The 115,343-nt window shown below is 35.7% G+C and carries 91 protein-coding genes and 1 pseudogene (3 of these 92 cut by a window edge); 33 read left to right on the top strand and 59 right to left on the bottom strand.

Annotated elements, in window-relative coordinates; genetic code table 11:
• Together GR162_RS06975 and GR162_RS06970 are read right to left on the bottom strand one after the other, a co-directional pair.
• On the bottom strand, positions 1 to 402 hold the 5' portion of the coding sequence (locus tag GR162_RS06975) for an AraC family transcriptional regulator (RefSeq protein ID WP_008463560.1). It extends 402 nt beyond the left edge of the window; only the first 402 of its 804 coding nucleotides appear in the window; it begins with the start codon at positions 400 to 402; its stop codon lies beyond the left edge, outside the window.
• 66 nt (positions 403 to 468) lie between these two features.
• Complete coding sequence (locus GR162_RS06970) at positions 469 to 1,470, bottom strand: SDR family NAD(P)-dependent oxidoreductase (RefSeq protein WP_160781519.1); 1,002 nt, start codon at positions 1,468 to 1,470, stop codon at positions 469 to 471.
• A gap of 311 nt (positions 1,471 to 1,781) precedes the next feature.
• Here GR162_RS06970 and GR162_RS06965 point away from each other — a divergent pair, with 311 nt between their 5' ends.
• The 6 genes from GR162_RS06965 to GR162_RS06940 all read left to right on the top strand — a co-directional run bounded on the left by GR162_RS06965 (position 1,782) and on the right by GR162_RS06940 (position 9,069).
• Positions 1,782 to 2,480, top strand: coding sequence for a hypothetical protein (locus GR162_RS06965; RefSeq protein WP_091132175.1), 699 nt, complete (start codon positions 1,782 to 1,784; stop codon positions 2,478 to 2,480).
• A 27-nt stretch (positions 2,481 to 2,507) separates the two neighbouring features.
• Positions 2,508 to 3,200 (top strand): DUF1266 domain-containing protein, encoded by a 693-nt coding sequence (locus GR162_RS06960; protein ID WP_237421305.1) that lies wholly within the window; start codon positions 2,508 to 2,510, stop codon positions 3,198 to 3,200.
• A 3-nt stretch (positions 3,201 to 3,203) separates the two neighbouring features.
• The gene (locus tag GR162_RS06955; protein ID WP_008463566.1) at positions 3,204 to 3,629 is read left to right on the top strand and encodes a hypothetical protein; all 426 of its coding nucleotides are present in this window, start codon (positions 3,204 to 3,206) and stop codon (positions 3,627 to 3,629) included.
• A gap of 116 nt (positions 3,630 to 3,745) precedes the next feature.
• Complete coding sequence (locus GR162_RS06950) at positions 3,746 to 4,444, top strand: DUF1826 domain-containing protein (RefSeq protein WP_160781517.1); 699 nt, start codon at positions 3,746 to 3,748, stop codon at positions 4,442 to 4,444.
• A 288-nt stretch (positions 4,445 to 4,732) separates the two neighbouring features.
• Positions 4,733 to 5,755, top strand: a complete 1,023-nt coding sequence (locus GR162_RS06945; RefSeq protein WP_160781516.1) for an META domain-containing protein — start codon at positions 4,733 to 4,735, stop codon at positions 5,753 to 5,755.
• Between the two features lie 371 nt (positions 5,756 to 6,126).
• Entirely contained in the window at positions 6,127 to 9,069 is a 2,943-nt protein-coding gene (locus tag GR162_RS06940) for an Ig-like domain-containing protein (protein ID WP_160781515.1), read from the top strand.
• Between the two features lie 237 nt (positions 9,070 to 9,306).
• On the opposite strand, the gene GR162_RS06935 is transcribed toward GR162_RS06940, so the two are convergent.
• The 21 genes from GR162_RS06935 to GR162_RS06840 form a co-directional block, all read right to left on the bottom strand.
• On the bottom strand, positions 9,307 to 10,611 hold the full coding sequence (locus GR162_RS06935) for an ATP-binding protein (protein ID WP_160781514.1): 1,305 nt from the start codon (positions 10,609 to 10,611) through the stop codon (positions 9,307 to 9,309).
• A 3-nt stretch (positions 10,612 to 10,614) separates the two neighbouring features.
• Complete coding sequence (locus GR162_RS06930) at positions 10,615 to 11,433, bottom strand: peptidoglycan-binding protein (RefSeq protein WP_160781513.1); 819 nt, start codon at positions 11,431 to 11,433, stop codon at positions 10,615 to 10,617.
• A 190-nt stretch (positions 11,434 to 11,623) separates the two neighbouring features.
• Positions 11,624 to 15,595 (bottom strand): DUF4157 domain-containing protein, encoded by a 3,972-nt coding sequence (locus tag GR162_RS06925; protein WP_237421304.1) that lies wholly within the window; start codon positions 15,593 to 15,595, stop codon positions 11,624 to 11,626.
• Positions 15,596 to 17,149 (bottom strand): DUF4157 domain-containing protein, encoded by a 1,554-nt coding sequence (locus GR162_RS06920; RefSeq protein WP_160781512.1) that lies wholly within the window; start codon positions 17,147 to 17,149, stop codon positions 15,596 to 15,598. It abuts the gene before it with no gap.
• A 39-nt stretch (positions 17,150 to 17,188) separates the two neighbouring features.
• Positions 17,189 to 18,049 (bottom strand): DUF6734 family protein, encoded by an 861-nt coding sequence (locus GR162_RS06915; protein ID WP_160781511.1) that lies wholly within the window; start codon positions 18,047 to 18,049, stop codon positions 17,189 to 17,191.
• Positions 18,050 to 18,060: 11 nt separating this feature from the next.
• Entirely contained in the window at positions 18,061 to 18,888 is an 828-nt protein-coding gene (locus GR162_RS06910) for a DUF6734 family protein (protein ID WP_066034807.1), read from the bottom strand.
• Positions 18,885 to 19,463 (bottom strand): hypothetical protein, encoded by a 579-nt coding sequence (locus GR162_RS06905; RefSeq protein WP_160781510.1) that lies wholly within the window; start codon positions 19,461 to 19,463, stop codon positions 18,885 to 18,887. Before GR162_RS06905 ends, GR162_RS06910 begins: the two co-directional genes overlap by 4 nt.
• Before the next feature lie 11 nt (positions 19,464 to 19,474).
• Positions 19,475 to 21,280 carry a contractile injection system tape measure protein gene (locus tag GR162_RS06900; RefSeq protein WP_160781509.1) on the bottom strand — a complete coding sequence of 602 codons (1,806 nt, stop codon included), beginning with the start codon at positions 21,278 to 21,280 and terminating at the stop codon, positions 19,475 to 19,477.
• Positions 21,264 to 24,704 carry a hypothetical protein gene (locus tag GR162_RS06895; RefSeq protein WP_160781508.1) on the bottom strand — a complete coding sequence of 1,147 codons (3,441 nt, stop codon included), beginning with the start codon at positions 24,702 to 24,704 and terminating at the stop codon, positions 21,264 to 21,266. Before GR162_RS06895 ends, GR162_RS06900 begins: the two co-directional genes overlap by 17 nt.
• An 11-nt stretch (positions 24,705 to 24,715) precedes the next feature.
• A complete protein-coding gene (locus GR162_RS06890; RefSeq protein ID WP_160781507.1) occupies positions 24,716 to 27,418 on the bottom strand; it encodes a hypothetical protein in 2,703 nt (900 codons plus the stop codon).
• Complete coding sequence (locus tag GR162_RS06885; protein WP_160781506.1) at positions 27,406 to 30,783, bottom strand: baseplate J/gp47 family protein; 3,378 nt, start codon at positions 30,781 to 30,783, stop codon at positions 27,406 to 27,408. The genes GR162_RS06890 and GR162_RS06885 overlap by 13 nt, the downstream gene beginning before the upstream one ends.
• A gap of 13 nt (positions 30,784 to 30,796) precedes the next feature.
• Entirely contained in the window at positions 30,797 to 31,207 is a 411-nt protein-coding gene (locus GR162_RS06880; RefSeq protein WP_160781505.1) for a GPW/gp25 family protein, read from the bottom strand.
• A 2-nt stretch (positions 31,208 to 31,209) separates the two neighbouring features.
• Entirely contained in the window at positions 31,210 to 31,500 is a 291-nt protein-coding gene (locus tag GR162_RS06875) for a PAAR domain-containing protein (RefSeq protein ID WP_008463595.1), read from the bottom strand.
• 64 nt (positions 31,501 to 31,564) lie between these two features.
• Positions 31,565 to 33,310: a type VI secretion system tip protein VgrG gene (gene vgrG / locus GR162_RS06870; RefSeq protein WP_160781504.1), complete on the bottom strand. Its 1,746-nt coding sequence runs from the start codon at positions 33,308 to 33,310 to the stop codon at positions 31,565 to 31,567.
• A complete protein-coding gene (locus tag GR162_RS06865; RefSeq protein ID WP_066034801.1) occupies positions 33,311 to 34,000 on the bottom strand; it encodes a hypothetical protein in 690 nt (229 codons plus the stop codon).
• Position 34,001: 1 nt separating this feature from the next.
• Positions 34,002 to 34,166 carry a DUF5908 family protein gene (locus GR162_RS22135; RefSeq protein ID WP_202393912.1) on the bottom strand — a complete coding sequence of 55 codons (165 nt, stop codon included), beginning with the start codon at positions 34,164 to 34,166 and terminating at the stop codon, positions 34,002 to 34,004.
• A 7-nt stretch (positions 34,167 to 34,173) separates the two neighbouring features.
• Positions 34,174 to 34,620 carry a phage tail protein gene (locus tag GR162_RS06860; protein WP_066034800.1) on the bottom strand — a complete coding sequence of 149 codons (447 nt, stop codon included), beginning with the start codon at positions 34,618 to 34,620 and terminating at the stop codon, positions 34,174 to 34,176.
• 2 nt (positions 34,621 to 34,622) lie between these two features.
• On the bottom strand, positions 34,623 to 35,051 hold the full coding sequence (locus tag GR162_RS06855; protein WP_008463601.1) for a phage tail protein: 429 nt from the start codon (positions 35,049 to 35,051) through the stop codon (positions 34,623 to 34,625).
• Positions 35,052 to 35,078: 27 nt separating this feature from the next.
• Positions 35,079 to 37,181, bottom strand: a complete 2,103-nt coding sequence (locus GR162_RS06850; protein ID WP_160781503.1) for a phage tail sheath C-terminal domain-containing protein — start codon at positions 37,179 to 37,181, stop codon at positions 35,079 to 35,081.
• A gap of 21 nt (positions 37,182 to 37,202) precedes the next feature.
• Positions 37,203 to 38,039 (bottom strand): hypothetical protein, encoded by an 837-nt coding sequence (locus GR162_RS06845; RefSeq protein WP_160781502.1) that lies wholly within the window; start codon positions 38,037 to 38,039, stop codon positions 37,203 to 37,205.
• The gene (locus GR162_RS06840) at positions 38,036 to 38,638 is read right to left on the bottom strand and encodes a DUF4255 domain-containing protein (RefSeq protein ID WP_160781501.1); all 603 of its coding nucleotides are present in this window, start codon (positions 38,636 to 38,638) and stop codon (positions 38,036 to 38,038) included. The genes GR162_RS06845 and GR162_RS06840 overlap by 4 nt, the downstream gene beginning before the upstream one ends.
• Positions 38,639 to 40,311: 1,673 nt before the next feature.
• On the opposite strand from GR162_RS06840, the gene GR162_RS06835 reads away from it, so the two are divergent.
• A complete protein-coding gene (locus GR162_RS06835; RefSeq protein WP_160781500.1) occupies positions 40,312 to 40,743 on the top strand; it encodes a hypothetical protein in 432 nt (143 codons plus the stop codon).
• 115 nt (positions 40,744 to 40,858) lie between these two features.
• On the opposite strand, the gene GR162_RS06830 is transcribed toward GR162_RS06835, so the two are convergent.
• Positions 40,859 to 41,248 carry an STAS/SEC14 domain-containing protein gene (locus tag GR162_RS06830; protein ID WP_160781499.1) on the bottom strand — a complete coding sequence of 130 codons (390 nt, stop codon included), beginning with the start codon at positions 41,246 to 41,248 and terminating at the stop codon, positions 40,859 to 40,861.
• Between the two features lie 203 nt (positions 41,249 to 41,451).
• On the opposite strand from GR162_RS06830, the gene GR162_RS06825 reads away from it, so the two are divergent.
• Positions 41,452 to 42,069, top strand: coding sequence for a ferritin-like domain-containing protein (locus tag GR162_RS06825; RefSeq protein ID WP_160781498.1), 618 nt, complete (start codon positions 41,452 to 41,454; stop codon positions 42,067 to 42,069).
• A gap of 188 nt (positions 42,070 to 42,257) precedes the next feature.
• Here GR162_RS06825 and GR162_RS06820 read toward each other — a convergent pair whose 3' ends face one another.
• Both GR162_RS06820 and GR162_RS06815 read right to left on the bottom strand, forming a co-directional pair.
• Positions 42,258 to 42,872, bottom strand: coding sequence for an SET domain-containing protein (locus GR162_RS06820; protein WP_160781497.1), 615 nt, complete (start codon positions 42,870 to 42,872; stop codon positions 42,258 to 42,260).
• Positions 42,873 to 43,160: 288 nt separating this feature from the next.
• Entirely contained in the window at positions 43,161 to 43,343 is a 183-nt protein-coding gene (locus GR162_RS06815; protein WP_160781496.1) for a hypothetical protein, read from the bottom strand.
• Between the two features lie 250 nt (positions 43,344 to 43,593).
• Here GR162_RS06815 and GR162_RS06810 point away from each other — a divergent pair, with 250 nt between their 5' ends.
• Positions 43,594 to 43,860 carry a hypothetical protein gene (locus GR162_RS06810; RefSeq protein ID WP_237421303.1) on the top strand — a complete coding sequence of 89 codons (267 nt, stop codon included), beginning with the start codon at positions 43,594 to 43,596 and terminating at the stop codon, positions 43,858 to 43,860.
• 66 nt (positions 43,861 to 43,926) lie between these two features.
• Here the strand turns inward: GR162_RS06810 and GR162_RS06805 are convergent, their stop codons facing one another.
• The 3 genes from GR162_RS06805 to GR162_RS06795 form a co-directional block, all read right to left on the bottom strand.
• Positions 43,927 to 44,286, bottom strand: coding sequence for an SPW repeat protein (locus tag GR162_RS06805; RefSeq protein WP_160781495.1), 360 nt, complete (start codon positions 44,284 to 44,286; stop codon positions 43,927 to 43,929).
• A 116-nt stretch (positions 44,287 to 44,402) separates the two neighbouring features.
• The gene (locus tag GR162_RS06800) at positions 44,403 to 46,859 is read right to left on the bottom strand and encodes a CheR family methyltransferase (RefSeq protein ID WP_160781494.1); all 2,457 of its coding nucleotides are present in this window, start codon (positions 46,857 to 46,859) and stop codon (positions 44,403 to 44,405) included.
• Positions 46,838 to 47,644, bottom strand: coding sequence for a chemotaxis protein CheB (locus GR162_RS06795; RefSeq protein ID WP_160781493.1), 807 nt, complete (start codon positions 47,642 to 47,644; stop codon positions 46,838 to 46,840). Before GR162_RS06795 ends, GR162_RS06800 begins: the two co-directional genes overlap by 22 nt.
• Before the next feature lie 451 nt (positions 47,645 to 48,095).
• On the opposite strand from GR162_RS06795, the gene GR162_RS06790 reads away from it, so the two are divergent.
• Positions 48,096 to 48,644, top strand: a complete 549-nt coding sequence (locus GR162_RS06790; protein ID WP_160781492.1) for a DUF892 family protein — start codon at positions 48,096 to 48,098, stop codon at positions 48,642 to 48,644.
• Positions 48,645 to 48,685: 41 nt separating this feature from the next.
• Here the strand turns inward: GR162_RS06790 and GR162_RS06785 are convergent, their stop codons facing one another.
• The 4 genes from GR162_RS06785 to GR162_RS06770 all read right to left on the bottom strand — a co-directional run bounded on the left by GR162_RS06785 (position 48,686) and on the right by GR162_RS06770 (position 51,969).
• A complete protein-coding gene (locus GR162_RS06785; RefSeq protein ID WP_160781491.1) occupies positions 48,686 to 49,441 on the bottom strand; it encodes an SDR family oxidoreductase in 756 nt (251 codons plus the stop codon).
• A 56-nt stretch (positions 49,442 to 49,497) separates the two neighbouring features.
• On the bottom strand, positions 49,498 to 50,289 hold the full coding sequence (locus GR162_RS06780) for a DUF72 domain-containing protein (RefSeq protein WP_237421302.1): 792 nt from the start codon (positions 50,287 to 50,289) through the stop codon (positions 49,498 to 49,500).
• Between the two features lie 2 nt (positions 50,290 to 50,291).
• A complete protein-coding gene (locus GR162_RS06775; RefSeq protein ID WP_160781490.1) occupies positions 50,292 to 50,873 on the bottom strand; it encodes a flavodoxin family protein in 582 nt (193 codons plus the stop codon).
• A gap of 94 nt (positions 50,874 to 50,967) precedes the next feature.
• Positions 50,968 to 51,969: an SDR family oxidoreductase gene (locus tag GR162_RS06770; protein WP_160781489.1), complete on the bottom strand. Its 1,002-nt coding sequence runs from the start codon at positions 51,967 to 51,969 to the stop codon at positions 50,968 to 50,970.
• 574 nt (positions 51,970 to 52,543) lie between these two features.
• Here GR162_RS06770 and GR162_RS06765 point away from each other — a divergent pair.
• From GR162_RS06765 to GR162_RS06750, 4 genes are all read left to right on the top strand, one after another.
• On the top strand, positions 52,544 to 53,701 hold the full coding sequence (locus GR162_RS06765; protein WP_160781488.1) for a hypothetical protein: 1,158 nt from the start codon (positions 52,544 to 52,546) through the stop codon (positions 53,699 to 53,701).
• A 20-nt stretch (positions 53,702 to 53,721) separates the two neighbouring features.
• A complete protein-coding gene (locus GR162_RS06760) occupies positions 53,722 to 54,816 on the top strand; it encodes a hypothetical protein (protein WP_160781487.1) in 1,095 nt (364 codons plus the stop codon).
• A 192-nt stretch (positions 54,817 to 55,008) separates the two neighbouring features.
• Positions 55,009 to 55,872, top strand: coding sequence for an AraC family transcriptional regulator (locus GR162_RS06755; RefSeq protein WP_160781486.1), 864 nt, complete (start codon positions 55,009 to 55,011; stop codon positions 55,870 to 55,872).
• Between the two features lie 156 nt (positions 55,873 to 56,028).
• Positions 56,029 to 56,520, top strand: coding sequence for a hypothetical protein (locus GR162_RS06750; protein ID WP_160781485.1), 492 nt, complete (start codon positions 56,029 to 56,031; stop codon positions 56,518 to 56,520).
• A 99-nt stretch (positions 56,521 to 56,619) separates the two neighbouring features.
• On the opposite strand, the gene GR162_RS06745 is transcribed toward GR162_RS06750, so the two are convergent.
• Together GR162_RS06745 and GR162_RS06740 are read right to left on the bottom strand one after the other, a co-directional pair.
• Positions 56,620 to 56,943, bottom strand: a complete 324-nt coding sequence (locus GR162_RS06745; RefSeq protein ID WP_160781484.1) for a nuclear transport factor 2 family protein — start codon at positions 56,941 to 56,943, stop codon at positions 56,620 to 56,622.
• Positions 56,944 to 56,962: 19 nt separating this feature from the next.
• Positions 56,963 to 57,745, bottom strand: coding sequence for an SDR family oxidoreductase (locus GR162_RS06740; RefSeq protein ID WP_008463639.1), 783 nt, complete (start codon positions 57,743 to 57,745; stop codon positions 56,963 to 56,965).
• Positions 57,746 to 57,879: 134 nt separating this feature from the next.
• Between GR162_RS06740 and GR162_RS06735 the strand changes: the two genes are divergently transcribed.
• Positions 57,880 to 58,245 (top strand): helix-turn-helix domain-containing protein, encoded by a 366-nt coding sequence (locus GR162_RS06735; protein ID WP_160781483.1) that lies wholly within the window; start codon positions 57,880 to 57,882, stop codon positions 58,243 to 58,245.
• 36 nt (positions 58,246 to 58,281) lie between these two features.
• Here the strand turns inward: GR162_RS06735 and GR162_RS06730 are convergent, their stop codons facing one another.
• From GR162_RS06730 to GR162_RS06695, 8 genes are all read right to left on the bottom strand, one after another.
• A complete protein-coding gene (locus tag GR162_RS06730; protein ID WP_160781482.1) occupies positions 58,282 to 58,686 on the bottom strand; it encodes a hypothetical protein in 405 nt (134 codons plus the stop codon).
• A gap of 114 nt (positions 58,687 to 58,800) precedes the next feature.
• Entirely contained in the window at positions 58,801 to 59,355 is a 555-nt protein-coding gene (locus GR162_RS06725) for a YceI family protein (RefSeq protein ID WP_202393911.1), read from the bottom strand.
• A gap of 5 nt (positions 59,356 to 59,360) precedes the next feature.
• Positions 59,361 to 59,738 carry a cytochrome c gene (locus GR162_RS06720; protein WP_008463644.1) on the bottom strand — a complete coding sequence of 126 codons (378 nt, stop codon included), beginning with the start codon at positions 59,736 to 59,738 and terminating at the stop codon, positions 59,361 to 59,363.
• Between the two features lie 18 nt (positions 59,739 to 59,756).
• Positions 59,757 to 60,599, bottom strand: a complete 843-nt coding sequence (locus GR162_RS06715) for a DUF5777 family beta-barrel protein (RefSeq protein WP_066034776.1) — start codon at positions 60,597 to 60,599, stop codon at positions 59,757 to 59,759.
• 23 nt (positions 60,600 to 60,622) lie between these two features.
• On the bottom strand, positions 60,623 to 61,015 hold the full coding sequence (locus GR162_RS06710; RefSeq protein WP_160781480.1) for a hypothetical protein: 393 nt from the start codon (positions 61,013 to 61,015) through the stop codon (positions 60,623 to 60,625).
• Between the two features lie 198 nt (positions 61,016 to 61,213).
• Positions 61,214 to 63,664, bottom strand: coding sequence for a TonB-dependent receptor (locus GR162_RS06705; RefSeq protein ID WP_237421301.1), 2,451 nt, complete (start codon positions 63,662 to 63,664; stop codon positions 61,214 to 61,216).
• A gap of 84 nt (positions 63,665 to 63,748) precedes the next feature.
• Positions 63,749 to 64,648, bottom strand: coding sequence for a FecR family protein (locus tag GR162_RS06700; RefSeq protein WP_160781478.1), 900 nt, complete (start codon positions 64,646 to 64,648; stop codon positions 63,749 to 63,751).
• Positions 64,649 to 64,698: 50 nt separating this feature from the next.
• Positions 64,699 to 65,214, bottom strand: a complete 516-nt coding sequence (locus GR162_RS06695) for an RNA polymerase sigma factor (RefSeq protein ID WP_160781477.1) — start codon at positions 65,212 to 65,214, stop codon at positions 64,699 to 64,701.
• 198 nt (positions 65,215 to 65,412) lie between these two features.
• Here GR162_RS06695 and GR162_RS06690 point away from each other — a divergent pair, with 198 nt between their 5' ends.
• Positions 65,413 to 66,438, top strand: a complete 1,026-nt coding sequence (locus GR162_RS06690) for a hypothetical protein (protein ID WP_160781476.1) — start codon at positions 65,413 to 65,415, stop codon at positions 66,436 to 66,438.
• Here GR162_RS06690 and GR162_RS06685 read toward each other — a convergent pair.
• From GR162_RS06685 to GR162_RS06660, 6 genes and pseudogenes are all read right to left on the bottom strand, one after another.
• Positions 66,435 to 67,528: pseudogene (locus GR162_RS06685) on the bottom strand (PepSY-associated TM helix domain-containing protein). The gene GR162_RS06690 and the pseudogene GR162_RS06685 sit on opposite strands and share 4 nt — an antisense overlap.
• A gap of 42 nt (positions 67,529 to 67,570) precedes the next feature.
• Positions 67,571 to 70,015 (bottom strand): TonB-dependent receptor, encoded by a 2,445-nt coding sequence (locus GR162_RS06680; protein WP_160781475.1) that lies wholly within the window; start codon positions 70,013 to 70,015, stop codon positions 67,571 to 67,573.
• A gap of 643 nt (positions 70,016 to 70,658) precedes the next feature.
• Positions 70,659 to 70,967 (bottom strand): CHASE3 domain-containing protein, encoded by a 309-nt coding sequence (locus GR162_RS06675; protein WP_237421300.1) that lies wholly within the window; start codon positions 70,965 to 70,967, stop codon positions 70,659 to 70,661.
• Positions 70,968 to 71,077: 110 nt separating this feature from the next.
• Entirely contained in the window at positions 71,078 to 71,455 is a 378-nt protein-coding gene (locus GR162_RS06670; RefSeq protein ID WP_160781473.1) for a response regulator, read from the bottom strand.
• A 783-nt stretch (positions 71,456 to 72,238) separates the two neighbouring features.
• Positions 72,239 to 73,729, bottom strand: coding sequence for a hypothetical protein (locus GR162_RS06665; protein WP_160781472.1), 1,491 nt, complete (start codon positions 73,727 to 73,729; stop codon positions 72,239 to 72,241).
• Between the two features lie 76 nt (positions 73,730 to 73,805).
• On the bottom strand, positions 73,806 to 75,593 hold the full coding sequence (locus GR162_RS06660; protein ID WP_160781471.1) for a T9SS type A sorting domain-containing protein: 1,788 nt from the start codon (positions 75,591 to 75,593) through the stop codon (positions 73,806 to 73,808).
• A 639-nt stretch (positions 75,594 to 76,232) separates the two neighbouring features.
• On the opposite strand from GR162_RS06660, the gene GR162_RS06655 reads away from it, so the two are divergent.
• From GR162_RS06655 to GR162_RS22130, 9 genes are all read left to right on the top strand, one after another.
• On the top strand, positions 76,233 to 78,971 hold the full coding sequence (locus tag GR162_RS06655) for a substrate-binding domain-containing protein (protein ID WP_160781470.1): 2,739 nt from the start codon (positions 76,233 to 76,235) through the stop codon (positions 78,969 to 78,971).
• Positions 78,972 to 79,202: 231 nt separating this feature from the next.
• Positions 79,203 to 80,561 (top strand): sugar porter family MFS transporter, encoded by a 1,359-nt coding sequence (locus GR162_RS06650; RefSeq protein WP_160781469.1) that lies wholly within the window; start codon positions 79,203 to 79,205, stop codon positions 80,559 to 80,561.
• On the top strand, positions 80,524 to 82,140 hold the full coding sequence (locus GR162_RS06645; RefSeq protein WP_160781468.1) for a glycoside hydrolase family 32 protein: 1,617 nt from the start codon (positions 80,524 to 80,526) through the stop codon (positions 82,138 to 82,140). The genes GR162_RS06650 and GR162_RS06645 overlap by 38 nt, the downstream gene beginning before the upstream one ends.
• Before the next feature lie 171 nt (positions 82,141 to 82,311).
• A complete protein-coding gene (locus tag GR162_RS06640; protein ID WP_160781467.1) occupies positions 82,312 to 85,413 on the top strand; it encodes a TonB-dependent receptor in 3,102 nt (1,033 codons plus the stop codon).
• A 14-nt stretch (positions 85,414 to 85,427) separates the two neighbouring features.
• Complete coding sequence (locus GR162_RS06635; protein ID WP_160781466.1) at positions 85,428 to 87,119, top strand: RagB/SusD family nutrient uptake outer membrane protein; 1,692 nt, start codon at positions 85,428 to 85,430, stop codon at positions 87,117 to 87,119.
• A gap of 18 nt (positions 87,120 to 87,137) precedes the next feature.
• Positions 87,138 to 88,535: a DUF4960 domain-containing protein gene (locus GR162_RS06630; protein ID WP_160781465.1), complete on the top strand. Its 1,398-nt coding sequence runs from the start codon at positions 87,138 to 87,140 to the stop codon at positions 88,533 to 88,535.
• 21 nt (positions 88,536 to 88,556) lie between these two features.
• Entirely contained in the window at positions 88,557 to 90,113 is a 1,557-nt protein-coding gene (locus GR162_RS06625) for a glycoside hydrolase family 32 protein (protein ID WP_160781464.1), read from the top strand.
• 24 nt (positions 90,114 to 90,137) lie between these two features.
• Positions 90,138 to 91,043, top strand: coding sequence for a carbohydrate kinase (locus GR162_RS06620; RefSeq protein ID WP_160781463.1), 906 nt, complete (start codon positions 90,138 to 90,140; stop codon positions 91,041 to 91,043).
• Between the two features lie 219 nt (positions 91,044 to 91,262).
• Positions 91,263 to 91,472, top strand: coding sequence for a hypothetical protein (locus GR162_RS22130; RefSeq protein ID WP_202393910.1), 210 nt, complete (start codon positions 91,263 to 91,265; stop codon positions 91,470 to 91,472).
• A 106-nt stretch (positions 91,473 to 91,578) separates the two neighbouring features.
• Here GR162_RS22130 and GR162_RS22125 read toward each other — a convergent pair whose 3' ends face one another.
• The 3 genes from GR162_RS22125 to GR162_RS06605 form a co-directional block, all read right to left on the bottom strand.
• A complete protein-coding gene (locus GR162_RS22125; protein WP_202393909.1) occupies positions 91,579 to 91,974 on the bottom strand; it encodes a DUF1254 domain-containing protein in 396 nt (131 codons plus the stop codon).
• 1,125 nt (positions 91,975 to 93,099) lie between these two features.
• Positions 93,100 to 94,101 (bottom strand): NADP-dependent oxidoreductase, encoded by a 1,002-nt coding sequence (locus tag GR162_RS06610; RefSeq protein ID WP_160781462.1) that lies wholly within the window; start codon positions 94,099 to 94,101, stop codon positions 93,100 to 93,102.
• A 6-nt stretch (positions 94,102 to 94,107) separates the two neighbouring features.
• A complete protein-coding gene (locus tag GR162_RS06605; RefSeq protein ID WP_160781461.1) occupies positions 94,108 to 94,911 on the bottom strand; it encodes an enoyl-CoA hydratase/isomerase family protein in 804 nt (267 codons plus the stop codon).
• 97 nt (positions 94,912 to 95,008) lie between these two features.
• Here GR162_RS06605 and GR162_RS06600 point away from each other — a divergent pair, with 97 nt between their 5' ends.
• Positions 95,009 to 95,434 (top strand): helix-turn-helix domain-containing protein, encoded by a 426-nt coding sequence (locus GR162_RS06600; protein ID WP_160781460.1) that lies wholly within the window; start codon positions 95,009 to 95,011, stop codon positions 95,432 to 95,434.
• Positions 95,435 to 96,021: 587 nt separating this feature from the next.
• Here GR162_RS06600 and GR162_RS06595 read toward each other — a convergent pair.
• The 6 genes from GR162_RS06595 to GR162_RS06570 all read right to left on the bottom strand — a co-directional run bounded on the left by GR162_RS06595 (position 96,022) and on the right by GR162_RS06570 (position 101,348).
• Positions 96,022 to 96,930: an AraC family transcriptional regulator gene (locus GR162_RS06595; RefSeq protein ID WP_160781459.1), complete on the bottom strand. Its 909-nt coding sequence runs from the start codon at positions 96,928 to 96,930 to the stop codon at positions 96,022 to 96,024.
• 42 nt (positions 96,931 to 96,972) lie between these two features.
• On the bottom strand, positions 96,973 to 97,491 hold the full coding sequence (locus GR162_RS06590) for a hypothetical protein (RefSeq protein WP_160781458.1): 519 nt from the start codon (positions 97,489 to 97,491) through the stop codon (positions 96,973 to 96,975).
• On the bottom strand, positions 97,488 to 97,925 hold the full coding sequence (locus GR162_RS06585) for a DUF2147 domain-containing protein (protein WP_160781457.1): 438 nt from the start codon (positions 97,923 to 97,925) through the stop codon (positions 97,488 to 97,490). Before GR162_RS06585 ends, GR162_RS06590 begins: the two co-directional genes overlap by 4 nt.
• 24 nt (positions 97,926 to 97,949) lie before the next feature.
• Positions 97,950 to 98,765 carry an oxidoreductase gene (locus tag GR162_RS06580; RefSeq protein ID WP_160781456.1) on the bottom strand — a complete coding sequence of 272 codons (816 nt, stop codon included), beginning with the start codon at positions 98,763 to 98,765 and terminating at the stop codon, positions 97,950 to 97,952.
• 772 nt (positions 98,766 to 99,537) lie between these two features.
• Positions 99,538 to 100,539 carry an NADP-dependent oxidoreductase gene (locus GR162_RS06575; protein ID WP_160781455.1) on the bottom strand — a complete coding sequence of 334 codons (1,002 nt, stop codon included), beginning with the start codon at positions 100,537 to 100,539 and terminating at the stop codon, positions 99,538 to 99,540.
• 5 nt (positions 100,540 to 100,544) lie between these two features.
• Positions 100,545 to 101,348, bottom strand: coding sequence for an enoyl-CoA hydratase/isomerase family protein (locus GR162_RS06570; RefSeq protein ID WP_160781454.1), 804 nt, complete (start codon positions 101,346 to 101,348; stop codon positions 100,545 to 100,547).
• A 78-nt stretch (positions 101,349 to 101,426) separates the two neighbouring features.
• Here GR162_RS06570 and GR162_RS06565 point away from each other — a divergent pair, with 78 nt between their 5' ends.
• The 4 genes from GR162_RS06565 to GR162_RS06550 all read left to right on the top strand — a co-directional run bounded on the left by GR162_RS06565 (position 101,427) and on the right by GR162_RS06550 (position 106,365).
• On the top strand, positions 101,427 to 101,864 hold the full coding sequence (locus GR162_RS06565) for a helix-turn-helix domain-containing protein (protein ID WP_202393908.1): 438 nt from the start codon (positions 101,427 to 101,429) through the stop codon (positions 101,862 to 101,864).
• An 862-nt stretch (positions 101,865 to 102,726) separates the two neighbouring features.
• Positions 102,727 to 103,836 carry a S41 family peptidase gene (locus GR162_RS06560; protein ID WP_160781453.1) on the top strand — a complete coding sequence of 370 codons (1,110 nt, stop codon included), beginning with the start codon at positions 102,727 to 102,729 and terminating at the stop codon, positions 103,834 to 103,836.
• Positions 103,837 to 104,737: 901 nt separating this feature from the next.
• Entirely contained in the window at positions 104,738 to 105,061 is a 324-nt protein-coding gene (locus GR162_RS06555) for a hypothetical protein (RefSeq protein WP_160781452.1), read from the top strand.
• Positions 105,061 to 106,365: an MBL fold metallo-hydrolase gene (locus tag GR162_RS06550; RefSeq protein WP_160781451.1), complete on the top strand. Its 1,305-nt coding sequence runs from the start codon at positions 105,061 to 105,063 to the stop codon at positions 106,363 to 106,365. The genes GR162_RS06555 and GR162_RS06550 overlap by 1 nt, the downstream gene beginning before the upstream one ends.
• Before the next feature lie 753 nt (positions 106,366 to 107,118).
• Here GR162_RS06550 and GR162_RS06545 read toward each other — a convergent pair.
• Positions 107,119 to 110,997, bottom strand: coding sequence for a hypothetical protein (locus GR162_RS06545; protein WP_160781450.1), 3,879 nt, complete (start codon positions 110,995 to 110,997; stop codon positions 107,119 to 107,121).
• A 925-nt stretch (positions 110,998 to 111,922) separates the two neighbouring features.
• Between GR162_RS06545 and GR162_RS06540 the strand changes: the two genes are divergently transcribed.
• Positions 111,923 to 113,089, top strand: a complete 1,167-nt coding sequence (locus tag GR162_RS06540) for a cobyric acid synthase CobQ (protein WP_160781449.1) — start codon at positions 111,923 to 111,925, stop codon at positions 113,087 to 113,089.
• Positions 113,089 to 115,343, top strand: partial view of a ThiF family adenylyltransferase gene (locus GR162_RS06535; protein WP_160781448.1) — the 5' portion only. 4 nt of this gene lie beyond the right edge of the window; the window shows 2,255 of its 2,259 coding nt (coding positions 1-2,255); the start codon lies at positions 113,089 to 113,091; its stop codon lies beyond the right edge, outside the window. The genes GR162_RS06540 and GR162_RS06535 overlap by 1 nt, the downstream gene beginning before the upstream one ends.
• Positions 115,340 to 115,343 carry the beginning of a patatin-like phospholipase family protein gene (locus GR162_RS06530; RefSeq protein ID WP_160781447.1) on the top strand. 1,316 nt of this gene lie beyond the right edge of the window, so 4 of the gene's 1,320 nt are visible here — the first part of the coding sequence; the start codon lies at positions 115,340 to 115,342; its stop codon lies off the right edge, out of view. Before GR162_RS06535 ends, GR162_RS06530 begins: the two co-directional genes overlap by 8 nt.

Raw genomic sequence — 115,343 nt, 5'->3', positions numbered from 1 at the left:
ATGGCTTTTCAAATCAAAATAAGGCACAAGTGAAGCCAGACAGCTTTCTAACAAAGGATGATTATTAAAACTATAAATTTTATTTTCAGGTATCGGTTTCTTTACAAGTTCGATATTCTGATAAAATTTTTTTAGCCGTTCAACGGAAAGGTGCATTACAACTGTTTTGTGTGGTTCTCCGTTTGAGGGATAATTGATTATAGTTGCAAGCTGGTTTCTTGGTATTAAAAAGATATCTCCTTTCTTAAAAAGAAAGGAGGCATCATATTGTATAATTTTTGTTTCACCAGAGATAAACCAAATGAGCATATGATCATCAAACATGATATCTGATTTAAAGAATTTGTCCTCATAGCAGGAAAGTTTAATTTCCGGAGTTAAATATCTTGATATGTGATCCATAATTGATTTGATTAATTTATGATTGCAAAGATAGAAAGTATCATTTCTTTTTGTTCAAAACCCATATTAGTTTGCAGAGGCTAAGGACACCCCAGTCATTTGTTCACTTAAATCCCATAATTTTTTAGCATTGGTTTCATCTAAAGAATAGGGTTGGACACCATATATTCCGATGCTTTCTTCTGATGCTAATGGAGCAATATCCGCATCTTCACAATAAACACCTCCAATATGGTCCAGTAAAGGACTTGTGGCGCACCATATAGTTGTGGCTGCGCCTTGCGGTATTGACTTTAATCTGGCAGCAACTTCAGGAAGCATATTGCCCTCTGCATCTAAGAAACCCATTTTTTGAAATAATTCTACTGATGCTTCTCTTCCTAGTTCTGTGCCTCCAATTGAGCCAGGATGAAGCGAGTAAGCTCTTATATGGTAAGCTTTTATACGATTGTCCAGCTCAAGAGAAAATAAGTTGCATGCCGTTTTTGACTGTCCGTACGCTTGTAAAGTTTCATACTCGCGATGAAGAAAATTAGGATCTTCAAAGTTGAAAGGCGACATATGATGTCCAAGTGAAGATACATTAATGACTCTTGCGCCGTTGGCTTTTTTAAGCGCAGAAAAAAGCTTTAGCGTCAAATGAAATTGCCCTAAGTAATTCGTAGCCAATTGCGATTCGATTCCGCGACTGTCTCTGCGTAAAGGAACCCACATAATCCCAGCATTATTTATAAGCAAATGCAAAGCTCTTCCTGACGAGATAAATTTATCTGCAAACGAGGTAATAGAATCAGGATCTATAATATCCATTGCTTCGATTTCTACATTTTTTATGCCTTTCAAGTTATTCTTAGCTTTTTCAATATCCCTTGCAGCTACGATTACTGTCGCGCCCGCATTTGCAAGTGTTTTGGTGGTTTCAAGACCTATGCCTGCATTTCCGCCTGTCACAATTACATTTTTTCCCTCAAGACTAATTCCTTTGATTACATCAATGGTTGTTGACGATGCATTAAATCCTGAATTGAGCGGCTGTTGTAATGCTCCTTGATAATTGTTCTGTATCATTTTTTTAATTATTAAAAGTTATGATGCAAAGTAAGGCACACTTTGGAGGTCTGACTTTGCTTAAAAAGTCAATTTACTTTGTTCAAAATGTCGTTTAAAGCGTGATTAAAAATTTCTGCGCCAAAATGTCAAGTAATTAAAAACGGATTTATAAAAAGTATTTGCGTATATCTAATCGTTTCAAGCGAATTTATATCTGCTTAAATTCTCATTTTCTTTTTTCTAAAATTTGTCTTGAAATATCGTTTTGCTTTGAGATAACAGTAAACCCAGCAAAATATCTAAAACCAAATTAATCAAACAAAAAAAGCATGAGCACATTAATTTTTATTCCAATTGTATTGGTAATTGCAGGCATAGTTTTTATGATTTATGTAAATAAGAAACACAAGACTGCAAAAGGAGAAATTGATTTAAATTTTGAACGAACAAAATATGACCAATACAAACAAGAATTATTGGCTAATGATTTTTCACAATTAAAGCATTGGATGAAAGGTAAAGCTATAGATGCATTTACTTCTGCATCTGTGCCACAATCTACAAGCAGTAAAGTTCAAGAAATTGTTACCGATGGTCTAAAAAATGCTGCATTATCTACCATTGGTGTAAAACTGAGAAGAGTAGAAACAGATTGTTTTTGGGTTTTGAGCGGAAACGATTTGCATTTCTTTACTACCAATACGGTGGGCGAATTAGACGAGCATATTGTTTTTGATAATTTCAGAATTGAAGATGCTAAACTTGAATATGGAGGCGTTTTGAAATCGCAATTGGGCGTTTATTCTAAATCTTCAGAAGAATACTTGCCAAAAACACACGTCATCACTTTTTATATTGACGGAAGTCCGTTGTCGCTTGAAATTCATGATAGGCTAAATTATGTAACTGCTCCCGAAGATATGCTGAACTTGAAAAAACAATTGGAAACTAGAGCCAAATATCAAATAGTTGGCGAAAGATTTCTCGATATTTTACAAAACAAAGTTCCTCATTTAAAAGTAGCATAAAGAGTTATGGGATTCTTTTCAAAAATTTTGAATTCATTTCAAAGCCTTAGATTAAATAATCAAAATGCTGTAAGAGGCTATTTATTAGATCATTTGCTTGTTGGCTCCATGTATGCAGAACAGCAGTCGGCTTACTTGAATTCTTATGAAACAGGTTTGAATAGATCTGATATTGTCACATTGGCTGAAGAGTATTGGGGAATCTATAATAGAGAGCAAGCTATTGAAGTGCTGCAAAATCTGCACGACAGAAACCAAGACGAAAATATGGAAATCGTTTACCGAGCATTTGAGGATAGCGAAAATTATGTGGACATTTTAAAATCTAATCTGCCAAAAGAAGAAGGCTTTTTTGAACATTATATAGATTTATTTAGACAGCTTAATAATACGGTTCCAGAACTAATGGAACAAAACATCATCACGGATTTTTCTCAAATAAAAAAGACAAAAGACAGTGGCTGGAATTACGGAAGAGGTGCTTTCTTAGCGCGTTGCTGTTACGATTTGGGTTATCTTTCAGAAAATGAACTCAAAGAATATTTAGAAAAATGCCACACCGATTTGAAGAAATACTGTACTACTTGGAAAGAATACACCACGAGCTATATTTTTGGAAGAGCCGTTTGGGGCGGTTCAAACAACAGCGGAATGATACAGATTGCAAATGACTTGCTTACTAATGATAATAGTCCGCTTAAGAATAAAACATATCTCTAAAGGATGCCGAATAAAATAGTTCGGGGTTTAAAGAAAAAAGTATTGGTGGGGGCAATACTTTTTACAATTACTTATATGGAGATTTGCTGGTCGATGGGAAATTTTTCTGAAAGAATATCATTGGGTTTTTTAGATTGTTCTTTTGTTGAAAATGTGTATTTAGCGTCTCTACTGACGGCCGTTTTCTTAGCAATAGTGTTTTTGGTATTTTCTTTTATTAAAAAGATCTATTTAAAAAGCGTAATTGAGCTGATAATCTTTATTCCAATTTGGGTTTTATTGAATTACGTCATTTTAGCTGACCGCAAATCTTCATGTAGTATTGGCATTTTTCAAGAAGAATTATTCTATACTATTTTACTTTCTATTGTGCCTGTTTTGGTAATATCGATTGCGATTGTAATATCTGCAATTATATCCCAAGGATAAAAAAAAGCAGTCATAGAAAACTATTATCTAAAAAGCCTCTGCAAAATATTTTTCAACTGCCCGCTATTGCATAATTTTGTAAGATAAGGAAGCCATTAGCTTCTTATTATTTTACTATGAGCAATACATTTTCTGAAAATAGTCAAATAGGAGTGGTGCCAACCTTTTCTGAACTAGTGCATACCGATTTCAAAGGAGAAAGGAATGCGTTATGCTGGAAGAGAAATTTGGATGGCGATTTTAAAGAAATTGTAGCCAAGCTGTCTTTAAAAGAAAATATAACCGAAGTTTCTCCAGAAGATCTGATGGCGCTTCACCTCTCAGAAAAGGGAAATATAGCGAGAGAAACAATCTTAAATGATTTGCAATTATTAGCCGATTTTGGAGCTTCGCCTTCGCTAAATTTACTGAAATGTTACGAACGCGATGATGAATTTGATTTCATTTCGACCGATGTGTATTCGTTTCACGTAGACCGTTCACCCATTGCAACCGACACTTTTTTATGCACCTATCACGGAGCGGCAAGCGATATTGTGGCTAATTCGCAAGTAGAACAAAAAATCTTAATTCCAGAAATTAGAGCAAAACTCAAAGAATTGCATGATGGAACAGAAGAGGAGTTTGAAGACTTTTTAAAAGAAAATTACTTTGATTTGCATTATCAGCTGCATGAAAATGCAAAACCTATTAATTTAGGTTTAGGACATCTTTGGCGCTTGGCTGTAGATCATCCAAAGCAAGAAGTACTGCCTTGTGTGCATAGAGCGCCTGTAGAAAATGATGGAGAATATCGACTGTTGCTGATTTGTTAGACAGTTTTAACGAGAATGCATTTCCAGATATGTCAGTTCAATGTAAATACATGTAAAAATCCTATCAAAATATTCTTAAATGTAATACAAAGAAGATTTTTTGTTCTTCTGAAACAAAAAAACTGATTATCAATATATAGTACTTTTATTATTATAGAAAAAACGGAATTCAGCGCTGATAAAAAAACGTTAAAAGCATTCTTAATTTTAAAGTGGCACAATTCCTGCCTGCAAAAAAATCATTGAATAATCAGAGCGCTTAATCGGTGTTCTAAAAAATTAAAATAAATGAAAAGATTTAAATGTATGTATGTTTTTGTGGTAGTGTTATTGTCAACATTTACATATGGTCAGGAAAGTTTAAAAATGTTTGTGAAAGAAAGTAAAGCGCCATGTTCGGGCGTTGCCCCTATGGAATGTTTACAGGTAAAGTATGATAATGACAAAGAATGGCAGTTATTTTATGATCATATCGAAGGTTTTAATTTTGAAAAAGGAAATCGATATGAGATTCTGGTAACGAGAACCAAAAGACCAGAACCAATTCCTGCTGACGCTTCTGCATATCAGTATAAACTAAAAAGCATAATTTCTAAAACCCCTGTAAACAAAGAAAAAGGAATTTATGACACCAAAATGATTTTGACTCAGTTAAATGGAAAAAAGATAAACAGCGGAAAAGCATTTATCACCATTAACGACGAAACAGGAACAATAAGCGGTAAAAACGGATGTAATAATTTTAACGTAAAATACACGAAGCTTTCTTCAAAAAATCAAATCAAGAGCAATTCTCCTATGGGAACTTTAATGGCTTGTAATGACGAAAGCATGAAATTGGAAAAAGAATTTAACGCTGCGATAACCAACAAAAAATTCAAAATTGTAAAGAAAAACAATACAGTGTACTTTAAAAATACTAAGAACAAAGTGGTTATGGAATTTTCTATTCCAACTCAAGACCAACTTTGGAGTTTTATTGCCAAAAATAATTGGAAACTAATCGCATTAGAAAATGTTGGGCAAGATTACGGAAAAGCTTCTATTAAATTTAATCCATCAGAAAAGAAAGTAAGTGGAAATACAGGTTGTAACAGCTTTGCTGGAACTTACGAAACTAGTGGTGATCATATTACTTTTGATAAAGTAGCTGCTACATTAATGGCATGTATTGGTGAAGAAGGAAATAAAACAGAGCAAAAAATGCTATTTTATTTAAGCAATAAAGACCTGCGTTTTGACGTAGCAGACCAAACGCTTAATTTTTATCTTAACGATAAACTGGTCATGATGTTTGGCATTACAAAATAAATTTAGTTTTAGAAGTCATCTTAAAAGAGATGATAGTTTATATAAAATGATTAGAAGACCAGTGAAGTTGATTCACTGGTTTTTTTATGGATATAATTTATTGTTTTTGTAGTAAATAGATTTGTTTAAAAAATAAGGTTGTTTTTTTTATATTCTCATTTTCAAGACCTTAATTATCAAATTTGCATCTATATTGATTCTTGATTTTTTATTTTGAGAAAAAGTGTATTTGGTTGATTTTTAAATTTTTATAATAACAAAATCATTGTATTGATCTTGATTTTTTGTCCACTTTTACCTTAATTTCTTTTTTAAGTATAGTTTCGTTATGACCTTTTGTAAGGCACTAACTATTTAATAAACCAAGACTTATGAGAAACAAATTACATTTCATTTTTTTGAGAAAAGCTCAATTTTACCATATTATATTATGGTTTTTTTTTCTTCTTTTTGCTTCAGGTTCCTATGCCCAGCGCGGTTATTATGATGCACCTTATAAAAGGTACGAAGCAAATTTAGGGCAATTGTCTAATGGTGCTTCAGTTACTGCAAAATCATACAGTCAGGCCGATCTTCAGTCAGAAGCTTCAGATCAGCAGTGTGTGAATATGTCTGCCACAAATGCGACCGTTCAATGGGCGCTTAGTGAAGCCGCTGACGGATTAGTAATTCGCTATAGTGTTCCTGACGGGCAATCTGGAACTATTGGGGTTTATAATGGCAACACAAAGCTTACAACGCTTACTTTGACTTCAACTTGGTCTTGGGAATATTTGTGGAGCAACGGAAATCCGAACAATAACGGAATTACAAATCAAAACCCAAGAATGCGTTTTGATGAAGTGCGTTATAAACTTCCTGCTAAAATTGCCGTAAACGGAACATTAAAATTGGTGAGGGAATCAGGTAATGTTCATATTGACTTTGCAGAAATGGAACCAGTGCCAACAGCTGTTACAGCTCCTGCAGGTGCCGTAACTTACTCTGGAAACGGAAGCGATCTTCAGACTTTTATTGATGCAAATGGCGGAAAAAAAATATTTCTTCCAGCTGGGATTTATAATGTTAACCGAGAATTATATTTTGGTTCAGCAAACACTTCGCTAATTGGTGCAGGAATGTGGTACACACAGATTAATTTTACCAACACCAGTAGTTTAAATGGAGGATTACGTGCCAATGCGAACAACATTTCATTCACAGATTTATATCTTACAACAAATTCAGCTTCGAGAAGTAATTCTTATAAAGCAATAAACGGAGTTTTTACAAGTGGTTCAATAGTTAAAAACATTTGGGCAGAACATTTTGAATGTGGTGCCTGGATTGCGCAATACAATTCTGGTGGACCAGCAATTGCTGACGGATTTACATTATCGCACTGTCGTTTTAGAAATAATTATGCTGATGGAATCAATCTTTGCAAAGGAACAGCGAATTCAATTGTAGAACATTGTAATTTTAGAAACAACGGAGACGACGATCAGGCAATTTGGTCTGCTGACGGACTCGAATGTATCAATAATACATTTAGATACAATACTTCAGAAAACTGTTGGCGCGCTTGTGGACTTGCTATTTACGGAGGGAAAAATAATAAAGGTTACAATTTAATTATCAAAGACAATCTGGAAGCAGGAATCAGAGTGAGTAATAATTTTCCAGGAGCACCATTTAACAACGATGGTATGCACGAAATTCATGATATTACCATAACAGCCTGCGGAACTTTTAATGATACTTACAACAATCCCGTGGCGGCAATTGATATTTTTAGTGCTACAAATGCCGGAAGTCAGGTTAAGAATGTTCAGCTTTACAGCATTGATATTATAGATTCAAGAAACGATGCAATTTCTATTAGTAAAAGATCGGGAGATGGTATTTATAATCTTTCTTTTAAAGACATAACAGTTAACGGAACGGGTAAAGAATATCCAAATAATAATGTATTGAACAGAAACTGGGGCAGAGGCTATTTTGTACTTATTGCAGGTTCTCCAAGCGGAAATGGAACCTATTGCAATATGAATTATTCTAACAGAGGCGGAAATGCCACAACTAATGAAGAAATTAGTGCAATTGGCACATTTTCATGGACGCAGAGCGGAAACTGTTCAACTACAAATGTTCCGGTTTCAGGTGTAACGCTTTCGCCAGGAGCAGTAACTCTAGGTGTTGGCGCAACACAGCAATTAACTCCTACTGTTTCTCCGGCCAATGCCACCAATAAAACAGTAAGTTATAGTTCAAATAATACTGGTGTTGCAACAGTAAGTGGTTCAGGTTTAGTAACCGCAGTTGCTTCGGGATCGGCTACCATTACAGTAACGACTCAGGATGGTAATAAAACCGCGACTTCTGCAATAACAGTAAATTCATCAAATGTGGCCGTAACAAGTGTGAGTTTAAGTCCTTCATCAGCAACATTGGCTGTAGGCGGGACACAGCAGCTAACACCAACAGTTTTGCCTTCAAATGCAACTAATAAATCGGTTAATTATACTTCAAACAATACAGGTGTAGCAACGGTTAATTCATCAGGATTAGTCACAGCAGTTTCAGCAGGTACCGCTACAATTACTGTAACTACAGTTGATGGAAATAAAACGAGTACTGCAGCTATTACTGTAAATACCGCAACAGGAAACTATTTTACCATTAAAAACAAATGGACAGGCAATTATTTATATGATGCCGGAAACAATGTAGGATATGGTCCAACAGTGGCAAACAATAATTATAAATGGGAAAAAGTGGCTATCGATGCTACTTATTATATAATTAAAAATGTAGGTACAGGAGATATAATGCATATTGAGAATTTAACCGGTGCAGTACAATGTACAGCAGGTCAATCCAGCTGGTGGAGTGCGCAATGGTCTTCTGAAAATGTAGACGCAACTTGGGTAAGAATCAAAAATAGATGGCAGACAACAGCGATGATTCATATTGAAAATCTAAATGGTTCTGCGCAATATCTTGGAGGTCAAAATAATTGGGAAAGTGCACAATGGCAGTTTGAAAACACTTCGACATCGAAAAAAGTGAATACTCCTGAAGTTACAGTTGAGAATTCTGTAGTTAGCATTTATCCAAATCCTTCAGTTAATAATGAATTTAATATTGTTTTGCCAGAACTGAAAGCAGGTGATACAGCAACTGTAACAGTTACTGATAGCAGCGGAAGAAAAGTTTTGGTAAACAAAATCAGTTCATCTTTAAAAATCAGCCATCATTTAGGAGCTGGAATATATATTTTGACAATTAATTCTAATGCTTTTAATGTTTCTAAAAAATTGATTGTTAAATGATAGATTAAAATTTAGAAAATGAACTTCAGACGAATTTATAATTAAATTTCATCATAATAAGCTCGATATTGTATCGGGCTTATTCTTTTTTTCAGCTCTCCAAAGAATTCTTATAAAAACCAGCTCACAAAGATTAAGCTCAACAACGATAGCACGGATTGCAAATCCGCGCTAACGAGTATTTATGGGCAATACTTTTGGCGAAAGTGTTAATTCTAGGTTTGTTGCCATATCCCGTTACATCATTTTTCCTTCTTTTGTATATTCTTTTTTAATTCCCTGAAGCAAATGATTTAAGTTGATGCTTTTGTTTTGGTCTTCTAAAGTTCTCAGACAAGCATATTGAATGATGTTGACAATGTTTGCGCCGGTAATGTCGTATTTTTTTGAAAGTTCTTGAAGATTTACGTCTTCGGCAATTTTAATTCCTTTTGGCAGATTATTTTGCCACAGTTTCAAACGTTCGCCATAAGAAGGCACTTCAAACTCAATTATAGATTGAAATCTGCGGGTAAAAGCAGCATCTATATTGGTTTTAAAATTAGAAGCCAAAATCACCAATCCGGGATGATTTTCTATGCGTTGTAATAAATATGAAACTTCCTGATTGGTGTATTTATCATGCGCGTCACGTACATTGGTTCTTTTTCCGAAAACGGCATCGGCTTCGTCAAAAAACAGAATCCAATCTTTATCGGCCGCTTTATCAAAAAGAGAGGAAAGGTTTTTTTCGGTTTCGCCAATGTATTTGGAAATTACCATTGACAAATCAATTCTATAAACATCTCTTTGAGTATATTTTCCTAAAAGTGAAGCCGTAAGGGTTTTTCCCGTTCCGGGCGCGCCGTAAAACATGACTCTAAAGCCGGGCTTTATTTTGGCTTTCATGTTCCATTCGTGAAGCAGAATATCGTTGAATTTAAGCCAAGTTTCTATTTCTTTTATCTGATTTAAAGTATTGGAATTCAAAACCAAATCGTCCCAATCTAATTGCGTTTCTATTAATTGGGCAGGGAAAATGCTGCTCAGTTGTGGTTTCAGGATTTTTCCGGTTATGAATTTTTCGATGTATTCATCTTCTAAAATTAATAAACCGCTTAGTTTAGGTTCGCCATTCGCGACCGCTTCTATTTTGATAATGCCTTTTTGATACAGAAAAGATTGGTTATGCAGGTAATTGTAGAATGAAATTCGGTTTTCGAGATCATTTCCAGCAACTAAAAACTGTGCCGTTTCGCCTGTTGGCAAAATGCCACGATGATTTTTTGTTTTGATTCCGCCAAACTCAGGCAGTTCACCGCCATTTGGCAAATATTCGGCAATAATCGAACTCAGAAAATCGGGTTTCATATGCGGAACCAGAGCTAATCCCAAGATAAGAATGTCAATTTCTGAAAGATTATTTTCGATAATAAATTCGTCAATAAAACCATTCGCCTCAGTTTGGTCTAAAACAGGTTTTTCCGTTGGATTTTCGACCTGAAAAAGAGTATCAAGCTGAAATACAAATTGGTTTTTGATATAGGTAAATACATTTTCCATTTTCTATACTAATGATTCGATTGAGAAAAAATCAAGCTTAGATTGTTTATAATTTCTGATTTTGTCCATAACAGCGTTTCCGTTATGAGAACCGCCAGAATTAGTATTGCCTTCAATAGTTTCGATGGTGTCGGCATGAACAGCAGTTACAATTCCGGTGTGAATCCAGTCGTTTGGCGTTTTTTGAAGAAGAAAAATATCACCCGGTTTTATAAAAGCGGGATTAGTTCTGGCTGTTTGAAAACGAGTTAAGATTTTTTTCTGAAGACCTGTTGTTCCAACAGTATCGCAGCTATAAGTCAGAGGCATTAACGTCTTAAAATTTTTTCCTTGAATAGAAGCCGCCTGGTCGACAATAGCCTGAACAAATCCCATGCACCAAAACCAATCCGTTCCTTCATGTCCGTCCATATAGCTTCGAACCCAAGGTCCTGTATTGCTTTGGTTGTTTATGACAAGTTCAAAAGGTTGATTTTTAAGATGATTTTTGGCTGTATTGAGAATTAATTCTCTCAGATTACTTCCAGATATTGGACTTTCAAATGCTTTTTTAAGTGGCGATGCCAATTTATCAAACAGGTTTTGATCTACATTTCCGTTTTGAGGCAAACCATTCAATTTTTGATAATTCAATACTGCTTTTTCTGTAGCAGGACCAAAATCGCCATCAATACCTGTTGCCGTTCCCGAACCAGGATGCTGCATAGCAAATAAATTAAGCCAAGACTGAATTTTCTCAACGTCTTTCTTGTTGTTATTTGCTCCATTTCTTTGTTGTGTTGCTTTAATAAGCAGCTCTTTTTGGTAGAATGTTTTTTGCATGACTTTATTGTTTTAGATTAAAATGAATATCAATTTTGGTCAGGTTATTTCGATAATAAATTCATCAATAAAACCATTCGAATCAATTTGATTCAAAACAAGTTTTTCTACTTGAAAAAAGTTGTCAAGCTGAAACACTAATTGTTTTTTTAGGGAGTTGCATACATTTTTCATTTTATATTGCTTTTATTTATGATCTAGAATTAAGAAATGCTGTAATTCTTGCTTGCAATTGATTATTAGCATCATTTTTTTGCAGATTAAATGCATTATCTACAGCGGACGAAACGGGTGTTGGAGGTTCAGGAGAACCGACAGGGCCTCTGGCAGCTTTATTTTCTTGATTTTCTTGATTGATGGCTAAGTTTGTTCTCTGTTTTGCTTCACTTGCAAAAGCAGAAAGTAAACGCATAACAGCGGAAACCATTTCTGTCCTAGCCATTGAAGGATTTTCTTGATGTGTTCCCAATACTTCTTGAACTATTTCACTTATAGTGTTTTTGAAATCATTGATAGTACTTTGATCTCCAAATTCACCATTTGTTTTTGCATTAGCTGCTCCTTTATAAATCAAAATGGTATGCATATTATTATAATCTGCTCCGCCAGCTGGAACTCCAGCTTGAGAAAGAGCCTCAAAAGCTGTATTTATAAATGCTCTTGGAATGACATGTTCAGATTCTGTAAACCAGACTGGTATACCGCTTCTCCTCATTCTGCTTTGCTGACTCGAATGCATGCCTACACTACCAATTCCTGGTGCGCTGGCTCCTGGTGCGGCAGGATCTCCATGTGCTTTTATTTTTTGAACAATGATTCGTAAATTTCTGTTTGCGGCTTCTCTTTTCGCTGTTGCACTAGTTGCAGCAGCAGTTTCGCTTAAATAAGTCGCATATGCAGTTCTAACTTCAGGACTTGGATGTTGATCAAGCTGAATTGGATCTGAATGCATAACGAGTTGATCGGTTCCTGGATTGTTTTTGAGTTTGTGACCTTCTGTACCTATATCAAAATCTTCATCTACAGGAACTGGAGGAAATAGAGCTGCTTCTGGTTCGCTTCCCATCACTCTGTCCAACAACGCCATTCCTCTATCTACAGCCTGATTCACTAACCAAGTCAATGCTTCATCAACCATTTGGCGAACAGCGACGAGCATTTCGCCAATTCTTGCTCCAATACCTGTTAAACCGACTTGATTGGCCAAGAAACCTATCACGACTGGCATAGCTTGTCCCATGGTTCTTTCTAGATAATCGGCGGCTGTGGCGACATTGCCTCGAGCTAAGTCGGCTACACCATTGACAAACGAATTGACCACTTCGAGCATTTCGCGTAAGTATTTTATAAAACTTTGAATTGCGTTAAAGAATGCCATAGCACCATTTATCACAGCCATGATTCCGGTTGGGTCTAACATGCTTAAAAGTCTGGCCGTAATTCTATTGACAATACGTTCCATGACAAAGTTTTTCACGGCATCGAGAACGGTATTCCATAAATTACTAAGCTGTTCTTGTATTTTGTCCCAAATAGCTGCCATACCACGTTCTTGAACATCTTTGATGAATGTCCAGATACCTTCGAGCGTATTAATCATGCTACGAATTCTAGCTACTCTTGCAGGACCAATACGCGGATGTGCGGCTAGTTTTTCCCAAATTCTTTCCATGGAGATATTTAGCACTTCCATAATCCATGTAATAACACCACGTAGAGAGAAATCAGTGAGAACTGGAATATTAGCATCTTTTAGTTCGCTCATTAGCCAGCCCGTTACACCATTGATTAAGTGGGTAACAATATTGTCAAAGAATTGTACAAATCCTTGTTTAAGTGCTCGCAGTATATTTTTTAAGAAACCAATTGGGTCTTTCTTGATGTCTTCAATCGCTTCTAAAGCTCTTGTAATAATATTTCCGATAAGGTCAAATGGGAAATTCATGATTTCGAGAATAGCCATAATCACGATTCTGACAATTTCTGCCACGAAAGCAATTAGTCGGCCTATAGGTTCTCCGAATTTTTCAATGATTCTCATGAAAGCATCTATCGGATGAATGAGGTCATCAATAGACATAGAATCCCAAATATCAGTAAAGAGCTGTATGATAGATTGTGGCGTCATGTTGAGCGTCTCTACAGCAGCTTCAATTTCGCCTGCAATTCTGGCTATTGCACCAGATTCCACCATTTGCGCATATTGTTCTTCTCCGCCATCCATAAGGCTCATAAAACCTCGTATCATATTTGGAACTGTGCGAGGCACGACTTCTTGTGTAAAAGGATCTTTTCCGATAATCACTTTCACAAGCGAATATCCTCTAACGGTGGCGGCCTGAGCGGAAAGCCAGCCTAATAGTGATTCCTTAACAAGCTCTAATACTTTTAATGCCACGCCCGAAGCAAAATCCCAAACTCTTTGCAAGAATTCTCCAGCTTGAGTGGCAAGCGCAGAGAGATTATCTGCAATATTGACCAAATTGGATGGTTGAATAGCATCCCAAGCTGCGGTGATAAGTCCGCGAAGTTCGCCAAGTAAAGAGTTGAAAGTTCCAACCTGAGTATCAAGCCAATCGGCAGTTTTTTGCAGCGTGCCTTTTTCGCGCATTTGCTCAAGTTCAGTCTGCTTGTCTATCAGTATTAAGAAATCTTCTAATATTTCTACCGTTGTGGCATTTACAGCCTCATCTCGTAATGGATCGTATTTGATTATTTTTTTAATTAATGACCAAGCTTTGTTTTCTGCCAATAAAGGTTCAGCAACATTAATTAAGGCTTCTTTTATCCAAGTAATTACCTGATCGACTGTAGCGCTTACGAAAGAAGTTATTCTATTAACTACTTCATTAAATTTTTCTGTAACTAAATCAATAATGCCTGTGTAAGGAAATGATAATTCATCCCAAACTTCTTCAACTAAATCAAGAATACTGTCAATTGTTAGTCCCAGTTCTCCTAATTTTCCTTCTACCCAGTCAAAAACCTGCTGTAAAATTCCATATTCCTGAAGCTTGTCAAATATGGCAGTTCCAAACGGAATAAGTCCCATTAAGCCTTCAACCAGATTAATTGGAGTTCGTTCTACATCAATTTGACGTAACGGGTCATAACCGATTATAACGGTAAATAAAGTGTAACCTGGAATATGTCTTGCCTCATCTATAATCCAATCAGGAACTAAATCGAGGAATGAACCTTGAATCATTTCGGGAGCAGGGGAGATGGCTTCTGGTTTTTTTCTAATTGCCGCTCCCTGCTGTACGGTATGCGTTAATTCGTGGGCGAGTAAATGCTTGCCTTCTTTTGAATTTGGATTGTATTTTCCTTCGTTAAAATAAATATTGTTTCCCGTAGCAAAAGCCTGAGCGCCTAATTGCTTATTCATTTGAACAGCATTGGAGTCATTGTGTATGCGGACATTGCTAAAATCGGCTCCAATGCCAGATTCCATTTCGGTTTTTATTTTTCCAGATAGAGGAGAACCTCCGCCTTTACTGCTGTTTAGCTTGGACTCTATATTTGAATTATCGCTAGGATTGGCATCGCCAGCAGCGCTTTTTTGCAGTTGTTTTTCTTCGTCTGAGGTTTGTTTTTCTTCTTCTTTTTTCTGCTGTACATTTTCTTCTTCTCCTTTGTTTTGAATTAAAGGTTTGGTTGCTGGAGTACCTTTTGAGACCGTTTCAGGTTTTTTGACTTCTTTTTTATTCTGAACCGTTTCTTCTTTTTTCTGGACTTTATCTTCTTGCTTGCGCTGAATTAATGATTTTGATCCAGAAAAAGCGGGATTAATTTCTCGTTTTTCGGTTATTCTAGAATCAAGTTTATTTTGGATTAAATCGGTTTTGAGTTGTACAACAGGTGTTATGGTTTGAGTTGCGGTTTTTTGTTGCGCTTCTTTATTTTTTTCTTCTTGCTTTTGAACATTGCGGGCCAGTTTCTTTTGTACTACCGGCGATGGCGAAAAGAATGAGTCTGCTTTTGGCGTTTGTTTATTGGCCACCACGTGGTCTGCGACTCTATCGGCTTCTACTTCAAATTTATCGTTAGATTTTCCGATATTCAATTTTGCCTGAACACCAAAAAAAGATTCCTTCCCCTTGTCATGATGTGACGAGGAGTGCGGAGAATTTGATCTTGGTATTTGTTTTAATGCTGTCATCTAGTTAGTTACGCTAAAAATTCCTTTTAAATTTGGACTACCTCCAGGATTAATTACTTGAATCTCCACTTTAAAGAAGATACAGTCTTTGGTTTTTACTGCAAATGATTGTGTTTCTGTTCTGCCAACATCATATCTTCTGCTAGTTTTACGTATTGTGCCTCCTTGTATAGCTGTTAATACTATATGATAATGTTTTGCATTATGTGGTTTGGCCCAATTTGCTGTTGAAGTTATTTTAAAATTTCCTTTTGAACAGAAAGTTGTAGATGGCACAGAGGTATCATCGACATTAAAATCCCTAGTTTGCGGTAATTGAGACGCTTCACCACAACAATTATCACCACCTCGTTTTTGTCCTACCAGTTTATTGTCTAAAGCTCCTATAGTTTCTGGTCCGACAATACCGTCAATTTTATTCAAACCGTTTTCTTCTTGGAAGCCTATTACTGCATTTCGTGTTTCGTTTCCAAAATCACCGTCTGCTCCAAATTTTGGTAAACTTTGACCTGCTTTCATTAGACCTTGCTGCAATTCTGAAACATATTGCCCTTTTTGACCGGTAGAAATAAGCATCTGATTATCATTAGCTTTTTCCAATGGTGGATTGCCTTTAAACTGTGGGTTTTCTGGTCTTTCTGCGTGTAGATCTTCTGAATGGTTTTCGATAGATTTTTGTATTGTCGTTGATTTTTGTTTGGATCCAGTCTGCTGAATCGTATGCGTGAGTTCATGTGCTAGCAGATGTTTACCTTCTTTGGATTCTGGATTGTATTTTCCTTTATTGAAATAAACATCATTGCCATGCGTGAATGCTTGCGCGCCCAATTCTTCGCTCATTTGAACAGCTCTACTGTCGGTGTGGATGTTTACATTACTAAAATCGGCTCCAAAACCCGATTCCATTTCGCGCTTTGTATTTTTGTCCATAGCGTTGCCGCGGCCTTTAGAGCTGTTGAGATTACTTTCTACGTTTTCATCAACTGAATTCGATTCATTTCGTTTTGCTTGAACTGTTTTTTCTTCTTTTTTCTGAGCCTTTTTATCTTCGTTCTCACATTCAGCACATTTTTTCTGTACTTTTTTGTCTTCTTCCTTATCCGACTTCTTTTGAACCTTTTTGTCTTCTTCTTTTTCGCCCTTTTTCTGAACTTTTTTATCTTCTTCTTTATCCGATTTCTTTTGGACTTTTTTGTCTTCTTCTTTTTCGCCTTTTTTTTGAACTTTTTTATCCTCTTCCTTATCCGATTTCTTTTGCACTTTCTTGTCTTCTTCTTTTTCGCCTTTTTTTTGCAGAGGCTGTTCTTGTGCCAAGTCCTTTTTTTGAACTGTCGAAATGGTTTCTGCAAGGGGTTTTTGCTGTACAGCTTCTTCGCTTCTGGATTGAAGTAAACCTCCAGTTTTGCGTTTGTTGACTACTTTATCAGCTACATTGTCGGCTTCTACTTCATATTTGTCTCCTACAGTGCCCGTAGTTAGTTTTTTTTGAACTTTTGGTCCAAAAAAAGTAGAAGGGGAGTGATGGGCTATTTTTTTTTGTTCAAACTCTCTCATGATTATTATTTTATCATTTTGAAATACTAATTTGTTTCTCTAAACAAACTGCAGATTATTCGCGATAACACCTTCTTTCTCTAATGCATTTTTTATTTGCTTATACCAATACGGAAATATCTTAGAGAGTCGAAGTTCAATTTCATCAACAACATATTTGTCATATTTTTTCATTCCAAAAAAATGAGAATACCCAATACTATCGGCATGTTTTCCTTGTTCGCTTATATTGTCACCTTTCAAAAGCATAGTCGGAGTATTGTTTTTATAATTCAACAGCGATGCAAGTGTATATTGTTCTATTAAAATGCAGGTTTCATAACCTTCTTGTTTTAATGAAGTAAAGCCTTCTTGGTTTTCTATATATATTTTCTCCAAGTCGTAATAGCTTTTTATAAATTCGTCACGGAGCTTGAGATCGTTAAAACCAAATATGCCGCAGTTATACGAATAGCCCAAATTGGTGTGCCAGTAAGGAAGATTTTTAGTGTATTTATTAAAAAACTCTACCTGCTTCTTATAATGGATTTCATAAGTGTCTTCTTTGCGTTCTACTATAACACCATCAAAACTAAAATCTATCTTTTTCTTAATAAAGATGTCGGTGTCTATGTGAATAAATGGTTTTGTTTGAAGTTCCATAGCATTGATTTTCGATTTCATCCAAAGTTCAATTCTATTGTCGTTTTGCATTTTGGTAACAGCACAAGGAAGCATATACAGGAATTTATAGCCTATTTCGTCTACATAAAGCTCAATTTCATCATACCACAAATGACTATATAACACACTCAGAGCAGTCATGTAGATCGTTTCCTTTAATTTGTCTCCCATATTCCATCTGTTGTTTGTTATAGGAAGTACATCAAGGCTGTAAATCATCTTGTGTTGTTGTTTCATACCATTTTATTTTAAGCTATGCCTTCTTTCTCCAAAGCATTTTTTACTTCTTTGTACCAATACGGAAACAGTTTAGAAAGTCTATTTTCTATTTCCTGAACAATGTCAATTCTGTATTTTTTTTGGCCTGCAATATGCGTATAACCAATTCTATCTGCTAGCTGGCTGTTTTCGAACAGGTTTTTTTTCCACAGCAATAATGTTGGCTTAATATTTTTATGATGTAATAGTGTTGCCAGATTATACTGCTCCAAAACAATGCAAGGTTCTATTCTTGTTATGCCTGGATTATTATTTTTTATAAAAATTTCTTCTAAAGCATAATAGGCTTTTAAAAACTGATCTCGAAGTTCTAAGTCTCTAAAACCTAATACGCCACAATTGAAAGCATATCCTAAATCGGGTTTCCAATAATCTAGATCCTGAGTATATTTATTAAAAAAATCCAAGCGATATTGATACATGCCGTACAGTTCGTAATCATTTTGTTCAACAATTACTTTATCAAAATCAAAATTTATTTTTTTCTTTATAAAGGCATCATTATCAAGATGAATAAAAGGTTTCGTCTGTTTTTCCATAACATCAATCTTCGATTTCATCCAAATGACAGCGTCTTTATTGCTGCTAATTTTAGTCACTCTGCAGGGAAGCATATACAGAAACTTATAAGCCGTTTCATCAGCATAAAGTTCAATATCCTTGTACCATAAGTGGCTGTATAGTATGCTTAGAGCAGTAGAATAAATAGTTTCTTTAAATTTATTGCCTTCATTCCATCTATTGTTGCTGATAGGAAATGCATCTAAGCTGTAAATTATTCTAGGCTCTTCCTTCATAAAATATTTTTTTTAATGGTATGAATTAAGTTTTTCTCTTCCAGAAAAGTTACATTATTGTACAAAGAAGCTTTACGGCTGTGTTTGTACAATCGTCTCCATTGATAATCTGCACCTTTAACTGCTGAAGTGTTGAGATGTATCTCAGTATTATGATTTTTTTTACTTTCTTCAAATGAGGTATGCCAGACCATTTTGCCCAACAAAGGCGATTGTATATAAGTTGAATTCGAAAAATCCCTTTGAAAGCTGTCTATATTAATTGAATTTTCTCCAACTCTGAAAATATGCACCAACGCTTCGCCATTTTTTGTTTTATAATATTTTGAGATGTATCTTTTTGTCTCCAATTTGTTCATCATGGGCTGTAAATCCAGTTCGTTTTCAAAAATCAGATCGATATCATTAATGGTAATGTCATAATATTCGCGAAGATTGAGATAGTCTGCAACACCTCCACAAAAGACTACTTTAGACAGGTTTACATTATTGAATAAAAACTCTAAAGCCATTTGCTGAAGGCCGCGAATATTTTTTTTGTCGTATTCTAAAAAAGAGGTGTTATCGATATTCATATTTTTCATATTTACCAGTTCACATATATGATTCGTTTTTTCCAAGCTAATTTGATGATGCTCAAATTCCAGTTTAATTTGTCTAATAAAATATCTTGTGTTTTTCGCTCCATGGTGATTACAGGACTTTCATCTCCATTAATGTTTAGTTTTCCAGGGCGCTGCAAGAATTCATTTTGAAGCAATTCTGCCGATGATTTTTTGATGATATCCCAATTGCTCAAGACAGCTTGCAGCATTGTGAGGACTTCTTTCTTCATTTCTTCTGATAGCTCGATGTTTCTCTCAATAGGTTCGGCTATTGGAATATTGCATAAAAATTTTTCGAAGACCATAGCATTTTCATAATCCTGTTCTTTTCCCGTGGCTGCATAATGCAAGAGATGCGCGGCAACTTCAGGATCATTTATAGTATTGTCTTTATTGAGCAGTTTGCAATTTTCAAAAAGAGATTTCAGGAAAGGATGAATCAATACTAATCCTGCATTGTCAACATATAATCCGTTTAGATCTTCATCTAATAGGTTGTCTTCTTTATTCCTTTTTTCAAAAGAAAGATCTTTTTTATCAATTGTTTTTTCATCAGTATTTGTAGTTTCTGATTTTGAATCATTTGATAGGGCTTCTATATTTTTATCGTTATCGATAACAGCAGTATCTTGGCTTACTGATACAATCAAATCTGAACCGGATGCTGGATTTTCGTTGTTTTTCTCGATTCTTTCTGTTTCTATTTTTGACTTATTTTCTCCATTTGCTGTGTTTTCTATCTCTGTCTTGTTTTCATTATTTGCTTTATTTAATGTTTCTGTTGTGTTTTTTAGTTCTGTTTCGGTTTGTAGGATCTCTTGATTATTTGAGGCCGTATTTAACTCTGTTTCTTTTTCTTTTTCTTTTACAATTACTTGATCTAATTTTTTTTCGATAATCAAAACAATAGCATCAAGATGAGCTACTAATTCCAATTCGTTTTGGTTCTTTATCTGATTTTCAATTTCTTTTATATAAATTTCTTTGTGCTGCAAAAAGTGATTCTTTTTACGAAATTCAAAGACACTAAAAATCAATTGGGAAAGCTTTTGTTTTAAAACAGTATTGCTTGTTTCCAAAAGGCTCAAAAGAACGATTTCCCACATCAAAAATCTTTGATTTGGAAACAATTGACTTTTGGCAATACTAGTTTCAATGTGTTTCTGTATGGTGCTGATACTGGTTATTTTGGTGTTGCTTTCTGCACTGTTTTTTTTAAGCAATATGCCTTTTTTAATAATGTTTACAATTTGGACATCACTAAATTGTTTGATAAATCGTGCTCTCACAATTGGCTTTTGAAGGGAATTGTTCCATTTAAAAGAAAAGCTCTCATTATTTAAGATTTCATCAAATGCGTTATTGTCTACTATTTTGAAATCATGATTTGAAGTTGTCCACCAAGCATTTGTCCCAGTTTCAAGAAAATGAAAGAAGCTTTCTATTGCCTTTTCTTGCGGATTAATAAGTTTATAACCTTCAATGTTTTTCTCTTCTTTTTCAAAAACTTCTTTGATTTGATTTGTAATTTTTTTTAGGATTTGCCCTTTGAAATTTTCGAAATCTAAATTTTGATTTATAGCAATATCAAGGTTGAGCTTGTCTAATTGTATGCTGTGTGAAGGATTTTTTGAATCCACTTCGTTAAAATAATTTTCTAAAAGCGTGAATACTTCTTTTTGCAAAAACGCATCAATATTGTCCTTGAGATAATATCCCTTTTCTTTAGAATTGGTATTTATCTCAAGGAAAACTTTATTGATAATATGTTTATTTGAGTTTTGCATTAGCTGTAAGGGCTTCTATTTGTACGTTTAAAGAGGATATGATAAAGTCGATTTTTGGAAATACCTTGAGCATGCTTGTCAAAAACTCTTTCAATGTTCCGTCTTTATCACTGTTGAATTTGATTTCGACAAAACTTGTAAATAAATTATTGAAAAGTAATTCTACTGGAATAATCTGTTTTTCTGATGCTTTCAAAGTTTCCGGATCTTGACATCTCAAAATGGTATAAAATAATGAGGTGTTAAGCGATATAAGTGTTTGTACCGTAGCAATCAGTTCTTGATTTTGTAATTTGATGGCAGCGCTAACAACTGTGGATATTAAATTGAAATTTTCTTGTGTGAATAATTCAGATAACATTTCATTTAATTTGCCGGCAATGTAGCTCTCAAGATTTTTTTGAACTTCGACTAATCTGTTTTCCGTTTCAGAAATTAAACGATTAGTTTCTCTATTGAATTTATTTGCAACAGCAATTTCTTTTAAATTATAAATCGTAACAAGTGAGTTGTTTACGAATAAACCAGCATTGTCAAGACATGTATTTCCTTCAAGAGGTTTTCTAATTTCTATTAATCTTGGTCCATCAGTTCCCGAGCCACAGTTGCCTTCAGCCATTAATGAAACAGAAATGGAAGATTCATTGTATATCGAAATTGGTCTTGTTATAGAATCTTTTTTATCTGTTTTTATGATTTCCTTATTAATTTCCCAAGTATAGGTTATTGCATTTAAAGAATTGTTGTTTAAGGTTAGAACTCCTGCCGCATCTACATTGTAACTAAAACTAGCAGTAGGCAGATCCAAAAGTGTAATGGTAAGATTGGATGGTTTGCCATCGATAAAAATGGTTATGGTTTTGACTCCTGAAGATACATCGGCAGGAATGAACATAAATTGTCCGCCTAGTGTTACAAGCACGCCTTCTCCCGAAAGAACTGATTCTTTTGAGTTCGGTTGAATAGTTAGCGGATGCGTTGTTTTATCGTTTCTGCAAAAAGATATGCTGTCTACCAATTTGCCGTCAACCAGTACTTTTGGATCTGAAATTTCAAAGGTTACTGGATGAGTGACTTTAAAATCACAATTGCCATTGTCTGCATAAAGTGTAACATCAAATGTGAATTTCTTTTGCGATTCGCTATTATACTTGTAGACATGCGTTATTTCGGTTTTATCGTCTGTAATCCAATCGGTTTGGTCTCCAAAATCCCAAATAAACTTATTTCCTTCGATATTTTCGCCCGTTATGGTAAAAGTGACCTCGGTTTCGTCGGCCCCTGGTGATTTTGAAGGAACAGCGTCAAAATCGAATTTCGGTTTTTCGAAAATGGTAATCTTACAATCGGTATCAAAATTATTAACCGTGAAGGTGATAGGCTGCCCGATTAAATCTTTGCTGACTAAATTTGGATCAAAAACAAGCGCTCCGTATTCATTTACCGCTATTCCTCCATTTTGGCCAGGTCCAACATTGGCTTTTACAAAACCTCCCGACGGATATACTTTAAAAGGCAGAGGAGGTGTTTTGCTGTCAAAACAAATTTTATCTACAGGCAAACTAAGACCTATGTTGTTTTCGTCACAGCATAAATAAGGCAACGAAAAATCGGCTACAATTGGATTTAAAACTGGAATGCCTTCTGTAAATTTTTCAAAGTCTCCAGTTAAAGATGGTTTGCGTGTGTTATAATAATAGTAATACGGTACTTTTTCTTCCAAATAGATCATTATGAATGTTCCTCCTGGAATTACACCTGCTTTATGCTCGTAGCCATGATTTTTGTTAAGATAATACTCGGTGAATTTTTGGATCGTTTTATCCAATTCATTAGCATTTACCGCTAGAATCATGATGTTGAATCCAAGACCATTATCTAACCTGATTTGCTGGATTACTTTTAGTGCTTCTTTGTAATTGCGTCCCTGATGGCCTTCAATTCTATAAAAATCACTATTCAGATGTATTTCGAGCGGTTTTTTAGTATTCAATAAGTCATCGTGATAACTAACATTGTTTTTTTGCAATCCTAAAATCGTTTTTTCAAAATCCCAAGCCTTAATAAGCGAGTCGTTTACATCATTGTAAAAAGGAATGGCTTTTTTGCCCAATTTACCCAATTGAAGAGAGGGGGTAATTTTTATAAAATCATACGATGTACTGTAATTTTCTAATAATTCTACACTTCTTAGAATAAGACTGTACATTCTTTGTCTGGCTGTATCTTCGCCATAGCATATTTTCAGTTCATCTCCTGTTATGTCTTTTTCTTCAGAATCTGCATCATCTGCAAGGCAGTCATTGCAAGTGCTAAGGCTTTCTCCCGTTAGCAGAGGCGATTTATAAAAAGCATGACGGAATTCAAAACAAGGTTCTGTTTTTATGAGTTCGCCCAGCATTAAGTGTTTCGGAAAAGCATTAATATCAGGATAACAGTAACTATCCTCTAAATTGAGTAAAAGTGCTCTAGTTTCGTTGTAAGTATCCACAAGATCGTTAAGCAGATCATATCGATATTGAAAATCTGAAGGAAGTATTGGATCTCCATCAAAATTAAATAGTTCGGTTATTTTTTTTTGAATAACATCTAAAACTATCGGCATGTTTAGGCCTGTCAGCAGCTTATTGTAGCCATTCTGCAAATTCTTAACGACATTGTTTTTGAAAATTCCTTTGGTAAAAGTTTGTTTTAATGCTTCAAGGTGAACAAAATCTTCTGCTTTTAATACAATTCTGTTCGATTTTAGATCTGGTAATGTATGGTATAAATTGGTATAATTGATTTTACCAATCATGCTGTCATAATTCATTATTTTCGAGGCCACATCTTTGCTTACAATAAGAACTTTGTAATTGCCTACAATTTCCAATCCCTGATTATCGCATGAAAGGCTTACGCAAAGGTCAGATTCTTTTTCATAAGACTCTAAGTACAAAAGAACTACGGAATCATTAAGATCAAATCCTGTGTTTGCCTTAAATTGTGCTAAAGCAAAATTTGGATCCTTTTCTTTTTTTTGCTGTTCTTCTGTCAAGAGTTCAAAAAGAGGCAATTGCTGATTTGCTCCACCGTAGAAAAAAGGTTTGTAAGCGGCTTTTGTATTATCATAAACCTTACAATGTGTATAGGTTTTAGAGTCAAAATCGATTTTTTTGTTTCCCAATACATCGGCCTGATATAACTTAAAAAGATCACCATCTGTAGTTATACCAGTTCCTTGCGTTATTGTAATCGTTTTTTGCGTCTCATTATAAGCAGGATAAAGTCCGCAAACTATACCAACGCCACTCAGGTAAATGCGGGATAGGCGATCCTGATCGTCAAAAAAGTCGACAACCTCATTAAGGTTTCCTTCTGTAAGTACCTGATTCTTTGTGAATCGTCGGTATTGTGTTGTTATTGTTGAAAGTTTAGCTGACATTGGAATAGTTTTTATAGTGATCCTAAATTCGTTTTTCCTAGTATAATTTTATCTGACAATCTTTCATTTTCATCACTGCAGTCAAATAGTCGTCCTGTTGGGTAAACATTATCTAAACTGGTAAGTGATTTAATAAAACTGATTAATTGCGGTTCTGGCTGCTCTTGATTTAAATTGGTTTTGGCAATCAAGTAGTCTTTGTATGTTTTTTCAAATTGAACGAGCTGATTTTCTGCGGGGTCTTTCACATCTTTTTCCCTATAGCCAATCCAGCATATTTTTGCCAGAACGTGAGCTGGCAGCTCTTCTTTGATTATTTTTTCTATATAATTTCTAAAATCGGTATTGGCAAATCGCAATGTATATCCTGGCAGCACTACGCTCACACGGTAGGAGTAAGGGTCTATCGGTTCGCAATCGCCGCACTCTTCGGCGCAGATTGGCATGAAAGTATCTGGATTTACTGTTGTTTGATGTACATCTGGGCGGAGCATCATGTGTTCAACCAAAAACATTCCTTCCTCAGTAAAATCTTCTTTCATGAATTGAATCAAATCCAGAATCGATTTTTCTAAATCAGGAAGATTAGTATAATATTCAAATCTGCGGGCAATAATGCGGTTTGGGTTTTTCTTGTCTTTGATGGCTGGATTTATAATGTCATACGAATATTTCCCACCGTCTGATTTCTGAATTAAGATATTGTCGATAATGGATAAATCTTTTACAGTGCCGTTTTTAAAGGCTTCTTTTATTTTATACTCCCGGGTCTGAATAATCTGCAATGCAGCAAAATAAAGCTCTTTATTTGCAGCAGAAGTATCAAAGTATTCTGCCGTTGAAGAAAGTACAATCTCATTATTTGTGTCCACAATACGCCATCTATATACCGATTGATTGTCTGAATCAATAAAATTGTACATCTGAACAAAAGAGTTGGAAAGATTTCTTCGGCTGTAATCTTTAATGCCAATGAGTCTTGAAATTCTTTTTTCTGCTCCTGAAACATTATTTGTATTCCATAAATTGGCAATAGGCTGTTTGTAATAATCAAAAGCATTGCCTCGGTCTTTGCATACAACTTTATAATCTTTCAAAAAGTTTTCTTTGTCCCGCAATACGACTTGATCTGTAGTATTTCCGTAAATGGTTTTATTGACAAAAACGTATTCTGAAAAATTCTCAGCAAAACGAGACAAAAGATGATCCAAAATTTTGTTTCTTCTTTCGATATTATTGTCCTGCTGGTCAAAAAGCAGTTCTGTAATGCTGTCATCCGTGTAGTTATCGTATCCGTCAACAATGTCGTTCGCGCCTTCAATATCTTTTACGACTTGAGTAAAAAGAGTTCGGGTCAAATTCCCGCTTACCGAAAGCAATTCGCTTACCTGACCTAATTGTTTAAAATAACTTCCTAATATCTGATCAAAAAATAAAAGATATCCTTTTAATTGTTTTGCTTTAGATTTACGTTCAACAGACGCTCGAGTTGGAAGACCTACTTCGCCAATACCGTAGGTTTCAGGGAAATCATTTTGGATGGTGGTATAAAAATCAGTATTAAGATATTCGCCATTTGGTATTTCTAATTCTTTATTCTGGATGGCGTTGGTTGTAGCTTTGTCTTTTTCGGCTTTTATGGCATCTAAATAAATTTTTACTTGTGCCTGATTGATATTCAGAGGCAATAATCCTTTGTTGTAATTGAAAACACTTTTGACACAAATAACTGGTTTTTGATAAGGCGCAAGGCAGATAAGCCATTTGTTTTCCAAGTCATCACCACTGCAGTTTCCTAAAGAAATATCTTTAATTAAGATTACATCTGGCACTGACATGATGATTCTCATGATATCTGAAAGACGCACTTCATTTCTTAAATCTGCGGTAAGCAATTCTTTGGTATCAATGAAGCCATTCTCTAAAGATGGACCATCAAAAATTTCCAAAGTCGAATACCCTTTGTCAATCATTTGTTTTAACGAATAAAAATTGACCGTTGTCGATAAGTAACTTTCAAGGGCATGAAGAACATTGGCATGAACCAATTCTTCATCGGCTTCGGTATTTACTTCAATATCTACGCAGATTTTGATAGGATAATCTACTACTTTTTTGATATCGACAAGATCTTCGCAAAGGTTTCTGTTGGCATGATACTGCTTTCTTATTTTTTCTTTAACAGCTTCTATTTCTGATGGTTTTGAACTTTCGAAATCTACATACAAATCATATAAACCATTTAGCTCAAAAGATTTTCTTAGGTTATCTGGTAGATTATTATAATCCTTAACATCATAAGAAAGCTGATTTTTTTTGCAGTCCACATAAACCGTTTTCTCATGTTTGGCGAGCCAGCAATTTCTAACCCCATCTATGTCTATAAATAGTTTTCGGTAATCATTTTGGGTAACAGGGCTAGAAGACAATACTTCTGAAGCTTTAAAAAACTGCTTTGGAATGTCTTTATTGATGTCATCAGATGCTAATATATTTTCTATAGGAAGATTGAGTCTCATGCCCAGATCTGAAATGGCATAAGAAAGCATTTCCAGCATTGTAATACCAGGATCATGCTCGTTAAAATCAGTCCAGAATTTACTGCCAAAAGACTCAATATATTCGATTCCTTTTTTTCTTAGATAAAAGAAATCCAAATCATCTTCTGATGCTGATTTTTTAGGAATGGTGATATGTGGATTTAGTAGCGACATTTTTCAGGTTGTTCTGGGATTGGTTCTTTGCAAGTTTTTATATTGGTACTGATAATATGATTTTTAACAGAGACTAAAATGTTTTTTGGACTTGAAGGAGACAATATGGTTTGAAAATCTAAAAGATGAATGTTGTCTTTATTATTTTCTGTATCCTCCAATGGTTTAGGATTTTCCTTATCTGTTTTCTTATCGATATAGATTGCCATCTCCAGAGTAGATAAAAAATCTACATAGTATAGGTTTTCGATATATTCGATAACAATGCTTCGTTGCAGTTCAACTCCAAATATGATTTGTTTTGAGGTATCAAAGGCCCAAGGCGATAAAAATTTGATAAGATCTTCATTAAGCTGTTTTTTATAGAAATTCTCATCGAATTCGGGATAAAATTTCACATCCAGTTTGATGATAACTTTTTCATAATCAGGATTAATGACTTTAGCAGACACTAACATGGAATTTTTAGAATTGATAAAACTCTCAATGATGTTTAATGTGGCTGTGCTAACTCTTGGCTCATAAATATCGAATACATTTTTGTCTACGATATCTGGAATTACGACTACCGTTACTTTTCCTGGAGATAAAAACGAGGTTTCTGTACCCGAAATAAAAGTATGGTTTAGGCATTTTACCCTAAAAACACTTGGAAATTCCTGTAAAATAAGATGCTCATAATCCCAAAGTGTTATAGCTCTGTTTTTGTGGCGCAAGCGTTCGCTTACACGCAGATAATAGGAGGGATCTGATTCTAATGGTTTTCCATCAAACGAATTAAATGGCTGTTCAATGCTTTTAATCTGCGGAACTCGTGTAATTAATTTTGATATTGTTTTAGCAGGCAATGTGCTGTCTAAATGCGCTAAATTATTGTTATTGTCAAAAAACTGAGCAGTTACAACTTGAGTTTTCACATCGATAACTTTGCAAACGGCATCATAATCTTTGTGCATTTTTGCTTTTATCCAAATGGTATTGGCCGGAAACAATGTATTGTCATGGGATGCCTGTTTTGGAATGCCAAATTTTACGATTCCTGATTTTAAGAAGTTGTCTATGCCATTTGCTAAAATGTCCTTGTCCAAATTTTTCCAGTAATTATCGCATAATATGTACCATTCTACTTTTTGTTTTCCTGTAAAAGTGGGTACACTTGTATTCTCGCTTCCTTCCAATATTTGGAATAATAATGAAATCTGTTGTGATATTTCGGCATCTTGAAGACCGATATAAAATTCGCCTCCGTTGCAATAATCAGGAACCAGACAATTGGTAATTGGTCCAACTTCTAAAATTTCTTTATTGATGGCTTGCTGTTTCAAATAAGAATGCTCTTCGCGCTGGCCAAAGGGGGCTTCATGAAACAGTTTTATTCGGTTAGACTCGTAGGCTGAAGTACCAAAATCAATAGTTTCCTCAGCAGAATAATTCAGACTTATGCTTTCTACAACTGGCGTGTAAGGCTCATTTGGAATTGGCGTTGATGGATCTGTCGCCACATTCATTATCGCCAAAGTATATATTTTTGGAAATAACGAATGCAAAAAGGACTGATTTAAGGTCAATCGAATAGGACCGCTTTTGCCAAGTTCATAGTCTCCTTTTACATGGATGTTTGATTCGAATACTTTATCTGTATCAGGATCATCAAATAAATTGACCGCTTTATTTTGTTCATCCCAAACTTCTTTGTTTAAAACAGATAATGTTGCTTTAAAATAATCCTTCGTTACAATTGGATTGTCTGGATTTATTTGAAGTGAATGGTTGGCTTCTGAAACAGCTTCTATTTCCGAATTGTTTTTTTTGGCAATTCCATCTTCAGGTTGATTGACGTTCATTTTCGCCTCAATTTTATCTTTGATAAAAATGGCGTCAATAAAAATCTTTTTGCTTATTTTTTCTATAAAACTACTTTTGTAAGCGGCATAATGAGTTTCAAATGATAATGGAGTATTTTTCCATTTTATGTTAATATCTGCGTCTGTCCATTTTTTAGAAAAAATTTCAGGATAGTTGATTATAAACGAACTGTTTTTTTCGGGTTGAGTTGTAAAAGGGTAAAAAGGTTTTGCTGCATTAAGCAAACCAGTATCACTCTCTAATACAAGAGATTTGACATCCTTAACTTCAACTTTTGCTGTAATGCTGGTTATAGGTTTTGTGACTAAACTTCTGAAAAGAGTATGGCCTTTTGGATTTTGTGTATTAATTAAAAATCGAATTACTGGCAGTTTTGTAGAGAAAAATTCTCCTAAAACGGTCTGATCGTAGTTGACAATTGCCGGATTGTCTTTTGATATCTGAAAAACCAATTTTAATTGGTTGCCGCCAATGTTGGATGATTGTGTTCCATTTTTGAAAACGATGCCTGTGCTTAGTTTAAAATTTCCAACCCATCCTTTTTTTCCGCTATAAAGAATGCTTATATTTTCCAAAAGATCATTTACATTAAACGGATGGTGAAAAGTTAAAGCAGCATCAAAAGTAATTGTAATGTCAATATTTCTGTCGCCTTCTTTAAGGTTAAACACTTCTGAAGCTATTGCAAAACCTAATTTGGCACCGTTTAATTCTGGATATTTTTCTTCATTGGAAGTATATCCAAAAGGAAACCAGTAAGGAGAATCTTCTTTTAAAGGTTCACCTTTTCCATCTAGAGAATTGGCAATTTCACTGCATTTTATTTCGCCCAAATCAACGTTATTATATACGCTTTTTAAATAGGCTATATGGGCTTTGGTGGCAATAAACTCTTCTGTGGTTTTGTAGATTAATTTTTTGCCATCGGGATCTTTTCCCGCGTCAAGTTCTGTGTTTACAGCAATTTTCTCTTCGGCGACTTTTTTTGCCAGTTCAAAAATGATATTGACTTTATCTGCTTTTGCAGGCAGTTTCTCAATTTGAAGTATGTCCTTATAGAAAAAATCTAAATGCTTCTTGGTAATGAGATTAAGTTTGTTTTGAGATAATTCCAATAATTTCAAGAAACATACAAACAAGGTTAGGTGAGGAGTAAGGTCTTGATTGATAGTAGCAGCTGATAATGTTTTGGTGATCTTTTCTTTTAAAATGGCATATTCCTTCTCTGTTCTTTTCGGAATGCCATCTGGAAGATTATCTTTTGAAAAGCCGAAATAGCTGAAAAACTCCTGCCAATTGCCTTCTGGGGTTTTATCGTTATTTGTGTCAAAAAAGTTCACTTCTTTGGCAAAATTATAAGCAAATAACAGCCAGTCTTCAATAGTAAAATCATGAAGTTTTAGATTGCTAGGTTCTAGAGCGTCACTAAAACGTTCTTCTTGGTTCACTCCATTTCTTTTAAAAATAACATTGTCTATTTGGCTGCCGTTAGTGCTCATAGCTTATAAACTTTTAAACATTAGTGCCTTCTTCTTTGTAAAAAGGATAAACAAGATTGCTTCTTGAGTTTGTACTTCTTATTTTGTAATCAATTATGACCAATAATTCTCCTTCTAGATCATCACTTTGTGCGATATCGATTTTTTCAGCATCAATTCGCGGTTCGTAATATAAAATCGCTGTTTTTATGAGTTCTGAAACATAAGTTTTGAGTGTTCTGTCTAATGTTTCAAATAGTAGTTCATCCATATTGCAGCCGTACCTGGGCAGCATAATGCGTTCGCCGATTTTGGTTGAAAGCAATATTTCCAGACTGCTTTTAATGTCTGCTTCGTCGGATGTCATTACGACTGCTTTATTGTTCTTTTTGAACTCTGGCGGAAAACTCCATCCAGTTCCTAAAAAAGCTTCTTTATTTTCCATAATCAGCCTATTAAAACAGTTGGACATCCCAATACAATTGTTCCGCCATGCGCAGTTGAATCTCCCATTCTTGCGGCTGGTTTTCCTCCAATCAGCACTGTGCTTGAACCAGCTATAATACTGTCTGGTGGTCCTGTGCAAACAATCATATCTCCTAAACAAGCTGCAGGTTGACCGCCTATTAATACTGTAGGCGAACCTGGCGGCAATATTGGTCCTCCGACATGAGGTACAGTTCCCGTTACCATTGGGCAAACATGCATGTCGTTAATTCTTGCGGCTGGTGCTCCCATAACTACTTATTTTTTATAGTTAACCTTTAGTTTAAGTTTTGGATAATATAGTTTAGATAATGAATTAGTTAATCTGAACAATGCTTCCTTTTACAATCGCTACCGCAGCCGATGACATTTCTGCTCCAGCATTTCCTTCGGCTTTAAATTGCGCAGTTGCTTTTAGGTTTACATTGGTGCCTTCAATTTTAACATCGCCTGTGGCTTTTATTGAAATGTCGCCTGCGCTTTCCATTTTTATTCCTGCGCTGTCAATTGTAATTACGTTTGAATTTTCGTCCTCAACAACGATAGATCCTTTGTCTTCGTCCAGCGTTATTTTTTTGCCTGCAGGAGTTTCAATAGCTATCGATTTTTTCTCATCATCAAAGAGTACTTTCATTTCACTTCTGGTAAAAATCCCTTTTTGATGGTTGTCGTCAGATGCTTTTAGCGGAGCAGGTTTTGCACTGCTGTGAAGCATTCCTAAAACAATAGCGTCATTCGGATCTTCATTGATAAAACCAATAATTACTTCGTCTTCAATTTCTGGCCTAAAAAATGTGCCTCTGTTGTCTCCTGCGTCTAAAGCTGCGACTCTGCACCAAATTCCCTGTTCTTCGTTATTGATGATTGGGATTTTGACCAAAATTCTGTCCTCGCCATCAGGATCGTCTTGAAGCTGGGTTACAATACCAATATGCAATCCTTTTATGGACGGAATAATTCCTGAAGCCGATGGCGTATTGAGATCATACGTTTCAGAAAACCATTCGGGATTTAGTCCAAATTGCACATCTACAGTCCAGTTACCATTTGCTATTTCATGGAAAACTCCAGTAACGTATGCTTTGCCATTAAAGCGATCTCCAACACCTTCAAGTGTGATAATGGTATTGGGTTTTACAGCAGGAATACCTTGAAATTTTACTCTTCCGCGAACTTTTGACAGCTGTTGAAATAATAATTTAGCATCTGCCCAATCTTGCAATTCGGTATCGGTAACATGACCGCCGTGACGCAATTCTAAATTTTCAAGCTTTACGATATCGGATAAATCCGAAGCAGATAAATTTCCGTTTAGACTTACACTCGGATCTTTAGCTTCAATTTCTAATAATTCCTGATTGGATGCATTCCAGCTGTAAGATGAAACTTTGGCAAACTGATTTCGAGCATCAATTTCGGCATCAAAATCGAGCATTGTGGCACCAAAAGCAACCGTTTCAACTGATTCTGAAGCCAAATCTGGTTTTTTTACAGAGATTTTGCCATTTTCAACAAAACATAATTTTCCATTAGCTTGTGCACGTGAGACAATAAAATCCCAATCGGATGTATTGTATTGCACTAACTCTTTGTGGCTATAATTTGTACTTTCTACATCTTTTTGCAATCCGTAAGTGCCAATAATGTCTTCAAAAGCGTCACTGTCTTTTACATCATAAAAATATTTGCTCTTTCTTCCAATGGTCATTTTTACGGCTTCATCTTTACATTCTACAATCAATAGGGACGAATTGTCTTTTATTTTTATAGAATGTTTTACCACGATTCCTTTGTAAATAGTTTCTTCGTCGCTGTGATAACCTGCTTTGATTTCTATTTTTTTACCTGGAATGAGCAAATCTTCATTGCTTAATTTAAAATCTCTTGAAGCGGCATCTCCATCGGTCAAAATAATCTGCGCCATAGGTATTCTGTTTACCTCATTATGAACTACAATGCTCATTACTTGGTAAACGCCAGACAGCTCAGTTCCCTCAATGAGCAATTTGTGTGTTACTAAATCGGCACTTTTACTGGTTTGTATGACGTCACTATTGTTCATCTATTGTTGTTTTTGCAGTGGAGGGAAAAATATTTTTTGACCAATTTTTAATTTTCTGAAATTGATGAGCTTGTTGGCTCTTGCTACTTCGAGATAATATTTTGAATCGCCGTAGATTTTAAAAGACATTAGTGGAAGCGTATCTCCCGCTTTTACAGTTCTAGTGTGTGTTAAATCAGGAGATTGATTGTTCTGCTGTTTTGCTCTTAACTCATCTTCCACAACTCCTTTGAATTTTCCTTTTGCAATAGCTCTAATTGGCGTTCCGTCTGGCCTGAAAAGTTTGTATTCAATGGTCATTTCGGTGAGAGATCCTTTAAACAGCAGGCTTCCCCAAGCAATTTTTAAATAATTTGGCTTATGTTCTGTACCGTTATATTCTAAAATTACTTTTCTAAAATGCTCAATGTCTTCAATAACACCATTTTCAGTGCTTTCTTTGCCAGCAATAACACCAGTTCGGTCAAAAACAAAATCCAATTCTAATTCCTCTGGAGCAATTGCCGTAAATCTTGGTGCGGGACTGCTCGTTCCAGCGGCTTGAGTGGTATCTTGCTCGATTTTGTAATGAAAAGTATATTTCTCGGGATTCATCAAAGTAACGAACTCTTCAATATCCGAAATGGGACTATTGAATTGCGGATCGCTATAGGCAATAATCTTCAGTTTTTTTAATTCACCAGTTGTCATATCAGCGTTCTTTTTTTCGTTCAATAATCTTCATTACTTGCTCGACACATTCAGCTACATTATCTTTTTCTGTAGAAGAAGAAGATGGTGAAGCTGGTTTTGCACCCGAACTTGGACTTTCGTTCACATTTATTTTAATGTGAAGCTCTTTGATTTCAATTGGCATCGCTATATTATTTTTTATGAAGGGTGAAATGATTATAAGCAAGCTCAAAGCTTTCAACAACAATTTTGCTTTCTAAAGCACTGAAATCTTCAACAGCCCATTTTACTGGATAAGCATGTACCACTTTCCAATGCATTAACGGTTCGTGATCTTGATTCAAGAGTTTTACAGTTAAATCAACGGGCTTAAATTCGAAGTTTTCAATTGCTTTTCTGCACCATTCAATTACATCAGAATCAATAAGAATTCCTCTTTTTAAAACCAAATTTGGATATTTGGTTTTTACAGGAAGTTTGTGTTTGAATCTGTTTTCTCCACCCTCAACAAATTCTTCTGTTTCAAGATCCACAGAAAGTCCTGATACCGACTGAAATTGATGGTCTTTTTCTTTTGTGCCTAGCTGATCAAATTCAACCAGAAAATGAAAACCTACGGGTGGATAATAATTAGCCATGATTAGTCATTTTGAATAGATAAACCTTCGTGAACCAATTCAATAGATTCGATGGCTACTTCGTTTCCATCAGCTTTTAAATCCGTTGACTGTACTTTTGTAGGCCACGCATTTTTAACTTTCCAAGTAATCACTGGTTCGTGTTCTTCGTTAAGCAATTTGATGGTAATATCTCTTCTTTCGATGGTGTTCAGTTTTACCGTATTCCACCAAGCGTAGTATTCATTGTCGCTTTTAAAAGTGCCTCTTTTCATCGTAATGTTAGAGAACTTTTGCATGCCAGGCATCTTGATTTTACTGTACTCTGGACTGGCGCCCTGGCGGTACTCAATAACTTCAGTTTCTACATCTAATCCGGAAACTTCTGTAAAGCCTATTTTTGTTCCACCCCAGTCAACTGAGAAATGAAACTTTGATAACGGATAACTCATGATTTATATTTTTTAATGATGTTTTAATTAAGATTCCTGCATTTTGTGAGAGAAACGAAGAATGATGAACTCAGCTGGACGAACTACTGCCATACCGATTTCGATGATCATTTTACCGTCTAAAATATCCATGGCAGACATGGTTTGTCCCAATCCGATTCTAACGTAAAACGCTTGTTCTGGTTTGGCTCCAGCCAAGGCTCCTGCTCTCCATTGAAGAATTAAGAAATTCTCAATCATTGCTCTTACTCTTATCCAAGTATTGGCATCGTTAGGTTCAAAAACAAATTGTTCAGTTGCTTTTTTAATAGATTCTTCGGCCATATTGAAGAAGCGGCGAACAGGTACATAACGCCATTCACTATCGTTACCGGCTAAGGTTCTTGACCCCCAAACCAAGGTGCCTTTGCCGGTAAATGTTCTGATAGCATTTATAGATTTACCTGCAACAGTATCAACATTTAAGTTGTCCTGAATGGTATTTGTTATTTTAACAGTCGGTTTTATCACATAGTTCAGACTTACATTTGCAGGGGCTTTCCATACGCCCCTGTCTCTATCAACTCTAGCGTACACTCCCGCAATAGCAGAACTCGGAGGGAGAGTTACTGGCAAATTATAGATTTCAGTAAGGATCTTGTTGTAAGTAGCATTATCGATAGTTTCTAAAGTGCTTAATTTTCTTCCGTTTAATGCTCCATTGTTGACATCTTTTCCACTAACAGATTTAATAGCATTTAAAAGAGTAAGCAGGTTTGCTTTAATGTCAGCAAGATTATTTGTAACCAACGTAATATCGGTTTGAGTATTCAAATCGGTATAGTCTACCAGTTTTTTTAGTTCCTTATCAAAACTTACAGCATCAGTTGATATAATTTTAAGCATTTTTGTTGGTGCGTTCTCGTCCTGTATTTTTTTCTTTAATGTCTTTAAGTTTTTGTATACAGAGTCAATTTTATTCGCAGCGACAAAATTTGCATTAAATGCAGTCAGGGCACTTGTAATGTTATTTGCAATAACCGCATCTTCATCAGATATTGTACTGATGGCCGCATTAGCTTCGTCGTTCAGTGAATTTCTTAAAAGAGATAATTTTTCTAAAGAAGTAAGCAGATCATTTAGTTTAGTCATGAAAGCAGTTTTTTTAGCAGGGTCGCTCACGAAAGTTCCTCCTAAATCAAAACCAGTTGCATCATTGCTGTACATCTGTAAAAATAAATCGCTTATCTGTCCAGAAATAGTAATAGGTGCAACAGCAGTAACATCGACCAATTTGGCTACAGTTGCATCAATTCCTGTAGTTGCATTTTCAATTGGTTCTAGTCCCGCAGCGATTTGATCATATGCATTTGCAGTGAAGGAGTAGTGTTTTAATACAATTTTGCTGCTGTCAAACGCGTAGTCCAAAATGGTTTCTAAATGCGGATAATATGCAGCTCCGTATTTGATTGTGTCTTTTTCTGCGCTAATTTCGCCTCTCAAGGCATCTATATTGGGATCTGTCGGACTTGATTCATCATAACTTAAAGTATCAATTAAAGTAAATCGGTCTTGAAGATTCTGACACTGCATTAATGCGCTATTGTACAATCCATAGAAATCAGTTGGCGTTATTGCATCCACTCTTGTTGCATCGGGAAATAGAATTAGTGTTGGTTCGTCTACCTTTTCCAATTCAGCCAATCCGTCGGTCAATTTAGAGCTATTAGTGATTGTTGTGACTGGAATGTCTTCCTCATCTAAATCATTTCCATAACGCCCAACCGAGATAATGTAGCAAGGCCCGCCGCCATTTGCGAAGAACAGCTGCAATGAATAATACATCAAGAAAGGCTGTTTTGCAGTTGGCTGATCCACAACAATAGATCTTGTGTCTCCATTTTCAGTTGAAACGTCATTAATGGTAACGCTAATTGTTGTCTCTGGTTTTGCAAAACCAAAAAAACGCTCATATTCTAAAAGAGAAGTTATTCTTGTTGGTTTCAGTTTCAAATCTCCATTAATCTTGTTCGTGGCTTTTTCAGTATAGCCAATGAAACATGGAATCGCAGTCTCTACCTGGGCAACAGAAGGGGGAAACTTTACGATTTCCTCAACATATACTCCAGGCGTTTTGTAAGTTGTTGCCATAATTGATTTGTTTTTTAATTATTAAATAAATATTTCCGAATAGTAATCACTATCGATTTTTGTTATTGATTTTACAGATGGATTTGGATATTGACTTTCTGCCGGTTGTGAAGGCGTAAAATCTGTAAGCGGATCAATTTCTACAAAACCAGATCGCGTTAGCGGTTTTGCGGTATTGGTTTTAATTACAGTTTTTGCTTTACGGTCAATGTATCTCCAAATTGTTTTTCTATTGTCAAAATGAATTTTAAAGTTTGGGCTTAACATTTTATCCGAATTGTCTATAATATCTTCCGAGCTGTTGTCACCTTTAGCGGTTAGCGAAATAATTCCAAAGACATTTTGCTGTTCTGGCGACTGTAGTGTTGAAAGTATGTCGGCAGTGGTTTTTTCAGATACTAGATAGGCATTTGAAATCAGTTTGTTGTCACTTATTTTTGGAAGATACTTAAACGAAACGGGTTCAGTCAATGGCTTTACATTACTGAAAAAATATGCTCGAGTAAGAGCAAAATCAAGATTAGTATAATTTTCAAATTGATAATCATTAATATTAATTAAAAACTTTAAGTTCAAATCGGCAGGGACTTTAATAAATGGGACCGATTCATCTTTCACTTTCGCATATACTCCGAAACCTGTTTTGGTTTTTTTAAATACCATTTTGTGGTTTTTAAGTACAATATTGGTTTCTAAAGTTGGCGTTACTGTTATAAATGCATCGGCACTAAATTGCTGCAGCATTTTCTCTTTTTTATCATCTGTCATGCTTGCAAAAGTCTCTTCTCCATTATTCAAAAAATAATTATGAAGAAGCGTTACTTGAAACAGTAAACCATATGTAGAAGAATAACTCATGACTGTTCTTTCTTTTTAGTTATTCCAGTAAATCCACCAATAAGCTGTCCTTCTGCTTGTGCAATATTGCGTTCGATTTGGATCATGCTGACTTTATATAAAGCCGACGGAAGCTGTTTTCCGCCAAGTGTTCCCCAGATATAATTTAATTCCTCAAAAGTGGGAGTGTAGAGTTCAACCGTAAACCTAAAGTTGTCTACATTGCTCATGGCGCTACTATTTCTGTTAAAGATGGTATTGGCTTGAGTAAAAAGTTTTTTCCCTTGAAAAAACTCAATGATTTTTGAAATATCTTTTAGCGAATTGACATATTTGTCTCTGTTAGCGCTAAAAAGCAGATACAAGTTTAAATTGATAACACTATTTTTATATATGGTTTTTGTATTTTCAATAGCATGATTTGGGAAGTTTTTTAAAGTAGCTTCTTCGTCTAAATTGATTATTGTAAGTGCCACAGCATTTTTTAATGCGTCTGTTATTTCATCATTTTGAGATTCTAAAAAAGCAATATTTTCAGGAACAACAGATTTATCTAACCCGATTTCTTCGAGATAGTTATTTACTTGTTCTGTAATTATTTGTATTACTTCAAAAATCATCTTTGATAAAAATTATTATAAATACTAAATGAAATTTTATTGGAAGAAATAAGATTTAGGGCGGAGAATGTAATTAGAAAATTAGGCTTCTAAGGGTGCTTTTAAGATTGGACTAAATTAGATAAATGAGAAGCTACCAGAAAAGGGGAATTTTCCCCTTTTTTTATAGTTAATATACTGGTTTTTAATTTGTTGTATCTAATGTTTAAATTTCAAACCAGATTGCATTATAGGTCAACAGAAATCTAATCTTTTTGTTTTTTGATAATATATGGATAGATATTTGTTTGAAAATGAAATGAATACTCATTGAGTTTCTAAAGGGCATTCAATTGTAGAAAAGAAGATTTTATTGCAACAGCAGTATTTTAATTAGAATAGATTTCTCTAATCTAGCCTGATACTGTGGAAATTTTATAATGATAAGGTGAAATTGTATGAGTCTCCATTTTTAAACCCTTTTAATTTAGCTTTCAGAACTTAGCAATCTTATTAAATGACGATGAGGACAAATAATGTTCGTTCAAATAAATTTCGAGTTTGATAAAAGTGATCGTAGTCAAATCGAAAAGATGCTTAATTGTAAAAGATAAAATGAAGAAGGATAAAAAATACAGGGTATATAAAAATACCCCTGCCATTAAATCAAGAAAAAGAAAAGACACCATTATTAATGTAATGGTCGCGTCTATTATTGCCTTTATTGCCGTATTATTGATTTCTGAAATGACCTAGAAATTTTATTTATAAACTTTTGTCTCTCCTTACTATTTTGATTCGTTGGTTTTCAAATTTTCCAACTCATCTATAAAGGCATTTTGAATCAGAAGCGAAGAAGACTTTGCTGCGCCTAGATCCGTAATAGCAAAGGCAGTGCCACTTCTTAAGGCCACGTTCGGGATGTTGCCTCATTGAAGTTGAAGATTTTTCCTTACTTGAGCACTTCATTTCCGGCATAAAAGCTTGCGCCTGTTGTGAAATGAAACTAGTACTTCCAGTCATTAAAAAAAGGACTAGACAGTTTTTTCATGTGCATTTTCGGGGTAAGATTCAAAGAAAAAAAGATAAGTCTTATTGTGATTTTCGGCGTTTTACGGTTATGATTAGGCCTAATATAAGGCCTGCCGCCAACAGAAAAGAGCAGTGTCCGTCGATAGGCAGATCAGAACCTTCATCGGGAAGTCCAGGGGGCGGTGGCCCGCCTTGTGCGAAAAGGACAGAAGAATAGAGAATAAACAGATACAGAATGGACTTTGTTTTTTTTAGGTTCATAAGGGCAGTTTAGGGGTGTATAGTAATCGAATCGTTGGATGGATGAATGTCTTTTTTAATAGTCTTCGGCATCACAATAGTGGAACGTAGGCGTATGGATGTCGGACGTTAACGAGCAACATAAAAGCTCGGCAGAATGTTTTTTTAACATAAGTATTTGGATTTGGGTAAAGCAAATTTAAATTCATTGCAGATGGACGCTTACATAATTTTTTTTCAGATTTATATAATTTCCATGTGGTTTATAATTTCTTTTTAGAATACTGTAAAAAGTAGCGCTTTGCAATTTTTTGCATTTTAAAGTTTATGGTGATCCTGTAAATGCCATTGCACATTATAAAAAAAGCATATCGACAATTTTTGCAGTTTTGCCTAGATTGTCAATGCTAAAATCAGAAATTATGAATACGCTTGGACCTGTTGTAGTGGTTGATGGGAGTACAGCAAATTGTTTGCTGTTTCAAAAGATTTTTAAAAAATTGGAGATGAGAAATACGTTGCTCTGTTTTGGATCGCTAAGGGAGGCAGGGTATCGACTGTCTGAGGTAGGAATGGATCCCTTTCTGCTTTTGGTGAACGTTATGCAGTTTGCACAGAAAATAAGAATGTCGGATTATCTGCTCTTTATGGAACTACGCTGCCTGTGCCTGTTTTTTTCCATTTCATCCGCACGCTGTTTTGTGGTGGATGCCTATACGGGCCCTAAGCTAACCTATACATCCTCAGACTGGAGTGAAGAGAATTTTACGGAAATGATCCTTTCGGCGCTCCTACATTTGGAAAAGGAGTCTTTCAAGGAACTGCTAAGAAGAAGGATTGAGGATAAAAACTAAAAAAAACGCCTGAAAGACGTTTTAGTTTTTAGAAATTCCGCTTCATCATCTGATTATCTTTTTGGAAAGACATGATCCAAATTATTAGATTAGACTCTCTGAATTGCAAATCATGTTACTCATATTTTTGTTCTTCAGTTTCTTCTCCAGTGCTTACCCACCTTAAAGCTTCATGAAAGTCTTTCTTTTTGTAACCTCTAAATTCGCCTGGCACAAGATAGCTGAAGCCATTTGTAAAAGATATGGCTCTGGAGGAGTCCGTCACAATTGCGGCGCGGTTCCATTTTCCCAAATTTTTAAGGCCTAGTAGGGCATCCTGCATCCAAGCAGCCGCTGTAAAGTTTTCTATATCAGTGTCAATGGCAAAGAAAAAGTTTATTTCATTGATTCTTTCTGCAAGTTTGGTTACTTCTGGAGCCAACACATTTTTGTAGTCTTCGGCTGTAACAGTGCCTTTCGCTCTGAAAGCCGCGACATTTCCAGGGGCATCAATTCTCTCGATCATATATTTTTTGTTTTACAATGAAATACTAAATGTAGCGCGCCGTCTGACGATATCATTTCATCGTAAGGTTTTATTATTATAGAATTGCCATAATGCTATTTTGGTAATGGATGCTTATTTTATAAGCTTAACGCAGAATTCTGTAAGCGGGTACTGGCTTTGGGTTTTAGATTTGGAATAGTTTAATTGAAAAATTGCATATTATGAAAACAGCAGATACTGCAAAGACAGGCGCAAAGAAAACGTCTGCAAAAAAGGCTCCAGCCAAACAGGCCGAGAGCACAGGAAAAGCCGTGCCCGCGAAATCCAATGCGGCTGAAGGGCTTAGAGAGTTGTTTGTAGATTCTCTTAAAGACATCTACTGGGCGGAAAAAGCGCTTACTAAAGCGCTTCCAAAAATGGCGAAGAACGCGTCTTCTGAGAATTTGATCACGGCCATAAACGATCATTTGGCTGTAACTCAAGAACAAGTGTCCAGACTAGAACAGGTTTTTGAAATTTTAGGAGTGAAAGCTGCAGCTAAAAAATGCGAAGCAATGGAAGGACTCATTAAAGAAGGAGAAAGCATTATGGAGGAAACCGAGCAGGGACCAGTTCGTGATGCAGGAATCATTGCGGGATCTCAAAAAATTGAGCATTATGAAATTGCATCTTATGGAACCCTTGCTGCTTTTGCTCTGACTCTAAATGAAGAAGAGGCAGCAAAATTGCTCCAACAGACCCTTGAAGAAGAAAAACAGGCTGATGCCATTCTTACTGAGGCAGCCTATAACACCATTAATTTTGATGCCTCTGAAGAAGAAGATTCACAGGAAAAGTAGAGAATTTCTCTAAGCAAAAAAGACCTGTGGTTTCAATGCGACTGCAGGTCTTTTTTATTTAATATTGATTAACGTCAAATAGTTTGTACCCCAACATTTCGATAATCTGGAGAGATTTTTACATTATCTAAATCATTTCATTACAATTTCAAGGGACAGTTTTGCATTGTTATTTTTTTAGTTTTTTTCTAGTATTGCGCCATGCCGTTTAGCAAAGGTTCGGGCTGGTAGTAGCATTCCAGTATGGAGCGCATCTGAGAAGGGTTGTATACCGCGTTGATATACTCGCACCAGGTTTTCTTTGGAACCAGATCCAAAAGTGCTTGGTCTTGTTTAAGAACCTCTCGCGCATGCTCCAAAAGGAGGGCGTCCCACTGCTGATGGTAACGCAGAATGTCATCAGGGTAGACCGTTTTGCGCTCGGTGTTTTCATCAATGCAGCTGAAGGGTTCCTCGAGGTTTAAATAGCCATAGTCATCGGTAAGTTCCTCTCCGGGATGGATATCTCGTATGGCGATTTCAAAATCATAGGGCGTGCTGAAGCAACTCGGATTAAAGCTGTGGTTGACAAATTTTCCATGGTCCCAACATAGCACCAGATCTCCATATTTGTTGGTAAAAGAATATTTGTGCAGATGGCTTCTGATATATGGGTTAAGGCTCTGAAGCTCGCTTCGTTTAAAGACGCGATCCAGATCATCTTGGACCCAAGTAATGGTGCCTTTTGGAATCAGTTTGGTGGCTACAACGCCATATCCCTTTTCAGGGTTTATAAAACGCACTTCGGTGTCAGGGTGTATCATATCGTACTAGTTTTAGTGATTTTCTCTATAAGCTTCTCTCTGAGTCCGCTACTCGAGAAGCTATTTTTTTTGTTTTAGATTAGTTTGATTCTTCATCTCTCACTTTTCCGCATCAGATGAAAGCATAGCAAATTTATCTGAGAGAGGAAGGTTGTTCTTATAGTTAAAGGCACGGGAATTATATAATTTTCAGCACTTTCTTCTGAATCTTATATATTTTGAGTAGCATTTTTTGAGGAAGAAAAAAGAGCGGAAAGTAATCCGCTCTCTGATGGCTCTGGAACCTTTTTACTTTTTTACGGAAGATGCTGGAATAAGGGTATTTTGCATAAATTTTGCTTTGATAATAGTGCCTTTCTCATCCTCCCATTGGGTGATGATGTTTTCAATGAGATCTGGCTCAAAGCCAATGACTTCCATTACTGGCCCTCCAAATTCCTGTTGCACCAGCTCTCCTTTTTTAAATTTCATTGCTATTGGATTTAATTAATCATAAATATGAGTCAAGTTAGGAAATGTTACTTGGCTAGCGTTATATCTTTTACGCGTGATTTTACAGTTTTAGGTCTTGGCGAACATTTATAGCAATATAAGTTTTGGCGCTATTATGAAATTTCGAAAACTGTTTGATTTTCAGATTGTAAAACTGAATTTAAATTCTGTAAACACACATTGGCATGAAGATGTATTTTGCGTGATATTAATTTAAAAACTGATAGTTATGATATTTGAAAATGAAAACACCGAAGGAACGGCGGCTAAAGCCATTGAAGAAGAGACTTCAAAGCTGCCTTCAGATCTGTTTCTCTACGGCTCGCTCGCCGCAATGGGAACTTCACTAGCTTTAAAATGCCTAGGCAAGCGACACGCTGCTCTTTTTGTTGGGCAGTGGGCGTCACCCTTCTGTTGCTTGGAATCTATAATAAGCTGGTTAAACAACATGGGCATGATGCGCAAGATAAGCCCGAAGGGGTTTAACTTAAATTGAAGTGATTTAAATAAAAAAGCTGCCTGCAAGGCAGCTTTTTTTTGTTAGATATTCTTTCGGGTTACTTTAGAGAATCTCTTTCTGAGGCTGAGTGTTTGTGAGCACCGCGGCACCAATTTCAATAATTCCAAGAGTTAGATGCGGACCGTAAACTGTTTCTGAGAACCCCAAAAGCCAGGGAGAAGCAACTAGAAAAAGTCCAGATAAAAAATCCACTATCAGATGGATGGGCATGGGGATGAGTTTTAGAAATCCGAGCTCGTAGTCTGTTATCAAGCTGTAAATAATTGTGGCCACACCAAGGACATAAAAAACGCTGCTCTCGGGCTTTTCGTGATTCAGATTAAAAAGGGAAGGAGAAGCAATCAGAAAGATGCCCATGATGTAATCCATATAGCCGTGGGTTTTAGTGTTGATCGGTTTCATAATCTTAAAGTTTTAATTTATAAAATAGGAAAGTGCAGTATGCAGTTTGTTTGCCTGCTAACTGATGGCCAGCGCTACAATGAGGCTGGAATTAGATAGCCAATCGGTATTGTATCTTAGTTGGGGCTGCACTGTTCTTCAAAAGAAACCGTCGCTGGAAGATAGATGCTGACTGTTGTACCTTGTCCGAGAGAGCTGCTGACCTTAGCTATACCGTGATGGTTAAGCGCAATCTGCCGCACCAAAGCAAGACCCAGTCCAGAACCATAGTTTTTTTCGCTACGGTGCAGCTGATAAAAGGGATCAAAGACTAGGGTCTCATAATTCTGCTCAAAACCCTTTCCATTATCTTTGAAGGAAAGTTTGATATATTCGTTTTCCGGATATGCGCCAGAAACCTCATGGGAAATATCCTTGATGTGGTCAAGTGTGATTTTAAGCATAGGGGCAGACGTTTCGTCGGCAAAGCGCAATGTATTGCTGATAAGATGGGCAAAGAGCAGCCTAATCTGGCAAGGAATGACCAGCAGCTGCGGTAGCTCTTCAGATTCAATTATTGCATTGGTTTGTCTGATGTGACCCTTAAGTTCATTGAGCACTTTTCTCAAAATCTGGTTCAAATCGGTCTTTTTAGGTTTTTTCTGCTCGAAATTAACTCTTAAATAGATCACAAGGTCTTCTATGAGTCTTTCGAAATTCTTTGAAGTGTTTAAAATCCGTTCCAGACTATGTATGCTTCCCTGTGTAAGAGACTTTTCAGAGTCGGCTATTTTCTTTGCAAACATGTGAATTTTGCGTACTGGATCCAACAGTTTATCGGTCGCCGATGCGGTAAAGTGTTCCAGCTGCGTGCTACGCTCTAACTGTTGCTCTTTTTGAAATGAGAGCTCTTTTTTAGCCTCCTCAAGATAGGTGATATCTCTAAAGGTAAGCATTACGCAATGCTGCAGTTGGTTTTCGATTGCCATTGCATTAACGATATAGGTGCGTAATGTTGGCCCTGATGCCAAAGGGATTTGGGTGTCCTGCACCATTTCCTTGCGGTTGATCCTTTGCAGCACTAACTCTTTAAATTCTGGCGAAATCCACTGAGAATTGGGTTCATCAAAGATGGAGAGCCCTTCGATCATGCCGTCTTGTATTCCGAAGCTGCGGTAAAAGGCTGGATTGGCACTTTGTACGATAAGGTTCTGATCCAGAATAATCAGAGGCTCTTTCAGATTTTTGATAATTGAGGTATGCAGCTGCTGTAAAGCAGAAAGTTCATTTCGTCTGTCTGTAAGCTCATCGTTTGTACAAGAGAGCTCTTCATTATTGGATCGCAGCTCTTCTGCTGTGGTTTTGAGCTCTTCGTTAAGAAGCTCAAGCTCTTGGGTGCGCTGCAGGAGTTCTTCATTGGTGGTTTGCAATTCTTCAAAATATAGCTCTTGTTTTTTATTAAACTCTTTCGAACTAGTTTGATGGGGCGGAATTTCTGCCTTTATGGAGTCTCTTAGCGTTTCGTCACTATTTAGGATTGGCTTGCGACTGAAAACCACCAGTAAGAGCTCGCTGTGCATGGGCAGATATACCACTTCAAAAGAGGCAGTGTAAGTGCTATGACCAATAGAAAGAACGGCATTCTGCTGCTGGCTTCTTTTTTCAGATCTGGCATCTAAGATGGCTTTTTTAAGAATAGGACGCACCTCGTGATGTGCCATATTCAGAATATTAAAGTTTGGTGTTCCTGCAGGTGGCTGCAGAAAAGGGCTTGTGTCTCCATTAAAATGTACGATTTCAAAATGCTCATTGATCAGCACTGCGGCTGGGGCATATTGCTCGGCCAGCAGTTCGGCAGTTATTTTCCTGAAATCTTTTGTGTCCGCATCCACACTCTCATGTTTAATAGTAGCGCTCTGATGTTCTGTTATAGCTACTGCAGAATTTAGTAAATCGCGGGTTTGGATGCGTCCATAGGTGTTTTTTCCTATATAAAGCCCTTTTATTTCTGTGGCTTGAAAGAGATCTTCGCTCTGTGGAATGGAATCTTCTTCCGCGATAAGCAGAAAGCCTCCTGGATTAAGCGCATAGTGAAAGGTAGCGGCAAGCTGTAAACGGAGTTCTTTGCTAAAAAGAGGCAAGGCATTACGGCATGAAATCAGATCAATTCCTGACAAGGGAAAATCTTTTGTGATATCGTGAACGGCAAACACGCAGCAGTCACGGATGATTCTGCCCACCTGCCATTTGCTGTCTTTTTTTATGAAATATTTCTCCATTCTTACCTGATCGACATATTTGATATCCTGTTGGGAATAAATGCCTGTTCTAGCTTTTTTGATGTTTTTAAGGGAAATATCGGTTGCGAATATCTTAAAGCTAAGATTATTATGGCCACTACTTTGCAGATATTCATGCAAAACAATGGCAAGTGAATAAACCTCCTCGCCACTTCGGCAGCCTGGAGACCATAATCGGAGTTCTTTCCCGGAGCTATTTTCTAGAAGAGCAGAGAATGCTATATTGCCAAGTACATCAAATGCAGTTGAGTTGAAGAAAAAGGTCGGACTGTTTAGGATTTCATAAAATAGCAATCCTGCTCAGAGGAACTGTCTTTGAGCATTCCCAGATAGCCAACAAGGCTCTTTTGTCTGGTGAGTACCATGCGTTTGGCTGTCTTATGCTTTAGAATTTCGGTGTTAAAGCGTTCCAAGGCAGTTCTGCTTTTCATGGCTGCCAGCTTTATGATATTCTCATACGCTTGCTGCGCTTCAGTACTTTGGTCTTGGACAGCTAATTTGACGGCGCGAATTGTTGCCAGCATATCGGCTGTATGAGTGGGTCTAATGAAATAGTCAAATGTGGTTTCTGCCATATCACTGATTGGAAGAACAGTCAGATCAGACACAGCGATAGTCGAGCCACCTTTTGCCCTGATTTTTTTAAGCCCCCAAGCTCCTTCTCCTGTGGGATAATTTAAAAGCAAGCCTATTGCATCCTTACCAAATTTCTCAGCTAAGGCGCCAAAAAACTGGTCGAGGGATTCTGAAGGTTTTTCCTCTCTGGTAAAGCGTTTGAGCCTTAAGATGCCCTGATCTAGAATTAAGAAATTGTTTTCTGGCACTACATAGATATAGCCGGGCTTCATCTCGGCAGTACTGACAATTTCCTGCACGGGAAGTATAGCAGTCTGCTGCAGCATTTCTGAAAGGTTTTTTTGCTGCGGTTGCGATAGGTCCTGAAATATGATAAAAGAACCAGTTGTCTCTGTCAATGAACCTACAAGAGTTTTAAGGTTTTCTAAGCAGGCAGCACAGCAGGCAATACCGATTATTGGAAATTCATTATTTTGATCTGTTTTTATGTCAAGTTTGTCCATATTGCATTTTTTTAAGCAGTTTGATGCTGCTATTAATACCCAAACCTTCTAGCTGAAGCTCAGAAGGCTCAGCCGCATAAATTTCAAATCATATAAAAAATAATCTGTCATGACAGAGAGGCCCGCCACACATAAAATGTACAGATCTGTTTTTAAATTGAAGCTGTGATTAGGGGCTTCTGTATTTAATAATTCATTGCGCCTGAGTATTTTCAGTTTGATTGGGTGCTTTGAACAGTTTTTGGTATGAGCTAAAGTATCTCTATGTCAATACTGATTCTTATATAATTATTCGAAAATATTTTGTAATTCCCATGTTGCAGATTGTTTTCAAAGTATGATGAATAAAATAGACTTTAGTTGCGCTTTAGATTGTATAATCTTGAAAGGTAAAACTGTAAGAATGAGGTTTTTGCAGAAATTAAATTTGAATAATTAAAATTAGTGCGAAATGAAAATCAAAAGAAAAAAAAGTAGAACACACCAAAATATGCAGCAACTATTTGATGCACTGGCATCTCAGGAGCTTTCAGAGATGAATATGCTGTTGTTGGTTATGGCAGATATAAAGGAAGAAGCTTCCTCTCGCAGTCTTACCTTTCTGCTTGATAGTCTATCAAGAATAAGAAGCAGGCGTGTCGAACATTTAAAACAGCCTTCTGCGGGAAGTTTTCAGAGGGAGAATTTTTCTTCGGTCGGTTTCCAAAGAGAGTGGTTTGCTTTATTGGAGCGGACTTCTAAAGGCCCAGTACGTGATGCCGCAATCATTGCTTGGCTTCAGAAAATGCTGCACAGCCATATGACAAGTTGCCGTATGCTTAGCATCTTAGCCAAAGCGCTTGAAAAAACGGAAGAGAAGGAACTGTTTGAAAGTTTTGCTAACCAGGCGTCTGATGCTGACAGCCAACTCTCTGATGCAGCAGGTAATACCATTAACTTTGATGCAGCACTGGATGAAAATAGGAATCTTGTTCGAGAACATTATAATCCTAATTTATAAAGGCAGGCTTAGTTAGGCCTGCCTCTTTATGGAAGGTTCGGTCATATGATCTGAAGATGTGGGCGTGCCTGAAGGCTCACAATATCGCATCGTTTAGGTTGTGATAGGCAGAATAGAATACTCATCGCGATATCTTCTGCTTCAAGCATTTCCATTTTTTGTATTTTCCCGCGGTGTTCTGCTCTGGTTCCTGGCTGCATATCGCTGCTCACTGCACCCGGTTCAATTAGAGATACTTTGATGCCCAGTGGATTTACCTCCTTTCGGAGTGCTGCACTGAAGCCTCTTACAGCTGACTTTGTGGCTACATACACCGTTCCGGTTTCTTCGTGCGTTTCTGCACTCATAGAACCGATATTGACAATATGTCCTCGTTGCTGTATAGTCATTCTTTTTACAGCTTCTTTGGCAAAGGAGATGTATCCAAGTATATTGGTCTCTAGTATATATCTGATATTTTCGTATTCTTCCTCAATGATTCCATCAGCTCCCAGAGCTGCATTATTAATAAGTATATCTACACCGCCTAATCTCTGATCTATCTCTTTCCAGACCATCTCGATATCTTCTTTGAGGGAGATGTCAGCTGTAATTCCATAAACTTTTCCTTCAGCCTGCGCTTGGATTTCTTCCAGTGCCTGATCTAAGTCGTCCTTATCCCTTCCAAAGATAAAAACATCTCCACCAAGGGAAGAAAGCAGAAGTGCTACCGCTTTACCGATACCAGTGCTTCCGCCTGTAATGACAATTTTTCTGCGGTCAATGTTTCGTCCAAAATAATCCGATAGATTCCCCATAGCTTCTTTTTTTTATTTGTTAATAGCTTTAATTTAAAGGTAAAGAAGCGTTGTTTTTACAGCATTTTCTGTTCGATAAGCTCTTTTAGCTTTAGGGAATTAAATGCTGCATATCCCATCTGGTCGTTGTCAAAAAAAATAAATACATCTTTGGTTTTTAGCCATTCTAGGCTTATCTCAGCCCATTGCTCAAGAGTACTCTCGGTATAGTTGCCCTGATATTTTTCGGCAGCTGGCCCATGCAGCCGGACATAAACGAAATCTGCGGTGACCTGCAGTGGCGATTTGTAGCCGGCAAGTTCATATATGCAGAAGCCGGCATTGTATTTTTCAAGAAGCTGATATACTTCAGGCATATTCCATTCTTTATTGCGGAACTCAAAGGCATATCGGTTGTGGGCGGGAAGCGCTATGAGAAAATCCTCCAACAAGTTGAGATTGGCACCAAGGGATGGAGGCAGCTGGAATAGTATAGCGCCCAGTTTTTTTTCTAAAAGCTTTACTTTGTCCATAAAGATAAGAAGGCTCTCCTTGGGATCATGAAGCTTTTTCATATGTGTAATGTATCGGCTGGCTTTGATGACATACACAAAATCCGCTGGAGCTTGTCTCTCCCAGTTCTCAAAGGTTTCATCGGTGGGCATCCTATAGAATGTATTGTTGATTTCCACTGCCGTGAAGTAATTGCGGTAATAGGAAAATTCATCCTTTGCCTTTAGGTTTTCGGGATAGAAAGTACCATGCCAGTGTTTATAGGACCATCCTGAAGTTCCAATATGGATGCTATGCTTTTTCATATGATGCGCTAAATATTCTGTGTTGCGAACCGCTATTTGATTTGAGTTCATTTTTATTTTATTAAAGCTTTTGCCAGAGACTCTGCCATAGACTGAGCATCCTTGCTGTAATTTTTAGCATAATAATCGAGAAGCTCGGCTTTTGTTTTTTTGGAATCTTTGCTGTGACCTTCCCAGATTACACCCAAAGAAGCGTAGGGAGGAAGGGTAAGGCCGGTGCAGGTGAAAAAATTGGCTATATTTCCAGTTATATGCTCCACACCATCTGAATCCCCAGTTACAATAACGGCTCCCATTTTGCCTTCTAGAGGAGAATTTTCTCCAGAATTGATGATGTCAAACACTTCATCAAGTCGCTCAATGCAGCGCTGGAGTTCAGAAGAATGATTGTTCCACCAGATTGGGGTGGCAAAGATCAGAATCTCTGCCTTAAGGATTTTTCCATAAATGGCAGGCCAGTCATCCTCCTGTTCCAGATGTATATAGGTTCCAGGAAGAATTTTATGGTTCGCAAGTCTAATGATTTCAAATTCGATTTTCTGTTTTGAAAGAAAACCGCAGAAGAATTCCGTAAGCGTTTCTGTATTGGAAAGGCCTTTGTTTTTGAGGGTGGCCAGCAGTATGACAGCTTTCATAAGTATCGGATATAGTGGTTTACTTCTAATCTTTTATTCTTTTGAGTAATTGCGGTTGATTTTTTCTATGACTATGTCCAGCTTGTAGGTGTAATTAAGGATTTCCTTCCCCACCGCTGGATCCGTAGATCTGTCCAGTGGCGTAACTGGCATCTTCAGCAGCCAATTGCACATAAATGGAAGCCAGCTCTGCGGGCTGTCCTGGCCTTCCCATTGGTGTCTGTCCTCCAAAATTTTTAAGCTTCTCCATTGTGGCACCGCCGCTTACTTGCAACGGCGTCCACACAGGACCTGGAGCGACGCCATTCACTCGTATTCCTTTTGGAGCAAGCTGTTTGGCTAATGATTTAATATAATTGGTGGTTGCCGCTTTGGTTTGTGCGTAATCATAGAGATCTTCGGTGGGAGCATAAGCCTGAACAGAGCTTGTTCCTATTATCGACGAGCCTGGCTTTAAATGAGGAAGTGCAGCTTTTATAATCCAGAAGGGGGCATAGATGTTGGTTTTAATTGTCGCATCAAAATCTTCTGTGGAAATGTCTAAGATGGAGTCGTGAGTTTGCTGTCTGGCAGCATTGTTAATAACGATATCTAATCCTCCAAGTTCCTTAACTGCTTTCTCCACCAGCGATTTGCAAAAGCTTTCGTCTCTTAAATCCCCAGGAATGGCAATAGCTTTTCTTCCTTCTGCATTGATGAGCTGGATGACTTCTTTTGCATCCTCCTCTTCCGTTGGATAGTAGTTGATGGCAACATCTGCGCCTTCCCTGGCGTAGGCAATTGCTGCGGCTCTACCCATGCCTGAATCTCCACCTGTAATGAGCGCTTTACGGCCTTTAAGTCTGCCAGATCCTTTATAGCTTTTCTCACCGTGGTCGGGACGGGGATCCATTTTGCTTACAAGTCCTGGCCAAGGTTGCTTCTGCTCTTTGAAAGGCGGACGAGGATATTTTGTCTTAGGATCTTCCGGAAGGATGTTTGCTTTTTCGTCTCCTGTAAAATCTGCACCAAGAACAGGCGTAAAAGCAGTAGTCAGGCAGATAGCCCCCATTCCTGTAATGGCTGAACGTCTTGTTATCGTGTTTTTATTTTCCATTGTTTGATTTTTATATTTTTAAATAAGCTAAAAGTAGCAAAGCAGGTAATGGCGATTTTACAGGATTATATTTTGGATTTATATAATATGCCCGAATCAAATTAATATTGAAACTCTATAGAAAGCTGAAAAATAGGCCATTGCACTAGAGGAAAAGTGTAATTGTAGGCTTAGGTACGGATGTTACAATCTGAAGAATAATTGAAACTTCTTTAGACATAATATTTGGAAATTCGAAGTTTAATTGGTTAAGAATACGCATTTATAAAAGTTCTTTACAAATATCGAATTGTTTCTGGCTAATTTATATCTGCTTCAATTCTCTTTATCTTTTTTTGAAAATTTGTAGTGAGATTTAGTTTACGTATAATTTAATCGTAATAAAAATACAGCTATGAAACCTGAGTATTTTACACTAGAATTACGAAATTCAAAATAAAGGATAAAACAAAACATCTTAACAAAAGCAATAAAAGATCTAATTTTGACACTTTGTTGTTTTGGATGCAGTTTTAAATTCTGATTTTCTTGAATATTTTGATTGATATTGATTCTTATACTTTATAATTTGTTTATGAAAATACATTTATTTTTACTTGCCATTTTACCATTTATGATTTCCTGCACTAAACCAGAAAAAATAGATTTATCAAAACTAAAATTGGATGAACCTTTAATAAATCTGATAGAATTTAATGATAGTTTACTTGTTGGCGTTGAAACGGTTGAGTATCCGTTTTGTTTATTTGCTGAAGTAGAAAAATCTCAAAAGTATACTTTTGATGGAATCGATCTGAATGAGCAAAAAATTATTTTTCAAATAAACTCAGAAAAACTTAGAACAGATAGCATTTCAAGATTTGGTGGTGCTCACATTGATTTAGAGAGAATTAAAAACGGAAACGAATTAAAGAATGCTTTAAGGAATTTTAAAGCAGAAAGTAATATTTACGGAGTAAGGATAGCAATAGAAGATCCGAATTTGAAATCGGAAATCTTAAAGAAAATAGAGCTGCAATACGGCAAGGGTACAAAAAATCCAAATACAGATAATGGTTTATATTGGAATGTAAAAGAAGAAAACAAATACATTTTCTTCGCGCCAGATTATGACCGGCTTATTATTTTAAACAGCACAAATTTATCCAAAACTTGCTATTGGGACATCTTTAATGGATTAATCGATTTTGGAGGTTGCGATAACGAAAAATATACCAAAGAATTAATTAAAAATAGTACCAAACCTGAAGATGTTCAAAACAAACCAGTTGTAAAAATCGATAGAAATTGGCATTTAAACACTCTAATCGTTGGAAAATCAAGCGAAGAGGATTTTTTGAAATCTCCAATCAGCAAAAATTTTGAGCGGATAGAAGAAATTAATGGCAGTTCTGGAGAAATGAATCAGATTATGTATCAGGATGAATATCATGATTTCTACTTCTATTTTAAAGTCAATCCGAAAGATCTTGAAAATAAAAAAGCAAACAGTATGAAAAGCTATTTGCTAAATGATTTGAAAAAAGTTGAAATCTCATTTGAAAATGGTCTAAAAGCAGGAATGAAATTTGAAGATGCATTAAAAATACTGGATAAAAAAACAATTGTAAAAACGATAAAGAATGAAGGTGAATTACGTTTTGCAAATTACATCATCATCAAAAATGCATCATACGAAGTATCGCTAGTTTTTGACGAAAATTTGCTTTTATCAGGAATATTTGTAAAATAGTTATTTAAATCAAATAAAGAATGAATCTAAATCATATACAAATTATAATAACCGCTTTATTTGCGACACTTTTTTTAAGCTGTAATACGAGCAAAATTCCAATTGCAAAAGACAAAACTTCGAATGAGGTCGATATTTATATTGCTGGATACGAATATAATGACAGCAAGTTTGAAAGTTCTATAGAAGAAATTGCAGATGAAGTGGGCATGAAACACGTTGCGAAATTATGGAAAAATGGAAAAAACATAGACTTAGAAGAGAAAGAACATTATTCTGATGCAAATTCGGTTTTTGTGCATAACAATGATATATATGTTGGAGGTTCTATTATGTCTGGCGAAGAATATGTAGCCGCAATTTGGAAAAACGGGAAAATTCAAAAATTAACCGATGGCAAAAAAACGGCTCACATTCAATCGATAATAGTCGACGATAAGACGATTTACATTTTAGGAGAACAGTTTGGAGATTCTCATTATATTGTAAAAGTTTGGAAAAATGGCGTTTCTTCTAATATTACAGATGGGAAAAATGATACAGATGGCAACTCATTTTATGTTGATAAAGGAAATGTGTACATCTGCGGAAATGAAAATAATGGCAGTAAAAGCGTGGCAAAAGTTTGGAAAAATGGAACGCCACAAAGCCTTACAAACGGTCTCAATAATGCATATGCACTTTCTGTATTTGTAGAAAATGGCAACGTGTATGTTGCGGGCTATGAAATTGAAAACGATAAATATATCGCTAAGTTATGGAAAAATGGGAAAGTCCAAAACCTTTCTGACGGCACAAATTATTCTGTTGCATCTTCTGTATTTGTTCAAAAAGGAAATGTTTATGTGGTAGGAAACGAGAGCATTAACCAAAAAAGTGTACTAAAATTATGGATAAACGGCAAGGCAACAAGTATTACAGATGGAGCAAATAATGCAGATGCCAATGCGGTTATGGTATACAATAATAACATTTACATAGCTGGATATGAAGAAAATGATTCAGATCGATATGTAGCAAAATTGTGGATAAACGGCGTAGCCAATAATCTCACAGATGGAACAAAAAATGCATACGCAGAGTCAGTTTTTGTAGTAGAAAAGAAAACTAAATGATAGGTTGAAGAAATTGGCAGCATAGAAGGAAAAATGGAACAAAATATTTTAAGATCGATAAAAGTTATAATGTCGTTTTCGTATTGAAACTTGAAGGTGCTTTTTACTACTTTTGTTATCAGTTAATGAGAATAACTCTGAAAAGGGTGCAGCCGGTATTTAAATATCAGTGTAAAGGGGAAAATAAAATTCATGATAACCGACTATAAAAAACACGATCTATATGGCAAAACGCTAATTCAGAAAATCGAATTAGCGCCGCCGTTTAAATTTGATTTTCCAGTAACGGAACAGGCTTGTTTTTTATATGTTAAAGCTGGAGAGATTTCTTATCAGTTCGATGATGAGCAAGTAAAGGTTGCAACCGAGTATTCGCTATTGCTGAATTGTATAGATTCCGGGAAGCAGATGCGTAATTCAAATCAAAACGGCAATTGTGAAATTGTAATCGTAACGTTTTATCCTGAGATATTAAAAAAAATATACGAAAGGGAGCTCCCGCAGCTGCTTCAAAAACCTAAGAATGCAATATCCAATAAATCAAGTGAAATAATAAACAGTGATTTTTTGATTCAAAAGTATATTGAAGGTTTATTGTTTTATTTTGAAAATCCATCTCTGATCAGCGAGGATATTTTGGTGCTGAAGGTAAAAGAAATTATACTTCTGTTGTCCCAAACACAAAATTCAGAATCAATCCAGCTCATATTATCACAGCTTTTTTCTCCTGCGACTTATACTTTCAAGCAAATCATAGAAGCAAACTTATTTTCACAGCTCACTATCGAAGAACTAGCGCAGCAAAATAATTTGAGTGTATCATCATTCAAGCGTGAATTTGCAAAAATATACCATGATACTCCAGCCAATTATATTAAAGTGAAAAAGCTGGAAAAAGCCGCCGAATTACTTCAGATTTCTGATCAGCGTATTACTGAAATAGCTTTTGACTGTGGATTTAATGACTTGGCGAATTTTACAAAAAGCTTTACTAGCAAATACCATGTCAGTCCAACAAATTATCGGCAGAAACTAAACAATAGTCAGCAATTGTAGAATATATTTTTTTTAAAATTTTAAGCATCTTAGGATTTATCTAAGATGTTTTTTTTTGAACCAAATTGCCAAATAATTGGACTATTTGGCAAAAACATTCCTTTTGATCTGTCTGAAATTTGCTGTGTATTTTCAAACAAATTTAAAACATAAAAAATGGGATTGTCAAATTTAGGAATTTTTCACACAATCGTAGGTGTTGCCGCAGTCGTAGCTGCAGTGGCAGATTTTATCAGATATGGTAAAATTAATTTGAACACATTATCCGGCAAAATATATTTTTACGGAACAATCGTCACCTCATTAACTTCATTGGGGATCTCCAAACACGGCGGATTTAATCCAGGGCATGCCTTTTCTATTTTTATAATCTTTTTGATATTGGGCGCCTATTTCCTTAATTCGAAAAGAAAAAACAGCGCCAGAGCCCGTTATTTTGAGAACTTCTGGTTGTCTTTTAGTTTTTTTCTATCTCTGGTTCCAACTGTTAATGAAACTTTTACTAGAATTCCATTAGGGCATCCGCTAGCGAAGGATATCAAAGATCCTGTAATTGGCAATACGCTTCTTGTCTTATTGCTGTTCTTTGCTGTCGGTTCAATTTTTCAGTTTAGAAAACAGCAATTAATTAATAAAATAAAACCTTAAAACAGCAAAATTTTGCGTGAATAACAAAGCGCCGATTTTCTTCTGAAAACTGGCGCTTTGTTATTTAATGATTTCTGCAAATCAATCGCTTCTTAGTTCTTATCCTGTTACTTTTAAAGACTGAATGTATCCATCAGCAATATCAAAATGAAATTTTAATGTAATCGGACTTCCTGGAAACGTACCGGAGCACTCTGCTGATAAGACAATTCCAGTCCCGTTTTCAGCGCACTCAAGAGGTTTCATCACTGATTTGTATTTTTGGTTTGATTCTTCAATCCAATCCAAGATCTCAGGTCTTCCGTTATGTGTTTTACCTTCATCAAATACCACCGCATTTTCGGAAAAACAATTGGCATAAGAAACGCTATCAAAGCTGTTCTGTGCATTAACTAAGTCTTCTATTATTTTTGGCAAGTTCATTTCTATTGTTTTAAGATTATTAAATTGTTGGCACGGTGCCGCCATCGATTACAAATTCTGTTCCTGTCAGATAGCTGGCTCTTGGTGAAACAAGAAAACCGACTAATTCTGCTACTTCTTCTGGCTCTGCGGGTCTGCCGTACGGAATCCCACCTAATGCATTCATGACTCCTTGCTGGGCTTCTTCTACAGTAATATTAGAATTTCTCGCAATTTCACCTAGCCACGCTGTTGATGCTGTTGTATTTATCCATCCTGGCGATACAGCCAGCACGCGAACACCCTTTGGTGTAACTTCATTTGATAAACTCTTGCTGTAATTAATTAATCCTGCTTTTGCTGCCGCATAAGGCAAAGTAGAATCAAAGAGAGGGAGTTTGCCTTGAATAGATGCTATGTGAATGATAACACCGCTTTTTCGCTCTATCATTTGTGGTAAAAATCCTCTGTCCAATCTAACAGGAGCAAGCAGATTAGCCTGCAGAGTTGATTCCCAGTCTTCATCACTTAATGCTGCGAAGCCACCAGCAGGCGTTACAGAAGAGCCAAGATTGTTCACAAGAATGTCCAGTCTTCCGTAAGTTGACAGTATTTCATTGATTACTTTTTGGGTTCCCTCTGCCTTACTTAAATCCGAAGGAATGAAATGCAGTTTGCTGTTTTCTTTTTCGGGTGTGTTTCTTGCAGTAATAATAACCGTTGCGCCAGCTTGCAAAAGTCTTTCTGCGATTGCTCGTCCAGCTCCTTTGGTGCCTCCTGTGACTAAAGCAATTTTGCCTGATAATTCATTTTGATAATCCATCTTAATTCGATTTAAATTTCTTTTGTACAAATTTCAGAAGTATGTAACTTTTTCACAAGTACGGAATTACGATTCAGATAGGGACAAATTTTTCCCCTATTGCATAAATCGGTACATAGGCTTACTTTTGGTATATGTATGAAAGAAAAATAATCCCGAACCTGAATTGTGGACTTGACCTAATAGGGGAAGTGCTTTACGGCAAATGGAAGATACGTTTGCTTTGGTTTATCAATGAAGGCCATAAAAGGCCAAGTGAATTGCAACGTAAAATACCAGACGCTTCACGCAGGGTTTTAAATATTCAGTTGAAAGAATTAGAGGAGCATGAATTGGTTTCAAAAGTTATTTTCCCTGTTGTGCCTCCCAAAGTTGAATATAGTCTCACTGATTTTGGAAAAACACTAATTCCAGTAATTTCGGCTATCGGAAATTGGGGAGATGAACATGAGGCGCGTTTAAGGGAGCTTATTTCGAAACGTTTAGATTTAAAGCCGTGATATGCAAAGTTTGATTACACGGCAAATATTTTTTAATTAAGCAGAAATATTTTTATAGTGGAATTGCTTGAGAATATTTTTTGGAGTTCTGATAACTTCTTTACTGATAGGATCAAACCATTTTACTTCTTTTATAACTTCTGCACAACATTCATTCTTTGAGTCAAAAAAGCAACTTTTGAAATTGATATTGTCTTGTATATGGCAATATTTCATTTCAACTAAAAAAGATTGGGTAAACATCAAATCTTTATGGCAGACTAACTCATGATTTCCTTCTTGTAAATCTAAATGCATATAGTTGAGTTTTTCTTTTGAAAATCCGTTATTGAACAAAAAATGATATAACAATCGGAGGGTATATGAAATGTATGCGGTATCTTCCATAACCATATAATCATTTACATCTTCTCCGGTAACAATGTAATTTCTGCAGATCATTTTAATTTGATTTTAAGGTTTAAAAAAAGAGACCGGCGCTATAAGTTCACACCGGCCTACAGAGCATTCGTCATGTTTCATTCGAATCTGAATAGAGCTGATTCTTAAAGGAGATTATTTAATCAATAAAAAATTGTATTCAATCTCGATTTTGTCGGCAATTTTCTTTCTTACAAGACTCGGTATTTCAATAGCAAAGTCTTCAGGTTTTACTTCAAATGAGCCAATGGTTTTAACTCCATTTTGAGCTTTGGAGATTTTTACAATTACTGAGACTGGTTTTGTTTTTCCGTGAATGGTAAGATCTCCTTTTAATGTAAAATTTTTAGGAGAAGCTGTAATTTTTGAACTGTCAAAATCTTCTATTTTACCTTTGAAAGTTGCTTTTGGAAATTTTTCAGACTCCATATAATTTTCATTAAAGTGTTCTTCCATCAGCGCTACTTTAAATCGAAAACCTTTTATGAGAACGAGACTGGCAAAATCTCCTGTTGTCTGATCCAAAACAGCTGACACTGATTTGCTTTCGGCAGCAACTTCTTCATAAGATGGCATGGAAGCTTGAAATTTAATATTCCCTGTTTTTGTAATTAGTTTTTGTGCAAATCCACCAGTGTTTGCGGCTATAACGAGCAATAATGCAAAGAAATTTATGAATGATTTTTTCATAACAATCAATTTTCTTTTAAACCATCGGTGTTCCATTTTACTATGATATCAATATTTGCCTGAGACATTCTGCCGCCTTGAGGCATAAGTCCTTGCTGGCCGTTTTGAAGTTGAATTCTGCCTAATAATCCAGCACTTTCCACTGCAGCTTTCACTTGAGCAAAAGTAGTTAGAGGTCTAAAACTAGCTGACCTTCCGCTGGAATGGCAGCTTATGCAATTGGCATCAATAATAGATTTTACATCTTTATTGTACGTAACTGTACCTGTGGGATCCGTTGGGTTCGTTGGAGTTGTTGGTGTTTCGATCTCCTGAGTTGTATCAGAATCACTACAGCTTGCAAATACAGCCATTAAAATTGTAAGTACGATTGTTTTTTTCATGATTTATTGTTTTAATTATTAGAATACTCTGTATAAGTTAAAGCCGAAAAAGAAATCTCCTTTGCCCCAGTCACCAGAGGCATTAGTTAGGTATCCGCTCTCACTCATGGATTGTGAATTGGTAAAAATTAATTGAAATACGTGTCCGCCTGTTTCTATATCAAGACCTACAGACAATGGATTTTTGTAAAAGTCAGGTTTGTCAAAATTGTGCATGTATTCTAAATTGACAGATAATCTTTTCGTGATTTTATAGCGCCCGCCGCCGCCAAAAGAAAACTGATTGTCTCTTTCGATTTCTGGAGTGTAAAGGTTTTTGTGTATAAAGGATGGCACTAATTCCAATGAGAATTTTTCGCTGACTTTTCTGGATATTAATAGCTGTTGCACGTACGTCATGCGATGTTTAAATTCTAAGCCTGGATATTGGTCTTTTTCTAAAAAAGTATTAATGTCTGCAACGCTATATCCAACAATATCCAAAGGAAAATTATCATTTTGTCTTGCCATGCGGTACTTCAATCCGATCTCATACATTTTGTTTAAAGTATGTCTCGAAAGGCTGACCGAGAGCCAGTCTGTAACACCATAAATTCCTCCCAGTTTTGTTGTAGCATTATCAAGTCCAAAAAAACTGTCAAAACCATCTTTTACAGACCCAAAACGGTGCGAAACCACAAAATAAAACTCTTTTTTAGCTGGCATTTTTGTGGTCTGTAAGGTTACGAGCTGTAGAGCCTTAAAGGTTGCTGTAGAATAGCTGTCTTCTATCTGAGTAGAATCAAGGCTCTTTAGTAAATCATCCTGAGAATAGGCCAATGTTACTAAAAACAGGCAGAACGGAACTAGAATTTTCTTCATAAATTAATTATTATTGAGTTGGTTTATTTAACACTGCATTGGTCTATTTTAACTTCCATAAATAGTTCGTCATAACCAATGCATTTGCCCTTAATTGTTATATTGTTGCGGATAATCTTGTCTTTCAATTTTTCTTTGAAAAGGCAGAAAACAGTGTTTTCAAGTACAATTACAGAATCGGTTTCTTTGGTTGCTTTGCCTGTTATCTCTATAGTTTTGTTGAGATACAATGCATCTGCTTTTTTAGGATCTGCATTATAGTCTTCAATAAGTTTCTTGGCCGTTACACTATAATCAGGAGCTTCTGATGCTATATTACGGGCTTCTTTAAAGATGACTCCATAATAAAAGTAAATGCTGGCAGAAATCATTACTAGTAATACGGCGGTTACAATTATTGTTTTTTTTCTTTTCATGTTTTGTTTTGTTTTTGATGCGTAAAAAATCAGTCCGCTTTTTTTTCTATTTGAATGTTTTAAAACTGTCTCAAACCAAATGATGATTCTATAGTGAAACAGCCTTGGTGCAGATTACCCTACCAAAGAATTGTGATTTTTTGAAAAAAAAAATAAAAAGAAGGAATAAGAGTTTAAGAACTCTTAAGGGAGGTGATGTTAAAATGAGACTCTAAAGCTCAGATTTGGAGTTCTTTGCAATGAAAAAGTATTGATTTCTTCTACAGAATTGGTTAAAGAATTTATTCTATAATATTCGTTGATTTCATTTTTTCTATTGAGAATATTTAAGATTGAAATTCCTATTTTGTATTGAATTCCGTCTGCGGTTTCCCATTTGTAAGTCGAGGAAAGATTAACCTGCCAAAACATGGGCAGATTACTGTTATTGGGTTTGTTATAGACCAATTCTGGATTAGAAAGATCAATTCGGGATAAATCTGGAGATGTTTTGGGTCTTCCAGAAGACCATTTTGTTCCTAAAGCAATCTTGAAATTGTTTTTCTCGTAAATTCCCGCCCAAGATAAAGTATGGGTCAGCTCAAAGTTGTTTGGAAAACGAGGATACTCATAATTGCGAAAATCATAATTGTTTTCATTGTAGGTGTAGCTTAACCACGTAAGAAAGTGATTTATTTTTTTCTGAATTAGCATTTCTGTTCCCCAGATTTCATAATCGCCGGTAGTTCTCACAAATTCCAGTTGATTCTGAAACCCCTGACTTGAGGTTGTTATTCCTGTCACTTTTTTATAAAAGTTTTCGATGTCCAGAAGCCAATTGTTTTTTTGATAAAACAAGTTTAATGATAACTGTCTGCTTCTTTGGATAGGAATTGTGCTGTTATTAGAGATAATCCATCGCCTTTTTTCAATGCCAAAATAATCTTTCTGCAGATCAATAATCTGCTGGGAGTTTTGGCTTTTTAGTTCGCCAAGCAATTCTAAAGTTAGACTTTTGTTAATTCCGTACCCCAATTGAATTCTGGGTTCTGCAATATATTTCTTAAATTTTTCAATATAATTAAGGCGCATTCCGCCTTTAAAATATAGACGGGTGATGGTATCGTTATATTTTCCTTCAAAAATTAATGCATGAGTCCTTAAAACGTCTTTTACTTTACGATAGAAATCAGGATTCGTTACCTGTTCTAAATTGGTTACTCCAATTTCATTAAATTGATAACCGTCGCTGAAAGTAAATTTAGAATTTAAAATATGATTGTTTTCTACATTAACTCCATTGTTGTTTACCGTATTTTCCTGAATTACATTTTGGTTTTCATAAGTTGTCTTTTGATTGGCTAAAAGTTCATACGAAGAATTGTAAACATTAATTTTGCTAGTGTTGAAGTTATTCCAGTTTCTTTTCCATGACAAGTTTGCGCCATAATTCTGCTGACGTAAAGTATTGTTTTGTGATTTATTTATAGTGTATGAAGCGGCGCTTTTAGTGACTTCCAGATTATCTTTTATGGTTATCAAATCAAGTATTATTTGATCTTTAATTCCTATTTTTTGCGCATATTTTATCGTAGCATCATAAAAACCAAATTTTTTATCGCTTTTATAATTAAGATTTTGGCTTTGCGAAAAATCAGTTATGGTAGTATTCTGAAATACTTTGTTGAAATATTCTTTATAGGTAGGCGTTTCCACAAAATCGGTAATCGATTTACGCGCCGAAATCTCGATATAACTTTTTTTAGAAAGATTATACTTGGCGTAAACATCAGCATTAATCATATTGATTCCGGCACTGAATGAATTTTTTTCTGCTTTTTCTGGAGTAGAAGAAATCGCGACTACACTTGAAACGCTTTCCCCATAAAAGGCAGAACTTCCGTTTTTGTAGATCGAAATTGTATGAGCAAGATTTGGATTGAAAACGGATATTAAACCAAAAAAATGTCCCGTTTGAAACATTCGTATTCCATTCCACAGAAATAAATTCTGATCGTGTGTACCGCCTCTAACATTGATACTGGATACGCTCTCATCAAGGCTGTTCACTCCCGGAATCTGTTGCATGGTCTGTAGCGCATCTGGTTCAATAAGGCCAGGAAGAATACCGAATTTTTTAGGTTTAATTTCAAAAGATCCATCAGTATTTTTTGAAATGCCCGAAGCCAGAATGGCATTAGTTTTTATTTCATGCAATTCTGTAATTTCAGGCTCTAATAGAATTTTAACGCAATCTTTAGCATCTGTATTTCCTGCCGTAATTCTCTTTGATGCAAAACCGATGTGGCTAATTACAAAAGTATTTTTACTTTCGTTATGGCACTCAAAATATCCTTCTGAATCGGTTGTAAAGTGATTTTTGTTATTTAAAATGATGTTAGCATTCTCAATAGGTTTTTTATCAGTTGCAGATAAAACATAACCACAAATCATTTTTGAAACTGTATCTTTTTTATAGATATTGATAAATTTGTTGCCAATATTTTCAAAAGATAAATCGGTTTTTTTTCTCAGATATTCTAGTTTTTGTTCTAACGAAAGTGATTTCTTGGGAGGATTGAATTCAAGACCTTCAATATTATCTTCAGTATAGTTAAAACTTACAGCATGCTGTTCTTCAATAGCAATTATTATTTTTTTGAAAGGCATATCTTTTCCTTTATCCTGAGCAGAAAGATTCAGGATATGAAAGAAGAGAAAAAACAAAAAATGAAATTGCTTGGGGCGGAACATTTATTTTTCGTCAAAAATTACTTTGTTGTGCGAAACTTTTTTTGCTTCCAAATGATACGTTGTACTGATAATCTGTAAAGCTGTATTTAGATCTTTAGCTGGTAATTTTCCTGTAAAGAGTGAAACAGTGTCTTTGGCGTTTAAGTCAATTTTAATATTATATTGTCTCTCAACTTCATCTAAAAGTGCTCTTATGTTTTCTTTATAAAAACATATCTGGTTATCGATCCACTCTGGCTTTAATGCACTTACTGTCATTTTAATCTCTTTTCCATTTTCAAAACGAACACTTTGTCCGTGAGTCAATAAAATTTCAGCATTGGAATAAGTTACTTTTACACGGCCTTCGTAGCACACAACATCAAACTTGTTTTTTCTGGCTTTAACGTTAAATTGGGTTCCCAGAACGGTTACTTTTCCTAGATTGGTCTGCACTTCAAATTTTCTGCCTTTTGCAACTTTAAAATAGGCTTCTCCTTTTAGTTCCAAATGCCTGTTGTTGTCCCAATTCCATTTTTTATAGTGTATTTCGGAACCTGAATTTAAAACCACTTCAGAATTGTCGGGTAATGAAAAAGCAGTCTTTTTTCCAAAATCGGCAGTTTCCGTTTGAGGCATAAAAACTTTCATCGCAAACGTGATTCCGAGAGCAAGAACAAGTATGGCGGCTGCCTTAAAGATCCATTTTTTATATAAAGGCACTACTTTTGGCGTTGCTTTTTTCTGGCTTAAAATGTTAGACAGCATAGCATTTTCATCCAAATCGCCCGCTTCGAGGTGAGCGGTATATTTTTTTATCTTTTGATATTTTTCAAAATCGGGACTTGCCTCAAATGCTGCTAATTCATCCGGAGACAAATCGTCGTTGAGCCATTTTGCTAATAAGCGATTTTTTTTCATTTTATCGTATTATTTAATTAAAACAATTGGAACTAAATTTACCCTACCTTTTACAAATCAATTTCTTTACGCAAGCTTAACAAAGCCACATGAATGCGTTTTTCAACAGCCTTTACGCTAATGTTTAGCTCCTCGGCAATTTCGCTGTATTTTTTTCCGTCAATTCTGTGCATCAAAAAAGCAATGCGCTGTTTTTCGTTTAAGTTTGCGATTGCTTTTAAAAGTTTTGCCTGAAATTGTTTTTCTTCCAGAAGATATTCCGGGCTTTCATTTGTCTTGTCCAAACCCGTAAAGTTTTTTTCAAATTTTAAAACCACTTTTTGGTGCGCAATTTGGTTTAAACTGCTGTTATTCGCAATGGTGTAAATATATGATTTGGCTTTTTCTAGAGGGACAGATGCACAGTGTTGCCAAAGCTTAACAAATGCTTCCTGAGTTATATCTTCTGCTTGTTCTGCGTTTCCGAATTTGTAGAAAAGAAAATTTCGAAGTGCTTTTGCATGACTTTTGAAGAAAGACGAAAAAATGATTTCATCACATGTATTGGATTGGTTTTGATCTGGCATTTAGAGTTTCAATTTTTCAGCGTAAATGTATTTGTTTTTAATTTAAGTAGGGTAAAAGTAAAGAGGATTGTTCTATAGAAGAATAAAATATCATTGGTTTTTGATAATTTATTATAGAAGAAAATTATGAAATGCTTGATGTTAGGTTATTTAAAATAGTTTCTTTTAAAATTTATTTACCTTTGTAAAAACATAAATATGTTCCTTTTGAAAAAATATTTATCAATTGCAGTTTTTTTCTTCCTACTGTTTTCCTGTCAAAGTGAAATGGAGGAAGAAAACAATAATTCGCAGGGAACAATTAGTACTGTTTCTCCTCTTACTACTTATCTGCAAAGAGTTGCCATGGTGAAAACCGTACAGGATAATATGATTGACGGATCGAGTTATTGCACCATAAAACTCCCGTATACCATTACGGTAAACAATGAGCAGATTGCGGTTAATACCACAGCCGATTATCAAAAAGTTTTGGATAATATCAACGCCAGCAATTATGATGATGATATTGTGAAAATAGATTTTCCTGTTACGATGGTGTATTATAATTACATCGAAAAATTAATTCCAAATCAAGCAGATTTTGATACTTTAATTGATTACTGGAATCTTTATCCAGATCTTCTCTCCAAAATTAACGGACTAAACATTAATTATCCAATAACAATTAATAGCTATAATAGCGCTAACCAGACAGCGAGTTCTCAATCTATAGTAAGTGATCAGGCTTTTTTTAATTTCATTAAAAATTTAAATGAAAGCCAGTACATTTCTTTAAAATATCCTATTACATTTGTAGATTACAATAATCAGATAAAATCGATCTCAAACAATACTGAGTTCGAAAATGCCATTAAATATGCCATAGATTACTGTCCAGAAAATAATCTTGTGACATTAGATTTTGTTGCGGCCATTACAAAAGGTTCTTGGGAAATACCTTATTTTTATGATGGCGCTGTCAATACTTCAAATTACAGTGGCTATACCTTTATATTTCAAACCGATAAATCTGTAATTGCCACCAAAGCAGGAGTTTCAGAAACTGGACAGTGGGAAAGTACAATTCAAAACGGTGTGAGAGAAGTAAAAATAAATTTTAGTTCTGGAGCGCTTTCCAAATTAAATTTAAATTGGAAGCTGTTTGAGTTTAACAATTCGCAGATACGATTGCGAGATGTAGGCGTAACCACCAATTATCTGTACTTTCAGAAAAAATATTAGTGCTTTTTTTTCTTTCTTCCCAACCAAATAAGAAAACCCGTAATGGGTAATGTTGCCGCAAATAAACAAACTAAAAAAGCTAAGATTTTTGTTGGATGACCATAGATGCTTCCCGTATGGATGGGATAAATAAGGCGTCGTACTTTATCGCCATCGCTGAAGGATTCATAAGGACGTATTTTTAAAAGCTTACCTGTGTATTTGTCAAAATAAGCCAAACTTGAAATATTTGGAATAGATTTTTCAAGATTCAATTTAATGACCATGATACTGTTTATGGTATCAGATGGAATCCTAATCTGTGTATCTCCTTTGTATTTATAGATGTTTTCTGTTTTTGAAAGCATGTTTTGATAAAAAAAAGTTTTATCGAGTTTAGGATCTATTTTCGTCGGATTTTCTACTTTAACCGAAGGTTTCTCTGCTGTTCCGTCTGCCAGTAGGTAGATGGTGCTTTCAAACCATTTAAAAGACCATGTTAGTCCAGTTAGAGATATTATCAGAAGAAGCAGGAAACTGTAGAACCCAAAATTTGAATGAAAATCCCAAAAGAGGCCTTCCATTTGACGGTCAATCGCTGCTTTAGATTTTTTATTTTTTTCGGCCACCATAAAATTAGTCCCGAAAGCAGCATAAAAACGAAAATAATACAGCTGATTCCAGTAATAAATTTTCCAGCTTCTCCCAGAATTAAATGACGATGCAGATCTAAGATGACAGAAAAAAATCTGTTTTTTTCAGGAATGGCAGCCAGTATTTTTCCTGTGTATGGATCTACTGAAAAAATCTGATCGTTTTTAGTGGCATCTGTTCCTGTTACAATGACCGTTCTTGCAGGATCTTCATACGTTTGAATTCGGTTTAATCTTAGCGCATATTTTTTCGTTATAGAAGTAACATAAAGATCAACAGGCAGTTTTTTTGTTCCGATGGCTGAAACTTTATAAAACTCAGGATTGATAAAAGCATCGATTTCTTCTTCAAAAACCAGAATGCTTCCAGTAAGCGCTATAATAAATACAATGAGCCCGGACGTAAGTCCGAGCCATAAATGTAAAAAGCCAATATTTTTTTTAAACGTTTTATTCATATAAAGAAATGGCAAAAAATATATTCAAAGGTTACTAAGATTCTAAAAAGAATACCCAAGGGTTAAGAGCCAGTTTGAGGGCGCGCCAGGGAACAGACGAATAAAGTCATAGCCTCCAACCCAGTATCTTTTGTTTAATATATTATTGGCATTCACTTGAATCTTAAATTTATTAATGCTGTAATACAGCGCTCCATTAAATAAAGTATAGCCAGGAAGCGTTTGAGTGTCAGTTTGGCTTAGCGTACGTGTCGTAGCAAAATTGCTTCCAAGTGCAAGTCCAAAATCTTTTAAGGCTCCATCAGTAAAATTATATCGTGTCCATAAGTTCCCCTGCTGGCGAGGAGTATTTGGTTTTTGTCTTCCAATCTCTGATGCAATTGGACTTTCAGAGATTGCGGCTTCGTTATAGGAGTAAGCTGCAGAAATACTCCAATTTCTTGTGATATTTCCGTTTACATCAATTTCAATTCCTTTGGATTCTTCTTTTCCTATGGCGCGCATCAAATCTGGATTTGTTGGATCATTTGCCGGATACAAAGTATTTTTCTGCTGAATTTTGAAAAGTGCTACAGTTACAAACAGCTTTTCCTTAAACCAAGATGATTTTCCTCCAAACTCGATCATATTGCTTTCTAATGGATCAAACGGACCACCTGCATTTGGGTTTGATAAAGACGAAGCTGTCTGCGGGTTGTATCCTTTTACATAAGTTCCATACAAATTAATGTTTGGATTGACAGTATAGGTTAGTCCGAAACGTGGTAAAAATGAATGTTGCTTTACTTTTTTTTCAGTTGCTTTTTTATAGTTTTCTTTATCAGTATATTCATCATAACGAACTCCAATTAAAGCCTGGAATGCGCCAAACTTGATGTGGTCCTGAAGATATACGCCATACAATGAATAGAAAGTGGGATCAAATGGGCGAGCAGTATAAAAATATTTGCTCATATCCTTTAACTGCTGTGAACCAGATGGATTTGTCAAATCAAAGTGTGCCACGTTTGGTACAGGGTTTCCTTTAGAATCTAATAAATAAGCGCTTTTGTTATTCGGATTATAAGTAGCGATTGACCCTGTGTTTGCAGCATTTCTATATCCTGTTGCCTGCAATTGTGAACCTCCGGCAGGAACCTGTTCTTGCGCATAATCATATCCCAAGATTAAGTTATGGTCTAAAGCTCCTGTTTTAGCTTCATATTTTAAAAAGGTTGAAAGATTATCGATGTAACGTTTGCGTTTACGCATAAAAACCTGCATTTCAATTGAAGTCGGAATTGTAGTTCCGTCTCCGGCAGACGCATATTTATTAGCTCCGCGATGTTCCAATAGATCTTCTGAATAACCAGTTCGGATATACGATCCTGAGAAGGATAGACGGTCTGTGAATTGATGATTTAAGGAAGTTGTGACAATGTAGGTCTCTTCATTTAAATAATCGTTTGTTGAGTTTAATGAATTTGAAATTTTAGTGGAATACAAGTTATTTTCGTAGGTCGACTGTCCACGGTCCAATATGCTTTTTGAGCTGGTATATATCAAATCAAAATTCACGCTGGTTTTGTCATTTGGAAGAAATGATAGGGAAGGAGCAAGCACAATGTTTTTGTCAAACTGCAAATCTCTAAAAGAATTGGCATTTTCATACCCCAAATTCAATCGGTATAAGAGCGATTTATCTTCTGTCAGTGGTCCTGTAAAATCGGCTAAAGCCCTTAAAGTATTAAAGCTTCCGGTAGAAAAACTTACGCTGTTTGCAGCCTGATCCAAAGGCTTTTTAGTTACTCTGTTTAAAACTCCTCCAGGAGAAGCATTTCCAAACAAAGCCGATGATGGCCCTTTTAAAACTTCAACACGCTCAAGGTAATTGGCAAGAGGCTGTTTCCAAAATCCAGTAGACGTTCGCATGCCATTTAACAATTGCGTATTGCTTCCTCCGTTTATTCTAAAACCTCGAATCGAGATATCATCATAGAAAGTAAACTGGCTTACACCGCTGAAATTTTTTACTACTTCGCCCACGCGAATTGATCCCTGATCTGCTATTAATTCTTTAGTGGCATACGAAACCGCCTGTGGTAAATCTTTTAAAGCGATTTCTGTTTTGGCTCCGATAAAAGATTTTGTGTTGCGATATGATTTTTCTTTGCGCCCAGTAATTTCTACCGTTTGCAGGGTATTGATATTTTCATTTAAAATAATAGAAATGTCAATGCTTTCATTTTCATGCAATTCAACATTTCTTTCTAGAGCAGTAAACCCCATGGCAGAGAAATAGAGCGTATAGTTTCCGGCAGCAAGGTTAGTAATTTCAAAATATCCTTTATCATCAGAAACGGTATTTTTTTTGCTGTTTTTTAAGGATATGGAAGCGTAAGAAACAGCTTGGTTATTTTCGGAAACAATTGTTCCGGTAATTTTTGCATTTTGTGCCGAACCAATATGTAGAAAGGCAAGCAGTAGGAATGTCAAAGTTAATTTCATGGCGGTTATTTATTTTTAGTCCGCAAACTTATTATTTATTTAGACTAAATACAAATAATTGTTTGTTTGATGGAATTTTTTTTGAAACGAAAAATGACCGCAATGATTTTGTTTTGGGCAATTTCTTTTGTGAGGTTTATTTGCGCATGAGGATAAGCAAATCTGAAACTAAATAGATAAGTGCCTTATTTATAGAGACTAATGTTATACTGAATTATTCCCTTTTTTTTCTTACTTCAATTTTTTTCAGTACAGATTCCTCATTATAAAACTTTTGATTTTTCTGAAAAGAAAATGAAAAGCAGTTGCCTAAAAGTAAGTAAATTATGAATTGGAGAATATTAGCTTTGAAGTGCTGCTTTCTTTTTAGATAAACTAAAAAAGGAACAAAAGATAAAAATCATCTTTTGTTCCTTAGCGGCGCTACTGAACAATGAACTAGTTTTGAATGTAACTTTTCTTCTTTTTCATTGTTTTTATAGCATTTGGCGGGTAATATTTATTTGGAGTTTATTTTTCTTTTTCTAAATCTTTTATAATTTCATGGATACTGCAGTGGAGTATGTCCAGATGGTTAGCCGTTTCTGAGGTGAATTTTTTAGCGATAGCCTCCTCTTTCAAGACTTTAATATTCTCACCAAGTTTATCCAACAGGAAAAGATGTAACCAAATTTGGAGTTGCTCTGCGGTATGCAGAACCTCCATATAGTCCGTTATAGTAAGGCTGCAGAAAGGCGGTGTCACTAGTTAGCAGATACCCTCTAACAGAGCTCTGCATTTCCAGTACCGCTCTGTGGGTTTTGTTAGAATTGCGTATTATGTCCTCGGACTTGGAAAGGAATTGTGAATTTAGATGCACCTTTAACGATTGACGGTAGTTGGTGTAGGAATCCGCCGCAGAAAGCAGAATAATCAGCGCAAAAGCCAGCAGTATTTGGGTTGATAGTTTCATTTCTTTCTTTCAAGAGCACCAGATGCCCATTATTTAATAATTCGAATGAATGATAAACATTAGTTTTTGACAATAGTCTTTCTGTTCTGTATGCTTTAAACTGGAATACATCAGGCTGTAAAATTTTTTAGGATTTTTTTCATTTCATTAAAATCACTGGGTTTGCAAATGTATCCTGCCGCTCCAAAACTCGCTGCCTTATTTTTATTTTCCAGCATTTGTGAAGTCGAAAAGATGATTACAGGAATATTGCTGGTGCTGTCTTGTTTTTTTAATTCTGCCAAGAGTTCAAAGCCAGACATGACTGGCATATTCAGATCAAGAAAAATGACATCAGGCTGCAGTTCCTTTCGGATCAGCTTTCGAAGCGCTTCCATAGGATTTCTCTCTGAGGTATAGTTTGCATCGGATACAGCATGAAGGGCTTCCATAAAAAAGTCGCAGTCATCAGCATCATCGTCAATCTGAAGTATGTTAGTGTATGGCATTTGGTTGAAGTTAAGGTGAAATTGCTGTAAAAAAGATCTTATTTCAATAAATGCAGCCGGTTTCGCAACTGCATTAAAATCAATTATGACTGGTGGCCCATGGCCATGTTTACTCTTGCGTGGGTAGATTATGGCAAATATGGTTGCGCTGAATGCATAATAGATATATAAGATAAAACGGCAAATGACCAAAAGTAGAGATGCTTCATATAGTTGATTAGGTTAAATAGATTTGAGATTTAGCTGTAATAATTGCCATAAATGTAGTGCTGTTGAACTTCACAACATTTATATCATTATTTATATCAATTACATAATTAACATGTCTACATTGTCGTAGTGCAGATTCACACTAAATTTGGTTCTGTCGAATCTCGGGATAATTTTGCATCGAATTTTAAAACCCGTTAAAAAAAAATATATTGATTCTTCAGGCAGAGTATTTTAAATCAATTAAAACTTAGTTTTACCATCATGTTCAGAAAACAATGGAAATTAGAGGAGTGTAATTTAGGATCATGCCTACGATTCAGTGCTCGATTTATAAGTTTGCACCCTTGCTTAAAAACTATAAAGAGTGAATGGAGCGGTTGCTTATATTTAAAAAGCCACCATTCCGATTTAATGTTTAAACATTCTCGTGAAATGGTGGCGGTTTTTAAAACTTAATTCTGAAGCATTATAAATGATGGAATGGTAGTTCAAAAATAAAGCTGTATTGAGAGTCCAATTTGCAATTAAGTCTCTGCCGAAAAACCAAAATCTTCATTTTTTCTTAATGACCTATTTGATTGTTAATGTCATATTCGGAACCACTATATTGCCATTACTTCCAGTGTAGCGCTGTGCGAAAACTTCAATATAGTCATTAGTAACCATTTCAGTGGAAGCGTTCAGAGGAAGCACCACAATATCATTTGTGGAAGCGCCTCTACCGTATATTTTATACTGGGTCAGCATGGTTCCATTTTTGGCAATGTAAATAATATAGGTGCCCGCAGCCGGAACCTGAAATGAAATGGATCCGGAAATTTGAAAAATTCTTTTCTTTTTGCCGACGTATCTCAGACGGTTAACGGCATCGGTCGAAAACCTGAATAGATTGGAGTACACGGTAGTGGGTGTGCCAGATCCCACTTTTACAATATCGCTGGGATTTGCATTGTTAAAGGCCACCCCTAATCCACTTCCGACCGGATAGTCCATTGCAAAATCGCCAGTAGCAGTCGCATCTGTTTCGGTCGGGATGCCCGCTGATCTAACACTCCAACTGTTGTTAAAGTTGTATCCTGAGTAAGTGCCTGAAGCATAAGGGCGTACGTAATTGGCAGGTGTCGGACCAGTAAAGACCACCGATTCCAAAACAGCGTCGCCTGAAATTGAGAGGCCTGGAGTAGATACATCGAACCCGTAAGCGCCAGTGGCAACATTAGAAAACCCGCCCTGTTTCGATACCAGGTTAAATGTTCCGGTTAATTTTTCATATGTTCCAGCATTATTACTAAACCATGCCTGATTGCTTAAGAGAAGCTGGCCAATATTGCTATAAGTAATACCGTTTGTATTGCCTGAAAAATTTACAATGCTGGCAAAAACTAGCCCAAAGCCTGATACCGTGCCTACATTTGCCGAATTAGCGATTATAGAATCTCTAAATAAAAATGTGGAAGTTGATGATGCCGCATTTAAATTAAAGACAGTCGCCCCAGGAGCAGAAATGGTGACACTCCTGATACTGCCTCCTGTAGTTCCGTCAAAAAGAATGCCCGACGTTTTTGCTATAATGTCTTCATTGGCGTCCAACCCATGAATGTAGGCGTTGTTCAGTTCTATAGGAAAGTTGAAAGTAACCGTACCATTGATTTCGTACAGCGTGTTTGAAGTTAAAACATATTTTGATCCTCCTCCGGCAGCAAGTTCAGCAGCCAATACAGTCGCTAAATTATCCGTTGAACGTATGCGTTTAAAGTTTAATCGCGGACTTACTCCGTTGTTTATAAAAATCCATGATGACGTAGTTGACACGTAGTAATAGAAAGCTTTTTGATCCGTATCATATACAATAAGGCCATCGGCAGGCGAAGCGATCGCATTTCTCTGTGCAGTGGTCATCCTTGGGGCAAGCAGACCCTTCGTTGTGGAGGTTATGTCCAAAATCGAGCTGGCATTTGGTGTTACAGTCCCAATTCCGATCTGTGCATGGGCAGCGCAAGATAATAGAAGGCATAAAATATAAATGCAAAAATTTTGTCTAGTAGGTTTAAATGCTGTCATAGTTGTATCAGTTAGTTTGAAATAATGGCTTGGCGATTCCGCAAAATATAAACAGTTGGAGGGGCATAATTGCATTTTAACTGCCGGAATTGGAAATTATAATTTTTTGCGAGATTCTTTCATTTTCGTCAGTTACGAAAACGACTATATAGAATCCTGAACTTAAAGTCGCCGTTGAAAAATTGTAAACTTCTTGCTGGAGTATCCCTTTTTTGTTCAGCACTGTTTTTCCCGTCATGTCATAAAGTGTAAAAGAGCGAAATTTCAAATGGTCCGGATTTAAAGCCTTCAATGTTCTGCTCTGGTTATCCTGATATATGATGAAATTTCGTTTTGATATCTCGCCAGTACCTAATGTTTCACTTTTGAAGGCTATTTTAAAGCGGTCATTGTACACGCCAGGAGCAACATTTACCTCATAACTCCCGTTTTTAATGTCATGGTAGGAAGAATCGAGCTCATCTAGTAGATAGACGTTTTGTGAAGAATCAAAATTAACCGTTTCTGGTATATAAAACTTTAAGGCGCAGGCCTTATCAGCTTTAACTGCAATAGGTACTTTTTTAGAAGCGTCAAAATTTATGCCTTGAATGACATATTTCCCGTTCTCCAGCCAAAATGAAACATCATTAGGCAGGGCGTCGTCCATGTTCAGTGCATCGATGCCAGGATCAATGCCGTCTGTTGCTTCCTGCATAAAAGCAAGGGCAAGCTGCCTCGTGAAAGCGTTATTGATGATGGCATTTATTTTAATGTGTGAGATCTGGCTGCTTTCTTGATCGGTCTGTAAGGCTTTGTCTGTAGAATTTTTAGCAAATTGCGATAAAGCGCCGCCTTCCTGATAAAATACTCTGTGGGAATTTCTAAATGTAACCTGTCCGTTAGCATTACCGTTTATAAGAAACCCTTGTCCGATCGGACTGTATTTGCGTTCGATCACCAGACCAGAAGATGTTCCCGTTGTATTCAATGACCCATCGCTGTTGTAGCTGTTAAAAGTTGCGGGAACGTAAATTCCATTGCTTCCCAGAGTGCCGGGAGAATAGGTGCCATATCCGCCTCTGTATGCAGAAAGGTAATGAGAATTTACAGTTTTATCCTGTTCCCAAAAATAAGCTACTCGCGTACAGGCGCTGTTGGAAGGATCCAGAAGGAAAGCATTTAGATGTAGTGCTGAAGGATATGGATTGCCTGTAAGTGTGGCAGCATTTCCCGCTGCTACAGGAACTAAAATATTTCCATCATTGGGCCTGCCTCTGAAGTCATATCGCTGCCCGCCAGTTCCGTTATTATTGGCAACTCCTGTTCCCTCAGGGTCTGCAGGATCCGATCCGCTGGTTCCTTTCATTGTGAATCCTTCACCGGGAGCTATTGAAGATGATGCCCCAACAAAGCTCCATTGGGAATAGCTTCCTGCATTTGTAAGCTTGTAAATCCAGTTAGAGGCAATGGCCAGAGGCAGTGCCGTGCCGTCATAGCTTCCTGTGGGAAGTATATTCGCTGGCACCGCATCAGTTGCGTTCACTGGTCGGTTCAACAATGTGACGCCGAAATTTGAATTGCCTGTCGTAGCGTTTAAAATACCGACAGGAGAACACCAATAATTATATTCGAAATTATCAGAAGTCCCTTCTTGATACACTGACAAGATTCCCGTGCCAGAATTGCTGGAGGACGATTCGGTGCCTTGAAGTAGCTGGGAATTGTTTCTTAAGTAAATGTTGGATCCCGAGGCCAGATCAATATTTCCCGTTACATACAGGACCTGATTTTTGACGTATACCGGTTCTGATGCCCCCACATACATCTGGGAGAAACCATTCAAAGGTATCAAGATAAGCAGTGAAAGTAATTTGTTTACCATATTAGAGACGTGTATCGATTGCATGATGATAATGAATAAAAAATAGAGGCTTATTTTCTTTTTGAAATGCTGTAAATGTCTAATGCAACGCCTGCCATAAATAGTATTGAAATAGACGATCCAATGGGCAAGGTAGCCGGATCATCCGGAAGGCCGGGAGGAGGTGGATTGGTAGAAAAAGTGATAGTCTGGACTAGTAAAGCTGAGGCTGTAAATATCTTCTTCATCTAATATTATCTCGAAAATAATGTTAAAATATTGTGAATTTATACGAAAGTATTCTTAATTAATGCCGTTTTTTTTAGTTGCTTTTGATGAGGTTAAATACAAAATTCAAATATTTTGCTTTTTAAAATTTTCATAATTCTGAATAGAATTTATATAATTTCCATATTATGATGTGCTATGATTCAGCCCATTTAAGTTTTGAAACTTTGTCATTTTAGAAAGACTTTTAACCGATTTTTTACCGATAAATAATGCCTGTTATTTGCCAACATCAAATAAAAGTTTAATTTTACTTTTTTAATCCTTCTCGGTTGTCTATCCAATATATAATGCCTTCCCATTATATTGACAAACTGTTGGTTAAGAAGGCTATTTTCGAAATTTGCACTACCTACATAACCTCATTACCATATGTATCAATTTATAAAATATATTGTACTGTATCTCGCAGTATCATTAAGTTTCGTCTCTTGCAAACAAAAGCAAGGCGATAAAATCAGAGTTGGTTTTTCGCAAGCCATGACCACCGACGATTGGCGCAAACAAATGAACAGTTCTATAAAAATTGAAGCTTCGTTGCGGCCTGAAGTCGATTTGACAATTAAAGACGCTAATAATAATGTCGAAAAGCAAATCGAAGATATTGAACGTTTTATTTCTAATAAGGTTGATGTAATTATCGTATCGCCAATTCAATCCAAACCTTTAACGGCAGTGGTAGAAAAATCAATTAAAGCAGGAATTCCTGTTCTCGTTGTAGATCGAAAAATAGAAGGCGAAAATTATACGGCTTATCTTGGAGCAGATAATATAGAAATTGGCCGAATTGCCGCTCGATATATAGTCTCGCACAGTAAGGGCTCGGGTAGGATTATAGAAATCACAGGTGCAAGCGGATCATCTCCGGCGTATGAAAGAACACTTGGTTTTAATCAGATTATCAATGAAAATAAGCGTTTCACGATTGTAAATACCATTCAAGGCGACTGGGAAAAAGAATCGGTTAAAGCACCTTTGAAGGCAATTCTGCAGCAAAATCCAAATGTGGAATATATTTTCGCTCATAACGACAGAATGGCTTTAAGTGCTTGGGAGACAGCTAAAACCTTGGGATTAGAAAAGAAAATCAAATTTATTGGCGTTGATGCTTTGAATACCGTTAATGGCGGAATTGAACTGGTTAAAAGTGGTGTGCTTGACGGCACAATTTTATATCCAACTGGAGGAAATGAAGCTTTGAAACTCGCTTTGAAAATGTATAATAAAGAATCAATTGCGAGAAACAACATCTTGAATACCATTGTGATTGATAAAAATAATGCTGAAATTATCGAAAACCAAATGGACAAAGTCGATCAGCAGCAATTGGTAATTGAAACGCAACAAGATGCTATTAAAGTGCAGGAAAGGGAATATGCTTCGCAGAATAATTTAGTTCGATTGCTTAGTTTCTTTCTTGTAATTATTTTGAGCTTAACGATTTACAGTATTTATTCTACGATTTCTATTTCAAAAAAGAAAAAGCAATTGGAAAGAATCAATCAAACTGTAATTGATCAGAACAATGAAATTCAGGAAATGGCACAGGTTGCAGCAAAAAGCAATGAAGCAAAACTAAATTTCTTTACAGGACTATCACACGAATTCAAAACGCCAATTACCTTAATAATGAGTTACGTGGAATCTTTAATTGAGAATGATAAAATTAAAGGAACCGCTTTAATTGATGAAGTAAAGCTGATTCACAAAAATTCAAATAGATTACTTCGATTAATTAATCAACTGCTGGATTTTAGAAAAATTGAAGAACAAAAATTCACCCTGAGGGCTTCTAATACTAAAATTTATGATTTTACTAATGAAGTCATGGCTAATTTTAAAGGTGAAGCTGCCCGCAGAAACATTGATTTTCAGTTAAGCTGCAAAAACAAAAATCTGGAATTGTTCATTGACCGAGGTTTAATGGATAAGGTCTATTTCAATTTACTTTCAAATGCTTTTAAGTTTACACCCGATAATGGTAAAATTACTATTTCGATAGTCGAAAATCAGGATAATACTGCAAAGATTCATTTCAAAGATTCTGGAATCGGAATCCCTGATGATGAACTTTCGAATGTTTTTGATCCGTTTTTCAGAGCTTCAAATAATAATAAAAACAGTTCAGGAATTGGTTTGCATTTGTCCAAAGAATTTGTGCTTTTGCATCATGGAACTATCGAACTAAAATCAAAACAAGGAAGCGAATTTGTAATCACTTTATTGAAGGGAAGCAGTCATTTGCAGCCTGGAGAAATTATTCAGAAAGGCGAAAATCTAACGAGTATTCCAAGTCTAATTACGGATAATTTGAATATTGAACCCGAATTAAAGGAAGTACATACTATTTCTGATGCCGAAAAACATTCGTTGTTAATCATCGAAGACAATATAGATTTGGTTAATTTCTTAAAAGCCAAACTTTCAAATGAATATATAGTGTATACTTCTGATGGAAGTGACGCAGTCGAAAGAGCCTTAGAAATTATTCCGGACATTATTATTTGCGACATTAATTTGGTTGATAAAGACGGATATGAAATTAGCAGGGAACTAAAGAAAGACTTGCGTTCCTCTCATATTCCGATAATAATTTTAACTGCACAGAGTAATAAAGAATCTGTTTTAAAAGGGCTTCAGAGTGGAGTGGACCAATATTTGACTAAACCGTTTAGCCTTTCGATTTTAAAACAATCTATTTCTAGTCTGCTTTTCAACAGAGAAAAACTACGTTATTATTATACGAATAATATTTACCGTGTTGAACCCGAATCGAAATTCGGGAATCAGGAACAGACTTTTATTACCAAAATGAATGAAATTATTACAAAGAATGTCGAGAATCCGAAATTTTCGGTTGAAGATTTAGCCGATAAATTAGGAGTTTCTAGAGTTCAATTATACAGAAAAGTAAAAGCCATTATCGGAATTAATATCAGCGATCATATTAACAATGTCAAATTAGAGAAAGCAGCAGAACTTTTGAAGTCCAATGAGATGAATATTTCTGAGATTGCATACTCGCTTGGATTCTCATCTCCGAACTATTTTTCTACAGCTTTTAAGAATAAATTTGGAATTTCTCCTAAAGAATATAAAATGTCTAGTTAATCTGTATTTGAAATTGTTTCTTTTTAAGTATCAATTTCGAAGCTCATGTAACAAAATCGAAACTACAAGGTTTTCGTAAAAGAATTTTAGTTTGTGTAAAACGTTGTAAATAAAGGTTTTGGGTTTGTAATGTCAATCTGTCAATATTTAAAGAAATAAATTGTAACATCGTTAAAAATAAGTTGATTTTTTTGCAGATATCTTAGCAACAAAGTTTTTAATACATGTACAATGAATAAGATATTGATTTGGTCTGTTACTGCTGCACTGGCAGGTTTTCTTTTCGGTTTTGATACCGTAGTTATTTCTGGAGCTGATAAACAATTGCAGCTTCTTTGGCATTCATCTGATGCTTTTCATGGTTCTGTTGTGATGGCAATGGCATTATGGGGAACTGTGGTTGGTGCAATCTTCGGAGGAATCCCAACTAATAAGTTAGGACGAAAAAAGACTTTGTTCTGGATCGGAATTTTATATTTTGTTTCGGCAATTGGCGCCGCTTTTGCCAATAATCCGTTTGTATTTGCTGCCTTTAGATTTATTGGAGGTTTAGGAGTGGGCGCTTCAACCATTGCTGCTCCAGCTTATGTTTCAGAAATTGCTCCTGCTGATAAGAGAGGACGTTTGGTAGCTTTGTACCAGTTCAATATTGTATTGGGTATTTTAATTGCTTTTATTTCTAATTATTTTTTAAAAGATATTGGCGAAAATGCTTGGAGATGGATGGTAGGCGTTCAGGCAATTCCTTCATTGGTTTACATTCTTTTTATTGTAACGATTCCAGAAAGTCCGAGATGGCTTTTATCTAAGAACCGTGATGAAGAAGCACGTAAAGTTTTATATGCAATTGATCCTTCGGCAGATATTTCAGATTTAATTGATGATTCCCGCGAAAATGGCACTACAAAACATGAAAATATCTTCATGAAAAAATACCGTTTTCCATTAATTCTAGCTTTTTTAATTGCCTTTTTTAATCAGTTTTCAGGAATTAATGCCTTTTTATATTATGCGCCAAGAATTTTTGAAGAAGCTGGTTTAGGACAAAATACAGCTTTATTGAGCAGTATCGGTATTGGAGTTACTAATCTTATTTTTACCTTGATTGGCGTGGCATTAATCGACAAATTAGGAAGAAAGCTGTTAATGTACATCGGATCTGTTGGATATATTATTTCGCTCGGATTAGTATCGGCTTCTTTTTATTACAATTGGGGAGGCTTGTCAGTTCCAATTTTCTTATTCCTTTTTATTGCTTCTCATGCAATTGGTCAGGGTGCTGTAATTTGGGTTTTCATTTCAGAAATTTTCCCAAATCACATTCGCGCGTCCGGACAAGCATTTGGAAGTTCTGTACATTGGGTTTTGGCCGCGATTATTCCGTCTTTAATTCCGATGCTGTTTTCAGAAATAGGACCAGAAGTAGTATTCCTTATTTTTACGCTAATGATGGTATTGCAATTGCTATTTGTAATTTTTCTAATGCCAGAAACAAAAGGAATTGCTTTGGAAGCACTAAGTGAAACACTAACTAACAAAAATAACCACAAAAATGAAATCAAAGAAACATCTGCCGTTAGCTCTTTATAGTGCCGTTTTACTATCGATAGCAGGATTTAAACCCTCTTCTGCAACTGCACAAACTGCTGCTGTAACCGTATCGAGCACAGCAGAAGAACAAATGTATCGCCCAAATTTTCATTTTACACCGAAAAAAGGCTGGATGAATGATCCCAACGGAATGTTTTTCGCCAACGGCTACTATCATTTGTTTTACCAGCATTATCCAGACGGAAATACATGGGGGCCAATGCATTGGGGACATGCCATTTCTAAAGATTTAATTAAATGGGAAGAATTGCCGATTGCGATTTACCCTGATAAAGACAAATATATTTTTTCTGGAAGTGCGGTTGTAGACACGCACAATACATCTGGTTTAGGAACAGGAAAAAATGCTCCGATTATTGCAATTTACACTTTGCATGACATGACGAAAGAGAAAGAAGGCAAAATTGATGTAGAACGACAAGATATTGCTTTTTCGAATGATAATGGTTTTACATGGCAGAAATTTGAGGAAGGAAATCCTGTCGTGAAAAATCCTGGAATTCGAGATTTTCGTGACCCGAAAGTTTCTTGGGATGAAACGCACAAACAATGGATCATGGTGCTGGCGGCGCAAGATCGAGTACAGTTTTACAAATCCTCTAATTTAAAGAATTGGGAGCTGCTCTCTGACTTCGGAAAAAACATTGGTGCTCACGGTGGAGTTTGGGAATGTCCAGATTTCTTTGAAATAAAAGTCGAAGGAACAAAAGAAACCAAATGGGTTTTAATTGTAAATCTTAATCCAGGCGGGCCAAACGGAGGTTCTGGTGTTCAGTATTTTGTTGGAGATTTTGATGGAAAAACCTTCACTATGGATAAAAGTTTTGCCGAAAGAGTAAAAAATGAAAAAGCAGTTTGGGCAGACTATGGAAAAGATAATTACGCTGGAGTAACTTGGAACAATGTGCCAGCTTCAGACGGAAGACGATTATTTATAGGATGGATGTCAAACTGGGAATATGCACAGCAGGTTCCGACAACAACATGGAGAAGCAGCAACACGATTCCGCGCGAATTGCAATTGGTAAAAAAAGGAAACCATTATAATTTGGTGAGTAAACCAGTAAGAGAATTAAATAATTATGCTGCTGAAACCATTAAAGTGCAAAATTTAAACGGAAAAGGAACTTTAAAAGTAATCGAAAGCGGAAAAGCAGATTTAACAAAAGCCGTTATCAGTCTGGATTTAAAAAACCTGAAGCAGGACGATTATATTTTTACACTTTCAAATTCAGATGGAGCATCTTTACGTTTTGGCTTAAACAACAAAGAGAATTTTTTGTTCATTGATCGTTCTAAAGCCGGAAGAATTGATTTCTCAGATAAGTTTGCTTCAACTGTAAGCAAGGCGTTTTTGGAGGGAAGCCAAAAAAGTGCTGCTTTTAAAATTATTTTGGATAAAACTTCAATTGAAATCTTTTATAACAACGGCGAAAAAGTGATGACAGAAATCTTTTTCCTAAACAAACCATTTTCAGCTCTTTCGCTTTCTTCAAAAGAGAAAATAGAATTAAAAAATGGGATTGTTCAAGTGTTGGACATTGATAAAAAACAATAAGAAAATCGAATAGAATTTTTCTAATTCAATCTAAAAACAGATCGTACTACCGTAAGAAGGATAATCTCTTTCAGGCTCGTTACATCTATTTTTCAAAATAAAAAAACTGCTAAAGAGTGGAAGTCAAACATAACTAACTATTAAAAATAACCTTAACCAAACCAAGAATTTATGAGAAATAAGATTTTTTATTTTCTATTTTTCTTTTTTCCAATGCTCATGATGGCACAGGAAAACGGAATAAAAGGAACGGTAATTTCCTCTGATGACGGAATGCCGCTTCCTGGTGCAACAGTAATGATTTCGGGAACCAATACCAGTTCGGTAACCGATTTTGACGGGAATTTTTCTTTTTCCAGCATTGCTTCTGATGCTGTGCTTGTAGTTTCTTTTGTGGGCTATAGTCCGCAGTCGATTCCAGTTAAAGGACAGAAAACACTCAGTATAACGCTAAAAGTGGACAACAATCAATTGAATGAAGTTGTAGTAACGGGATATTCTAAGCAAAAGAAAACAGATATTACCGGAGCTGTTGCGGTTGTAAACATGAAAGATGTTATGAAACAGCCAGAACCAAACCCTATTAAAGCGTTGCAGGGAAGAGTTGCTGGTGTAAAAGTATCTTCTGATGGTTCGCCAAGCGGAGGAAATACCAAAGTGGTCATTCGTGGTGTTGGAACTTTAAACAATACTGATCCGCTTTACGTAATCGACGGAATGCCAACAAAATCTGGAATGCATGAATTGAATCCTAATGATATTGAGACTATTCAGGTTCTAAAAGATGCTTCGTCTGCCAGTATCTACGGTTCACGAGCTTCAAACGGTGTAATTATCATTACAACCAAAAAAGGAAAAGAAGGGAAAATGAGAATCAATTTCAGTACATATGCTTCGTTTTCTGACTATTCAAGAAAATTAGATGTGCTAAATGCCAACCAGTTTGGGCAGGCACTTTGGCAGGCTAATATTAATGATGGTTTAAATCCGAATAACAATAATTTGCGCTATCAGTTTGATTGGTCGGTAAACAATAACAAACCGCAACTGAATAAGGTTCTGGTTCCGGAATATTTAGATACCGAACAAACTTTAAAAGCGTCAAATACAGATTGGTACGATGCTATTTCTCAAACAGGAGTTGCCAATTCTTATGATTTATCTGTATCAAATGCATCAGATAAAGGGAATTATGTTTTTTCATTAGGTTATTATGATAACGAAGGTGTAGTAAAAACTACTGATTTTGAAAGAATTTCTGCGAGAATGAACAGCTCTTACAAGTATTTTGACGGAAAATTAGTCATTGGGGAAAATTTCAGTTTAAACCGTACCAACGAAGTCACAGATCCTGGTGTTTTAGATCCTGCATTGCGAGCTTTGCCAATTATTCCGGTGCATACTGAAGACGGAAAAGGATGGGGAGGACCAGTTGGAGGAATGAACGACAGACAAAATCCGGTTCGTCTTTTAGAATATAACAAAGACAACAAATACGATTATTTACGTCTTTTCGGTAATGCTTACGCAGATTTGGAAATCATCAAAAACCTGCATATCAAAACGAGTTTCGGAATGGATTATGGTTTTTATAAAAAACGAACTTTGCAGCGAAGCTACAAATCAGGGTATTTGCAAAACGATCAGACTTCCGTTACGATTGATCAGTCTGTGAGTGATAAATGGACTTGGACGAATACTGCAATCTACAGTTTGAATTTCGGAAAAAACAATCTGAATCTGATGGCAGGAACAGAAATGTATAAAGATACTTATGATACAAACACATTGCGTAAAAACGACTTTTTGATTGAAACGCCAGATTACATGTATCCTGATGCAGGAACGGGTGAATCTTTTACAAGCGGAACTTCAACCGTATATTCTTTGATGTCTTATTTTGGAAAAGCAGATTATGAGTTTGACAATCGCTATTTGGTTTCGGCTACCATTCGCCGTGACGGTTCTTCTCGTTTTGGAAAAAACAATCAGTTTGGAACATTTCCTGCAGTTTCAGCGGGATGGAGAATCAGTAATGAGAGCTTCATAAAAGATAAAATAACCGCAATTTCTGATTTAAAATTAAGAGCGGGATGGGGACAGACCGGTAATCAGGAAATCAGCAATACTGCAGTTTACTCGCTTTATCTGGCAAGTTACGCAGGCGGAAGTCCGACCTGGGCAACTTCTTTCGGAACGGCTTACGATATTGCAGGAAACGGAAACGGATTGCTTCCGTCAGGTTTTATTGCAACACAATCTGGAAATGATGATTTAAAATGGGAAACGACCACGCAAACCAACGTTGGTTTGGACTTTGGTTTATTCAAACAAAAACTAAGCGGATCTGTAGATTATTACATCAAAAAAACAGATGATATTTTGGTGTTGCCGCCGTATTTGGGGGTTATTGGAGAAGGCGGAAACCGTTGGGTAAACGGAGCTTCTATGGAAAACAAAGGTTGGGAGTTTTCTTTAGGCTATCATGACGAAACTTCATTTGGACTGAAGTATGATATTTCTGGAAATATTTCGGCAAACAAAAATAAGATTACACAATTGCCAGATGAAGTTAAAAACAATTATGGCGGAGACGGATTGAACGATAATATTTTGGGACGTCCTATAAATTCAATGTACGGTTATGTTACTGACGGATTATTTACAAGCCAGGATCAGGTGGATAACTCGGCAATTCAGGAAGGGAAAGGCCTGGGAAGAATTCGCTATAAAGACTTAAATGGAGATGGAGTAATTACAGACAAAGACCGCACATGGATTGGAAACCCAAACCCAGGATTGCTGTACGGAATCAATTTGAACTTAGCGTATAAAAACTTTGATTTCACCACTTTTTGGGAAGGCGCGACAGATGTTGATGTCATCAATAACACAAAGTATCAAACCGATTTCTGGAGTGTTGATGATGTGGGATCAAATAAAGGAACGCGATTATTGAATGCTTGGTCTTTGGATAATCCAAATTCAACTATTCCAGCGTTGACAACGGTAGATAGAAATGCGGAGTCAAGATTTTCAACCTATTATGTAGAAAACGGAAGTTATCTTAAACTTAGAGTTTTACAGTTTGGATATAATTTTCCAAAAGAATTGCTGAAAAAACTAAATATGGAAAGTTTCAGGCTGTACATCAGCGGTCAGAATCTATTGATTATTGATTCGAAAGGGTTTACAGGAGTTGATCCAGAAAATGCAGGATTTGGATATCCGCAGCCAACCACTTTTACTGCTGGTCTTAATTTTACTTTATAACAAAAGATTAAAAAATGAAAAAAATACTATATATAGCAGGATTTGCAGTGTTGGGGTTCTTCGCTTCCTGTTCCGATTTTTTAGAAAATGATCCTCGTGGCGTATTATCGGAAAAAGATATTGTTACGCCTGAAAATGTTGAAGGATTTATGAATGCCGCTTACGCACAGTTAGGAAATGACCATTATGATTCGCCGTACAGTTTGTGGCCGTTTGGAAATGTCCGTTCGGATGATGCTTACAAAGGCGGAAGCGGAACCAACGATATTCAGGATTTCCACTTTTTCGAAGTATCAAATAATATTCGTCCTGATTTTGGAGAGTTGGATAGTTTTTGGTACATCAGTTATGTCGGTGTTTCGAGAGCCAATAAAGCTTTAAAAGCCTTGGAACAAATCTCAGAAGCAGATTATCCGTTGAAGAAAACACGTATGGCTGAAATGCGTTTTTTAAGAGGACATTTTTATTTCATGCTGAAAATCATGTTTAGAAATGTGCCTTACATAACTGAAGATATTGCAATCGAAGATTATAAAACTATTTCCAACAAAGCGCTTTCAAACGAAGAGCTATGGGATAAAATTGCAGAAGATTTTCAGGTTGCAGCCGATAACTTGCCAGACACGCAGCCAGAAATCGGACGTGCAACTAAAAAAGCGGCTTACGCTTATTTGGCAAAAACAAGATTGTATCAGGCATACACGCAGGATGAAACTTTTAAAGTTACAGGAATCAATCAGCAGCATTTGCAAGAAGTAATCGCAGCAACTGATAAAGTAATTGGAAAAGCGTCTTTAGAACCTGATTTTGCCAATAACTTCTTGCCTGGAACTTACGAAAACGGACCAGAATCTATTTTCTCTATTCAGTTTTCAGACAATGATGGAACTTTATACGGAAGATTGAATTTTTCTGACGTTCTTTCTACACCGCAAGGTTTAGGCTGTTGCGATTTTCATAAACCAAGCCAGAATTTGGTGAATGCTTTTAAAACTGGAGCAAATGGTTTGCCAGAGTTTGATACGTACAACAATGAAGATTTTGATTATAAAAATATAGACGCTAATACAGTTGATCCAAGATTGTATCATACTGTCGCGATGCCGGGATTGCCATATAAATACGATCCTGAATTTCTATATGTTGAAGCTTGGGTAAGATCTCCTGGAACTTACGGTTATTATGCTTCTTTAAAAGAAAACGTGGCTCCAAGCTGCAGCTGTGTCGTAAATATCGATCCGTTTTACGGAAATTCAAAAAACAGAATTCAGATTCGCTATGCCGATGTGATTTTGATGCGTGCAGAAGCTTTGATTGAATTAGGAAGACAATCTGAAGCTTTGCCATTGATTAATGAAATCAGAGAAAGAGCGGCAAAAAGTACAGGAAGATTGCCTTATGTGAGCAACTTCAAAATCAACACTTATGTGGACGGAAGCAATTGCAACTGGACACAGGATTTTGCCCGCAAAGCTTTACGTTGGGAACGCCGTTTAGAATTGGCAATGGAAGGAAGCCGATTCTTCGATCTTGTTCGTTGGGGAATCACAGATCAGGTGATGAATGATTTTTACGCAAAAGAAAAAACAAAACGCACCTATTATCAGGACGCATTTTTTGATGCGCACAAAGAAGAATATTGCCCAATTCCGTTGAAGCAAATTAATTTCAGTCAGGGATTGTACAAACAAAACCCAGGTTATTAATCTTTAAAAATCAGCAATATGAAAAAAGCTTTAAATAAATATTGGGCCAAAGTGTCTGTGATATTGGCAATGATTTTTGTGATTACTGCCTGCGAAAATGGTTTTGAAAATGGCGGATTTGATGTGAGTTCGCCTTCAAATGTACTTTCATTCAAACTTAACGGAGTGTCAGGAAACATTGATCAGGTTACAGGAAAAATTACAGTTATAATGCCTTATGGCTCAGATATAACAGCTATAAAACCTGAAGTTGTTTTTGAAGCAGGAGCAACATCAAAACCGGAATTAAATTCGGCAATGAATTTTACAAATCCAGTAAAATTTAGAGTTGTGAATGGAAATTTATATAAAGATTACACCGTAACCACAACCGTTTTAAGTCCGATTAAAAGTTTTACAATTAATGGCGTCGCAGCAACTGTAAACGACGTTAGCAAAACAATTATGATGACGCTTCCTGAAAATACGGATTTGACGGCGCTAAAACCAGTAATTGAAACAACAGATGGAGTTGCGATTTCTCCAGCATCAGGAGCAGCAATTGATTTTACTAATGCTGTGACTTTCGTAATAACATCAAATGGAAAAAGCGTTAATTATACCGCAAATGTTGGAGTTCCAGCTGCAGGATTAACGGTTGCTTTTTTAGGAACTGCGGCAACAAGAGCAGGAATTACCAATATGGATGAAATAACGGCTTCAAATTGGCTATTTGATACTTTTCCAGGAGCCAGATATATTTCTTTTGAAAGTATACAGAACGGAGCGGATTTAAGCGGTATCGATGTGATTTGGTGGCATTTTGATTCAGCTGCAAACTTGCCTTCTGTTGCCTATAATCCTGCGGTTACCAATGCATTGAAAAATTTCAGAACAAATGGTGGTAACCTGCTTTTAACTTCATTTGCTTCGCAATATGTTGATGCATTAGGAATTGTTCCCTCAGGAAAAGGACCTAATAATGTTTTTGGTGATTTTCCTCCAAATGGATTTGTTGATGGAAATTCTTGGGGAATGTCGTTTGTAGGTCACGAAAACCATCCCATATTTCAGGGCTTAACCACTTTTGAGGCAGGAAAAGCCAATTTATTGCAAAGCGGCACTTTCAGATTAAATCATACCGCTTGGTGGTTTTTACCAGAATGGGGCGGATACAATAATGGAGAAGGATGGCGAAATCAGACAGGAGGAACCAATCTGGCCAGCGAAGCTTGGGATAATGCGTTGGACGGAAGGGTTACCATTGCTGAATTTCCAAATACAAGTGCTAATAAAAATGTTATTGTGATTTCAATGGGAGCTTATGATTGGTATAATGAAACCAACAGCAGCGGAGTTCCTAGTCAGATTAATGAGTTTATTGGCAATATTAAGCAGCTGACACAAAACAGTATCAACTATTTAGCAGTAAAATAATTCAATTTGAATTCAATTAAAATGAAGTACAAAAATATAATTACAATTGCCTCGCTCTTCTTTTCACTGATTTCATGCAGTCAGGATGAGAATTATATTGGCGGCTCCATTTCGGGAGGCAATTCTGAAGTAGCAAGTGTTTTTCCTGTTCCGCCAGTGCAATGGATGGGCGCAAACAATCCGTATTACAGTGCGGGGTATACGGGTGATATTATGCCTTTTTTCGACAACGGAAAATTCCATATTTATTTTCTGCATGATGCGCAAAATAAACCAGCAGGAAAAGGATTTCATGACATTCATGAATATCAGAGTACAGATTTGGCACATTTTACGTACGAAGGTAAAACTATTCCGTACGGTACAACTCTCGAGGCTGATTTTGCCGTTGGTACTGGATCGGTTGTCAAAGTAGGCAATCTCTATTATTTCTATTATACAGGACACAATGAAAATCCGGCTTTTATTCAGTCGAATGCTAGAGAAAGCGTACTCTGTGCAACAAGCAGCGATCTGAAAAACTGGACCAAAATTCCATCTTTTAAAATTACAGCTCCGTCTGGCTATTATAATTATGATTTTAGAGATCCGCATGTCTTTTACAATGACGAATTGAAGAAATATTCGATGCTGGTAAGTACGCAGACAGAACCTGGCAGAAAAGCCGTTTTGCTGCATTTTACAAGTGCTGATCCTGCCTCTGGAAAATGGGATGTTCAGACCCCGCTTTACACCACAACTCCTGAAGATAATTACCTTATGATGGAATGTGCGGATATTTTTAAAATAGGAACTTATTGGTATTTAATGTTTTCTGAAAACTGGAGCGGAAGTAAAGGCACGCATTATAGAATGGCATCATCAATAAATGGGCCGTGGATAAAACCAGAAAATGATAGAATTGACGGAGAATATTTTTATGCTGGAAAAACTGCTTCGGACGGAAATAAAAGATATGTTTTTGGATGGAACGCCAGAAAAACGCCTGAGAATGATCTAGGAAACAAGGATTGGGCAGGAAACATGGTAATTCATGAATTGACTCAGAATGCAGACGGAACTTTAGGAACGCAATCGCCAAAATCGCTTACAGCTTTATTTTCTAAAAAGAAGGCAATTGCCGAAGTCGATGCGATTTCAGCGAATGCAACAGCTAATAACGGAACTTATTCGTTAGCTGGAGATTCAGAAAAAGCATCGGTCACTTTTAAAAGCAATGGAAAAAAAGTCAGAATAAAAGCCGAAGTTACTTTAGCGAAAGTTTCTGGAACAACAGGATTTGTTTTTCATACCAATGATACGGGCAGTTATTATAAAGTGGTTCTTGATATTGCAAATGGCAAAATAAGCGGCTATAATTCGGCTTCGCAAGAAGTAACACGTTTGCCTTTTGCTTTTCAAATTAATACAAAATATGACGTTGAGATAGTTGCAGAAGGAAGTGTTGCGGTATTTTACATCAACGGAAAAGTGGCACTTACCAACCGTATTTACGGAAGAGATAAAAATAAATGGGGCATAATTGCTGAAGGGCAAACGAGCACAATTTCAAATCTTCAGGTAACTCTACCTGAATAAAAACTAATATAAAATAATTTTAGAATGAATAACGGAGAAAACCTTAAAGCAGTGGCATACGGAGAGGTGCTATGGGATGTTTTTGGAAATGAGAAAAAGATTGGCGGAGCACCTTTGAATGTGGCTTTACGTATGAAAACGTTAGGTTGCGAGGTAGCCATGATAAGCTGTGTAGGAAATGATGAAGACGGAAAAGCCATAAAAAGTCAGGTAGGCCAACTGGGACTTGAAACTGATACGATTGTAGTTTCAGAAGATTTCCCAACGGGCTTGGTTAACGTAACATTAAATCAACGCGGATCGGCAACTTACGAAATCAATTATCCGTCTGCTTGGGATAAAATTGTATTGAATAATTTGGCTAAAACAACGGTTGCTGAAGCAGATGTGTTAATTTACGGGAGTTTGGTTTGTCGCGACAATGTTTCCAGAAATGCTTTAGAAGAACTGCTTCAATATAATGTTTATAAGGTATTTGATGTGAATTTAAGAAAACCGCATTATACGTATGAAAACCTGAACCAGCTCATGCAATCGGCTGATTTCATAAAATTTAATGATGAGGAATTGCTTGAAATTGCAAAAGCACTGAATTCTCCCTTTGAAACTTTGGAAGAAAATATGGCTTTTATTGAAGAAAATACAAAAGCAACAGCAATGTGTGTGACAAAAGGAAAACATGGCGCCTTGTTGCTTTGGAAAGGAAAAGTTTATGAAAATGGAGGTTATCCAATTGAAGTTTCAGATACAGTAGGTGCGGGAGATTCTTTTCTGGCCGCTTTGATCACTTCATTATTAAACGGAAAAGATGCTCAAGAGTCAATTGATTTTGCCTGTGCAATTGGAGCTTTAGTTGCCGAGTCGCCAGGTGCTAATCCTGAAATTTCGTATTCTAAAATTGAAAAATTAATGTCTGGACTTAAAATTTAATTTAAGAAATAATTCTATTCTGCGAAGCCCGATACCTTTTGGTATTGGGCTTTTTTTGATTGGTTTATTTCTCTTTTTTTTGTTTGCAAATTATAATATGCAACATCTTTAATTACAGCTTGGACGTTGAATCATGTAATTTTATAGTTGAATGGTTTTTCATAAATTTTAATATGAATGATTGTTCAGTATAAATTGTATTAACTTAAAGCGTAATTTATGAAAAGAATTACAATTAAGGGACATGTACTATTTTTTATTATGTGTCTTATTGCGGGCTTTACTACAAGATCTTATGCCCAGGCAGACCCTAGAGAAGTAAGGAAAGAAAACTTTAAAGGTGTTATTGAACTCGATGTAAGAAATTCCAAGCCAGACTGGAAACCTTATACTCCTAAATCGGCACCGGAAGGTTTGTCTTTGCTTTGAACTGGTTCTACAGTAACGTATCATCGAGATCTTGAAAATAGCGTTCATCATAGAAGGTGAGTGTCGAATAGGTCTGCTTTGTTGCTGTAGGATCAATAAAACGCTGTTATCGAGGACTTTTTGCTTGAGATAAATAATACATTTTAAGAGTTTGTGCGTAGTCGAAAGCCTGCTTTAATGTTTTTCCTTTTCCTACGATTGACCTGAATGCGAATGCGATTCTATAATTTGGCGACTTGACTACTATGTAGCCTGGCGGTATAGCTTTTGAATAACCATTCGGAACGAAAAGATATTTTCCTCCTTTGCCTTTGTCCAATCCTGAAGGTCCTACATCAGCAATTGTAAATTGCCATGCATCAACTACTTGCCCATACAATGTACCTTGATTTCCGGAAGGAGGAACCTGCAGTATAATTGGCTCTTTTCGTAAATCTCCAAATGCAGTAATGTAAGGAGTGCTGCTATTGGCGGTTATCGCCTCAAGTTTGGGTGTTGCCACTCCAGAATATGTTATAATGTCATTATCCTTATATCCCAAGTCTGAGTAGGCAGCTGCCCGGAAACGGTATATGGCTGCGGCAGGAATTCCCTATAAATGAGCTTCTAATGCTCTTTGATATTTCAACTGATAGTCAAAATCTAGATTAGAAGGTACTGTTCCAATTGGAGGTTCACCCGCAAAAGTCCGTTGCCCGTCCTGGGCATAAATCTGTATTGTTGCTAATAGAAAATAAACGAACAATTTTAACTTTATCTTTTTCATAATTAATTATCTATAATATTTTGAATAGTTGGAAGACTTGTGCAATTTTTTTGATCTGCTAAGGATTATGAATAAAACAGAAACAATTTGTAATAAAATTAATTTCAAAATTGTCAACTGGACGCATTATTGTCATTAAAAGATGTTGCAGATTACAATGTGCAATCTTTTTTGTTTTATTAAGATATTTTATTGAGAAGTAATGTAGTTTTATACTAATCAATAACTGGCAGTAGAAATTTTCTGGAAAGAAATTTACGGAAGATGAAATGATAAATAATCTGCAAATTAGATTTCCTTTTATATGATTAAATATAGATTAAAAGCACTCTAATTATGGGTTGATAATTTTTCTTCCATGATTGAAGTTAGAATCCTGGTTAATTATCGAACGATGAATTACAAACTTATCTTGTTATTCTTAAATAATTGAAGCTCTTTTGCGCTTCTTAATTTCTGCAGTATTCTCAAAAAATAAAAGAAGGGGAAAAATGATTCGAAAACAGCGTATTTTAATAACTATAAAAAAAGGCGCAAATTGAAGACAATTGGCGCCTTTTGGCTTGTGACCCTTACTGAACAATTTACAAACCATTTTATTAATGATTTAAAGAAATTGGCTTATTTTCAAGTGAATTTGTAAGATAATTATTTTAAATTTTTCTTCAGTTGCGGTTTGTATGTCTTGCTAGGGTTAGATGCTAAGAATCGTTAATTAGATAAACATATGATTTTATAAAATTAATTTGTATTCATAAATTTTTGACGACAAAAATTCAAAGTATTAGAAGTAAATTTAAATAATAATAGGAAAATATTTGAATCAAAATTTATTGATGATAATTAAAATGAATTAGGTGATCATTTTATTTTCACAACCACTTTTCCTTTTGCATGCCCTTTTTCCATATATTCAAAAGCATCGTTGGTCTGCTCAAAAGAAAATACTTTATCCACAACGGGTTTAATTGCTTTAGATTCGAGTAAATTCCCTATTTGTTCAAGTTGCCTTCCGTTCGCCTTCATGAATAAAAAGGAATAATTAATATTTAAATTTTTAGCCCTATTACGGATTTTCATGCTGGTCAGCCAAAGTATAAAACTTATTATTGCTGATGCGCCGATTGATTTTGCAAATTCTGGGGTTGGAGGTCCAGAAATTGAAATAATACTGCCTCCCGGTTTTAAAATGGTCAATGATTTTTCAAGTGTTTTAACATCCTGGCTGTTAAGTACCAGATCATAATCTTTAAGAATATTTTCAAAGTTATCCTTTTTATAATCTATAACGATATCAGCTCCAAGGTCTTTCATCATATCAAAATTCTTTTCGCTTGCTGTTGTGGCGACAAATGTTCCAAGATGTTTGGCAAGCTGAATTGCTATTGTACCGACTCCGCCAGAACCTGCCTGAATAAAAACTTTCTGGCCTTTACCAAGTTTCGCTTTTTCGGCGAAAGCCTGCCATACAGTTAGTCCGACCAATGGAATTGATGCTGCCTGCTCCATTGATATATTTTTAGGTTTTAGTGCCATATCATTTTCATTCACAGCAATATATTCCGCGAAGGAACCGATATGAAAATCGGCTGCTCGTCCATAAATCTGGTCTCCAATTTTAAAGCGACTGATTTTTGAGCCGGTTTCTACTACTATTCCTGCAATATCATGACCTAATATTAAAGGTAATTGGTAAGGAAGGATTAACTTGAAATCACCGTTTTTTATTTTTAAGTCCAGCTGGTTGATGCTGGCAGCATGAATTTCTACCAAAACCTCATAATCTCCAATTTCAGGTATTTTTACATCGCTGAGTAATAATTTTTCTGCTTTGCCGTATTTAGGTAAGATATAAGCTTTCATATTTTTTTAGATGTTATCAGCAAGATTTAGTTCCAGATCACCATTTTGCTGGAGTCCTCTTTCAAATAGTTTTTTAATTCGACCGCGTGCTTCAGGCTCCTCGAGTGAAGCAAAGAATTTAACCTGTGTGTCTAAAATTTCTTCGTTTGAAGGAAGTTTGGCTCTTTGGTTCATGATCTGCTTTATGGCAGTAATTGGTTTTTTGTCAAATGAATCTATGCGCCTTGCAAATTTTTCAACATATTCATCCAGCTCAGAATCAGGTATTGAGCGGTTTACCCAGCCGTAGAACGCGGCTGTATCTGCATCATAATCATTACCGCTTAAAATAATTTCAAGAGCTCGGCTGCGCCCTGTAAGCAGATGCAGACGTTCAAGTCCTCCGCCACCAGGAAAAGAACCGATCCCTATTTCTACCTGAGCCAAGAATGCTTTCTCCCTGCTGGCGAATCGCAAATCAAATGCTTGTGCAAATTCGCTTCCAAGTCCTCTTGCACGACCTCGGATAGAAGCGATTGTCACAAAAGGGGCAAGTTCCAGTCTGCGTGCAATATCTGGCCAAGCTATAGAAAGACCTGTTTTTCCGGTTCCTTTTGGAAAGTCTCCAACATTTAGCAACTCGACATGAGCAACAAAAAAGTCTGGATTTTCACTCTCAAATACTACAACTTTTAGGTTTTCATTTGACTCCAGTTCGTCCATCACAGTCATTAGCTGTTTAGAAAATTCAGTATCAAACATGTTAATCGGCGGATTATTGAAACTGATTTTCCAATATCCATTTGTAATTTTGTGTGTGATAAAAATCATAATTGAATCGTTTTGGTTAATTTTTGTAATTTTGCTTGCAAATTGAAAGTACAAATATAAATAAATACACTTGCAAAATGCAAGTAGTTGAGAAATAATGAAAGAAATAAAAAAAAGGTCGGGCTGTCCAGTGAGTAGTTCCCTTGATTTGCTAGGAGATAAATGGTCACTTTTAATTGTACGTGACCTAATGTATTATAAGCAATGCACCTATGGTGATTTTCTAAAATCAGATGAAAAAATTGCGACTAACATCCTTGCAGCAAGATTATCAACTCTTGAAGAAGTTGGAATCATTGTAAAGCTGGATCATCCCGAAAGCAAAGTAAAATTTTTATATCAACTCTCTGAGAAGGGCATTGATCTGCTTCCGGTATTAATCGAAATGTATATCTGGGGAGAAAAGTATTTTATACTTTCTGAGCATCACATTGAATTTTTAAAAGAAATCAAGAAAGATAAACAGGCTTTTATAGATAAGCTGACTGACAAAATGAAAAAGATGATTGTTTCAAAAGAATGACACTCAGGTAGATGAGAAGGAAGCTAAAATTATTTTGGAATTACTGTATTTAGTATCAAAAAATTACGATAAACCAAAAGAGAAAAAAATCCTATATCCTTAACGGGATTTCGAACCATCGTTCAGCTTCGATTAAATCTCTGATAGCGCCACTTTAAGACTGTTTTTTTTCAAACAGACTAAGAATTTCCTGTGAAAAAATCGAACCACAAATATTAGATTGTGAAGGCATGGAAAATCAATATGTTTGTGTATAAAAAAAGAGACAACTATTAACTAGTTGTCTCTTTTAGTGACCCTTACTGAACAATTTACAAACCATTTTATGAATGATTTAAAAAAATTAGCTTATTTTCAAGTGAATTTGTGAGATTATTATCTTATTCTTTCATTTCTTAGCGGTTTGTATGTATCGTAGGGGTAATACAATTGTGCAATTAATTTTTAATGTGATAAAAGTTTCCTTTATAAATTTTGATTATTTCCTTTAAATAATACGCATAGTTAGAAGTAAATTCAAATTTCCAAAATATCCCTATCATAATTTACCCATGATAAATTTTAAAATGGAGTTGTTGTAAAAAATATCAATTTAGGCTTCTATATTCCTTCGGTGTCTTTCCTGTCTTGGTTTTAAATAGTTTGCTAAAGTACTGGGGGTATTCGAAACCGAGAGAATAGGCAATTTCTGCAACAGAAGAATCGGTATTCATTAAAATGCTTTTGGCTTCTTCCATGAGAAAATAATGGATATGGTCCTGGGCACTCATTCCGGTTTCTTTTTTTAACAGGTCTGTTAAGTAATTTGGAGACAAGTGAAGTGCATCTGCAAGATATTTTACTGTTGGAAGCCCGTTCTTTTTTAAATAGCTTTTGTTAAAGTATTCCTTAATAATGTTTTCTGCTTTAGCGACAATATCCCGGTTTGCATTCTTTCTGGTTATAAACTGTCGGCCGTAAAAGCGTGAACAGTAATTTAGCAGGAGTTCAATATTAGAAACAATTAAAGTCTGGCTGTGACTGTCGATGTTTTCCTGAAGTTCGTTTTGAATCTTTACAACGCAGTCATGCAATATCTGCTTTTCTTTCTCCGACAAGTGCAGGGCTTCCGATGTTTCATAGGAAAAAAACGTGTATTCTTTCATTTTTAATCCCAGAGAAGTATTGCGGATAAGGTCGGGATGAAAAAAAAGTCCCCATCCCATCATGTCGTCTCTTTTTTCAATTTCATTATCCATCGTCATTGTCTGTTTGGGAGCGATGCAGATTAGGCTTCCTTCTTGAAAATCATATGTCTGCTTGCCGTATCGGAGTCCGTTTGCACAATAATTTTTAAACATTATCGAATAAAAATCACAGCAAATACGCGTGCCTTCTTCTACATATTCGTCTACTTTGCTAAAATCGATAACAGCCACCAGCGGATGATTGATATTGCCCTGCCGCACAAACTTATTTATGTCGGAAATGCTTTTTAGATTGATTATCGGTTTCATATTCTCTTGATCAAAAACAAATTATTAATTTACTTTAACTCTTTAGTTTGAAATTTTTGCATTGCTTAATTCTGTTACTATCATTTCGTAATATGCATTGGCTCTCTCCTGCGAAAAATAATCAACCATTAATCCGGCTAAGGCAAAAAGGGCAAGTCCAAGGCCTAATCCATGAAGAGCTGGACTTTTAGAGAACCAAAAGAGCAGCAGTGTAATAGGAAAAAAAACAACAGCCACAATTTTTGATATTGTATATCCGATTTGAAAATCTTCAACACGTTTTTTTTCGGCTTTTACAAAAGCATGATGGTCTTTTTCAAAATCCTGTTTATAGGATGTTAATCGGTTATTGTTTGAAACAATCATAGAGAAACCAATTGCTGTGTAAACTATTCCCACTACAATTAAAGGAATAACTAATGCTTTGGCATTCAAGGTAGAACCAAATTTTCCAAATAAAATGCCTCCAATGATCGTGATAATACCAAAGTTAGTGATAAAATAGGCTTCAAATAATTCGCCTGTGATCCAATTTAGAGTATGATTGTAAAAATTCATCATTTATATCTATGCCAAGTTACTGTTTTTCCTAATAAGGATATTCCTAAATAGCCTCTTAAATTGAGTTTACCATCTTCAATCCATGCTTTGCAGGTATAGGTATCGCCGCTTGGAGGATCGTAAATTTTCCCGTTAGTGTACTCTTTACCGTTCCATTCTAATCCTGTTAAGCTGGTTATGCCAAGAATGTTTCTGCTTCTCAATCTTACATCTGGGTTTTTGCTGTCTTTTTTAGAAGTTATGCCATCTTTTTCAACCACAAGATTTCCCCATAAAAGTTTGGCCGAATAATTAGCGCCATCTTTAAAAAACTCCATTCGGACATCCTTTTTATCAGATTCCCACACGCCGACTATCGATTTCTCATTAACTTGAGCCTGCATTTTAGAGGCCATGACCAATAAAATCAAAAACAAAATTTTAGCTGTCTTCATCGTTTTTATTTTTATGCATAGGTTTTACATTTGGCTCATTACAATTTTATCAAACAGCTTATCTCCCAGATAGGTTCTCATCCAGACCATAGGTTTTGCAAATTTTCCAACCCTGTAACGTGTTTTTGGATTATTGCTGTTCACAATTTTAAGGATAGTGTCAGAAATAACGGATGGATTGGAAGAGCCATTTCCTTCTGCAGACTTTTTGGTTCCTTCAACTATTTTTTCCATCAGATTGGTGTAAGCACTTCTTTTGGAGATTTTTGAGAAGTTGTCCAGCAAAACAGAACCAAATTCAGTTGCAATAAAACCTGGTTCCAAAACCACAACCTTAATGTTGAATGCTTTCAATTCCAATCGCAGACAGTCGCTTAGCCCTTCAACTGCGTGTTTGGAAGCGTGATACCATGCGCCCATTGGAAAGTACATTTTTCCTCCCATTGAAGAGGTATTGATGATTGTCCCTGAATTTGCTTTACGCATATAAGGCACCACTTTTTGGGTTACTGCCGCAATTCCAAAAACATTTACTTCAAATTGTCTTCTGGCTTCATCTAAAGAGACATCTTCTACTGATCCATACAAACCGAAACCGGCGTTATTCCATAAGACATCAATTTTTCCCTCTTTTTGAATAATTGTATTTACGGCAGTTTCTATTTCAGATTCATTTGTAACATCCATTTGAATTGGATATCCTCCCGATGCTTTTAAATCCTGCATCTGATTAATTCGTCTTGCGGCTGTGTAAACTGTATGGCCTTGTCTGATAAGTGCTTTCGCAGTTTCTTTGCCCATACCTGAACTCGCGCCTGTAATTAAGATTATTTTTTTCATTTCTTTCTTCGTTTAAAATTATATGGCAAAATTAGAATGATAATAGAGGTAAGAATTAATACGAATCCATGATAGTTGTATACTTTTCTAATATAAAAGCTTAAGAAGATCCAAGATTTGCATTTTATATTTCTATACTTTGATTTTGGCCTGCAAAATTGTTTTGGGAGGACTGCTAATAAAAGATATAGAATTAATGAAATTGTGATAAGGACGCTATAATTATTTTGGGAATTACTATATTAGTATTAACAAAATTAAGACAAGCTTAAAGAGAAAAAAATCTATATCCTTAACGGGATTTCGAACCATCGTTCAGCTTCGATTAAATCTCTGATAGCGCCACTTTAAGACTGTTTATTTCAAACAGACTAAAAATTTCTTGTGAAAAAATCGAACCACAAATATTAGGCTGTGAAGACTTGAAAAATCTACACATTAGGGCATAAAAAAAGAGACAACTATTTGCTAGTTGTCTCTTTTAGTGACCTTACTGAACAATTTACAAATCATTTTATGAATGATTTAAAGAAATTAGCTTGTTTTTAAGTGAATTTGTAAGATAATGGTCTTTAATTTTAATTCAATTATGGTTTATGTCTTTTTAGGTTCAGATGTTAAAATCGTTAATCAGATAACATTTGATTTTATAAAATTAATTGTGTTCATAAATTTTTGTTGTCAAAAATTCAAAGTATTAGAAGTAAATTTAAATAATAATTAGGAAAACATTTGAATCAATATTTATGAATGATAAATAAAAAATATGTGATTATTTTATTTTCACAACCACTTTTCCCTTTGCATGTCCTTTATCGATATATTCAAAAGCATCGTTGGTCTGCTCAAAAGAAAATACTTTATCCACAACTGGTTTAATTGCTTTAGATTCGAGTAAGCTACCTATTTCTTCGAGTTGTTTTCCGTTCGCCTTCATGAATAAAAAGGAATAATTAATATTTAAATTTTTAGCCCTATTACGAATTTTCAGGCTGGTTAGCCACAGGATAAAACGTATTATTGCTGATGCGCCGATTGATTTTGCAAACTCTGGAGTTGGAGGTCCGGAAATTGAAACAATATTGCCTACCGGTTTTAAAATTGTCAATGATTTTTCAAGTGTTTTAACATCCTGGCTGTTAAGTACCATATCATAGTCTTTAAGAATATTTTCAAAGTTATCCTTTTTATAATCTATAACAATATCAGCTCCAAGTTCTTTCAGCATGTCAAAATTCTTTTCGCTGGCTGTCGTGGCGACAAATGCTCCAAGATGTTTGGCAAACTGAATTGCTATTGTACCAACTCCGCCAGAACCTGCCTGAATAAAAACTTTTTGGCCTTTACCAAGTTTCGCTTTTTCGGCGAAAGCCTGCCATACAGTTAGTCCGACCAATGGAATTGATGCTGCCTGCTCCATTGATATATTTTTAGGTTTTAGTGCCAGATCATTTTCATTCACAGCAATATATTCTGTGAATGAACCGATATGAAAATCGGCTGCTCGTCCATAAATTTGGTCTCCAATTTTAAAGCGACTGACTTTAGAACCGGTTTCCACTACTATTCCTGCAATATCATGACCTAATATTAAAGGTAATTGATAAGGAAGGATTAACTTGAAATCCCCGTTTTTTATTTTTAAGTCCAGCTGGTTGATGCTGGCAGCATGAATTTCCACCAATACCTCATAATCTCCAATTTCAGGTATTTTTACATCGCTGAGTAGTAATTTTTCTTCTTTGCCGTATTTAGGTAAGATATAAGCTTTCATATTTTTTAGATTTTATCAGCAAGATTTAGTTCCAGATCGCCATTTTGCTGGAGTCCTCTTTCAAATAGGTTTTTAATACGACTACGAGCTTCTGGCTCTTCGAGTGAAGCAAAGAATTTAACCTGTGTGTCTAAAATTTCTTCGTTTGAAGGAAGTTTGGCTCTTTGGTTCATAATCTGCTTTATGGCGGCAATTGGTTTTTTGTCAAATGAATCTATGCGCCTTGCAAATTTTTCAACATATTCATCCAGTTCAGTGTCTGGAATTGAGCGGTTTACCCAGCCGTAGAAAGCGGCTGTGTCTGCATCATAATCATTGCCGCTTAAAATAATTTCAAGAGCTCGGCTGCGTCCAGTAAGCAGGTGCAGGCGTTCAAGTCCTCCGCCCCCAGGAAATGAACCGATCCCTATTTCTACCTGAGCCAAGAATGCTTTCTCCCTGCTGGCGAAGCGTAAATCAAATGCTTGTGCAAATTCACTTCCAAGTCCTCTGGCACGGCCACGGATGGAAGCTATGGTTACAAAAGGGGCAAGTTCCAGTCTGCGCGCAATATCTGGCCAGGCTATAGAAAGGCCTGTTTTTCCGGTTCCTTTTGGAAAGTCTCCAACATTCAGCAGTTCGACATGAGCAACAAAAAAGTCTGGATTTTCACTCTCAAAGACTACAACTTTCAGGTTTTCATTTGACTCCAGTTCGTCCATCACAGTCATTAGCTGTTTAGAAAATTCGGTATCAAACATGTTAATAGGAGGATTGTTGAAGCTGATTTTCCAGTATCCATTTGTAATTTTGTGTGTGGTAAAAATCATAGTGTAGTCGTTTTGGTTAATTTTTTGTAATTTTACTTGCAAATTGAAAGTACAAATATAATTAAATTTACTTGCAAAATGCAAGTAGTTAAAATAATAATGAAAGAAATTAAAAAAAGGTCGGGCTGTCCGGTGAGCAGTTCACTGGATTTGTTAGGAGATAAATGGTCACTTTTAATTGTACGTGACCTGATGTATTATAAGAAATGCACCTATGGTGATTTTCTGAAATCGGATGAAAAAATTGCGACTAATATACTTGCTGCAAGATTGTCATCTCTTGAAGACGCAGGCATCATTATAAAGCTGGATCACCCCGAAAGCAAAGTAAAATTTTTATATCAACTCTCTGAGAAGGGTATTGATCTGCTTCCTATATTAATCGAGATGTATATCTGGGGCGAAAAGTATTTTATACTTTCTGAGCATCATATTGAATTTTTAAAAGAGATCAAGAAAGATAAACAGGCTTTTATAGATAAGCTGACCGACAAAATGAAAAAGATGATTGTTTAAAAAGACGCAGCCAAGTAGATGGGAAGGTAGCTAAAATTATTTTGGAATTACTGTATTTAGTATCAAAAAATTACGATAAACCAAAAGAGAAAAAAATCCTATATCCTTAACGGGATTTCGAACCATCGTTCAGCTTCGATTAAATCTCTGATAGCGCTACTTTAAGACTGTTTATTTCAAACAGACTAAGAATTTCCTGTGAAAAAATCGAACCACAAATATTATGCTGTGAAGGCCTGTAAAATCAATATGTTTGGGGATAAAAAAAGAGACAACTATTTGCTAGTTGTCTCCTTAAGTGACCTTACTGAACAATTTACAAACCATTTTATGAATGATTTAAAGAAATTGGCTTATTTTCAAGTGAATTTGTAAGATAATTATTTTGTTTTTTAATTCAATAGTGCTTTGTATGTCCTGTAGAGGTTAAATGCTAAAAATTTTTAAAACACATGTATATTTAAACATGTAGAAGTTTAATAGTTTTTTAAAAGAATTCGAAAATAAAATTTAGTACTGTTAAAGAAACGAGTTGGTTTTTAGTAAAATTATGCAATAAATGAAGATCATTCAAATCAAAATTTGGTGAGGATATTAGAGTTTCCATTTGGCTTTAATCTAATAAGGGCGAAATTTTGTTAGACATTTGATTTATTAATTTCCAGGCAAATAAAAATATTTAATTTAACTCATTAATTGTCGTTCGATTGAGGTTAAAAATTGATTTATTTCTTGGTTTTGTACTTGGAGAATTTGTGGATACCGGAAAAATCTCGCATCTTTAATCCCAAAAATCGTTTAGCGACAGAACGTTAGCATTAATTTTAATCAACACCATCTTAAATTTAATCATTAAAAAAATATGAAAATTTTTAGCTATTTGATTTTGTTAATTTTCACCGCAAATATAACTAACGCTCAAAATCCAATTTCTTATCCCAAAGACACTGCTATTTCAAAACCGGAATTAAATTTTGAAGTGTTATGGCATACTTTCGAAGACAACTATGCCTTCTTTAAGTTAAGGAATATTGACTGGCATGCCGCCTATCAAAAATATAGGCCACTGATAAATGTCAATACTTCTGATGATTCTTTGTATACGGTTTTTTCTCAGATGCTGGCTCCTTTTAATGACAATCATATCAATGTTATCGTTCCAGGAATAAAGCAATTCAAATCCGTGAAACCTTCGCAGTTCGTAAAAGAGTTCCCAACAGATAGTTTACGTAATAAGTTTTGGCAAATGGTAAATTCTTCCTTATCTCAAGAAAAATTTACAGCGCTGCAATACGCAGGTCCTGAATTTAATCATGTACCTCTGTTTGCTTACTCGACTTCAAATGGTATTGGATACCTGCGTTTCAACAGATGCTTCGTTAATCAAGATTCTGATAATGTGCCTGATGCAGTAGTTGCAGGTAAGCTATTGGATACGCTGTTTGCAAGTTTTAAAGATGTGAAATCAATTATTGTAGATGTAAGAGATAATATTGGGGGCAATGATGAATTTGCTTATGAAGTTGCAGGCAGATTTACAGCTAGTAAAGTAATTGGGATGCATAAAAAAACAAGAATAAGAAAGGGAGGATATGAAGATTTTGGGCAGCTTGAAACTTGGTACACTGAGCCTAAAGGTGTTTTTCAATTTACAAAACCTGTAGTAGTCTTAACGAATGACAAAACAGTAAGCGCCGGAGATTTATTTGCTTCGATAATGAGAGAGCTGCCTAATGTAAAAATTGTCGGTTCAAACACACGAGGCATTTACTCAAATATGTATGGCTTTACACTTCCGAATGGGTGGCTTATTTCACTCTCTAATGAACGGTACTACGACAACAAAATGATTTGTTATGAAGGAATCGGCGCACCTGTTGACATTTATGTTCTAAATACTCAAAATGATTTGCTAAACATGAATGATCCAGTATTAGATATGGCTATCAAAGAACTATTAAAACAGAAATAAATCAATTTTCAACCGCAATTGAACAATAATATTTAGTAAAAAAATTACGATAAACCAAAAGAGAAAAAAAATCCTATATCCTTAACGGGATTTCGAACCATCGTTCAGCTTCGATTAAATCTCCGATAGCGCCACTTTAAGACTTTTTATTTCAAACAGACTAAGAATTTCCTATTGAAAAATCTAACCATAGAATGTTAAGTCGTATAGTCTTGAAAAATCTACACATTAGGGCATAAAAAAAAGAGACAACTATTAATTAGTTGTCTCTTTTTGTGACCTCGACGGGACAAATTACAACATCATTTTTGGATGATTTGAAGAGATTGGCTTTCTACATGTAGTGTCTGTCTTTCATTGGCGTCATGAATTTGGTTTGGATGTCCTGAGTAGGATTGATGCAAAAATTGTAAAAACTCAAGAGATTCATCGCATTAAACTGATATATAAATTTACAAAATTTATGGAGGATTTTAAAAGAATGTTTTAAGCTAAGGCAGGATTGTCTTTCTTTGGCTCTATAAATTACTTTATGCGATTTAGATTTTGTGGTACAAAAGTAATGCCTTTCAGATATGTAATCCGTAAACGAAGATTCAATCGTAAAGTTCCTGCGGGACTACAACACTTCAAAAATCATGAGCAAGCATGGCTAATTACATTATTTGAAAGAATATTGATGTGGTTGTCTTCTATAATAATTGTTTGTGGTTTGTTTTTCAGGATTGCTGTTATTTTATTTTGATAATAAAATACTATAATTTTAAAATTACTGAATTTATATATGCCTGCAAAGGCATCTTTTTTTTGTTAAAAACAGGTAATTATACTTGATGACTTTATTTCTCAAAAGGCTTAATTTGCTACTATAATTTAGCATATTTTAAATCAAAAAACAATTATGGATAAAGAGCAATGGCAAAATTTATACAATATTTTAAATCAAATTTATTCTGATTTTTATTTTGCATATTCAACTTCAAAAGATGGTAAAAATAAAAAGATAAGAAGCGATGCAGAAAGACAAGTCGACAGTGCAATTAGACTTGCAGATTATCATATCCGTAAAAACTGGGAAGTATTTGAATTACTAACTGATGGAAAAGAAACAAGTGGATTTGGAAGAGCAATAATTTATGATGAATTTGTTTTACCGAGATATTTTGGTCGGGATTTGAGTGATTTCCTGAATAAAATAAAGGAAAAAATTAAAAGTTTAGACTAATGAAACACATGGAAGCAAAATTTTCTTTTTATAAAGCTGGACAAGGTTCCTTTTATGGCGGACGAATTTGGCAACACGAAAATAATAAAGTTTTTACTGTTGTTTATGACTGTGGTACAAGCTCATTTATTGCAGGAAATAGTCAATCTCTAAATAGTGAAATAAATCATTTTAAACACCTGCAAAATTATTTTGCACATAATAACGAAATTGAATTGCTGTTCATTTCTCATTTAGACTATGATCACGTTTCTGGTTTAAAACGTCTATTAACAGAATTTAATGTAAAAAATGTCATATTACCATATATTGAAAAAGAACATAGAAAGTTCTTTTTTGTTTCGGTTTCTGATAATATTGATCCTCAAAATGATTTATCTGTAGAAGATTATATATTATTTATTGAAAGCCCTATTACATTTATCGGAGAATACAGTAAAGAGACTAAAATATATTTTGTCAAACCTAATGAAAAATTAGAGATTGAATACGAAGGATACGATGCGGAAAATCAATCAGAAAATATTTACTCTAGAGGAAATCTTATCCAAATAGAAGAATTGGAGAATGCACCAAATGTTTTTGTTTATGACAATAATTTGCAATTCTTCATTCAACAAAAATGGGAATTTACAACTTATGTTAAAAGTGTAAATGAATTGGCAATTAGTAATTTGCATAATTGCTTAAAAAAGAAGTTAAAGAAAAAATCAACAGAAAGTTTAACACTTGATGATTTAAAGGAAATTGCAACAAGCAGGAGAAAAGAAGCTCATACATGTTATACTAATCATATAGGCGAAATAAATTCTCATGGGCTTGTACTTTTACACGGTCCAATTAACTATATGCATCTTGAAGGAGGAATTTATTCGGACTGTGAACTGCATCATTTTTATAATGACCGCCATCGTCGTTACTATCATTACGATCGTCCTTCTAGAAATAACAATTCAATAATGTCAGGAACTCTTCTGTTTGGTGACACATCTATAAACCCCGTTAACAACCCAATAGATTTTCCACCAGCATTTAAAAATAAGTTAGTTAATGTTCACATAGTCCAAGTTCCTCATCACGGTTCATCTAAAAATTGGGACTTTGAAAAATTTAAAGAATTAAATATTGGTGATTCTATCAATCGCTGGCATAATCGCGTTTTGAGTGTGTGCAATTTTGGTTATGGTAATACATATGGGCATCCTTCTCATCAAATGTTAAATGACCTGAGGACAACAATTTTTTTGAATACACAGTTTTCAAGACTTAATATAGAATATGACGTTATACACAGGACATCATAGGCGAAATTAAACAATACATTAAGGAATAAAGTGGCTTTAGTGCTAAGAGATATGTTTTGAAATCCTTCGCTTCGTGGACCGATATAGTTAAAGATAGACAGAATGTTTTCTTAAAAAACATTAAAAAAAACATTAAAAAAAACAATAAGAATACTATAATTAAAATATGACATTAGGAGAAAACCCAAGAATAAGACCTGTTGGTGTTTATACATAATCCCCAACTTTTGCACTTGATCCTTTATTTCCTTGTTGCGATATGGAGAAAATAAATCAGAAATTATCAAACTTACTTTATTTAATAGGTATATATTAAAAAATGGCGACAATTGTCTTCAATTGGCGCCATTTGGCTGAGTGACAAAGACAGGGCAAATTACAACATCATTTTTGGATGATTTGAAGAAATTGGCTTTCTATATGTAGTGTCTGTCTTTCATTGGCTATGTAAATTTGGTTTAGATGTCCTGTTGGGGATTAGTGCAAAAAAATATAAAAACTGAATTGGTTTATAGCATTATGATAATATAAATTTATACAATTTTTATGGAGGATTTGAAATGATTGTTATGCTTAAGACAGAAATGTCTTTATTTGGCTCTATGAATTTCTATTTGGAGTTTATCTACTGACGAAAAATTAAGATTAAAGTTAATAATGCATTTTTGCACCCTTTTTTACATCTCATATTTAAAGTGAATAGAAATTATTAAAATTTGCCCTAACTTTTGATGCAAAAAAGTATTAAGTCCACTATTGTAAAAGTGTTGAAAGTTGCTCAACATAGGTGGAATCATTGTTTTCTATTTTTTCGGATTGACTGTTTTTTACCCATATGAAAAAATCATTGGTGGGAGTAAGGTTTAGTCTTTTAAGCTCATCTTCTACGAATCCTATTGTATCAGCAGTTAACTTTTCAAACCATGCTTTTTCGATCGCGTTTTCCAGATTTATTTTTGCTTTATACTTAGAAAACTCCCACAATTTGTTGATAATCTCTGCCTTTACTGCTATTTCGATATTTAGTGAGGCAGTATTTAAAGCTTCTATCTCCGGTAGGATATCTTTAATGTTATCGGCAGGAACTATAGGCAGTGGCAGATAATTATCGAGTTCTTCCATTTCTGATCCATTATAACCATCCCTAATAATCTCGAAAAATCTTTTTGAAAAGCGAAGACCGCCAATAGCCTTTTTACCTTGCACATTTAAAAGCGTAAAAAATGCCGACGGAAAATCAGCCAGAGGATATAGCGCTCTGCATATAAGCTCCATAGCATCCATTCTTTTAAAGTCAAAGTTGACTATTGCTAAAGTTGTGTGTACATGGTATTCGGTTTCTTCAAGTCGTTGAGGAGGTAATATTTGATGGCCAAGAATAAATTGGCCGGCAAGGAGAATATTTTCCAATGTCTTTAATTTAGACTTCTGCTCCTGGCAATACCATTGGTCAACACGATCTTTTCCTTTTTTATGAAACCTATTAATAGGATCATGTGAGTAAAAGTAATTTACGGTTTTAAGTAAGTGGGTATATACTTTATCCTCATTGGCAATTAAGCTGGTTGTATTGAAGTATGCAACAGATAAAGCTTCAATTTTTGCATATGCCCGCTGCATTTCCTGCAGCTTGTAAATTATGGACTTAAGCTGGATGAATGCTAAATTGCGAGCAGCCGGTTCTTTGGGAATAAAGAAGCTCATTAATTGATTGTTTGCATTATTAAGTGATGTGATCCAATCATTCACTGCTTTTTCATCAATAGGCTTATTTTCTCTTCGCAACATATTTCTGCCGAATTTTGGGTAGGACTTCTTGAAATGAATCCGTTCGGAAACATTCTCGCTTATTATCTGGAGAGCTCCAGGTATCACCTGCTGTTGAATAAGATCGCCTTCAATTAGAGCTTCGATGTAACTGTTTATTTTTCGAGCCCATTCAAGGGCAAGACTGCGCAAAGCGAATATTTGGTCCTGCCACTCGTATGCGGAAGTTGAATGGTAATTGGCAATTATTGTTTGTGACCAGATTTGATTATAGCGCACCGCTTCCTGATCGATTAGGACTTTTGGTTTTAGACGCTTGGAAGCATCAGTTTGAACCACCATCACAGCTTGCTGAGATGGGAATGGAAGAATGAGGCCATCGGTATCATATCTACTGTAATAGGGTAGTAATGAATAGGCTGATTCTATTCTGGTAACGCTCTGCTGGTGTGGTTTAAGTGTATTTTCAGGTTTTACTATAAAGCTTATTATAAGGTTGTCTTCATCTCCCTCTTCGACAGAAACGGAGCCCGTTTTTACTTTAATATAACTGAGAATATTTTCTCTATTTTTTTCTATGTAATTCTTAAACTCAACTGGATTAGTCATTTGAAAATATTGATAGATTTCGAGCACATCGCTAAAGGCGGTGTTATCATTCAATCTTAAGAGTTCCTCGTCGAAGGTGAAAAGGAAGTCCAGTTTGAATCCCAAACGATTATACCATTTTGTAAGACTGGAGAGCCCATCGAAGGACGTTATTTTTTTTCTCGAATCCTTCATTCCATTGAAAAGTTCAAGCGCAAAAAAACTTATATCGCTCTCCTTTAGGGAATATCGCGGCAAGTCTTGCAATTTTTCCAAAAGAAAATCAATTTTTGAAGACTGCGCACCCAATATTACTTTTAACTCCTGTAATGTAGTTAAATTAATCTTAGGAATAGTTTGCATAACAAAAAGGTCCAACCCGCCATTTTTAAAAACCTGATCAAATATGTCACGATTATCAAACCAGTACCTTAAGGGCTCAGCATGTGATATCCCGTCTAAGGCCTGGACCATTTCAATTGCTGTGCTGTTTTTTAATTCACCAGCGATACATTTATAAAAATCGTATTTTTCTTCCGGTTTTATAATAAGTACTGCATTTGCAAAAAAATCAGATTTTTGATCAGGTTGTAAAATTTTATATAAATTCAGCAGTGTTTCGCTTTCTGGTATAGTTCGGTGGAGTAGTTCGGTAAGATGGGAGGATCTAACTGGATGAAGTCCTTCAATATAGGTTCTGTTGAAACTTAGGAAATATTCATTTTCTAATTCAGCAAGTGTTTCTCCGCGATCAGAGCTAAAACCTACAGTATCGGCAATGTGTTTAAGAAGTGCCTTGCTGGACACCTGAAGATTGATGCAGTTTGCCATTGAAACAAGCCTTAGAATTTCAAATTTTGAAATGCCTGAAGCGGTCTGATTGATTGTTTTGAGCTGGTTTTCCAATCTCTCTCTAATCATTTCGCCTCTTGTAAGCAGAAAGGTGTATTCTATGAGTAATCCATTTTCACGAACCAGTTCGTAGGCAGGCTGCCAGGCAGTGATATCCTGATGAAGCTTCTGTGTTTTTTCAAACTGCTCAAAAATGCTTTTGGCTTCGTCCAATGATAAACTAATATCTACAAGGTTTACTTTAATTCTTGATATATCGCCTCCGTAACGGAACCAGTCCTCCTGTCTGGCAGTGACAAGAAATTTTATTCCCTTTTGGCCCACTTTTTCAACTACCAAGCCCCATTTTTCTGTTGTTGAATTCAGACCGTCAATAATAACAATTGGATCCTGTCCTATATAAAGTCGAGTCTCTAAAAAATCTGCTATTGCATTTGCTTCCTCCCAATTTCGACAGACGTTTACCTGATAGATTGCATTGTTCTTAGATAGTTCCAGCCCAATCTGCCAAGCCAATGTTGATTTGCCCTGTCCGCTGGAAGAACGGATAATGGTTACATTAGAATTTGACATAGATTCAGAGATGGTTTCTTCCCATTTTTTGCGTCTGGCGGGAAGACAGGCTGCAACATGATATGGCTGCGCGGCTTTACCTTCGAAATAGTCAAAAGTGTTTTCTGCTGTGCTGTAAAAATCTACTTCATGGATATAATTGTTTGCAACTGCAGGATTAACTGCTGCCTTGGAATGCTGGTCTTTGATTTCTGCAAACAGTTTAATTACGTCTATATGAGTAATGGTGTTTCTGTTTTTGGACCAATCAAGAACATGATAGAATAAGCTTTTAAAATACTGCATTTCTGTTCCCTTTGTAATATCCCATTTTTCAAAAAGGAGTTTTGTGCATAAAATGGATAGTTCTTGCTCGCTTTGATGCTCATAAGAAATACTGTTAAAAAAAGAAAGTATATCAAACTCGGAGCTGGTATGTCTGGATAATTTCTGTTTCCAAAAATATAGATTCCTATTATCAAGGTTATGCTGTATTAGATTTTTTAGCTGCCCGTCAGAAATTTTCATATTGTAAACCAGTCTGAATTTGCTTGAAGGATCAAGAAGATATACATTTAAAAAATTCTGCAGGATTCCTAAATTCCAGAAATTACCAGCATCCATTTTATTTACTGATGTTTTTAATTGTATGTATAAGTTGTCGGAACAGACAATTTTATTGGAGATTAGATCTAGGTCTTCAATGCCTTCCAGTCTAACATGGTTACTGCTTTCTCCGGATGACAGTTTATCAAGAATGACAGAACAAGCATACAAAGTTTGATACTGTATTCCCCTAATGTTAATTGCTCCGCCATTTCTTCTTTTTAGAAGATCATTTAAAAGTTCAGGAATTTCTTTGGTTACTGACATATTGAATTTAAAAATGTTATACTTTGGTTACTAATATAGATAGAAAATTTCATTCAATAGTGCACAAGGCGATCTAGTTGTGTAAGCTGACGCAGAAGGAGAAAGAGAGGTACGTTTTTAATTTTATGAAGTGCTGCTGAGTTTGTATAAGTATTTCAGTTGCCATTTTGTCCATTTCGAAATTGAATGTTATTATTCCAATCAATTTATAAATATGATAGATTGGAATGTTCATGTATCTGGGCGTAATTTTCGACAGTTATTTTGCTGCTTCACTTTAAACCTTAAAAAAGCGGTAAAAATGAATAAGAAGGTACCGGTTTTTAGACAATGTCTAGAAATAAAAGGATAGAAAAAAGTACTATTTAGATTTTAACTTTAAATAATCTACACGTTATGTCATGATAATTGACATTGTGGCGTATATTTTTATGGAAATCCGTAATATTAATGACATTATGTCACGGTTTTTATAAAATGTGTGTCATGGATATTTAGAAATAATTTATACATTTTATCGATAAAGATTAGCACTTTGTCGAATTTTGTTGTTAAAAACGATAAATATTAAGACAATTTAACAGATATTAACGAATCTGGCACCCTTTTGGAGTAAGTGAAAGAGTCCTGTGAACGCCAATCCTAAGGACTCTTATTCTTGCTAAAGTAATTCTTGTAGAAGTAAAGCTTTACTTTTAATTTAAAGGTGCAAAACTATTTTATTTTTTTTCTCCTGCAAATTTTTTTTATGTGCTTCTCGGTCTAAATCCCAATACCGACTAATAAACTTGGGCAATTTCTAAAAAAAAGTATATGACGAAGAAGAAAAATGTTGTTTTACCGAACTTAACCTATTTAAAATTACTAAGATTAACTGAAAATCCTATTTTTCAGATTGTTTTAATCATGAAAGGAGGATTACAATATGAGTAGTGCTCTTAAAAATTCAATTACATATTTTCCTGTTTGCAATGGAGACCAGTCCCTTATTACGCTGGAAGATGGAACAAGAATACTTATCGACTGTAATATTAGAGAGTCCGCAAAGGAAGATGATCAATTATGTGATGTTCATACAGAACTATTGGAATCTATAAAGAAAGATTCTGATGGCATTCCGTATTTGGACGTTTTTATTCTTACCCATGGCGATCATGACCATTGCCGTGGATTTAAAAAGAATTTCTACACGGGAGCTCCGGGAGATTATTCGAAGGCAGATAAAGACAAAAATCTTATCAGAGTTGATGCTATGTGGTTCTCGCCAATGATTGCTGAGCAGTACAGTAATGAGGATGAAGATGCTTACCAGCAAGAGGCGGAACGGAGATTAGAACTGCATAGAAAAGGAGATCTAAAAAAGGACCTTCCTGGAAACAGGATTCGAATAATCGGTTATGACGGAAGTAAAAAATATGATGATTTGGATGATCTGCGTTCAAAACCTGGTGAGGTAGTCGTTAGCTTTAATGACAGGGTGCAGGATAAGTTTTCAATTTTTATTCATGCTCCATTCAAAATTCATTTAGATTCTCCTGAAAAAGATAAAAATTCGGCAAGTATTGTTTTTCAGGCAAGATTCAAAGAAAATTCTTGGGATACGGTATTTTCGTGTCAGGCCATTTTTGGAGGTGATTCCGATCATAGTACCTGGAAACAGATAATTGATAGAACCACTAGATATGGAAATGATAAAACGGAAAAAGCATTGGATTGGGATTTGTTTATGGCTCCTCATCACTGCTCTTGGACATTTTTCAATGATACTGACAAAGACGAGGTAATTGAGACCTCTCTGGAGGCACTTGATTATGCAAAACCAGGAGCTTTTGTTATTGCTTCCAGTAAAAAAATCGTAAACAATGATGATAATCCGCCGTATTATGATGCAAAGGTTGAGTATATTAAAAAAATTGAATCAAAGGAAAAATTTCTAAATACGGCTGTTGAGCCTAAAGAATCAAAACCGGAACCAATTGTTTTCGAAATCACTAAAAATGGTCCTGCAAGGGCTTTTAAGCAAAAAATTTCTGGAGCAGCTACTTCTGCCGGAGGAAGCGGTGCTGCGTCATCGATAATTTCTCAGGGCTGATGCAGTATAGTATCCATTTAGAAGCATACAGCGGGCAGCTGAGTGCTAAAACTGCTGAAGCAGTAGAACAGGTCAAAGCGTATTTTAACGATCCCTCTCTACAGGTATTTGTCTGGGATGAGCATCACATTGTAATTGCGGCAAGTTATAATGTTTCCCTTCCTGCACGCGGTTCTATAGATAATAATATATTAGCTGTCGAACCAATACTGGTAAAGATAGCTTTGCATAGATATCCAGAGGCTGCACCGTTGATTATGTCTGACAGAAAGACATTTCCTAAAAGCAGGCTCCCTCATCTGTATTATTCAGATGAAGGGAAACCGGCTGTATTGTGTTTGGTTCGCGGAAGTTTGAACGAGTGGTTTGCAACTAAGACCATTGGAGATTTGCTAATAATTGCGGCTCAATGGTTTTTCAAGGCAGCGACTGGAACCCTTGTAACAGACAATAACGAGTTTGATCCCGTTCGTCTGAATACATCACTGGGAAAACATGTTTTCAAATATGAGACTTTCAGAGATATAGTGAGTGAGAATCGAAGATTTGTAGACAGTTACCCACTGGCGCTTATTTTAAGTTCCGCTTATACTGGAGAAGCAGAAAATGAGAGGGCTTTCAAATCAATTTCGGACATCCCCTTTATCAGTCTTGACAAATTTAGGGAGGCAATATCAAAAGTCGAAAATAAAAGCAGGGATCATAACAGTAAAGTACTTCCATTTTATTCTCTTTTGATATGGGATCCTGATCAGAATGAAGAACCGGCATATTTTACAAATCTGCCGGCTAATTATGGGGAACTGAAAGGGTTTTTAAAGATTAGAGGAATTGATATTGCTGAAATGTTATCAGCTTTAAAAGCGGGTAATGTGCCTTTGAGATCACTTCTAGTGATGACTCATGCAATTAAGAGACCTTATAAAGTGATTGGGTATGAGGGAACTTATGAATTCTTTACCTACACTCTCATCTTAAACGATGATTTTAGCGGATTGGTTAATGATGAGGAAGGGGTTTGTATTTCCTCCCATTCCCAGCCTTTTACGGCAGAGCTGGCATCATCATTAAGTAATGAAACAAGATTGGCAGAAACTTTATATGTTGGAGCAGGTTCACTGGGATCGAAAATAATTATGCACGATGCCCGCTCCGGTAAAAATGTACTTGGTGTTGTTGATCATGATAGTTTCCAGCAGCATAATATTGGAAGACATGTCTTATTTTCAAATCATGTGGGCCGAAAAAAATCGCAAGCTGTTGTTGAGGAAATAAAAGCATTTTATGAACTTGATGCAACAAATAATTTTGTTTTTTTTGATAGGCCGATATCTTTTGTTAAAAACGAAGAGGTTGCAAAGTATAAACTGATAGTAGATTCAACGGCCAGCCCTGGTGTGATGCATAATCTCATTGAGAGGCAGGATGTAATAAATGCTCGTTACGCTAAATGTGAAATTGTTGATGGCGGTGAGATTGGATTATTATACTTACAAGGTTCAGCCAATAACCCGAGAATGGATGATCTTATCTATTTGGCCTGTTATTTAGCAGTTGAGAATTCAGAGTTGGCATATTGGCGGATAGGAGATGCAGATAGAGAGCAGGATGTTTTAGATATCGGGATGGGATGCAGTTCGGTTACCAATGTAATGGCTGATGATTTAATAAGCTTCCATGGCGCCGCATTCTCGCAAGTTCTTGCAGCTTACCCTTTTGAGGATTTTTTGAAAAGTGGATTTATTTATCTAAATGTTTTCAGGAAATCTGCGGATAATTTTCCAAAGATTTCGAATAAGAGGTATTGTGTGGAACCGTTTGAAGTTTACGAAAGTAAAAATGATAGCTTTTGGACGTTAAGATTTTTGTCGGGTCTCAGCAGGAAACTGCTGGATCTCTGCAATTCACATGTGCCCAATGAAACTGGCGGCATACTGATTGGTATTGCGAGTTACAAAACAAAAACGCTGCATATCTATGATGTAATTGAGCAGCCGGCTGACAGCACGAGTTCTCCTGTGGCTTTTAACCGCGGTATTGAAGGTCTTGCAAATCTGGTTGATGATATAAAGTACCAGACAGGGCAGGTTATCGGCTACGTAGGGGAGTGGCATACACATCCAATGAATTTGGAAACATTAAGCGGTCAGGATATGGTTTCCATTGAGAAACTGCAGGCGATAAACAAGCAGATTCCAATTCCTACCTGTGCTGTAATTGTAACAAAAAATAAAATAATACCTTTTGTATATGA

This window comes from Flavobacterium sp. HBTb2-11-1 (assembly GCF_009826975.1).
Classification (GTDB): Bacteria; Bacteroidota; Bacteroidia; order Flavobacteriales; family Flavobacteriaceae; genus Flavobacterium.
This window is presented reverse-complemented; position numbering and strand designations above follow the sequence as displayed.

Bases quoted from the DNA above. Each gene is read 5' to 3' on its own strand.
- GR162_RS06915 (WP_160781511.1), bottom strand. From the start codon at position 18,049: ATGAAACAACAACACAAGATGATTTACAGCCTTGATGTACTTCCTATA.
- GR162_RS06875 (WP_008463595.1), bottom strand. From the start codon at position 31,500: ATGGGAGCACCAGCCGCAAGAATTAACGACATGCATGTTTGCCCAATG.
- GR162_RS06925 (WP_237421304.1), bottom strand. From the start codon at position 15,595: ATGACAGCATTAAAACAAATACCAAGATCAAATTCTCCGCACTCCTCG.
- GR162_RS06540 (WP_160781449.1), top strand. From the start codon at position 111,923: ATGAGTAGTGCTCTTAAAAATTCAATTACATATTTTCCTGTTTGCAAT.
- GR162_RS06650 (WP_160781469.1), top strand. From the start codon at position 79,203: ATGAATAAGATATTGATTTGGTCTGTTACTGCTGCACTGGCAGGTTTT.
- GR162_RS06810 (WP_237421303.1), top strand. From the start codon at position 43,594: ATGATATTTGAAAATGAAAACACCGAAGGAACGGCGGCTAAAGCCATT.
- GR162_RS06575 (WP_160781455.1), bottom strand. From the start codon at position 100,539: ATGAAAGCTTATATCTTACCTAAATACGGCAAAGAAGAAAAATTACTA.
- GR162_RS06850 (WP_160781503.1), bottom strand. From the start codon at position 37,181: ATGGCAACAACTTACAAAACGCCTGGAGTATATGTTGAGGAAATCGTA.
- GR162_RS06700 (WP_160781478.1), bottom strand. From the start codon at position 64,648: ATGAAAAAAAATCGCTTATTAGCAAAATGGCTCAACGACGATTTGTCT.
- GR162_RS06825 (WP_160781498.1), top strand. From the start codon at position 41,452: ATGAAAACAGCAGATACTGCAAAGACAGGCGCAAAGAAAACGTCTGCA.
- GR162_RS06545 (WP_160781450.1), bottom strand. From the start codon at position 110,997: ATGTCAGTAACCAAAGAAATTCCTGAACTTTTAAATGATCTTCTAAAA.
- GR162_RS06645 (WP_160781468.1), top strand. From the start codon at position 80,524: ATGAAATCAAAGAAACATCTGCCGTTAGCTCTTTATAGTGCCGTTTTA.
- GR162_RS06775 (WP_160781490.1), bottom strand. From the start codon at position 50,873: ATGAAAGCTGTCATACTGCTGGCCACCCTCAAAAACAAAGGCCTTTCC.
- GR162_RS06695 (WP_160781477.1), bottom strand. From the start codon at position 65,214: ATGCCAGATCAAAACCAATCCAATACATGTGATGAAATCATTTTTTCG.
- GR162_RS22135 (WP_202393912.1), bottom strand. From the start codon at position 34,166: ATGCCAATTGAAATCAAAGAGCTTCACATTAAAATAAATGTGAACGAA.
- GR162_RS06580 (WP_160781456.1), bottom strand. From the start codon at position 98,765: ATGAAAAAAATAATCTTAATTACAGGCGCGAGTTCAGGTATGGGCAAA.
- GR162_RS06820 (WP_160781497.1), bottom strand. From the start codon at position 42,872: ATGATACACCCTGACACCGAAGTGCGTTTTATAAACCCTGAAAAGGGA.
- GR162_RS06730 (WP_160781482.1), bottom strand. From the start codon at position 58,686: ATGATCTGCAGAAATTACATTGTTACCGGAGAAGATGTAAATGATTAT.
- GR162_RS06935 (WP_160781514.1), bottom strand. From the start codon at position 10,611: ATGGAAAATGTATTTACCTATATCAAAAACCAATTTGTATTTCAGCTT.
- GR162_RS06760 (WP_160781487.1), top strand. From the start codon at position 53,722: ATGAATCTAAATCATATACAAATTATAATAACCGCTTTATTTGCGACA.
- GR162_RS06720 (WP_008463644.1), bottom strand. From the start codon at position 59,738: ATGAAAAAAACAATCGTACTTACAATTTTAATGGCTGTATTTGCAAGC.
- GR162_RS06945 (WP_160781516.1), top strand. From the start codon at position 4,733: ATGAAAAGATTTAAATGTATGTATGTTTTTGTGGTAGTGTTATTGTCA.
- GR162_RS06690 (WP_160781476.1), top strand. From the start codon at position 65,413: ATGTTCCTTTTGAAAAAATATTTATCAATTGCAGTTTTTTTCTTCCTA.
- GR162_RS06725 (WP_202393911.1), bottom strand. From the start codon at position 59,355: ATGAAAAAATCATTCATAAATTTCTTTGCATTATTGCTCGTTATAGCC.
- GR162_RS06860 (WP_066034800.1), bottom strand. From the start codon at position 34,620: ATGGCTAATTATTATCCACCCGTAGGTTTTCATTTTCTGGTTGAATTT.
- GR162_RS06740 (WP_008463639.1), bottom strand. From the start codon at position 57,745: ATGGATTATCAAAATGAATTATCAGGCAAAATTGCTTTAGTCACAGGA.
- GR162_RS06640 (WP_160781467.1), top strand. From the start codon at position 82,312: ATGAGAAATAAGATTTTTTATTTTCTATTTTTCTTTTTTCCAATGCTC.
- GR162_RS06765 (WP_160781488.1), top strand. From the start codon at position 52,544: ATGAAAATACATTTATTTTTACTTGCCATTTTACCATTTATGATTTCC.
- GR162_RS06900 (WP_160781509.1), bottom strand. From the start codon at position 21,280: ATGCAAAACTCAAATAAACATATTATCAATAAAGTTTTCCTTGAGATA.
- GR162_RS06880 (WP_160781505.1), bottom strand. From the start codon at position 31,207: ATGGAAAATAAAGAAGCTTTTTTAGGAACTGGATGGAGTTTTCCGCCA.
- GR162_RS06840 (WP_160781501.1), bottom strand. From the start codon at position 38,638: ATGATTTTTGAAGTAATACAAATAATTACAGAACAAGTAAATAACTAT.
- GR162_RS06630 (WP_160781465.1), top strand. From the start codon at position 87,138: ATGAAAAAAGCTTTAAATAAATATTGGGCCAAAGTGTCTGTGATATTG.
- GR162_RS06705 (WP_237421301.1), bottom strand. From the start codon at position 63,664: ATGCCTTTCAAAAAAATAATAATTGCTATTGAAGAACAGCATGCTGTA.
- GR162_RS06560 (WP_160781453.1), top strand. From the start codon at position 102,727: ATGAAAATTTTTAGCTATTTGATTTTGTTAATTTTCACCGCAAATATA.
- GR162_RS06940 (WP_160781515.1), top strand. From the start codon at position 6,127: ATGAGAAACAAATTACATTTCATTTTTTTGAGAAAAGCTCAATTTTAC.
- GR162_RS06950 (WP_160781517.1), top strand. From the start codon at position 3,746: ATGAGCAATACATTTTCTGAAAATAGTCAAATAGGAGTGGTGCCAACC.
- GR162_RS06635 (WP_160781466.1), top strand. From the start codon at position 85,428: ATGAAAAAAATACTATATATAGCAGGATTTGCAGTGTTGGGGTTCTTC.
- GR162_RS06550 (WP_160781451.1), top strand. From the start codon at position 105,061: ATGAAACACATGGAAGCAAAATTTTCTTTTTATAAAGCTGGACAAGGT.
- GR162_RS06750 (WP_160781485.1), top strand. From the start codon at position 56,029: ATGGGATTGTCAAATTTAGGAATTTTTCACACAATCGTAGGTGTTGCC.
- GR162_RS06755 (WP_160781486.1), top strand. From the start codon at position 55,009: ATGATAACCGACTATAAAAAACACGATCTATATGGCAAAACGCTAATT.
- GR162_RS06610 (WP_160781462.1), bottom strand. From the start codon at position 94,101: ATGAAAGCTTATATCTTACCTAAATACGGCAAAGCAGAAAAATTATTA.
- GR162_RS22130 (WP_202393910.1), top strand. From the start codon at position 91,263: ATGAAAAGAATTACAATTAAGGGACATGTACTATTTTTTATTATGTGT.
- GR162_RS06625 (WP_160781464.1), top strand. From the start codon at position 88,557: ATGAAGTACAAAAATATAATTACAATTGCCTCGCTCTTCTTTTCACTG.
- GR162_RS06815 (WP_160781496.1), bottom strand. From the start codon at position 43,343: ATGAAATTTAAAAAAGGAGAGCTGGTGCAACAGGAATTTGGAGGGCCA.
- GR162_RS06710 (WP_160781480.1), bottom strand. From the start codon at position 61,015: ATGAAAAGAAAAAAAACAATAATTGTAACCGCCGTATTACTAGTAATG.
- GR162_RS06920 (WP_160781512.1), bottom strand. From the start codon at position 17,149: ATGAGAGAGTTTGAACAAAAAAAAATAGCCCATCACTCCCCTTCTACT.
- GR162_RS06590 (WP_160781458.1), bottom strand. From the start codon at position 97,491: ATGATGAATTTTTACAATCATACTCTAAATTGGATCACAGGCGAATTA.
- GR162_RS06655 (WP_160781470.1), top strand. From the start codon at position 76,233: ATGTATCAATTTATAAAATATATTGTACTGTATCTCGCAGTATCATTA.
- GR162_RS06910 (WP_066034807.1), bottom strand. From the start codon at position 18,888: ATGAAGGAAGAGCCTAGAATAATTTACAGCTTAGATGCATTTCCTATC.
- GR162_RS06905 (WP_160781510.1), bottom strand. From the start codon at position 19,463: ATGAATATCGATAACACCTCTTTTTTAGAATACGACAAAAAAAATATT.
- GR162_RS06595 (WP_160781459.1), bottom strand. From the start codon at position 96,930: ATGAAACCGATAATCAATCTAAAAAGCATTTCCGACATAAATAAGTTT.
- GR162_RS06790 (WP_160781492.1), top strand. From the start codon at position 48,096: ATGAAAATCAAAAGAAAAAAAAGTAGAACACACCAAAATATGCAGCAA.
- GR162_RS06970 (WP_160781519.1), bottom strand. From the start codon at position 1,470: ATGATACAGAACAATTATCAAGGAGCATTACAACAGCCGCTCAATTCA.
- GR162_RS06885 (WP_160781506.1), bottom strand. From the start codon at position 30,783: ATGAGCACTAACGGCAGCCAAATAGACAATGTTATTTTTAAAAGAAAT.
- GR162_RS06735 (WP_160781483.1), top strand. From the start codon at position 57,880: ATGTATGAAAGAAAAATAATCCCGAACCTGAATTGTGGACTTGACCTA.
- GR162_RS06795 (WP_160781493.1), bottom strand. From the start codon at position 47,644: ATGGACAAACTTGACATAAAAACAGATCAAAATAATGAATTTCCAATA.
- GR162_RS06675 (WP_237421300.1), bottom strand. From the start codon at position 70,967: ATGAAACTATCAACCCAAATACTGCTGGCTTTTGCGCTGATTATTCTG.
- GR162_RS06570 (WP_160781454.1), bottom strand. From the start codon at position 101,348: ATGATTTTTACCACACACAAAATTACAAATGGATACTGGAAAATCAGC.
- GR162_RS06865 (WP_066034801.1), bottom strand. From the start codon at position 34,000: ATGACAACTGGTGAATTAAAAAAACTGAAGATTATTGCCTATAGCGAT.
- GR162_RS06835 (WP_160781500.1), top strand. From the start codon at position 40,312: ATGAATACGCTTGGACCTGTTGTAGTGGTTGATGGGAGTACAGCAAAT.
- GR162_RS06785 (WP_160781491.1), bottom strand. From the start codon at position 49,441: ATGGGGAATCTATCGGATTATTTTGGACGAAACATTGACCGCAGAAAA.
- GR162_RS06565 (WP_202393908.1), top strand. From the start codon at position 101,427: ATGCAAGTAGTTAAAATAATAATGAAAGAAATTAAAAAAAGGTCGGGC.
- GR162_RS06680 (WP_160781475.1), bottom strand. From the start codon at position 70,015: ATGAAATTAACTTTGACATTCCTACTGCTTGCCTTTCTACATATTGGT.
- GR162_RS06555 (WP_160781452.1), top strand. From the start codon at position 104,738: ATGGATAAAGAGCAATGGCAAAATTTATACAATATTTTAAATCAAATT.
- GR162_RS06955 (WP_008463566.1), top strand. From the start codon at position 3,204: ATGCCGAATAAAATAGTTCGGGGTTTAAAGAAAAAAGTATTGGTGGGG.
- GR162_RS06855 (WP_008463601.1), bottom strand. From the start codon at position 35,051: ATGAGTTATCCGTTATCAAAGTTTCATTTCTCAGTTGACTGGGGTGGA.
- GR162_RS06965 (WP_091132175.1), top strand. From the start codon at position 1,782: ATGAGCACATTAATTTTTATTCCAATTGTATTGGTAATTGCAGGCATA.
- GR162_RS06745 (WP_160781484.1), bottom strand. From the start codon at position 56,943: ATGAACTTGCCAAAAATAATAGAAGACTTAGTTAATGCACAGAACAGC.
- GR162_RS06660 (WP_160781471.1), bottom strand. From the start codon at position 75,593: ATGGTAAACAAATTACTTTCACTGCTTATCTTGATACCTTTGAATGGT.
- vgrG (WP_160781504.1), bottom strand. From the start codon at position 33,310: ATGAACAATAGTGACGTCATACAAACCAGTAAAAGTGCCGATTTAGTA.
- GR162_RS06895 (WP_160781508.1), bottom strand. From the start codon at position 24,704: ATGTCAGCTAAACTTTCAACAATAACAACACAATACCGACGATTCACA.
- GR162_RS06770 (WP_160781489.1), bottom strand. From the start codon at position 51,969: ATGGAAAATAAAAACACGATAACAAGACGTTCAGCCATTACAGGAATG.
- GR162_RS06620 (WP_160781463.1), top strand. From the start codon at position 90,138: ATGAATAACGGAGAAAACCTTAAAGCAGTGGCATACGGAGAGGTGCTA.
- GR162_RS06930 (WP_160781513.1), bottom strand. From the start codon at position 11,433: ATGCAAAAAACATTCTACCAAAAAGAGCTGCTTATTAAAGCAACACAA.
- GR162_RS06715 (WP_066034776.1), bottom strand. From the start codon at position 60,599: ATGAAGAAAATTCTAGTTCCGTTCTGCCTGTTTTTAGTAACATTGGCC.
- GR162_RS06830 (WP_160781499.1), bottom strand. From the start codon at position 41,248: ATGATCGAGAGAATTGATGCCCCTGGAAATGTCGCGGCTTTCAGAGCG.
- GR162_RS06890 (WP_160781507.1), bottom strand. From the start codon at position 27,418: ATGTCGCTACTAAATCCACATATCACCATTCCTAAAAAATCAGCATCA.
- GR162_RS06805 (WP_160781495.1), bottom strand. From the start codon at position 44,286: ATGAAACCGATCAACACTAAAACCCACGGCTATATGGATTACATCATG.
- GR162_RS06605 (WP_160781461.1), bottom strand. From the start codon at position 94,911: ATGATTTTTATCACACACAAAATTACAAATGGATATTGGAAAATCAGT.
- GR162_RS06670 (WP_160781473.1), bottom strand. From the start codon at position 71,455: ATGCCATACACTAACATACTTCAGATTGACGATGATGCTGATGACTGC.
- GR162_RS06585 (WP_160781457.1), bottom strand. From the start codon at position 97,925: ATGAAGACAGCTAAAATTTTGTTTTTGATTTTATTGGTCATGGCCTCT.
- GR162_RS06780 (WP_237421302.1), bottom strand. From the start codon at position 50,289: ATGAACTCAAATCAAATAGCGGTTCGCAACACAGAATATTTAGCGCAT.
- GR162_RS06845 (WP_160781502.1), bottom strand. From the start codon at position 38,039: ATGAGTTATTCTTCTACATATGGTTTACTGTTTCAAGTAACGCTTCTT.
- GR162_RS06600 (WP_160781460.1), top strand. From the start codon at position 95,009: ATGAAAGAAATAAAAAAAAGGTCGGGCTGTCCAGTGAGTAGTTCCCTT.
- GR162_RS06665 (WP_160781472.1), bottom strand. From the start codon at position 73,729: ATGACAGCATTTAAACCTACTAGACAAAATTTTTGCATTTATATTTTA.